Below are 101,301 nucleotides of genomic sequence, written 5' to 3'. Positions count from 1 at the left end.
GAAGGCGGGTGGCTTGTGCTTGCCGTGGCAACCTGGGGCGTGACCCCTTCGTCGTTTTCGGTGTGCAAAGGTCGGAAATACTTTTCCAATCTGCAAGCAAAATTTTCAATCTTTTTTTTCTCTTTTCCTTTGCCCTGCTGGCTCTGGAAGCGCTTTTGAAACCTTCGTTTCGGAGCGGGTTGCAAAGGTACACAACCTTTTTAAACTTGCAAACACCGGCAAAAACTTTTTTTCCTCTTTCCTCCAATCCCTGTGACCAGGTGTTTTTAGAATGGCTTCCGGCTGAAGAACAAGTTGCTTCCGGCTGAAGAACAAGATGCTTCCGGCTGAAGAACAAGATGCTTCCGGCTGAAGCGGGTGGCAAAGGTAAGCAGCTTTTTTTAATCCGCAAGGCCTTAGCCCAAGTTTTTTTCAGTAATTAATCCGGTGCTTTCCGTTTCACTTGCTGCACCCCCGGCCGCCCTGCCGGCTGCCGCTTTTCGCGCTTTCCCTGCTCCGTTTGACCGGGTTGGGAGTGCAAAGGTCTACAAATTTTCCCAACCTGCAAGCACCCTGTGTTAACTTTAGCCTCTGGTTCCAAACGGTTCCCCTTAACTATCTGTGTGACACCATCAAAATATTCAAAATAGTTTAAAAGTTTCTCTTTGATACCTCAGACACCTTTTATAGGATTGCTTTTCTTCATCTTAAGTTCTTCGATTAAGCTTTCTTATTAGCTCTTAAAGCTAAATAAAGTATAGCCTGTCAACCAGACTATACCTTATTTACTACTATACTATTATAGTGTAGCTCTATACCACTGCTGCCTCTGCATATTCCTGCAGGTACTTATACTTTCCGGTCAGCTCTCCTCCCCTGGCTATAGTTGCACGCTCCAGCATACCGCCTTCGTCGTTGTTAAAGAACTGCGGGAATACATAGTCTATAATGTTGCGGCCAAAGTCACGGGAGGCATTGCGGGGCAGTTCGCAGGGTAGGTTGTCTACGGCCATCACCGTAATGTTTTCCTTTCTACTATATGCAGGTTCGAGCTCGCCGGTGTCTGGATTATAGTCGTAGGCGGGCTCAGGTATAGTGGTGGCGTGTTTGGTAGTAGGTATAGAGCCATCTACATCGCAGGTGATATCAGCAATGGTGTCGATTTTGAAATCGGGTTGGCGCGTGTCTTCTTCAGAGAATAGCTTCGGTGCACGTGGGTCCCAGTAGGCACAGGCCAGCAGCAGGTCGGTTACTTTAGTGAATTTGCGGAAGGTGGACTGGTATAGTTCCGGGTGCGCATAGAAATCAGGTGAGTCCCATACCTCTACATCGGGGCGGTTGTTATAGTCCCCGGAGTGGAGTTGGGCGTAAACGGGTTCGTTGAACTGCTTGTACAGGTAGTCGAACACGCTCACTTTTCTTATCTCCATTTTGTCAAGCACCTCCATGGCGCCACCTGCTACGCGGCCACCACCGGTTATGGCAATCTTTACCGGCGGCAGTTTCACCTTAAAGTATTCTTCCTGCATGTCTTCCATCTCGTGGCACAGGTAGGCAGGCTTCAGGTCGAAGAGTTTCCATTTCTTACCATAGGTCAGGATGCCGTTATAAGCCCCCACTATACCTGCATACCTACCAAAGGCCACAACGCGCTGCCCGTGTGTATTAGTTAGAAGCTCGTAGTCTATTAAGGTGATGTTCTTGTCGAGCACGGCGCGCAGGAGTTTGGCGTTGTGCGGCTGCTTCTTTATAGTATGCGAGAAAAAAAAGTAAGTCTTGTTCGGGATCAGCTGGTCGATGGGCACTTCCTTTACCCCCATCAGTACATTGCAATCAGTCAGGTCCTGCTGCAAGGCTATACCTAGTTCGGCGTATTCTTCATCGGTAAAACAGCGCACGTCGCTGGGTTGTACCACTACCTCCGCTTCCGGAAATTCCTGAACGGCTTCCACGCACTTTTTGGGGGTGAGCGGTACGCGTTTATCTACTGGTATTTTGCCTTCTTTAATAATGCCGATCTTAACTTTATCCATAGGTGCGTGTTTGTGAATTGTTCTGCTTGAAGTTGTGTTTAAAAGTCTGAGGAAAGCGGCCTGCTATACCTTATATATAGGAGTGCCTTGTTTATAATGTAAAAGTGCACTTGCCACACCCCGAACTATTTAGCTTTCATGCTTCAATATAATAAACAATTACTATTACTTTTGTAGAAATTATTGAAAGAGAGCCTTTGGCTTGTCTTCCATTGGAAAGTAAAAACCCAAATTCCCAATCAATATTTCATCGTTATGATACTTAAAACAAAACCTGCTGACACTTTTAAGGAGCGCCACAACGGTCCTGATAAAGAGCAAATGCAGGACATGCTTAAAACCATCGGGGTAGACTCGCTGGATCAACTGATTGAGGAGACCGTACCGGCCGCCATTAGACTTAAAAAGCCGCTGAACCTGCCAAAGGCTCTTTCTGAGACTAATTTCCTGAAGCAATTCGGTGAGATTGCCAGAAAGAACAAGGTATATAAATCGTATATTGGCCTTGGCTATAACGACACCATTATGCCACCAGTGATTCTTCGCAACATTATGGAGAACCCGGGTTGGTATACTGCTTATACCCCTTACCAGGCTGAAATTGCACAGGGCCGCTTAGAGGCACTGATCAACTACCAGACGATGGTGATGGACCTGACCGGTATGGAGATTGCCAACGCATCGCTGCTCGACGAGAGTACTGCCGCTGCCGAGGCCATGGGTATGTTCTACGCCCAGCGCAAAGGTGCACGCAAGAACGCCACCCGCTTCTTCGTATCAAACCTGGTGCTGCCGCAGACGCTTGACGTACTGGTATCACGTGCTACGCCAATCGGCATTGAGCTGGTAATCGGCGATCACCGCGAAGTGGATTTTACTGACGAGACATTGTTTGGCGCCCTGGTGCAGTATCCTGCTGCTGACGGTGCCATTTTCGATTATACTGATTTCATCAGCAAAGCACACGCCCAAGAAATTCTTGTAGCTGTTTCTGCTGACATTCTTTCTCTGACGCTCCTGACGCCTCCGGGTGAGATGGGTGCAGACGCAGTAGTAGGTAGTACACAGCGTTTCGGCGTGCCGATGGGCTTTGGTGGTCCGCATGCGGGTTACTTTGCTACAAAAGATGCTTTCAAACGTGTGATTCCGGGCCGTATCATCGGTATTTCGGTAGACGCCGCCGGTGACAGAGCTTACCGTATGGCCCTGCAGACACGAGAGCAGCACATCCGTCGTGAAAAAGCGACTTCTAACATCTGTACTGCGCAGGTGCTACTGGCTGTTATCGCCGGTATGTATGCCGTATACCATGGCCCACGTCGCCTGAAGTACATTGGTCTGAACGCACACTCACTAGCACAGCAACTCGAAAAAGGCCTGAAAGCGCTTGGCTTCGAGCAGCTGAACGAAGCTTACTTCGATACGCTGAAAATTGCGGTGGAAAGTGCTGACATGAAAAACGCCATCCGCACGGAGGCAGAGGCGGCAGGTATAAACTTCCGTTATTTCGAAGAGAATTTCATTGGTATTTCCCTGCACCAGAACACAGAGCTGGAAGATGTGAAAGACATCCTGGCGGTGTTTGCGAAAGTGGCCGGCAAATCTGCTGACGTTTTAGATATAGACGAGCTGCCAGAGGAAACCGAAATCACCTGGTCTGAGAAACTCATCCGTACCAGCGAGTACCTCACGCACGAAGTGTTCAACAAGCACCACTCCGAGCACGAGATCCTGCGCTACATGAAGCACCTGGAGAACAAAGATATCTCTCTGGTTCACTCCATGATTTCTTTGGGCTCTTGCACCATGAAACTGAACGCCACTGCGGAGATGATTCCGGTGACCTGGCCAGAAATTGGTCAGTTGCACCCATTCGCTCCTGCCGACCAGACACAAGGGTATGCCGAGATTTTCAAAAACCTGGAAGCATGGTTGTGCGAGATCACCCGTTTCGATGCGATGTCGCTGCAGCCAAACTCTGGTGCGCAGGGCGAGTACGCCGGTCTGATGGTAATTCGTGCGTACCACGAATCTCGTGGTGACCAGCACCGCAACGTAGCCATTATCCCTTCTTCTGCACACGGTACCAACCCTGCTTCGGCGGTAATGGCCGGCATGAAAGTAGTGATCGTGAAGTGCGACGAGAAAGGCAACATCGACGTAGCCGACCTGCGTGCGAAAGCCGAACAATATAAGGATGAGCTGTCTTGCCTCATGGTAACGTACCCGTCTACACACGGTGTTTATGAGGAGTCTATCGTCGAGATCTGCCAGATAATTCATGACAACGGTGGCCGTGTATACATGGACGGTGCTAACATGAACGCTCAAGTGGGCCTTACGTCGCCGGCGCATATTGGCGCTGACGTGTGTCACCTGAACCTGCACAAGACTTTCTGCATCCCTCACGGTGGCGGTGGTCCTGGCATGGGCCCAATTGGTGTGGTAAAAGACCTGGCTCCGTTCCTGCCGGGTCACGCGGTGGTTGACTTAGGTCGTCCGCAAGCGATCCACGCTATTTCGGCTGCTCCATGGGGTTCTGCTTCGATTCTGCCAATCTCTTATGCTTACATCGCGATGATGGGTGGTGAGGGCTTGACAGAAGCTACGAAAATGGCGATCCTGAACGCAAACTACATCAAGGCGCGTCTGGAGAAGCACTATCCTGTGCTATATGTAGGCGCTAACGGCCGTTGTGCGCACGAAATGATCCTTGATTGCCGCGAGTTCAAGAAATTCGGCGTGGAGGTAGAGGATATTGCGAAGCGCCTGATGGACTACGGTTTCCATGCGCCGACTGTATCGTTCCCGGTAGCGGGTACTTTGATGGTGGAGCCAACCGAATCAGAAGCACAGGAAGAACTGGACAGATTCTGTGAGGTGATGATCTCGATCCGTGAGGAAATCCGTGAGGTTGAAGCAGGCAAAGCTGATCAGAAAAACAACGTGCTGAAAAACGCGCCGCATACCCTGAAAGTGGTGATGGTGGAGAACTGGGAGCGTCCTTACTCACGTGAGAAGGCAGTATTCCCGATGGCATACCTGCGCGACAACAAGGTATGGCCAACTGTAAGCCGCATCGATAGCGCTTACGGCGACCGCAACCTGGTGTGCTCTTGCGCTCCAATCGAAGCCTACAACGAGAATGGAAATGAGATGGTAGCCATCGGCTAATCCGTCTTCATCTTATACCTGAAAAGCCTGACCACAACGGTCAGGCTTTTTTGTTTTGGTGGCCTGGGATATAGCAGCTATACCTACTGATTGCCTTGCTCCGTATACCTGTTGTAGCAACGGCCTTATACCTAAACCAACAGTTCTATGCGAAACGCTATACCTAACCTGAAACTTTGGCTATACCTTATACCTGCTTTACTGATCGGTTTAAGCAGTTGTATACCTTCTATCACAGCTGACAGCACTTACGACCGCAGTGTGGATTTCCAGATATACCGCACTTTTGCTTTGCTGGAGCCAACAATGGCCAATACCTCTGCTGACCCAAACCTGTACGAGCCGCTTTTGGATAGGCGGGTGCGGGATGCCATTGCGGCCGAGCTGGTCAAAAAAGGCCTAACACTCGATGCAGAAAGCCCGGACTTGCTGGTTGGTTATGATGTGTCTGTCACGCAGGAGGCAGCGACTGCTTCGCCAGATTTCGGCTACGCCTATTGGTTTGGCTACCGCTTTAACTACAACACCGCCGATTTTCCCAATTACAGACCAGTAGCCCAATACACGCCCGGCACCATGCTCATCGATCTGGTATCGGCCAGCACCAACGAACTGGTATGGCGCGGCGTGGCAGAAGGCGATATTGTGGTAGCGCAGACCGACGAAGGCAAAATCAGAAGATCTATCATCAGTATCTTGTCCCTATACCCGCCAAACCAACCCGCCAGGAGGTAATTTACAAGCGATACGACAGGCTAATGCCGCCGTAATAATTTCGTGGCGAAGCCGGCTGAAAGTAGCGCCCGCCAAAAGCGTTCAGGTCATTGCCGAGGCTATACTTTTGGTCTGTCAGGTTTCCGGAACCGGCAAATACATCCAGTGAAAAATGACTGCCCAGCTCTCTTTTCAATCCAAGCCTTGCGCCTGCTACCAGATAAGCATCGGCATACACGGTATTTTCGTCTGTTAGCGGAATCTCATCCACGTAATTGGCGGTCAGGTTTAGGTACAGCCCGAAACGGGTAGCCAGGTCGAGGCCGGCAGTTAAGGTATGCGGGGCCACGCCGGTGAGCTGGTTGCCGCTCAAATCAGTATCGTCTTTCTGATAATCACGGAACCGGAAATAGCTGTAGGTATAGCTGCTCCATATCTTGAGCAGGCTAACAGGTTGTGTTACATCTTCGAGCAAGGTATAGCCCAAGGCTGCTTCAAGTCCACTCTGGGAAGTAGCCCCTACATTTCGGAACACAGCTATACTCGACAAATCCTGCCGGCTCGCAATCGTCTCGCGCAACCGGAAGTGAAAAGCCACCACATCAAAGCTCAGCCTTCTGCCCAAGGTATAGCCGCGTATACCTGCCTCGTAGTTAATGCCTTTCTCCGCTTCCAGTTCCTGGTTGAGGGCGCCGTCGGAGGTCAGCAGTTCTTCTTCGGAAGGTGGCGAAAAACCTGCACTCACACTGCCGTGCACCGATACCTGCTCCGTCAGACGCTTGAGTAATGCCACCCGTGGCGAAAGCACTGCACTAAAATCGCGGGTATACTGGTATGGACTTCCACCCGGGGCCTGGTGCAGACGGGTAATTTCATATTGAGTGTCGTTCAGACTGAGAGCGGCTGTCGCGATCCAATTGCCGGGCAACTCAAACTCGGCTTGCGTGAATAATAAGCCGGTTTTGGACAGCACTTCATCGTCGGTACGGAGCGAGTCAACACGTCCCCGGTTGTTGTCGTAGGTGCGGGCCGCCTCAAAGCCGCGCTGGTATTCACCACCAAAAGTTACCGTAGTTCCTACCTGGCCTAAGTTAGTATTATAGACAAAACGGCTTCGGCCACCATATTCTTGGTTGGTGTTGCGCTCATAGTCGGTGTTGAAAGGGTGATCTCTATACCTAAACAGGCCATACAGGGCAATCGTATTTTTCCAGCTGTCACTGAAACGGTACTCCTGAGACAGACCGATGTTTATACCTTGCTGATTCATGGAAGCATTTTGGGCCACACTCCCCAACATCCCACCACGCGACTGCCGCGGGTCCTGCTCATACTGTTCCTGCGTCAGTCCGCCGGGCAGCTGGTAAAACAGGTCGGAGTAAATCAGATTGGCTTGAATCGTGCTTTTGTCAGATGGATTGAAGGTGGAGGTGAGCAAGAGTGTCTCGCGGTCCATACCGGATTGCTCGCGGTAGCCATCGAGCTGCTGGCGGGTATATTGCAGGTATAGGCTCTGCTTCTCGCCGCCCACACTGGCGCTGGCAGTATAGCGTTGCAGGCCAAACGAGCCGATGGTAGTGCCAACCTGAAAAACCTTCTCCCCGGAAGCAGCGCTGCGTGGTTCGAGTAGTACCGTTCCGCCTGTACCTGCTCCGTAAATACTGCCTGCCGGACCTTTCAGAATTTCCATACTGCTGAAATTGGCCGCATCATACAGGTTCAGATTGGTGATGCCGTTTGATTCGGTAAGCGGGATCTCGCCCAAGTATAGCTTCACGTTGCGGATACCATAAGGTGATCGCAAACTACTGCCCCTGATGGAGAGGCGGTAGCTGGCCGTAGCCCTTTCTTCCATGCGCACCCCCGGCACCGTATTCACAGCCCGCACCAACGAACTTTCATCAAAACGTCGGATCATTTCCCGATCTATCATGCTCAGGGCACCCGCTGTTTCAAGCAAAGGCCGGTTGCTTTCATAACCCGTCACGACTACTTCTGAAAGGCTGGCTACCAATGGCTCCAGGTATACCTGAAGCGGCATACCTGACTGCATACCTTGCACCAAAACAGTGTCAGGCTTATACCCTATATGAGATATTACTACTTGCTGCGCTTGCCCTGCTACATCCAGACTGAAATGCCCCGTCACGGTAGAAAGGGTTTGTTGGCCTGTATTCGCGGTGACGGTTACACCTTCCAGCGGCTGCCGGTTTTTGGCGTGAAGCACCTGACCAGTTATTAGCTGCTGAGCATAACTGAGCTGTGGCAGAAGTATGAGGGCGATCAATAAAAAGAAACGGATTGGGTGTAACAGAGGATTCATGTATGCAAGTTAGCTGCTAACAAAACGGGTTATACCTGGCTAGGGTTAGATTTATGCAGAAATTGCTATGTTCTGCCCAATTGTAACCATCAGAGCTGCCATTCGGTTAAACCAAAATACAAATCATCTCTGAGAACTTAACCGTACCAAAACTATGAAGAAAATACTTACAATAGCTACCTCACTTGCTCTTGCGTTTTCACTGACAGGCGTCACGGCAAATGCCCAAGGAGGCGAGAAGCCCGTGAGCGCCTCCGTAGAGGGCCACATCTTTAAACCAGCCAGAGTTGACGCTACCGATGCCCGCGTAAAACAGCTCAAAGTTCCGACAGGCTTCCAGATCACGAAATTTGCCGAAAACCTGAACAAGCCCCGCATGATTGCGGTGAGCACTGAGGGGGTAGCTTACGTGACTGATCGCGACAAAGGCACCGTAACCATGCTTCGCGATAAAAATAAAGATGGCAAAGCCGATGAACTAAAAGTGGTTGCCACCAAAGAGCACATGCACGGCATCGCTATAAAAGATAATAAAATATGGCTCGCTACTATAAAGGAGCTTTATACTGCCAATATTAACAAAGACGGCTCACTATCCGAACTACAACTACTCATAGATGATCTGCCCGACGGCGGTCAGCACCCGAACCGCACGTTGCGTATAGGGCAGGACAACAAGCTGTACATTTCCATTGGGAGCACCTGCAATTCCTGCGACGAACCCAATAAGGAGCACGCCACTATTCTGCAGGCCGATCTTGACGGCAAAAATCGTAAGGTATACGCCAAAGGCCTCCGCAACACACTCGGCTTCGACTGGCACCCGCAGACCAAAGAGATGTTCGGCATGGACCACGGCATCGATTGGCTCGGCGATGATGAGCAACGCGAAGAACTCAACAAGATCGAAGAAGGAGCAGATTACGGCTGGCCTTTTATTTATGGAGAAGGCAAGGATAACCCCGGCGACCAACCCAAAGACATGAGCTACGAGGAGTATAAGAAGAAAACCAAGTACCCGCTGCTCACCTATACCGCCCATGCCTCGGGCCTCGATATGGTTTTCTACAACGGCAACCAGTTTCCGAAAGAGTATCAGGGTGATGCCTTCGTGGCTTTTCACGGATCCTGGAACCGATCCAAGCCTGCCGGATACAAAGTAGCTCGCATCCGTTTTGAAAATGGCAAGCCAACTAAGTTCGAGGATTTTGTTACCGGATTTTTGGTAGATGATAACAAATCGCAGTTTGGCCGTGTGGTAGGTATAGCCACACACAACGACGGCTCACTTCTGGTAACAGATGACGCTAATGGCGTGGTTTACCGTGTAGCTTATACCGCTGGCAAAAAATAAGCAGCTTCCATAAAATACCGATAAATAAAAAAAGGCTCCGTAGAATCTGCGGAGCCTTTCCAAACTATGAAAGCTAATGAAATTTTTAATTCCCGTTAAGAGAGTTCTTACCTGATCCGGAACTCAGTTCTTCTGTTTTGCTGGTGCATTTCCTCCGGACAAGATACGCCATCGGTACATTTGTTTACCAGCCTTGTCTTGCCATACCCTTTGGCAGTCAGTCTGTCTTTGGCTATACCTTTTGTAATCAGGTAATCAACGGCAGCCTGTGCTCTGCGTTCTGACAGCACTTGGTTATACTTCAGACTTTCACGGCTATCGGTATGTGAACTCAGCTCAATCTTAATCGTCGGGTTTGCCACCAGCACTTCGGCCAGCTTATCTAGTTCCTTGGCTGCATCCGAACGAATATCCCATTTGTCAAGGTCGTAGTAGATGTTTTCCAGTACAATGGCTACGTTCTTCTCATCTTTGTCGAACACCATGGCTACCTGCAAGGTATCCGGAGCGGTTTTGGGAACCACCACCAGCGCATGCTGATTCAGGTAGCCTTGCTTAGAGCCCTGCATCACGTAAGAGTTTCCTTTACGGCCATCCATAAAGTACTGTCCTTTTGTATTTGTCAGGACTGTACTGCTATCATTCTGGCTTTGTTGCGCGATCAGGAGTTGTACCTGTGGCAGTGGTAACTGCACATTTTTCTTTTGTTCGTTCTGCTTGCGCTCGAGCGTAGTTACAGCGATCACCACAGGCTTCTGCAGCACTTTAAAGCTATAGATATCATCGGTGCCGTTGCTGCTTTCGCGGTTAGACGACAACAGGCCGGTTTCTTCATCCTCGTTGAACATGATGCCGTAATCATTCTTCGATGAGTTGATCGGATGGCCCATGTTGTTCACAGCTGTCCAGGCAGCATGCTGGCCCTCGGCCGCGAAAACATCCAGTCCTCCCATACCTTGGTGCCCGTCAGAAGAGAAGTATAGCTTACCGTTCTGATCCACGTAAGGGAAGCTCTCACGGCCCGGCGTGTTGATCAGGATACCGGCATTCACAGGCTCTCCCCAATTACCATTAGCCTGACGCAAGGTATAGTAGATGTCTGTCTCGCCCACACCGCCTGGCATATCCGACACGAAGTACATGATCTTACCGTCAGGTGAAAGCGCCGGATGACCCACTGAGTATTCTGCTACATTGTTAAATGCAAAAGGCTTGATCTCTGTCCAGGTAGTGCCGCGTCTTTGAGATGAGTAGATCTCCAGGCGGTTGATGTATTCCTGCACCTGCGACTTGTCCACCCAGCTTGTCGGATCGGAATTGCCAGACTTCCGCTTCTGCACCAGTTGCGTGCGTGTGAAGTACAGTGTCTGCCCGTCTTCTGTAGCCGATGCCGTTGCGTTGTGATACTGGTCGTTGATCATTTCGTGCAGCGCAGTCGGTTTGCCCCAGTTGCCGTTGTCATCGCGGCTGGCCATAAAGAGCTGCAGGTAGGGGCGACCGGTCCAGCCATAAGTGCCGGCAGTCTTTCCGTCCTGTGTTACGCCGCGGTCTGATGTGAAAATGATCGCGTCTTTGCCATAGTTCATCGGGCTGAAGTCAGAGAAGCCCTGGGCATTCAGTCCGCTCAGACGTTGCACCTCGGCCAATGGCATCTTCTGGTTCATCCAGCTCATGGCCTTGTCGCAGGACGCCATCAGGTGCTGTGCACGTTCCTCCACATCTGGTACTTCCTCGGCCCATAGCATATACTGCTGCTTGGCTTCCTCATATTTGCCGTTACTGCGCAGCGCTTCGGCATAGTGGTAAATGTTCTGCGGATCGCGGCCCGGCAGGGCGACAACCTGTGCGTACCATCGCTCTGCTTCCACGGTCTGCCGCGTCAGGCGATAAGAGTCGGCAATGCGCTCGGCTGTTTTCACATCCGGCTTGCGCTTCTCTGATGCCTTTTTGTACTGCTCCAAAGCCAGCGCAAATTCAAACTTTTCGTAGTGCTTGTTTGCCTTGCGAAGCTCCTGCTGCGCTTCAGCTACAGGGGCTGCGCCCAGCATCAGGGCAGCGGTAAGGTATAAGGGTATATGTCTGAAATTCATATGCGGTAAGAGCTAATATTAAAAGTATTGTGGCGTCAGCATTTTCGTGTCCTGCTTCTTAAAGAAGTAGTAACCTACTGAGATCTCATGCGATTGAAAACCACTCAGGTCGTTGAGCATGCGGTCGTAAGAGTAACCCAGGCGCAAGGCGTTGGTCACCTGCAGTTCAGCAATCAGGGCCACGGCCGTGCGCTTCGTCACAGGGTCAGCTTCTACGTTCTTATTGAACAGGTTCATGCTCGTGCGGTAAGAACTACCCAGCCACAGACGATCGCCAAGCAGCACAAAACCATTCAGGTCCACGTTGGCAGGTGCGTGAAAATCTTCTTTCACCAAAATACTTGGCTTCAGCTTCACAAAGCTGCTTACGTCAAACACATAGCCTGTTGTGAAGTAGTAGTGACGAATCGGCTCAATCTGGAAAACATCTTTGTACTGGATCAGGTCGGAAGCTGATATACCTGCGTAGAAGCGCGGCGTATTAAAGTATACTCCGAGTTTCACATCCGGGCGGTAAAACACATCCTTCCCGGCAGGTATACTCGGGTCGTCCTGTATACCTAGCTCTGATCCGTCTATCACGCTCTGCACCACACCCGCTGCTATACCTAAGCTCAAGGTTCCGCGGGCGCTCACCGACACACGGGCCGCAGCATTGGCATAAGCCGAAGTAGTAGAGTAAGCACCGATCTTGTCGCGTGTGAAGTTCAGACCGAGGCCCAGGCGCTCGTGGCTGGTCAGCCCGTCCACGCTCAGTGCCTGTGTGGTAGGCGCTCCGTCTATACCTGTCCACTGTGCGCGGTGGAAGGCGTTGATGTTGAGTACACCTTTGGTGCCGGTATAAGCCGGGTTAATGGCCATACTGTTGAAGATGTACTGCGAGTACTGCGGGTTTTGCTGGGCGTTCGCGGCAAAGGTGAAGAGCAGCGCCAGCAGGATATAAAGTATTCTCATGGTAATAAAATTTTCAAATGAATGCACTCGCTTATCGGAAGATGGTCACGTAGCCGCTGTAGTCCTGGTACTTGCCATCGCATAGCTTCACCCTTACTTTGTAGAAGTAAGTACCTTGTTCCAGTCCTGTGGCGGCCCAGTCGTTTTTGTAATTCTTCTGCTTGAACACCTCAGATCCCCAGCGGTTGAAAATCACCATTTCGTTGTCCGGGAACTTGTCCAGGTTTTTCACCAGCCAGGTATCGTTCTTGCCATCCCCGTTCGGGCTAAAGGCTTTCGGGAAGTCCAGTTGTCCGTCCGCCAGCTTGGCGTCCATGTCGATGCTGTACTCTGCAGCGCCTGCGCAGCTGCCATTATAGGCAATCACACTTACACGGCCTGTTGCAGTCGGGCTGCTGGCCTTCACTTTAATAGTTGTAGTACCCTGACCAGACTCGATGGTAAAGCCTTCTGTCACCGTCCAGGTATAGGATGTCGCGCCTTCTACTGCATTGGCAGTATAGATCAGGCCTTCGCATACGCTGCTGTTGTCGGTGATGCGGGTAACAGGAGCAGGAGGCATGGTGATGTCGACGTTCAGGCTAGACCAGTCGCTGATGCCGCAACCGTTTATGGCTCTCACACGCACTGTACCGCCTGTTTCGGCTGCAGCTACTGTAATGCTCGTGCCGTTGCTGGCTCCTTCTATTGTCAGGCCACCATTCGCTTCCCACTCGTAGGTTGTCGCGCCAGGTACCGCCTCGATGCTGAAGGAGTTGCCTGAACTGTTAAGGCATACGTTCATGTTGCTGCTGATCGCTCCTGGAGTTACCGGCTTCAGCGTTGGTGAAACAGCCAACTTGGCCACAGCACCCGCACCGCAGTTCTTTACGGTGTTGGTAGCGTATACCTCAATGTCACCGCTCGTCTCGCCTACTGTTACCACGATGCTGGTACCAGTCAGTTTGTTGGCGCTCCAGCCTTGTGGCACTGACCAGGTATAGGCCATGCCTGCTTCCGGCGATGCGATGCTGAAGTTAAGTGTAGCTCCGATACAGGCTGTTGTAGCCGTGCTGGAGATTGATGGTGCCACTGGTATGTTAGTCACTTTCACCGTCAGGCTGAAGGCCGCGCTAACATTACAGTCATTACCAGCTTTCACAGTAACAGGACCTCCTGCTTTACCAACTTTCACTTTTACTACTCTGCCATTCTCCGTTTCACTCACAATCGTCCAGTCAGCTGCCGGGAAGGTCCAGGTATAACTGGTGGCATTCGCGATTGCTGGTGTGCTGAAAGTTGTTTCTTCTCCTTCGCATAGGTCCAGGTTGCCGGTAATGGCCTGCGGTATAGCCGGTGTTGGCGTGATGCTCAGCACTTTCTCGGTTGTAGTGCTAAAGCCGCAAGCGTTGGTTACGGTCAGGTATACCTTGCCACCTGTCAGGCTAAGGTTCTTAGGACGAACACGCACACTTGTGCCGGCAACGTTGGTGCCTTCTACAAATTCAAGGTTGCTACCCAGTGTCCACTTATAAGTAAGTCCTTCTACAGAAGCTGCACGCAGCGCTATACCTGTGTTGCTGTTGAAGCACATGGTAGCGTCTCCTGTTATAGTTAAGCCTTCTGGTTCGCCGATTACGTTGACAGTGGTTTCAGCAGTCTTGCTAACATCCTTGCACTGCGTTTTCACGGTTACTTTTATCGTCTGGGCGTTTAAGGTGGTGCCAGCAGTTACGGTGATGGTGCTGCCGTCTTCTGACTTGCTTACCGTTTTCCAGCCTTTTGGCAGTGTCCAGGTATAGGTGCCACCAATCACATCCGACGTTGCTTTGAAGGTAAGCTCACCTCCGCGGCATACCGAAGTCGGTGCTTCTATAAATGACAGCTCGATGTTCGGATTGCACTTCACGTCCGGAATCACCACATCGTCTTCGTCGTTGTCCGGGTCAGAGTCGTCATAGTCACCTGGATCACCCGGATTGTTCGGATCGCCCGGATTAGTTGGATCACCCGGATTAGTTGGATCACCCGGGTTATCTGGGTTGTCCGGGTTATCAGGATCATTCGGATCACCAGGATTATTCGGGTCAGTAGGGTTTGGAGTGTCTTTGCTAATGATGCGGGCAATGTTGCGCACACGGCCAGCTTTTACTAACTGCGCATTAATAACAAGTACTGCAGTTGCTTTAGCTTCCAGCGCAGGAATCTTGAAAGCTCCGGTCGCCGGATCATAAGAAGCTCCGTTGCTTACATTAAAGTCTACTAACCGAAGGCCTTCCGGCAACTTCTCGCCTACTACTATATTCTTCTCGGCTCCGGCGCCATGGTTGGTTACCACAATACGGTATTGCACCATTTCGCCCACCATGTATTCTGCCTTGGCATTTACCAGCTCTTTGGTCACACCCAGGTCTGGCAGCAAGATCACTACATCATCTTCGTCGTTATCAGGGTCCTTGTCATTGTCCGGGGTACGGTCAGTGATGGTAGCCACGTTACGGATCGCTCCTGTGCCAACAATCTTGGCATAGACAATCAATGTAGCTGAAGATTTTCCGGCCAGTGTCGGTATGTTCAGAATTCCTGTACCGGCGTCATAAGTAGCGCCATTCGTCACGGTATGCCTTACATATTCCAGTTCCTTCGGCAGCTGCTCACGCACATTGATGTTGGTCTGGGCTGCAGAGGCGTTGTTTGAAACCTTAATCTCAAAAGCCAGCACATCATTTACCTTATACTCCTGCTTCGGATCAACAATTTTCTTGGTCACGCCCAGGTCAGGCAGCACGATCTCCACCTCTTCCTCATTGTCGTCCGGGTCTTTGTCATCTTCGCGGTCGATGATAGTGGCTACGTTGCGGATGTTGCCCGTAGCGACAATCTCAGCATACACGATCAGTGTAGCTGTGGTATTGCCTGCCAGTGTTGGGATATTGTAAATGCCTGTTGCCGGGTTATAGGTTGTGCCCGGTGTCTCATTGTGACGCACATACTTAAGCCCGCTTGCCAGCTGCTCGCTTACGTTTATGTTCTTTTCCTCTTTAGAAGAAGTGTTTATAACTTTGATTTCGTAGGCGATCACATCACCCAGATTGTAGCTCGATTTAGGATCGACAATGCGTTTGGTCAGTTTTAGATTTGGCAGTACAATCTCTTCTTCGTCCTTGTCGTCATCCGGATTGGGATCAGGATCATCACCGATAATAATCACTTCGTTGGTAATGTTACCTGTCCCGATCACTTCAAATACCAGCCGGATATTTTGGGTTTCATATACGGCCATGTCGCCAATTATCCACTCGTTATTTTCGTGGCTGTAAGTCCCTTTTGTAGCCGGCATAACTTCTACCAATCTCAGTCCGGATGGGATGCGCTCCTTCACGACTACGTTGCGAGCAATACCCGGGCCATTGTTAATAGCAGTAATGGTATAAACCACACGCGAGCCCAGCGATACGTTTGTGTTGTCAACATCTTTCCTTACGGTCAGGTCGGCGTTGGTCACGTTCTGCAGCACCGTCGGGTTATTTTCGAAATAAATCGTACCTCCAAGCGAGATGGCACGACCATACAGCGATACACCTTTCCCGAATGTGATGTCGCCTGTAGCGATGATATTGCCATACAGGGAACTAGGCGCCAGTACTTCTACGTCGCCGTCCACTACCCAATAAATGTTTTTAGATTCTACCCCTACACCTGAAAGGCTAAGGGCACCCGGGTTCACCCGCAGATTTCCCGTGATTTTGAATACGAAGTAGGGAGAGCTTCCTTCCTGTGTCACTAAAAGTGAAATACCGCTGATAGTGGCATTGCCTGTGATGCTGTAAACACCAGGATAGATTTCGCGGCCATTTCCTAAGTTAGGGTTCAGGTTTTCTATCTCTTGAAGCGCAATCAGTTCCTGATACAGCCTGTTCGCATGAGCCATTGCTTCTGCTGCTATTTCAGTTCCCTTCTCTTTCTTGCCTGTTACGTCAAGAAATTCTTCACCGGTAATAACATTGCCAGGGCTGATGCCAATGTCACCGCGGATCCATGTTCTGTCAGGGCCTTTAACGATGATCTGTTCATTGGCTAAAGCAATGAATCTGTTAACGCGTCCTGGGTTTATTTCCGTCTGCCCGAAGCTAAGGGTGGTAGTGGCAGTCAGAAAAAGGGTTAGAAGCAGTAAAATTCTACTCATAGGGAATGTGTAAAAAAGCGTAATAAATCAGGCATAAATATAAATGTATTTCCATAAACTTTTACTATATCCTGATACTTATATATTATAGATAAGTTTAATACAATATAAAAAATACAATATATAGGTTGTCAGAAAATGTTATAACAGCAATTGTGTATTACTATTCTAACATGATTCAGTTAAAAATTTTTTTTAATTATTTAGGTTAACGGTGCAAGGATCTAATATGGGCATATAGCGTTGTAGGTGTACATGAATACTTGAATATACTAATTGAAGGGCCCTTGAGTTGCCAAAATGATCATTTTATACACCTTTTGTTATATGGGCGAGCAAAGGAACTGAAAAAAAATTAAATAAAACAGGGAAATTTAGGGAAGGAAATTAGTGCAATAAAAAAGTGCCCTATCAGCTTTATTAAACCAATAGGGCACCCCCAATATCAGATTAAAACTTTCTAAAAATTCTTTAAAAGTTTATACGGCACTCAGTGTTATACATTTACGTGGCGCTCAGCGTGATACGATGATCGTACCAACGGACCGGACTCTACATACTTTATTCCACGTTTCAGGCCTTCTTCTCTGTAATGCTCAAATAAATCAGGGTGAATAAACTCAGCCACCTCAATATGGAGCTTTGTTGGCTGCAGATACTGGCCCAGTGTCAGGATATCGCAACCGTTGGCGGCTAGGTCATCCATCGCCTGGTATACCTGTTCGCGCGTTTCACCCAAGCCCAGCATTATACCGGTTTTGGTGCGCTTGCCATATTCTTTTGTGCGGCGGATCTGCTCTATGCTTCGTTCATACTTGGCCTGCGGTCGAACACGGCGGTACAGTTCTTTAACAGTTTCCACGTTATGCGACACCACTTCCTGACCCGGCGATATCATGGTGATCAGCGCGTCCCAGCTGGCCTTCACGTCAGGTATAAGGGTTTCGATGGTAGTAGCAGGAGAAAGTTCTTTTACCATACGCACGGTTTCGTGCCAGATGGCGGCACCGCGGTCCTTGAGTTCGTCGCGGTTCACAGAAGTTATCACGGCGTGCTTCACACCCATTAACTGAATGGCTTCAGCTACGCGGCGTGGCTCGTCTTCGTCGTATTCGTTGGGGCGGCCCGTGGCCACGGCACAGAAAGAGCAGCTGCGCGTACACACATTGCCCAGAATCATGAAAGTAGCTGTGCCGGCTCCCCAGCACTCGCCCATGTTTGGGCAGTTACCGCTTTCACAGATGGTATGCAGCTTATACTCGTCTACGATGTTTCTTACCTTCGCATACTCTTTCCCTACCGGCAGCTTTACACGAAGCCAGTTTGGCTTGCGGGGCTGACCCAAAGCATTGAGCCCCTCGGGCTTAGCATTGGGTTGTATCACCGGAAGTGTCATCATTTCATCCATGCTGCAAAGATAGGTATAATGCGTTAAGACTTCAGCAAATGCATCAGGAAATTAAGGCAACACTGCCTATACCTGGGGCGCTCCTTTCTCAACAAACGATTGCGTGGAATTGTTCTTTGCGCCGCTTATTTGCGACGACCGTAGTAGATGTTGAGGTACACGGAGGTAAAGGTGCTGTAGTTTTCGGTTTGCGGAATCATGACCATATCCTTAAAGTACTTTTCCACCAGGAAACCCACCTCTATACCTGTGATGCTCTCGCGGTAACGGCCATACTCGAAACTCATACCTACCTTGGCATGTACCCCCAGGTTAATGTTGGTCTCACCTAGGCCGGTAAGCACATTGGCATTACCCAGGGTGTTCTCAAAACTCAGATGCTTGTCCGGATCATAGGCCTCGGTGCGAACGTCGTTGCCCAGGCCGCCGCCATAGTCATAGCGGATGTAGTAAGGTATAAGCAAACCCAGTGAAGGACCGGCCGCTCCCAGGGCATTCACCTGCACCCCGCTTTCGGTAGCTTTACGGAACAGCACATGCTCCAGGCCGTAGTGCGGGCGCACCGCGAAGAAGTGATTTTGCTTGCCTGCAATAAAATGGTCGCCCGAGCCCGGGTTGTATAGCCTGTTCTCTTTCGGATGTTTGACCTCTACAATCTCCAGCCCGCCAAAACGGTAGAGCCGCTCTTTCATGAACCAGGAACTGCGCACAAACGCTCCCCCCAGCAAACCGCCGTTCGAGTTCAGGTTGATGCCGTAGCTTAGCTCATTGCTAAAGTCATCGTCAGACTGAGCCCAAGCCGGCAATACCAGCAGCAGCGTCATAGCAATTGTGAGTACCAGGTTTCTAGTCACCTTTTTACAGTTTGGGTTAAGTATGTTCTATCAAAAAGCCAGATCCAAAAGCAGGCAGGTATCCGGCATTCGGAGCCATACAACCCGGCACATAACCCCAGGCAGGTAGGGCTGCTAAAAAGAAGTACTACAGATTATACCTGAGGCCTGTTTACGAAGTTGCGCTTCAAACCGCCAGGCTTTTTTTCATCGAATCAATGCTGATGCTCAAGTGTGAAGCATCATAGGTGCACATACCATCCTGAATCAGCAACAATTGGGGCGACTGGTGCTGTACCTGAAAAACCTCAGCTATTTCGTTTGAAACCGGCCGGTAGCGTAACAGGTCAAGGTAGTAGGGCTTAATATGGTCTACACTGGCGCCGTCCCACTGTCGCTCCAGCCTGCTTTTGGCAGTGGAGCTGATAGAACAAGCTGTACTGTGTTTAAATATCACCACCGGGGTGTGCTTCGACTCTTCAATAATGGTATCTAACTGCTCTGCGCTGGTTAGCGGATGCCAATTCATAGATATCTGATTAGGTTTACTTTTCCTTCTTCCGGAAAAGCCTGAATTTCATTTTCTCACGGTCAGCCGGGCCCTGCTCTATGGCATCGTTCCTGTTCTCGCGCTTAGACTTGAACATACCTAGCACCGGACGCTGCCGCACTTTGCCAGATTCACCTTTCTTCAAGGTATAGGATTCCATGTTCAAGTGGGTTTCCTTGTAGGTGGTCACCTCTACCTGGTTGGCTTCCCGCAGTGCTTTACGCATCAGGCGCCCGTGCTTGTCTGTCATGGTATAGTTGATCTGACTAAACGCAGGACTAACTGCCAGAAGCAGCATACCTGTCATTAGTACCAAACATTTCGTTTGTTTATCAAATCCCAGCTTCTTCATAACAGCTTTCCGTCTACAGTTGTTATACTGAATTCGGGAACAGGAGTTGCTCCTCTAAAAAATTCCCATTCGCTTCTTCTTCACACGTCCGTTTTTGTCCATGCTTACCTTCACCGATTGCAGCCCGGTAGCGTTTTTACCCGATACCTTGGCTGTTTTACCCGGCTTTGGACAAGGTATAATACCCTTGCGCTGACAGCCCGTACCAAAAAGCAGTGCCATGCATAGCAGGCCCAATATCCAATATCTACTTTTCTGCATCACACTGCAATATAAGTTTATCTAAGGTAATTTCCGCTAAAATGCCATGATGGCTTCCACCTTCTCACGCAGGCGCTGCTTTGGCAGGAACTCCTGCTCTAGCGGCGGCGCAAATGGCACGGCCGTGTCCAGACTGGCAACCCGTGTTACCGGACCATCGAGCAGCTCGAAGCAGTTTTCTCCGATCCAAGCCGCTATTTCGCCGCCTATACCGCCGGTCATGGTGTCTTCGTGCAGAATGATAACGCGGCCGGTGCGGGCTACGGTATCACGTACAGCTTCTTTATCCCAGGGCAGCAGCGAGCGCAGGTCGAGTATATCAAAGCTAATGTCTGTCATCTCCTGCTGCAGTTGCTTGGCCCAGTGCACGCCCATACCATAAGTAATAATGGAAATATCTGAGCCCTCGGCTACCTGTTTGGCTTTGCCGATCTCAATGGTATAGTAATCGTCCGGAATTTCCTGCGAAATGGAACGATAAAGCATCTTGTGCTCAAAATACATAACAGGATTTGGGTCTTCAATGGCCGCATTCAGCAAGCCTTTGGCATCGTGAGGCGATGACGGATATACGATCTTCAGGCCCGGGGTATGGAAGAACCAGGCCTCGTTGCTCTGTGAGTGAAAGGGTCCGGCTGCTGTACCGGCGCCTGTTGGCATACGCACCACCACATCGGCATTTTGGCCCCAGCGGTAGTGACTTTTGGCCAGGTTGTTTACGATCTGGTTAAAACCGCAGCTTACGAAGTCCGCGAACTGCATCTCGACCATACTCTTCTTGCCCTTCACAGACATGCCCAATCCTATACCTAGTATAGCCGATTCGCAAAGCGGGGTGTTGCGCACGCGGTCTTTGCCGAATTTATCAACAAAGCCTTCTGTAATTTTGAACACGCCGCCATAATCGGCAATGTCCTGCCCCATCAGTACCAGTTCCGGATAGCGCTCCATGCTCTGGCGCAAACCATCCGAAATGGCGTCTACATAGCGTCGCTCGGTTTTGGCATCTGACTCCGGCTTTATCACCTCTTGCTCGAAAGGACGGTACATATCTTCCAGTTCCTCTTCGCGGCTTGCCTCTGGCATTGGCGTGGCAAAGGCGGTCTGCAGCCCTTCTTCGATCTCGGCTTTTATTTCTTCGCGTATACCTTCTATGGCTTTTGGCGTCAGAATCACTTCATCCAAGAGGTACTTCTCAAAGTTCTCTACTGGATCTTTTTTCGACCACTTCTCAAACAGCTCCTGCGGCACATATTTGGTACCACTGGCCTCTTCGTGCCCGCGCATCCGGAAGGTGATCGCCTCGATCAGCATCGGACGCGGGTTCTTGCGCATACTGTAGGCAGCCTGTCGCACCGTGTCGTATACCTCTACAATATTGTTGCCGTCGATTTGCAGGGCATCTATACCATAAGCAGGACCTTTATCGATGAAGTGCTTGAACTTGAACTGTTCGTTACTTGGAGTGGATAGTCCGTAACCATTGTTCTCGATCATGAAAATCACCGGCAGATTCCAAACAGCTGCCACATTGAGTGCTTCATGGAAGTCACCTTCACTAGCTCCGCCGTCGCCGCTGAACACCAGCGCCACTTTCTCTTTGTTATCGAGCAGGTCAGCCAGGGCTATACCATCGGCCACCGCCAACTGTGGACCCAGGTGTGAGATCATACCTACAATGTGGTGCTCGTTGGAGCCAAAGTGGAAAGAGCGGTCGCGGCCCTTCGTGAAGCCCGTCTTTTTGCCCTGAAACTGTGCAAAGAGTCTATCCAGGGGCACATTGCGGCCCGTGAACACACCCAGATTGCGGTGCAGCGGCAAAATGTACTCATCTGACTCTAGCGCCATGGCCGAGCCTACTGAAATAGCCTCCTGGCCTATACCTGAAAACCACTTGCTCACCTTGCCCTGGCGCAGCAGCACGAGCATGCGCTCTTCGATCATGCGAGGTTTCAGGATACCTTTATATAAAGCGATCAGTTCGTCGTCAGAGTAATCTTTGCGATTATAGTTCATCTTTTAAAGAGAAAAATTCGTTGTGGTATGGCAGCATAACGCTTGCATTCGCTGCCGATTATGGTGCTAATTTATAAATTTGTTCGGTACTTCGTGCCTTAGCGGCACCGGCATTCGCAACAAGCGGCAACCGAAAGACCGTAAAGAGAGCAAAAGCTACAGAAAACCTGTCAGGCCTGCAAGTATTTGCCGGTTTTGCTTGAACAGGACACAAGGTATACCTGTTGAAAAAGAAATGACAGGAAAGAAATCAGGCTAAGGTAACGTCAGTTGCCATCCTTTAAAGAGAAGAAGATTATGATACATTTCGAGGAATTTACGCTGGATAACGGCCTCCGTGTGATCGTGCACGAAGACCATACCTCCCCCATGGCCGTGTTGAACGTGCTCTACGACGTGGGCTCCCGCGACGAGGTAGAGCAGCACACCGGCTTTGCGCACTTATTTGAGCACCTGATGTTCAGCGGATCCAAAAACATACCGGTATACGACGAACCCCTGCAGCGCGTGGGTGGCGAAAACAACGCCTTCACCAGTCCCGACATCACCAACTATTACCTTTCGCTGCCGGCCCAGAACATCGAAACCGGTTTTTGGCTGGAGTCGGACCGCATGCTGGACCTGGCTTTCAGCGAGCATGGATTGGAAGTACAGCGCAAGGTGGTGGTAGAGGAGTTCAAGCAAAATTACCTGAACCAACCTTACGGCGATGTTTGGCTGAAGCTGCGCCCGCTGGCCTACGAGCAGCACCCTTACAAGTGGGCCACCATCGGCAAAGAAATCGCTCATATTGAAGACGCGACCATGGACATCGTGAAAGCGTTCCACAGGAAACATTACTCCCCAAGCAACGCCATATTGGTGATAGCTGGCAACGTGACCTTTGACAAGGCGAAAGAATTATCTCAAAAATGGTTCGGCCCTATACCTGCCGGAGAAAAATATGAGCGTGCTATACCTCATGAGCCAAAGCAGCAGGCACCACGCGTGCTCGAAACCAGCGCCGACGTGCCGCTGAGCGCCATCTACAAGGCTTACCACATGCCGCACCGCACGCACGAAGACTACTATGCCGTCGACCTGATCAGCGACATTCTGGGCCGTGGCAAATCGTCGCGATTGTACGAGCAACTGGTGAAAGAGCAGAAACTATTTAACTCTATTTCCGCATCCGTGACGGGTTCCATTGAACCGGGCTTGCTGATCATCCAGGGCAAACTCAATGAAGGTATAGACCTGCAGGAAGCCAACGCCGCCATTGAGGCTATCAACAAAGAACTGATGGAGCAGCTGGTAGACGAGGAAGAGCTGAACAAAGTGAAAAACCAGGCCGAAACCTCGCTCGTGTTCTCCGAAATTGAGCTCCTGAACCGCGCCATGAACCTGGCTTATGGCAAACTCCTCGGTGATGCAAATTTCGTGAACACTGAAGGTGAGAAGATTCAGGCCATCATGCCGCAGGATATTTTGCGCTGCGCCAAAGAGGTGCTTGACCCGAACAATTGCTCCACGTTACTTTATAAAGCCGAGAAGAAAGAGCAAGCAGTGGAACAGGAAGTTTAGGCAAGGTATAGCAATTATTAAAAAAATTTAAAAAGCGGCTGCCAGGTAGATGGCAGCCGCTTTTTTGTTGCCCATGGTTTGCAAAAACTCTCTTCCTCCAGATTTCCTTCAAAATCGCATAGTAACTTGGTGTAAGTAATTATTTTAATCATAAAACTGAATACCATGAAATCAACCGCTTTAGCATTTCTATTATTGACTGGCACCCTAATGTCTTGTGATAACAACGATGATGATATAAAGATCGATGACGTGCCTGCAACTGTGCGTGAGGCGCTGTCAACCAGTTTCCCGAACGCAACAGACATAGATTGGGAGAAAAAGGGAGAAGACTTTGAAGCCGATTTTGATATAGACAGAGTGGATTACAGCGCCCTGTTCAATTCATCCGGCTCTATGATGAAGCATAAATATAACATAGCTGAAACTGAGCTCCCGGAGGCGATCCGAACCACTATCACCCAGAATTATGCGGATCGTAAAATAGATGACCCGGAAGTGCTGGTGCAGAACGGCGACACTTTGTATCAGGTAGAACTTGACCATACCACTAGCGCGGACGAAAAACTTGTCTTTTCCGCCGATGGTCAGCAAGTGCAGCAAGCTTACTGGGATTAATTACCCGCAGCCTGCATTTAAAAGGACCGGAGGCACAGTGCTCCGGTCCTTTTTTGTTTTTCAACAGCCGCTGAAAGCCTGTATACCTGCTCCCTCAAATAATAAACTGCTCTAAATAACCTGACTACAAATTGTCTTCAGATTTAATTTATAATCTTAGGCATTGATTACTTACTTGTAGTTTATAACCGACTTATGAAGCCGCAACTCATCGCCGTCCTTCTTTTAACAGCATGTATGACCTCCTGTGATGATGACGTAATGCCAGAGAAAGTGCCACTGGAAGTGCGTCAGAACTTACTAGAAGCGTTTCCGCACGCCTACCAAATTGAATGGGAAAAAAGTGGGAATGATTACGAAGCGGACTTCACGGTACATGCCGCCGAACACAGCGCACTTTTCCAGCAATCCGGTGAACTCGCGCAATACAAACGCGCTATACCTTCGTCAGAACTACCAGAAGCCGTTACCAGTTCTATTGGCAGACAATTTTCGGGCTATAAACTTGTGGAGGCAGATGCTTTTGTAAAAAATCTCATCACTTCTTACCAGGTAGTGCTCAAAAGCAAAACAGCAGAGGTTGAAGTTGTTTTTTCAGCAGACGGTCAGCAACTCCGGCAACCTTACTGGGACTAGTTCATACTAATCTTTCTACTCATAAGTCCGACAACCTGGCATTGCAACTTTTCAAGCATAACATTTGTATATACAAACAACGAGACTAACTTTGCACCTACATTCAGCCTATGCGGATAGAAGACGAATTACAGCAGAAAGACTTCAAGGACGATCACCGTCGGATGGTGGTTAATCTGTTATTCACAAACAATTGGCTGAATCAGCAGTTTATACCTTTCTTCAAGCAGTTTGGGCTCACGCTGCAGCAGCACAATGTGCTGAGCATTGTGCGTGGCCAGCACCCAGAGCCTGTTTGTTTTGGTGAAGTGCAGGAACGCATGGTGGACCGCAACTCCAATGTAACTCGCCTTGTGGATAAACTGATCGAAAAAGGCTACGTGACCCGCGACATCTGCCAGGCAAACCGCCGCATGATCGAGGTGAGGCTTACCCCGAAAGGTACGGACTTGTTAAATCAGATAGATGAGCAAATGCCCGGCTTCTTTCAGCGCTTCCATAACCTGACACAGAAAGAGGCTGTTTTAGTGAGCAAGTTGCTAGACAAACTCAGAGGCTGAGCTATTTTTTTATCTGAATATTTGTATGCACAAATAATGTACACACTGAAATTATATTTATGAAGAACATCACCATAAAAAGCACGACTATACCTGCTCTGGGGCTGGGCACTTTTCAGTTAGAGAACGAATTGGCCCGCGAGATAACGGCCGCCGCCATTTCAGCGGGTTACCGCCACATCGATACGGCGCAGGTATACCAGAACGAAGCGGGCGTAGGTTCGGCCATTAAAGATTCAGGTTTAGACCGCGACGAGATTTTCCTGACCACCAAGGTTTTCCGGGAGAGTCTGTCGGAAAAGGATTTTCTGCCGTCGGTAGAGGAAAGTCTGCGCAAGCTCAAGACCGATTATGTGGACCTTTTATTGATTCACTGGCCGAGCCGCAATGTGCCCGTGGCCGAGTATATGGATCAGCTGATGGAGGCACAGCGGAAAGGCTATACCAGGCACATCGGCGTGAGTAACCACCCTACTGCTCTCCTCGGCGAGGTATTGGCTACAGGCGCCGACATCATCACCAATCAGGTAGAATACCACCCCTTGATCAACCAGACGAAGCTCTATACCTATCTGCGCGAGCATGGTATTTCGCTGACGGCCTACAGCCCGATCGCGCAAGGCAAAGTGCTCGGCAACCCTGTCTTAAAAGAGATAGGCGAAAAGTACGGCAAAAACGAAGTGCAGGTATCGCTGCGTTGGCTGGTGCAACAGGACGGTGTAATGGCTATACCTAGGACTTCCAAAACAGAGCGTCTGAAGGATAACCTGAACATTTTCGACTTTGAACTGTCAACTGAAGACACCGCCCGGATCGACCAACTGAAAAAGGATAACCAGAGAGTCGTTAATCCGCCTTTTGCACCGGACTGGGACCAGGTAGTTTAGGAATTTAGAGTTTAAGAAGTTAGGAGTTTATAAACTTACTCAATATGCCCTCTCTTGCCTTTCTGCGCAAGGACATAAAAGAAGCAGTCAGAGTCAGCATGGTAACAAACACTCCCCAAAGGTGAGTGAGGGTATAGAACAGATTTTGTAGGGACAGGTTGCGACCGGTCCGAATCGTGCACGAAAAATCACTGATTACCATTAACAGAATCGTGCACTCAACTATTTAACAATCCAGTAATTTAACAATTCATAAAAATGTCACAACCACTTTTAAAACCGATAAAACTACACGATTTAGAACTGAAAAACCGCGTGATCATGGCACCCATGACGCGAAGCCGCGCCAACAATGAAGGCAACGTAGCCAACGACCTGATGGTGACCTACTATAGTCAACGTGCCAGCGCCGGTTTAATCATCTCCGAAGGGTCTCAAATCTCAGAGCAGGCCGTTGGGTATATCAACACGCCCGGTATTTACAGCCAAGAGCAGGTAGCGGGCTGGAAGAAAGTAACCAGCGCCGTGCATGCTGAAGGCGGAAAGATCTTCGCGCAGCTGTGGCACGTGGGCCGCATGTCGCACCCAGACTTCCATGGCGGAAAGCTGCCAGTTGCCCCATCGGCTATCAACCCTAATGACAAAGCCTTCACCCCGGAGGGTTTCAAAGATACCGTTACACCGCACGAGCTCACTATACCTGAAATCAAACAAATTGTGCAGGACTTTAAAACAGCTGCCCGTAACGCCATCGATGCTGGTTTTGACGGTGTGGAAGTGCATGCCTCCAACGGCTACCTGCTGCACCAGTTCTTTGTGAGCACGGCCAACGCGCGCACCGATGACTATGGTGGATCTGTAAAGAACCGCGCCCGTATTCTGTTCGAGGTACTGGATGCCATTAAGGAAGTGGTGCCGCAGCATCGTATCGGCGTCCGCCTGAACCCAAGTATGCACGGCGGTTTCGGCATTACCGTGAACGAGGATACCATCCCAACCTTCGACTACATTGTAGAGCAGCTGAACAAATGTAGCTTGGCATACCTGCACCTGACCGAAGCTTCGCCGGCCAATAAGAACGTACCGCATATTGAGCCGCAAGTGGCTAAGCGCTACCGTCCGAAGTATAACGGCAACCTGATCATCAACGGAGGTTTTAAGCAGGAGACAGGTAATCAGGTAATTGCCGATGGCGACGCTGACATGGTGGCCTTCGGGGTGCCGTTTATTGGCAACCCTGACCTAGTGGAGCGCTTTGCCGAGAATGCGGAACTGCAACAGGCAGACCCAGGCAAATTCTATGCGCCCGGCCCTGAAGGCTATGTGGATTACCCAACCCTGGCAGAAGTGGAAGCCTAAGCGCTTCCTAAATAGAATATAGACAAGAGCCAACTACCCTAACCGGTGGCTGGCTCTTGTTTTTTAAACCTTTCCGCCTGATTTAAGTCTATACCCTTGAAAAATGCGCCTGCCGATTAATGACTAAAGCGTAAAAGAAACTATATTTACTTTTTATACCTGCCTTATCAGGCATGCGCTATACCTTCAACACTTACTATGAAATTTAAAATAAGAACAGGCTTTGGCTACGACGTGCACCAACTGCAGGAAGGGCTGGATTTCTGGCTTGGCGGCATTAAGATTCCGCACACGCACGGCGCACTCGGCCATTCCGATGCCGATGTACTGACGCACGTTATATGCGATGCACTGCTGGGTGCTGCCAACCTACGCGACATCGGCTACCATTTCTCTGACAAAGACCCGCAGTACAAAGGCATCGACAGCAAAATCCTGCTCAAAGAAGTGGTGCACCTGCTCTCCCGCGAAGGATACGAGATTGGTAATATTGACACCACTATCTGCCTGCAGGAGCCTAAAGTAAATCCGCATATACCGTACATGAAGGCCTGTCTGGCTAACGTGATGGGTATACCGGAGCAGGATATTTCCATTAAGGCTACTACTACCGAGCACCTTGGCTTTGTGGGCAAAAAAGAAGGCGTGGCCGCTTTTGCAACTGTACTTATCTATAAGCAATAACAATCACTAACCCTTTTCTTCACCAACAACAAACATGAAGTATAACAAGTTTTATCTGTATGCGCTGGCCGCCTTCCTGACCACAGGTTGCGCTACCACGCCTACTACCACCACCAGCACCACTGCTGAAACCCCGGTTGCAGACGCTGACCGACTCCGCGAAGCTGCCCCTAAGTATGCAGCCACAATCACCGCCGCTGACTTGTCCAAGCACCTTCACATACTTGCTTCGGATGAGTATGAAGGCCGCGATACAGGTTCTAAAGGCCTGCAAATGGCTGCTGAGTACATCTCCCGCGAGTTTAAAGAAGATGGCCTGGCCGGACCTGTAAAGAACAACGCCAATCCGTATTACCAGCCGGTAGCTTTGGAGCGCAGCCAGTGGGGCGACGGTTACATCATGGTGGGCAACCAAAAGTTCATGATGGGCCAGGACTTCTTCGTGCTGGGCGCATCCCCCTACCAGACCGAACAGACCGCTGAAATAGTATTTGCCGGTTACGGCATCGATGCTGACAACTACTCTGACTACGCCAACCTCGACGTAACAGGTAAAATGGTGGTTGTACTGGGCGGTGAGCCAAAAAGTGCTGACGGCAAGTTCCTGGTAAGCGGTACTGAAAAGGCCTCTGACTGGGGCAACGACTTCCGTACCAAGCGCAATGCGGCTACCAAGCGTGGAGCCAAGAGCGTGCTGGTGGTAACAGGCAACAATGCTGATGAATTTAAGACCATGACGCAACGCTACCGCAACTTCCTGTCGCGTCCGTCAATCGGCCTGAAGGGCAATGGCGCTCAGGGTGGAGCTACTGCAGCCATGATGGTGTCGCCACAGGTAGGAGCTGCTTTGCTGGGCACTACCCCTGAGAAAATGCTGGCCTATGCCAACACTGTAGCCAAAGCAGGAAAACCAACTGCCGGCACTTTCACAACTGTAAAAGATGTGAAAGTGAAAACTGAGCGTAACAGCACAGCGCTTCCGTCTGAAAACGTACTGGGTTACATCGAGGGCACAGACAAGAAAGATGAAGTAATCATTGTAACCTCACACTACGACCACGTAGGTATAGAGGACGGCGAGATCTTTAACGGTGCGAATGACGACGGTTCAGGTACAGTAGCCGTAATCGAACTGGCAGAGGCTTTTGCACAAGCCAAGAAAGACGGCATGGGCCCACGTCGCAGCATCCTGTTCATGACCGTTACGGCTGAAGAAAAAGGCCTGTTAGGTTCTGAGTACTATGCCAACAACCCTGTATTCCCGCTGGAGAACACGGTAGCCAACATCAACATCGACATGATTGGCCGCATGGACTTCGACGCTGAGAAGACAAATGACCAGAACTACATCTATGTAATCGGTGCTGACAAACTTTCTTCTGAACTGCACAAGATCAACGAAGAGGTAAACCAGAAGCACGTAGGCCTGCGCCTTGACTATAAGTTCAACGACGAGAACGACCCGAACCGTTTCTACTACCGCTCTGACCACTACAACTTTGCCAAGCACGGTATTCCGATCGTGTTCTACTTCAATGGTGTACACGCCGATTACCACAAGTCAACCGACACAGTAGACAAGATCCTTTTCGAAAAAGCTGAGAAAGCCGCTCGTCTGGCGTTCCACGTGACCTGGGAGCTTGCCAACCGCGACAACCGCATTGTAGTAGACAGCAACAAAAAGTAACATACTAAACCCGCACCAGCGGCCGTTTATCATAAAAACAATCCGCTTTTATTAGCTTTGAGGAAAACACCCTAACTTTAAGGGTGTTTTCCTTTTTACAGCACTTCCTGAAAAAAAGCCATTTTCGGGAAAGACCATAGGGTTTAGCTTATGAGTAGACTAAAACAGTTTCTGCTGGATGCCGAAACGAAATCATTTGACTTGGGCCACCGCTCGACCATTAGGTTCAACATCGGCAAGTATAACGCCGCTGTGCAACGTGGCCTTACCCAATACAGCGATCACGAGCTCGCCCGCGAAAGGGCTTCTTTCATAAAAACCAACGCCATCAACAACCTGGACAAGTACCTGATGGAGTTCGAGTCGAACTTTACGGCCCGTGGCGGCAAGGTGATCTGGGCCCGCAACGCCGAAGAGGCACTCAAGGAGATCGGCCAGATCATGAAGCGCAAGCGTGCCCGCTCGGTGGTGAAGTCGAAGTCGATGACGACGGAGGAAATTCATTTAAATAACTTCCTGGAGAAGAACGGAATCGAGACGGTAGAGACGGACCTTGGCGAGTACATTGTGCAATTGGCTGAGCAAAGGCCTTATCATATTGTGACGCCCGCCATGCACATGTCTAAGAAGGATATTGCTGACCTCTTTGTAAAGAAACTCAAGATTGCCCCTACCGATAGTGCAGAAGAACTGGTAGCCACTGCCCGCCGCTTGCTGCGCGCCAAGTATACTGAGGCCGAAGTAGGTATAACCGGTGGCAATTTCCTGCTGGCCGATATCGGAGGTGTAGCGATTACCGAAAACGAAGGCAACGGCCGTTTGTCCACCGCCTTCCCGAAAACGCACATCGCCATTGTAGGTATAGAGAAGATGCTACCCTCGGTAATGGACCTGGACCTATTCTGGCCTTTGCTCAGCACGAGCGGAACCGGTCAGCAAGTCACCATTTACAACACCATCTTCACTGGTCCGCGCCAGCCAAATGAGAAGGACGGTCCGGAAGAAATGTATGTGGTGCTGCTCGATAATGGCCGTACCGAATTACTAGCCCTACCCGAGAAGCGCGAAGCGCTGAATTGCATCCGCTGCGGCGCCTGCCTGAACGTGTGCCCGGTATACAAAAACATTGGCGGCCATACCTACGAGAGTACCTACAGCGGTCCGATCGGTTCAGTGATCACGCCGCATTACAACGGCATGGCCGAAAATAAGCACCTGAGTTTTGCCAGTTCGCTTTGCGGCGCATGTACTTCGGTTTGCCCGGTGAAGATTAACATCCACAACCTGCTGCTGCTCAACCGCCGCCAGAGTGTAGAACAGGGTTTTACCGAAAAGAACGAACGCACCACCTTTAAGCTGTGGCTAAAAGCCATGAAGAGCCGAAAATTGCTGAACATGGCTCCGGCTGGCGTGAAAAATTTCGTGCTGAAGCAAGTACTGAAAGATACCTGGAGCAAGCGCCGCGAGCCGCTACAAGTAGCGCCGAAGTCGTTTAACCAGCTTTGGAAAGAGCGGGAGGGGAAGTAATCTGAATCAGGATTTTCAGGATTAGAGGATTCTCGTGCACGATAGCCTCCCTGCCCCTCTCTTTAAAGAGTGGAATTTTTGAAGCTGCCTCTCTGCAGGTATAAGCTTCGTTGCACCTTTAACAGATCACGGGCAGGTATAGCAAGACTTACTTGCACCTTCAGCAATGAAACGGATCACTTCAGCCAAGTGCACCCAAATGACTACCCACTGTTTGAGCGTTCAGCGAGTGGGGGTAGGGGCCCTCGATTTGGGGAGTCTTGATTTTTTTGCCTACTGGGGGTAGGGGCCCTCGATTTTTTTATCAAGAAAAAAAGGAGGTGCCCGCTGCACAGGCGAAGCTATAAAACAATACTGGTTGCTATACCTATAGCTGCCACTACGCCAGTCGCAAACTATACCTCATTAAACATAAAAGGCCTGCAAACTGAAGATTGCAGGCCTTTTATGTTCCATTATCCGCCTGGTCTCCCAGGCAATTATTATTACCGTCGTCCATACCTTATACCTTTAAAAAATAGCAGGAGTACATGGCTTACGGGAAAATACCGTTACTTCATTCACATCTTTCAGACGGCAGATAAAACGCGTCATACGTTCCACACCGAATCCGGCACCGGCAGTTTTAGGTAGCAAGCCCGCTCTGGCGATTTCCAGGTAATGCTTAAATGTTTCGGTATTGGTGCCGACTTCGGCCATGCGCTTCAAAATCTGCTTGTACTCATGCTCACGCTCGGCACCTGACAATCCTTCGCCAAATCCCTCCGGCCAGATAACGTCGTAGTTCAGATAGGTACCGCGGCGGCTAGGGTCTTCTTTGTCGTAGAACTCACGCTTGTGGTTGATCAGCCAGAATGGCTCAGTCGACTCCTCAGACTGAATCGCTTCATAATCCGGACCCAAGGCGGCTTCCAGCTTTTCGGTGCGGTATACCGGCCACTTCTCATACTGCGGCAGCAGCTCGCCACGCAGCTCCATCAGAAGTTCAGGAATATCTCTGTTCAGGCTGGCGAAGATGTAGTTGACCAGTTCTTCCATGAACTCCATCACAAAGAAGCGGTCTTTGCCACGGAATTCGAAATCTACTTGTGTGAACTCGAACAAATGGCGGCCTGTTTCGGCGCGATCCGAAAACTCAAGACGCACGTTGGGCGACACAATGTAGAGGCTTTCCAACTCAGGGTTTACCAATGCCAGCTGCTTGTGGAAAATCATCGATTTAGTGAGGCTCCAACGCTGGTCCGCATAACCGATACTAGCATCTACCACGCCGTGGTTGAGCGGATCGGTAATAGGCGAGAGCATGAGCGGCATCAGCTGCGTGAGCCCTTTTTTGAACATAAAGTCGTGCGTGGCACGGATAATTCCCTGCTGTACTTTGAGCACTTTGGGCAGGGACACACGGCTCAGGTGCTTCATGGTAGCTTCCAGTGCCGTAGGTTCTGTGAGTGTCTGCAATTCCATTCTATCTTATTTTTAATGAATTGATGTATTGCAAACTTAATTATCAGTGATATATATTGAAAATTATTTAACATTTAATTACTTTTGCTAAAATAATATCAAAATACGGAGCAAATAATTGATAATCCACTAAAACACAGGATATATATTGAGTATGGATTCACAAATTGATAAACTCGACCGTCAGATTCTACACCTGCTGATGCAGAATGTTAACCGTGCCTATACTGATATCGCCAAGGAGTTAGGTGTTTCGGGGGGCACGATTCATGTACGCCTCAAGAAAATGACGGAGATGGGCATTGTGCAGGGAGCACAACTCCTGATTAATCCGGCAGCGATAGGGTATGATGTATGTGCCTTTATCGGGGTGTTTTTAGAGAAGGGCTCTGCCTACAAAGAAGTGGTGGAGAAAATGCGCGTTATACCTGAGATTGTAGAGCTCCACTATACTACCGGTGCCTACAGTATGTTCGTCAAGATCATCTGCCGCGACACGAAACACCTGCGCGAAGTGCTCAACGAGAAAATGCAGGGTATAGCAGGCGTGCATCGCACCGAAACGTTCATTTCGCTGGAGGAGAGTATAACGAGGCAGATTTCGGTGGGGGTTGAGTAGGTATAGCAAAGCTGCTTCGGACTGGTCCGAAGCAGCTTTGCTATACCTGAGTTTATTAAAGTAATTCTGCTATACCTTATTTCAACTTCTGCAGCGCTTCTCTTAACCTGCCCAGCGAGTCTTTTATACTTTCCAGCGAAGCGCCGCCAACTGACAGTCGGAACCAGCCTAGCGCCGGATCAGAACCGAAAGCAGAGAACGGAACGACGGCCAGCTTGGCTTCCTGAAGTATGTAGAAACTGATGTCTTTGCTGGTTTGCAGCACCTGGCCAGATGGTGTGGTTTTGCCGGCCAGGTCGAGTTTGGCGGAAAGGTAAATGGCCCCCATCGGCTCGATGGCATCCACGTTATACCCTTCGTTTTTCAAGTCTTTGAAAACGTGATAAAGCATGTCCAGACTCGCGCGCACATCATGTTTGAACTCGTCCAGGAACACATCCACGGTGTCGGTTTGGTGCAGGAAGCGGGCGGTAGCCATTTGCTCGGCTTTCGGCGCCCAGGCACCCACGTGACCTAGAATCGCCTTCATCTTATCAATCACTCCAGTCGGGCCGAAAGCGTAACCAACGCGCACGCCAGTAGCCGCGAAGCATTTGGAAGTGCCGTCGATGTAAATGGTGTAGTCGCGCAGCTCAGGGCGCAGGTTAACAGGGTCGTAATGCTTGTGCTCGCCAAAAGTCAGCATCCAGTAGATCTGGTCATACAGGATGTAAAGTGGCTTTTCGCCTGCACTCCGGCTTTTGTTTTCGGCAATAACCAGGTCGCAAATATCCTCGAGGTCTTTTTTGGAGAACATGGTGCCCGTCGGGTTAAGCGGTGAGCACAGGGCCAGCATGGTTGCACCTTTCAATTGAGAAGCCACATCGGCAGCCGTTGGCATGAAATTGTTGTCCGGATTGGTCTCTACCATCACAGGTGTTGCGCTGGAAAGATGGCAATAGTGGTTGTTGTTCCACGATGGCGTCGGGAAAACCACTTTGTCACCCGGGTCTACAAGGGCCAGGTAGGTCGCGTAAATCAGCGGACGGGAGCCGCCAGCTACCAGAATGTCATTTTCGGAATACTCCAGACCCAATTGGTCGCGAGTGAAGTCGGCGACGGCTTTGCGCAGCACGGCTACCCCATTGGCAGGCGGGTAATTGGTATGTCCTTCGGCGTAGGCCTCGGCAATGCCAGCTCGCAGTTCGCCAGGTATAGGAAAGATCTTAGGATCGAAGTCGCCGATGGTAAGGTTGCAGATTTGCTCGCCTTTGGCAATCATTGCGTTGACTTCACCGGCGAGCTTGATAATCTCGGAACCGATGAGGTTTTGGGCCATTCTAGAAACGGTCATGCGCCTGTCAGTTAGTACGCTCCAAGATACTAACTTCTAGAAAAAGTATGGCCCAAACGCAGTACAAAAAGCTAATAATTAGGTCTGATTACTGGCTATCCGGTCTCAAGTATGCGGGAATGCGTAGCTCAATCTTATGCTGTATGCATACGTGACAAAAATGACCCTTGCAAGGTATAGCAAGACTAACTTGCACGGAAGCAATGAAAGAGAAGCCTGTGCCCGGTGCACTCTTGACGATTTTGTGTTTGAGCGGTCAGCGAGTTTAAAAGCGTCTTGATTTTTTTGCTTACTGGGGGTAGGAGCCCTCACTTTTTTCATCAAGGAAAAAAGTGAGCCCCCCCGGCCAGGGCAAGCTATAGAACAATTCAGTTTGCTATACCTGTGATTGCAGTTGCTAGAAAGCAAAGTAAGCTATACCTGAGCCAGAGGCCCCACCATAGTAGGCACGAGCCTGGACGCTCGCGCCATCGCCATCATTGCTATAAAGAAATACCTGAGACGGAAAGAAAAAAGCGGCTGCAAGATTTCTATAACTTACAGGCGCTTCTGATAACAGAAATTATGCGTTAGAACAAAGCAATAAAATTTAAAATTTACTTCGTCCGAATAAATTTACCATTTATAATAACTACTCTCCTCCCCGTCATTCAGAATATCGGCGGCGGTGTTGGGGCTGCGGCTGATATCGGCCAGTTTGCGCTCGCGCCACACGGCTGCTGACTCGCGGACTACATCGAGGTGGGCATCTGATTTCAGGCGCTCTTCTTCGCGCTTGGCCTCAATTTCAAACTCCTGACGGGCTGCAAATTTGGCCTCTGCCACAGCTTGGCGGGTATCGTACTGCTTCTGGCGCTCCTGCACCCGGTGCATTTCCTGCGTCGTACGCTCGTGCTCCAGGCCTTTCAGAATGTCGTCGTAAGGACCTTTGCTGGTAATCAGTTTCGTGAAGATCGGGGCCGTTTCGAGGCAGACAAACAGCAGCGTAATGAAGAACACGGGTAGCCACGGCAATTGGTTCAAGGCGTCGATTCTGGCCATCAGGCCATCGTAGTTCGAAAAGCTTTCCTGCCCCTCGGCCACGGTGCTGTCGTACTGCTTCATGAGGTCGGCAATGCGCTGCTCTTTTACCAAAATTCTGTCGGCAGCGCTAGCCTGCAACAACTTGAGTTCTTCATCTACCTTGTCGTACTGCTGCTTTTTCTCATCGTAGATGGGGCCTCGGCCTATTTTGCCGGTACCACCTGTACCGTCGGCTTCTGCGGCTACCTGTTCGTAAAGTTTGTTTCGCTCCTGTATTTTGGCTTCCACTTCGGCCCGTATACCTGCAATCTCAGACTTCACAGAATCTACCTCGGCAAACTGCTTGTTCACTAAGGATTTGTGTTGAATGGCAAGCTCTGCCTGCTTTTCTTTCAGAACGGCCTGTATCTCTTTGTCGAAAATCTTCAGCTCCAGCGGTTTGGAGATAACCACGGCCAGCACCAGCGCCAGCAAAATACGCGGCGTTACCATCAGCAGTTCTCTCCAGAATTTGCCTTCTTTGCGGATGGTGGAAACGATAAAGCGGTCGAGGTTGAAGATAACGGCGCCCCACAGCAAACCAAAGCCTACGGCCATCGGCACCGAATCGAACACCGTGTAGAGGGCATAACCGCCCGACAAGCTGGCCAGCACACCTGTGAATAGAACGGTCGCACCGACACCGGCATACTTAATATGCTCCGACTTAGAGCACTTCTCAAGAATAGTGTCGTCGGCACCGGCGCACCACCAAAAAAACTTCTTCATGTATAATCCTGTACAGGTTAAAACTGATGCAAAGGCAGCATGCAATAACAACGCCTAACTTACTGGCTTTAATACTTTTATCCTTTAAAATGTGACGAACCACCTCTAAAATGTGATGAACACCGGCGCTACTACCGCGACAGAAGCCTTACGTGCTTAAGCTCAACCGTTTTCTACTGTTCTATACGGCTGATGAAGAAGGTATAGCCAATTGCCTGAATCTTTACAAAAGGGCTCCTACCACCATGGGATAACAGAATTTCATAATTATCTGGATAAAGGTGACGGTACATCAGGTATAATCAGTACATCAAAAAAGGCAGCGACTTATCCAGCCGCTGCCTTTGTATTGAGTAAGATCTTTAAGTAATCCCTTTCTAACTCTTAAACACCTAAACTCCTTAACTGTTCTCGTCTTCGTCCGGAAGGATCTCCACATCCTGCACCAGCACGAATTTCTCTATCTCGCGGGCTCGGGGTGTGTTGGCCAGTCCGCCGAGGGCAGTTTCTTTGTACTTGCGCTCCATGCTCTCGCCCACCTCGCCGAGGGCCGCTACGCACTGGTCGACCGGAATGACGGCATTAACACCGGCAATGGCCAGCTGTGAGGAAGAATAAGCAATAGCGGCCGCACTGGCGTTGCGCACAATGCAGGGCACTTCTACCAGTCCCGCCACCGGATCGCATACCAGGCCCAGCATACATTGGATCGTTATGGCTACTGCCGTGAACACCTGCTCCACGTTGCCGCCGAGGCAATACACAATAGCGCCTGCTGCCATGGCAGCCGCACTACCCGTCTCAGCTTGGCAACCGCCCACGGCTCCGGCCAAAGAAGCATTCTGCTCGATGATCAGGGCTATACCTGCTGCCACGAGCAGGCCTTCATGAATTTTGCGATCATCAAGTCCGTGCAGTTCCTGCAGCGTAGTGAGTGTACCAGGCAGTATACCGGAGGCACCGGCTGTTGGAGCGGCCACTACGCGGCCCATGCAGGAGTTCACCTCCTTGGCTCCCAGCGCACGAGACACCAGCATTTGAAACTCCGGAGACAGCACCGTTACCGGCGATTTGGCCACTTTCTTGGCGCTGTTGTTCACCATACCTGAGCGGGAGGTCATGTCTTCGGTGAGGCCGGTATGCACCGCATCCTTCATCACCTCATAGGCCTTGGCGATATTCTCCCAGATAAACTCCTCGGTGCGGCCCTTCTGCTCTATTTCGTACTCCAGCACGGGCTGGTATAGTGGTTCGCCGGTTTCAGCGCAATGCTTTTCCCAGCTCTTAAAATCGTTGAATAGTAATGACATATCGTATGGGCTATACCTACCCCGCCACCTTAGCGCGAGGGCGTGTTAAAGATAATCTAAATTTCAGGAATCAGCTAGACTCCTGCTCCATTTGATAACACGGCTTCCGGGGCTAAACGTTCTGTTTTGGCCAGCGCTTCCTCGCACCTTAACCTATACCTGTCTTCTCCGTTTTTCTGAGGAAACGAGCTATACTTATACCTGATGGAAAACAAAGACAAAAAGCGTGTGGCCATGCGCATACACGGCCGGGTGCAAGGCGTATTTTTCAGAGCCAGCACCCAAGGAAAAGCACTTGAATTGGGCCTGTATGGTTTTGTACAAAATGAACCCGACGGCACCGTATACCTGGAAGCCGAAGGAAAACCCGAAGCACTGAAAGAACTGGAAAAATGGGCACACCAAGGCCCCGACCGCGCGCGGGTAGAGAAAGTAGAAGTGGAGGAAAAGGAGGGGTTGAAGGGGTTTGAAAGGTTTGAGCAGAGGAGGTAAAAGAATTGGATGATGTATAATTATACATTAACTTTATCCTATACATACCTAGCTTAATCCCTCGCTATGAGCACACGAATCCTCCATTGCTCGACATCTGTTGAAAACTACAATATCTGCATTCAGCAAAATGTTGCGGGTTTCTCACATAAAGGGCCACAGCAAAATGACTTGATATACCTGGCTGTTAAAGTAGGGAAGAAAACTTTATGTGGTGCACGCTTTAAGTTAGATCAGGTAACAAACCATAAGCCCTGGCCGGATAGTGAGCGATATGTACATACTTTAAGTGTTAAGGAAGTTGAGTTTTGCTATCCTTTCGACATAGGTATATTGTCAGAAGCGGGAGGGAAACATTGGAGCATCAAGTATGTGCAATCCTCTAAACCTATCACTGATCAGGCGGCACGTGATTTATTAGACCGGGAATTTCAGACGAATAAGACTGAACATTTTATACCTTTTGAGGTAACTCCAATAGAAGTTGCTCCACCTATACCTGTTAAAACTCTTGAGCCTGTACCTGCTCCAGCTTACCAAGTACTGGACGAAGCACCGCTTATGCGCGATTCCATCAGGATTCAAGCGATGCTGGCTGATATTGGCGACCGGATGGGGTATAGCATTTGGCTTCCAAGAAATGATAGAAGCAGAGTATTAGAGATATGGCAGACCAAGAAAAGTTCTGTCTTGAATGATTTGCCCCTCAATTATGATCTTGATACTATCCGCACAATCGAAAACATCGATGTACTTTGGATAAAAGGTCGCACCATTGTTCGTGCCTATGAAGTAGAGCATACTACTTCAATCTATTATGGAATACTCAGAATGGCTGATCTGATGGCATTGCAGCCGAACCTCAACATAAATGCGCACATTGTTGCTCCTGAAGAAAGAAGAGGAAAAGTGATGCAGGAATTGTCCAGACCTGTATTCCGGCTACTTTTAGCCCATTCTTGTTCTTTTATCTCTTACAATGCAGTGGAGGATCTGGCAAAAGAAAAGAGGTTAAAGTTTATGACTGATGCTGTGATCGAAGATATCTCTGAATCAGCCAAGGAGACCCTTGTTTTTTAACCTCCCCATGCTCCTCTCCCTCCTCAGCCAAATCCCTTACCTCACCCCCGACGATATAGCTGCTTTCCTGTCGCTGTGGAAGAAGAAGGTGCAGCTGAACAGGTATGATTTTCTGATACGGCAGGGGCAGGTGGAGCAGGGGCTATACCTTGTCACGAGTGGGGCGCTGCGCATATACTACCCGCTGCCTAGCGAGGAGATCTGTGTGGGTTTCGGCTACCCGCATACCTTGCTGGTGTCGTTTCCTTCCTTTGTGGATGGCAGGCCCTCCGACTACTACATACAAGCCTTGAAGAAAAGTGAACTGCTAGGTATAAGCAAAGCCGATCTGATGCAGTTGATAGAGCAGCGACCGAACATCAGGCGCTTCTGGTACGAGCAACTCGAGAAGGCGCTGGTGGGCAAGATAGAGCGGGAAGTAGACCTGCTGCTGCCCGAACCAGAGCAGCGACTGCAGCGCGTCATGCAGCGGAGTCCGCACCTGTTCCAGCACATCCCCAAAAAGTACATCGCCTCATACCTGCGCATGTCGCCCGAAACGCTGAGCCGGATAAAGTAAGCGCTTTGTAAATCTTGATGCCCGTCAAGGATTGGAGATAGGCCATGCTATACCTTTGGTGCGTACAATCTAAAACGATGAAGACTATGAATGCCTTAGAACAACTCTCCCGCACCGTCGAAAACCAGAAGCACACCGCTATAGCCGCTTTTGTGCCACTTGATCTTTCCCTCCTCAACTACAAACCTGCCCCCAATAGCTGGAGCATATTCGAGTGCCTCGAGCACCTGAACCGCTACAGTCGCTACTACAACCCGGTTTTGGCAAAGGCTATTGCAGCAAATTCGGGCGGAAATCCTGAGCAAACCATCAGCTATACCTGGCTTGGCAAAAAGTCGCTGGATATGGTGCGGCCGGAAAATGGCAAAAAGAGCAAAACCGTGAAGCACATGAACCCCAACAACAGCCAGCTGAGCCGCCAGACGCTGGAAGAGTTTCTGGACCATCAGACCGAGCTGCTGCAACTTCTCGACAAAGCCAAAGGCGCCAACCTGAATAAGAAAGCTATACCTGTCGAGTTCTTCAAACTGCTGAAATTGCGTATCGGGGAGGCGCTGGAGTTTGTGACACTGCACCAGGAGCGGCATCTGCAGCAGGCCCTGAAAGTAAAAAAGCAGCTACCCATTAACCAGGCAGCTGCTTAAAATATTGTCGACAAGCTTTGAGAGAGCCTACAGCGAGTTGTAGTAGGCCACCAGTTTAGCCATGTCGCTGTCGTCGCGCAGGTTCAGCGCATTCGACTTGATGTAGGTCTCGAGGTAGTCTTTTTTGTCCGGAATGGCAGCCAGCAGGGAGCTTTTCGATTTCTTCACTTTTACAGCCTTATCGCCCTTTGCGATGTAATAGTCTTCGTTTTCCTGCACCTCTCTTTCGATGGTGGCCGAGCTATACTGCTTGCGGTCAAATATCTTTTTGGAGGTACGTTTCAAAAGTGCCACCTGCCCGTCTGCCAGCACTTCCATAAAGACATTAGCCGTTACCCCGTCGCCGCTATACCCTGAGCGGAAGGTGCGCTCTACCTGCTGGCTATTTTCGATATACCCAATCTTGAATTCCTGCACCGGCTCCAGGAGCTCTCTCAACTCTCCGTTCTTTCCCTTAAAGATGATGGCATCTTTCACCTGGTCATACATCAGATCGATGCCCTGGTAAACGGTGCCGTTTTTGAGCGTCAGGGAGCCTTTCGCCCAGTCCTTGTACAGGTATGGCGAGCCTATCATTGTGATGGTATTATACTCGTGTACCGGACGTGCCTCCATGTTGTTGGTGTGCGTAAACTGCGCCTCTGCGTTTGCACTGAACAAGCAGATTGCCAGCATAGACAGACCGAAACGTATAACAGCTGTTTTCATATACCTTGAGGTTTTAAATAATGGATTCATTTTTCAAAGAGATAAACACATCAACAGCTTTATCATACCTGGCCCAGCCGATTGGCTTTAATGTACCGCCTCACCAATAAAATAAAGCTAAACAGTGGATGAATATAAGACTTTCTTGTGAATAATTGCAGTCGGGCCTCCGGAATAGTATGAAGTCCATTTTGACCTTTTCTTAATGCGGCCAAAATTAACTTTCTTGCGCCCGATTTTGTTCTTACTCAGTCCCTCAGTAAACCGGACTGCCTTATCATGCGCGAAAAAATAGTTAGTTATAGTTTCTTCTTTCTTGGATTACTTTTGTTCGGATTTGCCAACGCCATTGCCGTGAAGGTGAAATACCTAGGCCTGCACCCTTGGGAGGTGCTGAACGTGGCACTCTTTCAACGCCTGGGCTTTACAATTGGTACCTGGAGCGTGGTCGTGGGTTTGCTCTTTGTTGCCATTTCGTGGTTCGTAAACCGCAAGTACATCAATGTGGGCACTTTCCTCAACGCGCTGCTCATCGGCCCCTTCATGGATATGTTCCTCTGGCTCGACATGCTGCCGTCGGCTACCAACACCTCGCTCGACTACCTGAACCTGGCCGCTTCCGTTATTATTGGAGGTATAGCCGGTGGGCTGTATGTAGCAGGCGGTGTGGGTGCCGGTCCCCGAGACGGGTTCATGCTGGCTTTGTCGGAGCGGCTGAATGCATCTGTGAGCCGCACCCGGATTGTGGTGGAGTGCGCGATTTTAGGTATAGGCTATGTGCTGGGCGGCCCGATCTTCATCGCCACCTTCTTCTATACCTTCATCATGAGTCCGATTTTCCAGGTCACGCTCCGCTTCTTCCAGAGAATGCGCAACAACCTGATAGAGGCTGAAGTGACGGCGTAACTCCTCAACTCTTAAACTTCTCTACTTTCACTTCTTCTTTATTACCCGTGTTCAGGTCGATCTGGAAGAGCTGGTGGCTGTTGGTGCTAGTGACCCAGAGGCGGCCGTTCAGGTATAGCACGTCGTTGGGTTCGAGCAGACCTGCGGTGAGGGTGCGTACGCGCTGGCGCTCCATATCGAGCACTTTGATCTTGCCATTGTAGGTATCGGCAATATACACGTCGCTGTCGATCACCTCCAGCCCGACGCAGTGTTGCAGCAGAGCATCGTCTACGTGGCCGTCCACATCACCAAAGTCGAAGAGTCCGCGGCCGAGCGGTGTAAGCACCATACCTGTTTTAAGGTTGACGGTACGGATGGCACTGGCTTCGGCGTCGGCCACATACAGCACTTCGCCCCGGATGGAAAGTCCGCTGGGCTGGTTGAAGGCGGCTTCGTCCAGCAGGCCGTCGGTGAGGGCTTCGCGACCGCTACCTGCAAAGCGGTATACCTGCTCAGTCTCCAAATCCATGCGCAGGATCTGGTGATTGCCGGCGTTGGCTATAAACATGCTGCGCCCCTGTATGAGCAGGTCCCAGGGACTGTTGGGGTTCACGGGTTCGCTGCGCTTGTCGTCGTGGAAGTAGTATTCGAGTTCGCCAGTGCCGGCGGCAGTGCTCACCAGTTGATGCTGCAGGTCTACTTTGCGGATGGCATTGTTTTTGGCGTCGGCTACATAGAGTATAGTGCCATGCAAGGCCAGTCCGTGTGGTTCGTTGAAGGTTGCCTCAGCATAGCCGCCATTGTTGAAACCCCGCTCTCCACTACCGATCACCTCGAGCACCTGCCCCTGCTGGTTCAACTTCAGGATGCGGTTGTGCCCGCTGTCAGACAGGTATAGGTTGCCTTCTGGGTCGTTGATCAGTTTGGAGGGGAAGGACAGGACATCGGTCTTGGGCTTCTCCGGCCGCACAGGTATAGACGTCCGGTTGAGCGCGTCTTTAAACTCCTCTTTCATGCGCTGGATGTAGGGCCGCACCGTGTCGTACACATTCTCCCCGGCATGCTGCCCCACCACTTTTCCGTTCGGGTCGATGAGCACAGTCGTCGGCCACGCTCGAACGCCGTACTGGTTCCAGATGGCAAAGTCGGCATCGTTCACCACCGGGTGCTCTATCCCGAATTTCTGAATGGCCTGCCGGATGGTTTCGGTCTGCTTCTCAGCATCGAACTTGGCGGAGTGTATACCGAGTATCACCAGCACATCGGCAAACTCTTCCTCCAGTCGGTTCAGGTCCGGCACAATATGCTGGCAGTTGATGCAGCCCAGTGTCCAGAAGTCCAGCAGCACGATCTTGCCTCTGAAGTCTTTGATAGACCAGCTCCGGTCGGTGTTGAGCCAGCCGTGCGGGGTGTTAATCTCTGGTGCATTGACGCGTCCGGTGAGCATTTCCGATTCCGTTTAGTGTGGATTATCTCGTACAGGTATAGCCCGGGAAAGGTTGTTTGTATAACGCCGGCCGGGAGCTTTTGGGTATGTGCGCTGTAGCCGACTTGCTATACCTGTGCGTGGCCATTGCCTGCAGCCAAAAGAGCACTTATGCCAAGAAGTTATTTTATCGTAAATTTGTGTAAAACAGCTGTGGCGCTATGGAGGAAACCTACCTTTCAGACTTCGGAACCATCCTGCTCTTCCTGATCGGGGGAGCAATCTTCGTGGTGATAGGTCTGTTTACCGCACGACTTATCCGCCCCAGCCGACCTAACCCCGAGAAGCTGACCACTTATGAATCGGGCGAAGAGCCGATCGGCAACTCCTGGGTGCAGTTCAACCCGCGGTTTTACGTGGTGGCGCTTATCTTCATCATTTTTGATGTGGAGCTCGCCTTCCTGTTTCCGTGGGCCACGGTGTTCGGCCGCCGCGACCTGATTGAAGCGACTGACGGCGTATGGGGCTGGTTTGCCCTGATCGAGATGTTTATCTTCATCGGTGTGCTGGCGCTAGGCCTGGCTTACGCCTGGGTAAAAGGCCACCTCGACTGGATCAAACCCAAGCCTGTGGTGCCGCAGAGCCGTTCCCGTATACCTAATGAGGTATACCAGCGCGTGAATGAGCGGAAGTATGAGGTAAAGAAGTAGTTTTTCGGCAGAAGACCCTGATTAAGGACTTTGTGACAAAAGACTACCTGACAAAGGACAAAAGAATATAACGGAAGGTATAGCCAAAAGCTGGTTTTAAGCGCCTTCCTTTTCACAGCATTTAATTCATCATTTAGATTTGAACATTCCTCAGGACAAGACGGGAGAAGGCGGTGTGATCATCACCAAACTGGACGATCTGCTCAATTGGGCACGACTCACCTCGCTGTTCCCGATGGGTTTTGGTCTGGCCTGCTGCGCTATCGAGATGATGGGGGCTTACGCCTCCGGCTACGATCTCGACCGCTTCGGCATCATACCCCGTGCCTCCCCTCGTCAGTCGGATGTGATGATTGTGGCCGGCACCGTCACCTTTAAGATGGCGGATCGGGTGCGCAGGCTTTATGAGCAGATGCCGGAGCCGCGCTACGTAATCTCGATGGGAAGCTGCTCTAACTGTGGCGGCCCTTACTGGGAGCACGGCTACCATGTGGTAAAAGGCGTGGATCGTATTATACCTGTTGACGTGTACGTGCCTGGCTGCCCGCCAAGACCGGAGGCACTGATTGGAGGCTTCCTGCGCCTGCAGGAAATCATCCGCCAGGAAACCATCCGCGAGCCAAGAGCCGTGCAGCAGATCATGGCGAAAAGAATGCGTAATGACGAATTAACAATGAATAATGAGGAGGCAGAAAAGGCTAATGGGGCGGTGAAAACGAATAGTGCAGAATCAGGAATGAGTCATGATCCATCAAAGCCGGATGATCAGCAAAATCTGGACGCTTAAAACAATTGGTCATTAAAAATTCATTCGTCACTAATCATTATTAATCACTCATTCACTCAACAATATGACCTTCAGAGAGATAAAGGACTTTATAGCAGCGCAGTTTGGGGCGGAGGTAATCGTTTCGGAGAACACCGACAACCTGCAGCCTTACCTGGTGCTTCAGCCGGAGCGCCTGGCAGAGGTATGCTTCGAGCTGCACGACAACGAAGCAACTTATTTCGACTTCCTCTCCAGTGTGACAGGTATAGACAACGGCCCGGAAGCTGGTACGATGGAAGTGGTGTATAACCTCTACTCTATACCTTACGACCATCACCTGATGCTCAAAGTGATCGTGCCGCGCAATAGCACACCAGCAGAGCCTATACCTGTCGTGCCGACTGTGAGCTACATCTGGCGCACCGCAGACTGGCAAGAGCGCGAGATCTTCGACCTAGTGGGCATTCTCTTTAAAGACCACCCGGACATGCGCCGCATCCTCTGCGCTGCCGATTGGGAGGGCCATCCACTCCGCAGGGACTATCAGCTACAGGACTACTACCATGGCATCAAGGTACCCTACGACCAGCACAACGAAAACAGCGGCTTCCGGGGAGAGCCTGTTAAGTTGATCTCACATGAAGATCCCTTTACCGATAAGCGGGAGAAGCCAGAGGCGTAGCGCAAATAATTTAGTTTAGCATCTTCTCAAAGCACACACTATTCTCCACGCCGGCATACTGCCCATAGTTCGGAATTAGCTGATAGCCGTTCTTTTGGTAAAGCCCGATGGCTTCCGGCTGTTTCAGCCCAGTTTCTAGGATACACTTGTCGAAAGAGAGTTCACGGGCCCAATCCTCCAGTTCAGCCAGTAATTTAGTAGCTATACCTTTACCTCTCCCGTCTGGCAGCACGTACATGCGCTTCACCTCCATTGTGCCCGACTCAAATTCCTTTATCGCCCCACAGCCCAAAGGGGTATCGTCTTCGTAAGCCAGCACTACATGCTTTATCTTATCGATCTTGTTGTATTGCGCATAAAAGGTGTGCTCTTCTCCGTCCCGCAACGCCAGATCCGCATCGAGCAGTTTTACTAAGGCTACAAAGTCAGGATCATCCGAATCGGTTCTTTTCAGGTATAGCATGGGTGATGATGGCGATCAAATCTTAACGAGCTCTACCCTTCTGTTCTGCGCTTTGCCCTCTTCTGTGCTATTGTCGGCGATGGGGTTTTCCTGCCCGAATCCTTTTGATGTTAAGCGGTCTGGGGATATTCCGGCTCCTGATACTTCAGCTCTGACAGCTGAGGCTCTGCTTTCGGACAGGTTTTGGTTGTGCTCCTTGTTTCCTGAATTATCAGTATAACCGTTTATCGCAATTTTGAGCGCAGGGTCCTCTTTCAAAACCTTTACAATTTCGCTTACCACTTCCATTCCGTCAGGCTTTAGAGTGGCTTTGTCGGTGTCGAAGTTGATATGCAGAACAGTTTTGCCATTTTCCAAAAGGTCTTGCTTGATCTTTTCAGAAGTTATTTTGGTGATGGTCTGCTCAAATGGCTTTTCCTGCACAATCTGGATAGAGGTAGAGCTTGGCATTCCTTTACCCATTGCGATGTAAACATTGCCGTCGTTGCGTCTGATCACATAAGTGACAATCGGATTGTTCCAGATGTCTATACTGCCATTGTCTCCTGCATAAGTACATAGGTTTTTGTAAGTATCTTTTCGCTCTCCCTCCAGCTTTCCTTCAAACACCTTCACGCCGCCGGCTTTGATGATGGCATCTTCAAAACTCTTCTCCAGAAAACGTCCGCTCACTCTCGTCTCACTTTTACGGTCCGGATGTACGTGCGCTCTGAATGTTTTGCCCTCTACTTCATAGACGCTTTCCGGGGTGACAAATACGATAAAATCAAAACCGATTACTTTAGCATTGTTGATATACTTAGCACCTTCGGGAGCCGTGAAAAACGGAAAATCGCCGATATCTTCCGACGAAACAGGTATAGCGCTGACATCAAACACCGGACTTTCTATAGGCTGATTGGCTACAGCTGGGTTTTCTGCTGCAACGTTTTCTTCGGGAGCAAGCACGGTCTCTTGTTGCGAACTCTGGTTGGTTTCGCTCTTTTCATTGTTGCAGGCAAGCAACAATAGCATTGATAGTAGTGCGATAAATGTCTTTTTCATTTCTGTTTTATTTAGGGTGTACAATGTCGCGTTATACCTGTTAACTGTGTTTCTTTACGATCGCAGTCACAATATTTTGCTTAAAGTCTTTGCTCTCATTTGGTTTGCTCAGTAGCCCGCACAGTCTGACCATTAACAGCAATTATACCTTTGTAGTCAAAAACATCCAGGTCGTTATTGGCATATACCGGAAAAGCGCCTTTATACTATACCTTAAAAGCGGAAGGTAGCGCCACGGTATCGTTAGCTGCATTTGTAAAGGCATAAGCAATGGCCTCACCGTTAGTTTTGCCGCCAAAGTGCCCGGCATAGTCCATCAGTTTATCCTCATTGTCTTTAAAAGACTTCACATTCATGCCCTTGTTAAGCAAGATGCTATACTTCTCCAGCGCGGGAACATTAGTCAACGTAAAGCGGCAATTCATCAAACCTGTTTTCATCTCTAGTTCTACATGTCCTTTGAGATGAGGCTGTGCCAGCAGGGGAGCTATTAAAACGAACAGGAAAGCTGTCGTAAATACTATACTGCGGTAAAATTTCATAGTTAGTTTACTGGCTAAGTAAGTGGTTGTGATACTGTTCGCGAGAAAAACCATACTTCGGATTGATGATAATCCCAATGACGGGTTTAATGGTCCGTGGCTTGGCGAAGGGCGGGATTTTTAGCACAAATGTTTCTACGAAACACGTCAGCCCGCCTTTTGTCAGGCCGTTGTTACAGGCAGTGTTTTTTGTTCACTTATAATCAGGATAATTGCATAAAGCTTGCCCCGATAACTTTCAATGTGCCGCTAAAGCGTTTCCAAACTCTAAAATATCTAAATTTTCCTTCTAAAGGTGTTCCCATCATTTTTCCTTTCGCTGTCATTGTAACAATTGAAAGTGCAGTGTCGCCCGATATTTTAATGTCGTTAATTTCTGTTGAAGCATCTTCAATAATCATTGTCTTCGCTCTGTGCGAGTTCAAGTCCATTTCTTTAGTTACAATTTGTCCTGTCGGTGCAACTGCAACTAAATCATCGTGCAATAGTTGGTCAAGAATGTCTACATTGCTTGCAAGCTGAGCCGAGAAAAGTCTGCTTTCCGCTTCAACAACATTTTTTCTGGTAATTTCTGTTTTATCCATTTCATAATTTTAATACTGCGTAACGTGTTGGTATAGCAGATGCGCGGCTTCAGCCGAAGCATACCTGCTATACTTTGTGCTTGTTGCACAACCTATTGAAGATAGTCGTAAAAGCATATGATACCAAATCTTTAATGGGATGCAGGGCAGGAAAACTTTCGAAGACGAGCGGGAGCTGCGTTTCTCGCCCTCGGCGCACGTGCCGGCGCACAACTTCTACCGGCGGCTCAAGGACAGGCTCGACCTCTCGTTCCTCTACCAGCTGACTGGAATTGCAATGTTTTACTGGAGGCTTTTTCTCAGGCAGCGATTTTTTGTTGATATAATTCTTCCTCGACCTGGCAAGGGGGCAGGTAGCCCAGTGCCGAATGCCTTCTCTTCCGGTTATAGAAGCCTTCGATGTATTCAAATACAGCCAGCCGGGCCTGTTGCCTGGTGGTGAACTTGTGGTGGTAAACCATCTCGGTTTTCATCCTCTTAAAGAAGCTCTCGGCCAGGGCATTGTCCCAACAATTGCCTTTTCTGCTCATACTCTGCTGTACCGGCATCCCCTCCAGCTGCTCTCTAAAGGCACTGCAGGCATATTGCACGCCCCGGTCAGAGTGGAACAGCAGGTCTCCACTCAAGGGCCTGTTGCCCAGCGCCATCTGAAAGGCCGCCACCGTGGTTGCCTCTGCCTCCATGGTCTCACTCAGGGCCCAGCCCACCACTTTCCGGTCGGCCAGATCCAGTACTGCCGTCAGGTAGAGCCAGCCTTCTTCTGTGCGGATGTAGGTCAGATCTGACACCCACTTCTGGCCCGGTCTGGCTGCTGTAAAGTCCCGGTTCAAGTGGTTTTCTGCCACTCTAAAGCCATGGCTGGAGTCGGTGGTGTTGACCCGGTATTTTTTTCGTATAATGCTCTGAATCTGATGCTTCTGCATTAACCTGGCGATGCGGGGACGGGAGGCTTTGATGCCCTTCTCCTGCAGCTTAAAGCTGCTGCGGGGGCTGCTGTAGCGGCCCTTGCTTTGCTGGTGGACCTGCCTGATCTGCGCCACCAGCTGCTCTTCTTTGAGCGCCCGCTGGCTCTCTGGGTATTTCAGCCAGTAATAGAACCCGCTGGTGTTCACCTTCAGCACTTTACACATCTTCTCTACGGGATATTGGTGCCGGTGCTCTTTTATGAATCCGAATACCGCCCGTCTCCCTTGGAGAAGATGCTGATGGCCTTTTTTAGGATGTCTCGCTCCAGCTGCGCCTCCTTTAGCTCTTTTTGCAGTCGTTTGATCTCCTTTTGCTCCTCACTCATGCCTTCGGTAGTGCGCACCGGCACCCCTTCCTTCTGGCGCCATTTGCTCAGCCTGCCGGGGTCAATACCCAGTTCCAGCGCCACTTCTCTTACCGACCCCCTGGCATAGGACAGGTCAATGGCCATCCGCTTGAAGGAGGCCTCATACTCTCTTTTTTCCATAATCGTTAAATGTAACACTTTCTGTGAAGCTGCCCATCAAGAAGCCTCCAGTCAAAGGTAGCAAGTTCATACGCCCTGCTGGAGCGGGAGGGCATTAGGGCCTTCATCCCGCCCCACAGCACCTACAGGGACGGCCCCGCGGGATTCACCTACAACAGAGAAGACGACTACTGGCTTTGCCCCGAGGGCAGGAAGGCCACCTTCCGAAAGGAGCTCGTCAACGCCAAACGCAACAACGTCCGCTCCAGGCTCTTCCTGACCACAAGAAAAGACTGCAAGGGCAGCCCCCGCAAGGAGAGCTGCATCGGAGGGCAGCACGAGAAGAAAGTGAATATCACCTCCTTCCGCGACGAGTATGAGCGGGCCATCGCCCGGGTCCATAGCCGCTGGGGCCGGCGCATGAAACGGCTCCGGCAGGCCACTGTGGAGCCGGTGCTAGGCACACTGCTCGACTTCCTGGGCATGCGAAAAGTCAACACCGGGGCTGGAGCTGGCTCACAAGGGGATGCTGCTGGCGGCCGCGGCCTACAACCTGCAGAAACTACTGCGCTTTACACCAAAAAGAAGCCAAGTGGCCGTCATGGCCCTGCCCAAGCCGGAGCAGGTAGTATTTATCAAGATGGTTTTGGGGAGCAAAAAGAGAAGTGGAATCAGAAAAGCTATAGAGATCAGAAGTTGCTGAGGAGTTGTGCAACAGCTACCTGTGTTGTGGGATGGGCTATTTACTCAGCTGCTAAATCTTTCGCCTTTACGATTACCACTTCTCCATTTCTTGAGAATACAAGCTCTCCATCCTCCTTTTGTTTTCTGCGAATAAGCTTTTCAACTGCAAGGTCTAATCCCTTTAGTATCTTGTTGCGTAAATCAACTGTATCTATCTTGTTCTTATTCATGGCTCAACTCCTTTAGCTTTTCCCAAACTGATTGACTCTGTATTTTTAACTCCTGTTCTTGCTGTCCTTCTGCCACTATGTTATAGGGGGTTTGAGAATTATCAATGATAATCCAATAGTCACAAATAGGGATGAACAACTCAAAAAGGTTTTTAACTCCTTTTTTATATCTTCTACGGATTACATCTTCGGGAATATGGTGGCCACCTTCCGCTACTCGGTTTTTCACACGTTGTATAGCCAGCTCAGGAGACGCTAACCAGAAATAAATGAGGGTAACATTATACCCACTTTCCCTAGCTCTCTTGATTGTCTGCGCATAGCTTCTTGTAGCGAGTGTGGTCTCAATGGCAAAGTCTTCCTTCTTTCTTAGTAACTCGTCAATTCTTTGAAGCATGATTCTGCCTGCTTCTACGGCCACCTTCTCTGGTTGAAAAGGTGAGAGTCCGCGCGCAATCTCGTCTGCATTAACAAATTCACGACAGCCCAGCATTTCAGGAAGAACTGTAAATGAAGCTGTTGTTTTACCAGCACCGTTACAACCCGATATGATGTATAAATTTGGCATTCGTATTTCCTTTACCAAATATACATTACTTTGTCATATTTGTTAGCAATTCATCTTTTGCCTTACCCACAACCTTTAGATTAGCGCGATATTATTTTTCCAATACACCCAGCACCCTTTTACCAGGTATAGGAGTACAGCTTTTATACCTTCAGAGCAGCCAGTGCACTACCCGCTAACAAGGCGGGACTGGTCCTAATAACCGATTCAGACTGGCTGCTTTTTTATAAACCCGCAGGCGGGGGTCATATAGATTTTCGGGACACGAGGGCCCATTATAAAGGTTTCGATCCGCAGCTTGCATAACTAAAACAAAAGATATGGAAAAGCCTATCAATCTGCAAGCCCCGGCCTTCATACTGGGCATCGATGTGTCAAAGGACAGCCTGGACGTGTGCCTGATTAGAATCAGCGACCACCAGCAGCTCTGCCACAAGCTTAACAACAACCCCTCGGGCTTCCGGCGCATGAAGACCTGGCTCAAGCAGCACGGCTGCGAGGCGGGGCCTGAGACGCTCTGCCGCCTGGAGCACACGGGCCTCTACACCCGGCAGGTGGTGCATTATCTGATGGCCAGGGACGTGCAGGTGTGGATGGAGAGCGCTTTGCAGATCAAGCGCTCCATTGGCATGGTGCGTGGCAAGGACGACAAGGTGGACGCGCAACGGATCGCCCGCTACGCCCTTTTGCACCAGCGCGAGGCCAGGTGCATAAACCTGTCGGGCGTGACGCTGGAGCGGCTAAAAGACCTGCAGGCCAACCGAGGCAGGCTGCTCAAGGCACTACAGAGTATCAAAGTTACCATCAAGGAACTGCTGGCCGTAGATCCCGTGTCGGGCAAAACGCTCGAGCAGGTAAACAAAAAAGCCATCAGGGGACTGGAGAAGAGCATGGAGCAGGTGGAGGAGAAGATGCAGGAGTTCATCGCCAAAGACGATGAGCTAAAGAAAAAGTATGACCTGCTCACGGGCATCAAGGGCGTGGGCAAAGTGCTGGCCATCTCGCTGCTGGTCTACACGCAAGGGTTCACCAAGATGGACGACGCAAGGAAGCTGGCCTGTTACTGCGGGGTGGCCCCGTTTGAGTATCGCAGCGGCACGAGCGTGATGGGAAGGACGGGTGTCTCGAAATTTGCCAATAAAGAGCTCAAGCATATTCTCCACATGGCCGCCATCAACAGCGTCCGCTTCAACGAGGAATTCAAGCTCTACTTCGAGCGCAAGGTAGGGGAAGGCAAGAGCAAGATGAGCGTCATCAATGCCGTCAGAAACAAGCTCCTCCATCAGATTGTGGCCGTGGTGAAACGGGGGACGCCTTATGAACTGAAATTGAAGAATATTTAGAACAAACCCCTTGTTTTACCCATAGATTTCGGACTTAGCCATAAGGTGGCGTAGCTGGCTTATGGGTGTGGTTATGAAATGTTATTCTCTACTCGAGAAGATTTCACATTCAATCTTCAATTCTCCAATTGTAGCTGCCAAAGGTTCAAACCTAAAAAAGCATGTATCACTATACCAATCAAGTCTTTCAAAGTAAATATTGAAGTCTCCATTCACTGTGTCAGAACGATAATATGAAGAGTCACTCCATCCAAACTTCAGTATTCCTTGTCCATTTACAAAACCAGTCATTCTTAACTCCATTGAATTAGGATGAATTGCCTGTTTATCAATTACAATAAAAGTTTCTTTTGCTCGGTCATCTAACTTCATACTAATTGTTCTTGAAGTCACCCACAAACTATTATTAATTGATATTAAGATATATATGAAGCCTCCTATTATAATAGCTGCAATTATAGCACTCACTATTCCAGCAATTCTTAAAGGGGTTCTATTCATCTTTTATTTTTCATAACTAGTGTATAAACGGAATAAACATCCCGTTTTTTGTCGTTTTCAACAAATAACCGGAATCGGACTACCGAATATACTATATATCCCTTAAACTATACCTCAATATCCAATTTCCTTCGCTAAAACTACTCCCCATAATTCCCCCATTTTTCCGAACTTTGCTCAACTCGTATTAAACTCATAACTAAACCTCCCTTGTCTACCACGCACAAAGAATACCTGCTGCAGTCGGAGCCGAACAAGTTCAGCCTGGAACACCTGCAGGCGGGCGAGATGATCGTGAATATGGGGCCGCAACACCCGAGTACGCACGGTGTACTGCGCCTGGAGGTGGTCACAGACGGGGAGATCATAACTGAAGTGGCGCCCCACATCGGCTACTTGCACCGCTGTTTCGAGAAGCATGCCGAGAGCATGGCCTATAACCAGACCATCCCCTACGTGGACCGCATGGACTACCTGGCTGCCATGAACTCGGAGCATGTGTGGTGCATGGGCGTGGAAAAGCTGCTAGGTATAACCGATCAAATTCCGAAGCGGGTGGAGTATATCCGGGTCCTGGTGACGGAACTCAACCGCCTGGCTTCGCACTTCCTGGCTATTGGTACTTACGCCATTGACATCGGGGCTTTCACGCCTTTCCTGTGGCTGCTGCGCGACCGGGAGCACATCCAGCGTTTGCTCGAGTGGACGAGCGGCGCCCGTATGCTGTATAACTACATCTGGGTGGGAGGCTTGTACTACGACCTGCCTATCGGTTTCGAGGAGCGCTGCCGGGAGTTTATTCATTACCTTAAGCCCAAGCTCGATGAACTCGACACTATCCTGCTCACCAACAAGATCTTCATCGACCGCACGGCCAATGTGGGTATACTGCCGCTGGATGTGGCCATCAACTATGGCTGCTCCGGCCCGATGCTGCGTGGTTCCGGCCTGCGCCACGACCTGCGCCGGGTTGATGGGTATAGCGTTTATCCGGAGCTGGAATTTGATGTACCGATCGGCGAAGGTATGATGGGTAGCACCGGCGACTGTTGGGATCGCAACTATGTGCGGGCACTCGAATGCCGTGAGTCTGTTAAAATTATCAGCCAATGCCTTGATAAGTTGGTAGGTGAGCACAAGCGCACCCCCGACTTCGATCCGCAGGCCGCCTGCCCTAAAAAAATGCGCATGACCGGCACACAGGAACTCTACTTCCGGGGCGAAACACCACGCGGCGAGCTGGGTTACTTCTTCCGCACCACCGACCGCAGCGATGTGCCTTTCCGCTGCCATGGCCGCGCCCCAAGCTTCGTGAACCTCTCCGTACTGCCCGAAATCAGCCGCGGCTGCATGGTAGCCGACCTCATTGCCATCGTGGGCTCCGTTGATATCGTGCTGGGCGAAGTGGACCGGTAAACTCCTTGCCACTTCTGGCTGGCACTGTTAAGGACAATACATTATGGCTTCCTTTCAAAACTCATGGCAATAGTAGCCGTTAAAAATCACTGATGTGCTTTTTGTTGCACTCCGAGAATCACACGAATTTCCTGTAGCATGCATATGAGATTGAACCAGCTATTCACCATACATCTTCTTTGGCTTAGTATACTTTTTGTACCTGCCACAGCCATGGCACAGGTGCAGAAGCCTCCGCAGCAGAAGCCGAAAACAGATACGCTGAAGTCTGTAAGTGATGATTTCTTCACACTACCCGCCGACACCATACTTCCCGGTCAGAAACACCCTTTTACAGAGTCGCAGCGACGGGAGGGCGACAACAAACGCTACCTCAAGCGGGCCGTTATACCTGCCGCCGTGCTTATTGGTGCGGGTGTATATACCATGGGGGGACACGGTATCTTGAACAGTGATGATGTTTTTAACTACCGGCACAGGGTCTTCCCTAAGTTTGCAACCAATGCCGATGACTTCGCTATGCTGGCTCCGCTGGTTGGCTTGTATGGCTTCAACATCATATCGTCGCAGAACAGGCACGAACTCGGACGCCAGACTTTGCTGCTCGTTTCATCCGGAGCACTCGCATCGGCAATTGTCTGGCCTACCAAGAAACTGACAGACAGAGATCGTCCAAATGGCAAGCCTTATGCCTTCCCATCAGGTCACACGGCCTACGCGTTCACGATCGCTACCTTTATGGACAAAGAGTTCCGGCACAAGAGCCCCTGGGTAAGTGTGGTGAGTTATGGTATAGCCGGCGGTACCGGTGTGCTGCGTGTGCTGAACGATGCGCATTGGCTTTCTGATGTGCTGGCTGGCGCTGGCGTAGGTATACTGTCCGTGAACACTGTTTACTGGATACATGCCAAGCTCACACAGGGCGGCGGCTTGAACACGGCCATGTACCCGGTTGTATTACCTAACGGGCAGATGGGTATGGCCATGTCGTATACTTTTTAATTCCCAGTAATTTCAAACAAGGTATAGCCTGGCGCTTTTCGCTCTATAAGGAGGCGCCAATTCTTTTTATATCTTTACCACATGCCCATACGCCGTCTGCTTTTATGCTTATACCTATATCTGCAGGTGAGCCTTGCTACCGCACAGGTATACCAGGTGCAGGGCTCGGTGCGGGATGCCAACACTCGTGAAAAACTACCCTTCGTGAGCATCGTGGTAAACGGCGGCGAAACAGGCACTACCTCTAACCTGGAGGGGCAGTACCAGCTCCAACACAACCGCCCGATCACTAGCCTGCGCTTCAGTTACGTGGGTTATACCCCGCAAACGATCCCGGTTGATTCACTTTCCAGACTAGATATTGCCCTGCGCCCCTCGGCGGCCCAACTACGGGAAGTCGTGATTCGATCCGGCATCAATCCGGCGCACCGCATCATCCAGCTGGCTAACCAGAACCGTGACCGCCACCGCCTAGAAAGCATCCCGGCTTATACCTACCGCACTTACAACAAATTCATCCTGACTGCCAACGCCCCAGATGAACTCGATCTGAGTGATACCCTGCGTCTTTCTGAGGAAGACTCGTCCACTTTGCGCATGCATAACCTGCTGGCCAAACAGCACCTCTTCCTGATGGAGAGCATCACGGATTATGCGCAGCTGGGCAAAACTCTTTCAAAAGAAACGATCCTGGCAACCCGGGTATCGGGGCTGCAGCAACCCAGCTTTGGCGTGGTGGCCGCCGAGGCACGTGTGTTTTCAGTCTACGACGACATGCCGGTGTTCTTTGGCAAGCGCTACCTGAGCCCTCTGAGCAACGGCAGCATCAGGCGTTATGATTTTGTGCTTCAGGAAACCGCTGTGGTAGGGCCCGATTCGGTCTTCATCATCTCGTATGCGCCACAACCCGGCAAGAATTTCAATGGCCTGAAAGGCTTACTGTACATCAACAGCGACGGCTGGGCCGTGCAGAACGTAGTGGCCGAGTCGCATGCCGATGACAAGCGCGGCCTGAAGCTGCAGCAGCAGTTTGTAAAAGTCGATAACCGGCAGTGGTTTCCTTCGGAGCTGGATGTGGAGATAACCGTGCAACAGATCTACATGCGGGGCCACCAGCCTTACGCACACATCCGCACCTACATCACCAACGTTAACCTGAACCCACCGCTCCAGCGAAGCGATTTTGGAGTCATCGCGCTAGACCAGCGGCCGGATGCCTGGCGTCAGCCGGAACAACTCTGGCAACAGTACCGTCACGATTCGCTGTCACTGAAAGAGCAGACCACCTACCAGCGCCTCGACAGCGTGGGTCAGGCGCAAAAGCTCGACCGCACCATCCGCACCATGGAGTACCTCATGGCAAAGCAGCTCCCCATCGGCCCCATCAGTCTGGACTTGAACCGGTTAATTAAGGTGAGTCGCTTTGAGGGAATGCGTTTAGGTATAGGCGCCCATACCAACAACCTCCTTTCGGAGCGTTTTACGGTTGGCGGCTACTGGGGCTATGGCTTGCGTGATAAGGAGCACAAATACGGAGCTGATGCTGCTGTTAAACTGCACAAGCCATCTGAACTCACAATTTCGGCGGCTTATGCCGTAGACGTGGAAGAACCGGGTGGCCGGCGGTTGCCTTTCCGGGAGCGTAGTCTGCTCAGCGATCTGCGTCCTGCCCTCTTGCCTAACCTGGACTATACCACCCAACGAAGCGCCAGCCTGAGCGGGCGGATGCTGCGCTATGTGCAGTGGCAGGCAGGTATACGGCAGGAGCAGCGGCGGCCAACACTGCCGCTTTTCACGCCAGAGCCAGGTATAGGTATGCCAGAATTTAATTTGGCTGAAGTAACGGCAGGCCTACGCTTTGCCTATGGCGAGCAATACATGCAACTGTTCAACCGCATGCTGCCCATACCAGGCCGTTACCCTGTGCTCTGGCTCCAATACAGAAAGGGCATCGATGCTATGGAAAGCGACGGCTATACCTATAACAAGTTCGACTTGCGTGCGGAGGGTGCCTTCCGGCAGCGCAGCCTCGGCGAGACTCGCTTTGTGCTGGCAGGCGGCTGGGTGCAGGGCGATGCGCCTTTCGTGAGCCTGTACAATGGCTACGGCAGCTATAGCTCCAATTACAAGGTATATGCAGGTGAGGGTTTTGAAACGATGCGTTCCTACGAGTTCTTCTCTGATCGCTACGTAGCTTTGTTCCTCCGTCAAGATCTGGGCAAGCGCCTGCTCAACACCAAACTCTTTAAACCTGATCTGGTCCTCGTGCAGAACATGGGCATCGGCGACCTGCGCCAGCCTATACCTGATTTGCAGTCCCTGGAGTACGATAGCATGCGCAAAGGCTTTTTCGAGTCCGGACTGATGCTCAACAATGTTATCAGTTCTGCCTTTTCGGGTGTTGGGGTGGGTGCCTTTTACCGCTACGGTCCTTATGCCCTGCCACGAGCTAAGGATAACCTCAAAATCAAGCTGACGGCCACGCTGGCGTTTTAATTGTACGGGCTTTGCGAGAGCAAACTGTTCCCTTTTCTATACCTGTTACTGCTATACCTTGTAAAGGCGTTCCGCTAAGTGCAGGCCTGTAAAATGCGCACAACCATCTCCAGTCAAAGAAGTATAAAAATAACGTATGAAAATCCTATCCGCTCAACAAACCCGTGAAGCTGATGCACAGACCATCAGCGAGAAAGGCATTGCTTCAGAAGAATTGATGGAAAGGGCGGCACGGGCCTTTACAGGGTGGTTTGAAAACAAGTTCACGCCGGAGCAACCTGTCTGTATCTTCTGCGGTCCCGGCAACAATGGCGGCGATGGCCTGGTAGTAGCCCGCCTGCTACACCAGCGCCTCTACGATGTGCAGCTATACCTGGTTAACGACGGAGGCCAAACGTCCCCGGATTTTCAGATCAACCTGGAGCGATTGCCGCACGAGGTACCTCCCCACCACATCAAAAGTAAAGATGACCTGCCTGTTATACCTGACAATGCCTGCATAATTGATACCCTGTTCGGCACCGGCCTTTCCAGACCCGTCATAGGGCTCTATGCCGAGGTGATCAAGTGGCTAAATGAACAAAATAACTATATCGTCGCTATTGACATTCCTTCGGGTTTGTACACCGATAAGCAAACACCTGCCGAAGGAGCGATTATTCAGGCGGATCATACGGTAAGCTTCGAGCTTCCTAAACTTGCTTTTTTTCTGCCCCAGCATGAAGCTTACGTAGGAGAATGGCACAGTGTCTCTATCGGTCTGAGTCCCGCATACCTGACAGAGGCGGATTCGAACTTCCATTATGTGGTGCAGAAAGAGATGCAGCAACTGCTAAAGCCGCGCAGCAAATTCTCTCATAAGGGCACTTATGGGCACGCGCTGCTGCTTTGCGGAGGCTACGGCAAAATAGGAGCGGCAGTGCTTGCGGCCAAGGCTTGTCTGCGTAGTGGTGTAGGCCTGCTTACTGTACAGGCGCCTGCCATTGGCTATGATGTACTGCAAACGGCCGTGCCCGAAGCCATGCTTATACCTGATAGCAACCGCAAGCATTTGTCCAGGCTGCCAGAGTCCATGGAGAAGTTTAACGCCATCGGTATTGGACCGGGCATCGGTACAGAAAGAATGACCAAAACGCTTTTGGGTCAGCTACTGGCCACCACGGATCTGCCTCTCGTCATCGATGCCGACGCCATCAACCTGATCGCCAGCAGCAACAAACTCAAGGCACAGCTTCCTAAAGGAAAAGTTATCTTCACGCCACACCCCAAAGAGTTTGAACGACTGGTCTGCAAAAGCAATAACGAATACGAGCGGTTAGAGGAGCTTCGGGAGTTCTGCCGGGTATACCAATGCTACATGGTGCTCAAAGGAAGTCACTCAGCCATCGCCACACCCGAAGGAGACATCTACTTCAACACGACCGGTAATGCAGGTATGGCTACAGGTGGAACCGGCGATGTGCTGACTGGCATCCTAACTGCCCTGGTAGCGCAGGGCTATACCTTAAAAGAGGCCTGTCTGCTGGGCGTATACCTGCACGGACTGGCCGGAGATCTGGGCAAAGATACGGTAGGAGAAATTGCCCTGATCGCCTCGGATGTGATTCAGCATCTGCCACAGGCTTTTCAAAAGTTGAGTCACACTTAGCTAACAGCCAGGTATACGAAAGCAAAATGTACCAGCATGGCACCATCGGCCAGCAGCGCATAATAAATCCGAGGCTTCTCTTCTGAGGCATTCCACACGATCAGGCCAGCCACAAGGGCAGCGCTCATCAAACTTATGAGAATAGCTCCTTCTTCCGTCAGCAGCGCCAGCAACAGGTATAGCAGCAAAAGCCCAAGGGATAGTAACCGGGTATAGTTTTCTCCTAGCAGCCCGGGGAAGGTGAGGGTACGGGTACGGCGGTCGTAGGTATAGTCGCGGATGTCGAACAGCAGGGCCAGCGCCAGAATGAACAGGAATCGCCGCAGCCAGAGCAGCATTACCGGGCTGTCCAGCTGCACTGCTGCATCAATCAAGGGAAACAGCACCGTTACGGCAGACCAGACCAGCGCGATCAGAAAAACCTTCAGCAAAGGCACACTCCGGAAAGGTTTGAAACGCTTGCGCGCAAGCGGTACAGTATACCCTACTGAGATGAGCGCCAGCACCAACACAAACCACAAGTTAATCTGAAGCTTAAACAGAAAGAACAGGATAACAGCCCCCACCAGGCTTACCAAAGCCAGTACAGCCAGCTTCCGCTGATGGCGGATGTTCCACGGCTGTCCGGTCTCGCCGGCACGCCAGCCGCGCCACGTGCGCTGCAAACTGCTGGTGTTGTAGGTAAAGAGGGTCGCCAGAAACACAAAGCCCGCCATGGGCAGCGATACTCTGTTGCCTGTCAGTAAGTATGTTTCTACTGTTAGTCCGAAAGCGCAGAGTGAAATGAACACGCTGCTGTAGAGCAAGGATTCTATACCTGCTCTCAGCCAATTAGCCAGCGGTTGTTGGCGTTTTATGTCGCTGTGTTCTCTTTCTAACATCCTCCTCCGCAAGTTCGCAATTCAGGTACGGCTTTCAAACCCTGACCGACTCTAAATAAAAAAAGCCTGACACAGGTTTTACCCCATATCAGGCTTTACAGGAAAAGTAAAGTTTTAGATCGTGCTTTTCGACTCTGTCTCAATAAAGGTAGTGTCGTATAGTCTGATGCTCTCCTTGATGATCTCGTAAGCCTGCTCACGACCCAGGAACTGCTCTACGATTACTTCTTTGTGTTCCAGTTTCTTATAGTCTTCAAAGAAGCGACGCATCTCCAGCAAAGTATGCGGAGGCAATTCAGAGATATCGTTGATGTGACGTACCGACATATCGTTGTTCGCTACGGCTATAATTTTGTCGTCTTCTTCGTTGTTGTCGATCATGCGCATTACACCGATCACTTTCGCATCGATCAGGCACATAGGCACCACGTCCAGCGAACAGATTACCAGTATATCAAGCGGATCTTTATCGTCGCAGTAAGTTTTAGGTATAAAGCCATAATTGGCAGGGTAGTTCACCGAAGAGAAAAGTACACGGTCGAGTTTGAGCATACCGCTTTCTTTATCCAACTCGTACTTTGCTTTCGAACCTTTTGGAATTTCAATAATAGCAGTAACGACTGCCGGGGCCTCTTCACCGTAGCTCACGCTGTGCCACGGGTTATTCTTTTCTAAATTCTCCATCATATAATCTTTCTTAAAAGCTGCCGTTTATTTCGTCCCGACAGGTATTGTTACTTCATTAATTCTTGCAAGGGGCGTCCCACGCTGCCATTTGGCTCCTGTATATAAAGCCACGACGCAATGGTTGGGGCAATGTCGGCTACTGCGGTTTCAGCGGAGCTTTCGCCCGGCTTCACTTTCCAGCCATACCATACCAATGGCACGTGCGTGTCGTAGTTGCTGTACGAGCCGTGTGTCGTGCCTTTTTGCGGTCCGCTACCGTAGCCTTCAAACCAGCCGGGCTGCAGCACCACAATCACATCGCCGGAGCGCTGCGCATTGTAGCCACTCTCCACACGAGACATTAGGCCACCAGACCAGCCCACACGCTGTATTGCATCAGCTGATACGGCTCTTGCTACACCTTCAAAACGCATCACATAGTTAGCAGCTGCTTCCTGCACATCAATTTGCTTCAGCTTTTTGCCTTCAATCGTTTTGTGGTCCAGGTATACCTGTTGGTTTGTATAGCGCTCCACCCAGCGGCCTTTGCCAAACGTCTTGTTGAGGTGCTGCTCTAGTGAGTCGCGCATAATGCCAGAGGTAGCTATACCTGCCGGTATCTTAAGCGATTCCATATAAGTCGGTACGTGCGCCGCGCCATGGTCTGCTGTCAGGAAGATCAGGATGTTGTCTTTGCCAATTTCCTTCTCCAGCAAGTTAATCAGTTCTTCAATCTCACGGTCCAGGCGCAGGTAGATATCCTGCACTTCAATAGAGTTTGGTCCAAATGAGTGCCCGACATAGTCAGGTGTAGAGTAGCTCAGTGCCAGAAAATCAGTGTGACTGCCTTTGCCCAGATTCTCGCCGCGCAGGGCTGCTTTGGCAAACTCTGTGGTGAGTGTATTGCCGGCAGGTACAGAGCGGATCAATTCATAGTCTTTGCCACGGAGGGCAGGGATGTTGTGCGGGAATACCGGACTTTCTTCGCCTGGCAGAGCACGCTCCCACGGCATGTCGTCTGCTGTACTTTCGGTATACTGTTCTATTGGTAAAAGTGTGTTCCATACCTCACCCAGCATTTTATCCGGATGTTTTTGGTTGTTGAATTCCTGTACCCAACTCGGCAGTGCGTTCGCATAAAACGTGCTCGTAATCCAGTTTCCGGATGGGGAATCAAACCAATAGGCTCCGTTGGCAACATGGCCGGCTGGCAAAATCGCCCCTCTGTCTTTCAGCGCTATACCTACCACTTTGGACTGCATGTTGTTGGAAAGGCGCAGTTCGTCAGTGATCGTGGTTGTCAGCAGGTTTCGCGGCGACATCAAACCAGCGTCCGAAGTGCTGCCTACCGTTTTCACAGTCTTATCCTCCACACAGTACATGGATTTACCTGTGGCTCTTTCGTACCACGAGTTTCCGATGATACCATTCAGGGCAGGTACACTGCCTGTATAAACCGAAGCGTGGCCCGGACCTGTATAGGTCGGTACGTAACTGTATTGGTTATTTTTGAAGTTGAAGCCTTGTTTTACGAGTCGTTTAAATCCGCCTTCGCTATACTTATCCCAGTAGCGGTACAGAAAATCGTAACGCATCTGGTCTACCACGATGCCTACCACCAGCTTCGGCCGGCCTTCTACGCCTGTTACTGATTGGCTTGGCTGCTCTTTAGTTACTACGCTTGGGCTATTGGCTGTATTAGCTGTAGTACAAGCTTGCGCAGCAACCAGGAGCACTGCTACTATCAAAGTCTGAATACCGGATCTTAAACCGCTTAACTTCATGTGTTTGTTGTTGAGTTTCTCAAATATAAGGAACACTTACCAACTAATCGGCTGGCATGCATTCCTGTATTCGATGTTTTAACAAAAATATAACACACTGTATTATATCCCCAAAAAAAGAACGCCCACCTGGTGTGATGGGCGTTGCTTCTATATTTGGTAGTTACTTCTATTTTGCAGCAAGCGCCTCTGCACCACCCACGATCTCGAGAATCTCCTTCGTGATGGCCGCCTGACGCGTCCTGTTGTAAGTAAGCTTCAGCTCTTTCAGCAACTCGCCTGCGTTTTCTGTCGCTTTGTCCATGGCAGTCATTCGGGCACCGTGCTCTGAAGCGTTAGACTCCAGCACCGCTTTGTATACCTGAATCTTAAGTGACTTAGGTATAAGCTCCTCAATGATCTGCTCTTTTGATGGTTCAAAGGTATAGTCAGACACCATGCTGTTGGCAGTTTCCTCTACTGGCTTATCCTCAATTGGCAGAAACTGCTCGTTTCGCACGATCTGCGTTGCCACGTTTTTGAACTCGTTGTAGATGATATCCACCTGATCAAACTCACGGGCTACGAAACCATCCATGGCGCGCTCGGCTGCTGTGCGAACTGTGTCAAAAGAAAGGTTGGCGAAAGTGCCGGTATAGTCACCGATCACTTTATAACCACGCTTGCTCAAAGCTTCAGCACCTTTACGGCCAATTGTCAGGAAGGTAAGGTTACCGGCCTCTTGCTGGCTGCGGTATTTACCTTGCGCCAGTACATTGGCTGCTTTAATGATGTTTGAGTTAAAAGCACCTGCCAGACCACGGTCAGACGTTACCACGATCACAAGCACTCTGTTCGCTTCGCGCTTTTCAGAGTATTTGTTCGACACAGAACCTTCTGCCAGCTGAGACAGATTAGCCAGGATGCCACTCAGACGTTGCGCATATGGGCGCATACGCAGAATGTTGTCCTGGGCACGTCTCAACTTAGCAGCCGCCACCATTTTCATAGCTTTGGTAATCTGCTGCGTAGACGATACAGATGTAATGCGGCCTCTAACCTCTTTTAAACTTGCCATATTCTATATGTTATGAGCATAAAGTTAGAGACCGCCTTTATCAGCAGTCTCTAACTCATAACTAAATATTACTTTTTGTAACGGGCAGAAAGCTCTCTGGCTACCTGCTTGATAACACCTGTCGTCTCGTCGTCCAGCTTACCAGCCAACAGAGCGTTCAGGGTGTCCTGGTGCTGTGCACGCATGGTGCGCAGGAAGTCTTTCTCGAAAGTTCTAACTTCGCCAACAGGCACATTGTCCAACAGACCGTTTGTAGCGCAGTAGATAATAGCTACCTGCTCAGAAACCGATACCGGAGAGAATTGTGGCTGCTTCAGGATCTCGAGGTTACGACGACCACGCTCAATTGTCAGCTTAGTCGCAGCATCCAGGTCAGAACCGAATTTCGCAAACGCTTCCAGTTCACGGAACTGCGCCTGATCCAGCTTCAACGTGCCAGATACTTTCTTCATCGCCTTGATCTGAGCGTTACCACCCACACGCGATACAGAGATACCTACGTTGATCGCAGGACGGATACCTGAGTTGAAAAGGTTTGTCTCCAGGAAGATCTGACCGTCTGTAATCGATATTACGTTCGTTGGGATATAAGCAGAAACGTCACCAGCCTGCGTCTCGATGATTGGAAGGGCAGTCAAAGAACCGCCACCTTTCACGAGGTGCTTGATAGATTCTGGCAAGTCGTTCATGTTACGTGCGATCTCGTCAGAAGCGTTTACCTTAGCGGCACGCTCCAATAAGCGAGAGTGCAGGTAGAATACGTCACCAGGATAAGCTTCACGCCCTGGAGGACGACGCAGCAGCAGAGACACTTCACGATAGGCAACTGCCTGCTTGGAAAGGTCGTCATAAACAACCAGTGCAGGACGGCCGGTATCACGGAAGAACTCACCGATAGCAGCACCTGTAAATGGAGCAAAGAACTGCATTGGAGCCGGATCAGAAGCAGAAGCCGAAACTACTACTGTGTAATCCATCGCGCCACCTTCAGTCAGTGATTTCACAACCTGTGCTACTGTAGATGCTTTCTGACCTACGGCTACATATATACAGAACACTGGCTGTCCTTTTTCGAAGAACTCGCGCTGGTTCAGGATAGTGTCAATCGCAACGGCAGACTTACCTGTCTGACGGTCACCGATGATCAGCTCACGCTGGCCACGGCCGATCGGAATCATGGAGTCAATCGCCTTGATACCAGTCTGCATTGGTTCGTTCACCGGCTGACGGAATACCACACCTGGTGCTTTACGCTCCAATGGCATGTCATACAGTTCACCTGCAACAGGACCTCTACCGTCGATTGGCTGACCCAGTGTGTTTACCACACGGCCGATGATGCCATCACCTACTTTTACAGAGGCAATACGGTTCGTTCTTCTTACAGTGGCGCCTTCTTTGATTTCGCTGTAGTCGCCAAGCATTACGGCACCTACGTTGTCTTCTTCCAGGTTCAGAACAAGCGCCTGAAGTCCGTTCTCAAACTCTAATAGCTCACCAGACTGTGCTTTGGAAAGGCCATAGATACGAGCGACACCGTCACCCACTTGCAGCACTGTACCTACTTCTTCCAATTCTGCCTCAGAACGGAAGCCAGATAGCTGCTCTCTTAGTATGGCTGATACTTCGTCAGGTCTTACTTCTGCCATGATTATAATTTATTGATATAGGGGTTGTCTTTAAATTTATTTCTCAGCTTGTTCAGGTTATACTTCACAGAGCTGTCAATCTGCTGATCGCCCACACGGAGTACAAAGCCACCGATCAGGGTTGTATCAATCTTTTCTTCTAATTCTACGCGCTGACCAGTCTGGGCTACCAGACGCTGGCCAAGCTCGTTGCGAAGTTCTTCTGTAAGCGGCACTGCAGTGGTTACGCTGGCTGTTGTGATGCCTTTGTACACATTGTACTGCTTCGTAAACTCTGGAGCAATAAACACAAGCACCGACTCACGGCCTTTTTGGGCCACGATCTTAAAGAAAGCCAGGGTAAGGTCGTTTACTTTGCCTTTGAACACCGCATTGATTACGGCCAATTTCTTGTCTGACTTCACTACTGGATTACGCATCAGGAGCTTCAGTTCTCTGTTCTGGTCAAGCACTTTGGCGAACAAATCCATGTCCTCCTTCACTTGCTCCAGTACACCTCTTTCCTGCGCCAGTTCAATCAGCGACTTTGCGTATCTCGAAGCAATTCTAATTTCTGACATATTGCTTTATTATGGCCTCTTTGCTATTTGAGCAGCCTGGCTATGTTGATACGATTAGTTAAGCGTTACTTCGTTGATGTAATCCTTGGCTAGCTCTTGCTGTGCCTGTGGGTTACTCAGCTCTTTGCGCAGAATGCGCTCAGCAATGTCCACTGAAAGTACGGCAGCCATGTTTTTCACTTCCGTAATAGCAGCGCGCTTCTCATTTTCGATGGACTCACGCGCCTGAGCGATCATGCGGGCACCTTCTTCGTTTGCTTTCTGTCTTGCTGTCTCTACCAGGGCGTTACCTGCATCTGAAGCTTCTTTCAGGATTTTGTCACGCTCCATACGGGCTTCGGCCAGCAGTTTCTCGTTCTCAGCCTTCAGACCCTGCATCTCCAGCTTTGCTTTCTCAGCAGCGCTCAGTGCATTTTCAATAGAAGTCTCACGCTCGTTTAGCGCATTCATGATAGGCTTCCAGGCGAACTTGGAAAGCAGGAACAGCACGATGATGAAAGTCACCGTCTGCCAGAAAATTAAACCTATACCTGGGGTTACTAATTCCATTGTGTATGAATTTGAATAATTAGGTTTTAATCAGTTCACCGGCTATCAACCGGCATTGCTTTTAACTATTTAACTATTTTGACCTCTCCGTCCGGACCATACGTCCGGACGAGAGACCAAATACAAAGGATATTAGCCTTTGAAAGAGATTAGCAAGCAAACTACCACACCGAAAAGTGCAACACCTTCGATAAGGGCAGCCGCGATAATCATAGCAGTCTGGATTTTACCACCAGCTTCTGGCTGACGCGCGATAGACTCCATGGCAGAGCCACCGATTCTACCGATACCCAAACCAGCGCCAAGGGCAACCAGACCAGCACCGATACCGGCACCCATGATAGCCAAACCGAAGTCGGTTGTAGCTGCTACTGCTTGAAGCAAAATTGCTAACATAATTATAGTTATATATAGTTAAAAAAATAAAAAACAGATTAATGTGCGCCATCTCCGTGACCGTGATCACCTACATGATCGTGCTCTTCTACCGCTCCACCAAAATACATCGCCGAAAGCAACGTAAAGATATAGGCCTGCAGCAGTGCCACGAACAATTCTAAGAAGAACATGAAGATTGCGAAGGCCACACTTAGTGGTGCAACAAATATGCTCTCGAAGATAAAGATGAGGCTGAACAGCGACAAGATGATAATGTGACCTGCCGTGATGTTAGCAAAAAGACGAACCATCAACGAGAACGGCTTTGTCAGAATACCGATCAACTCCACCGGAATCATGATCGGAGCAAGCCAGGTAGGCACACCAGGTGTAGCAAATATGTGCGACCAGTAGCTCTTATTGCCACTGAACACCGTGATCAACAGGGTCATGGTAGCCAGCACCAGCGTTACCGCGATATTGCCTGTCAGGTTGGCGCCACCCGGCATCAGACCAAGCAGGTTGTTAAACCAGATAAAGAAGAAAATAGTCAGCAGGTATGGCATATAGCGCTCATACTTAGGACCAATGTTCGCCTTAGCTATTTCGTCACGAATAAAAATAATAATCGGCTCAAAGAAAGACTGTATACCTTTAGGAGCTCTGCCTTTACCCTTTGCGTAGCTACCGGCAATCGTAAAGAACACCACTAATAACAGAGCCACACTAATGAAAAGAGAGGCAACGTTCTTGGTGATAGAGAAGTCCAGAAGTGAAGACTGATCAGCAGCCTGCTGGCCACTGGCATCTGCACGGTAAATGTGACCGTGGCTCAGCATGTAGCCATCGTAAGGCACCACCGCGTGATTTTCGTCATAGAAGTTACTGGATGAAAACACCTTTGGAGTACCGTTATCGATCAGGATAACAGGAAGGTATAGCGTTACACCATCGGCAAAATGCCAGGTATAATCATCTGCGATGTGATGGGTGATCATATCGCCTGGCTTAAACTCGCCGCCTTCCGCTGCAGCCTCTACCTGGGCAGAGATCGTCAGGAAGGAAAACAGTAAAATAAATAACTTCTTCATTAAGAGAGATTTAAAAGCAAAGTTAAAATCCACAAAAGCTATTTCTAGCCTTGCTTTTTCAATTGCGGTGCGAAGTTAGTTATTAAGCTGTAGATTTCAAACCCGGTAAATAGAAAATATAACGCGAAGAAGTTGAAAACGAATTGTAATTCATTTTCGGCGTACATGAAAACGTAAATAAAAATAACGGCTATACTAAGGATCATCCTGAAGCCCATGGAGCCAAAGTAATACAACTGAAAGTTATCCGGGTCGTAGCCCACGCCCAGCCGCGACACATAAAAAGCCAGCGCCGTCACCACCACCATAAAACTTAAAATGTACCAGATAAGCGGGTGCAGCAGCGCAGTGCCTGTATAAAAGGAAAGCAAACCGATGCCGATGCTCACGACACCCGTGAAAATGAGGAGGTTTTTAAAGAATTTCAATGCGGTTACTTTTTATTTAATGATACTATTACCAACACCATAGAGGCCACCACGGCTACTACAAGCAATACAATTGTCATCCAGGGATTCTCGTTTCCCATGCGCTCGTCCAGCGCCGAGCCGGCCCAGGCAGCCAGCACCATCGCCCCGATCATCTGGAAAGCCAGCCCTGAGTACTTCAGGTAGCCTTTAAATGAGTCTTCCCTTTTTGGCTTTTGTTCATCTGGCTGTGACATGCGCTGGCTTGTTTTTCAAGGATTTACAAAATTACGCTTTTTTCACGGGCTTCTCTGCAAATAGGTTTTATTTCGATCGCTTTTTAAAGTGCTTCAAAAGCCTTCTGAGGCCTGAAACCATTTCTTATTTTCGATAGTTCAATAGCAAGCTTCAGGCTTTATCCACAGCCCCTTACATAATTGGCATATTATTGTATTTTTGTAGATGGCTTACAGCTTGCGCGCTGTCTCAGCCCGGGATACTTTCAGGTATAGCCGGGCCGTTATAGTGAAGTAGGCGCAGGATTACCCATTTATGTGCTGCACACTATTGATACATTGAGAAAAAACTCACCATACATTCTCTTCGTGCTGACCTGCCTCATGCTGGCGGGCTGTTCTGCTGAGCGCAATAATCCGCTCAGCAAAGCGTATCATAACACCACTGCCCGCTACAATGGCTACTTTTTAGCGAAAGAGAAGCTGGATGCCATCGAAAAGAGCATACAGGACCAGACCGTGTATGATTACAACCGGCCCCTGCCCATCTTTCTCCCCATCGACTCAGCTACTTATAAAGCACACACCGCCGATCTGGAGGATGTCATTAAAAAGGCCTCTTTCCCGATTCAGTACCACCCTAACAGTAAATGGATAGACGATAGCTACCTGGTTATCGGCAAGGTGCGCTTTTATGAACTCAATTTCCCAGAGGCTGCCCAGACGTTCCGCTATGTAAACTCCACAGGCAAAGACCGCCACGTGAAACACGAGGCGCTGGTGTGGCTGATGCGCTCTTTCCTGAAACTGGGGGAGACAGACAACGCTTGGCAGGTATCGGAGTTTTTGCGAAAAGAGCGTCTGAACCGCGACAATGCCCGCGAGCTATACCTGGCCCGAGCCGAATACCACCTCATGCAGGGCGATACGGCGGCTGTGATCGAAAACCTGGACCTCTCGCTGCCAAACTTTACGAAACGGGATAACCAGTCGCGCGTACGTTTCTCATTGGCCCGCCTCTACCAGGACCGCGGCCAGCGCAAAGAAGCCTACCAACAATACAGCCGCATCCTGCGCCGCAATCCGCCTTACGACCTGGGATTTTTCAGCCGGCTATACCTTGGCCAGGTATCGGAACTGGACGATGCGCAGGACCTGAACCGCATTGCGGGCTACTACCAGAAAATGCTGCGTGACGAGAAAAACGCCGAATACCGTGACAAGATCTATTATGAAATGGCCGTATTCGAGCGCCGCCAGCAACACTACGACAAAGCCTTGCAGGACATTGAAGCCTCGCTGAAAACGCCGGGGGCTATACCTAACCAGAAAGCCTATACCTATCTGTTGGCCGGTGAGATCTATTTCGAGAACCTGAATAAGTATGACCTGGCGCAGGCCTACTACGACAGCGCCGTGCAGGTATACCCGCAGCAGGCTCTGGAGTATGAGCAGGTGCTCGAACGTCGCAATGTTCTGGCTGATTTCACGAAGCAATACAACACGATTCAACTACAGGACAGTCTGCAACAGCTGGCTGCTATGAGCGAAGGTGAGCGCCTGGCCTTTGTGCAAAACATAGTGCAGCAGGAAGAGGAAGCACGCTTGCAGGAGCAGGCCAAACAACTGGAGCAGGAAAAGCAGCGCAAGGCCCGCCGTTCTCAGGAGCAACAGGCAGCCGTAACCGTTGGCGGTCGTAATAACCCGGATGCTGCTGCAGCAGGAGGCAACAATACAGGAGGCGTATTCTACTTTGATAACCCGGCGGCCATGGCAACAGCCCGCTCCGAATTCGTGAGGCGCTGGGGCGACCGTCCACTGCAGGACAACTGGCGACTCCTGAGCCGTGGCGAGACCGTGGGCAGTCAGGAGGAAGTGGTAGCGATGGAAGCTCCCACCGACACTACAGCAGCTGAAACCGAAGAAACCCGCTCTGCCCGATTACAGGCCCAGGTTGAAACATACCTGCAAAACATTCCGACTACGACACTCGCCTTGCAGCAGTCCGAGAAGTTGCTCGAGGATGCTATGTTCCGGTTGGGCAACATCTATGCGCAAAAACTCAACTCACCGGAAGATGCGACTGCTACTTACGAGAAGTTCCTGCAGCGATTCCCGCAGTCCGAACATGCCGCCGAGACACATTATAGTCTATACCTGATCTACAGCCGGGCAGGCAGCGAGCAGAAAGACACATATTACACCAGGATCAAACAGCAATTCCCGAATACGATCTATGCCAAGTTGGTAGACGACCCGAACTACATGAGTCAAAATGCACTTGACAATATTAAAGCGCACACACTCTATGACTCAGCTTTTGCACAATACGAACTGGGAGAATATCAGCAGGCGACCACTATCCTCACAGAACTGAGCCAGGTATACCCGCTCAACGATATACCTGATAAAGTGGCTTTCCTGCATGTGATGATCACTGCCCGTTCTGAAAGATCGGATTTGCTTCAGCAGCAACTACTGGCCTTTAAGCAGCAGCATCCTTCCAGTCCGCTTGCTCCTCGCGCCGACGAGTTGCTCAAGCGCTACCAGGACCTCGAGAGCAAACAACAGCTCCGTCAGGAAGCACCTGCGCCGCCCACGGCACAGAAACTGGACGAACGTACGCCGGAGCAACGGGTTAGCAACAACATTGCCCTGGCCTCTGCCCGAGCCCGAAATACAACCTTGCAACAGCCGCGCCCACTTAACCTGAATCCTATACCTGATTCGACCACTATACTTCAGGATACAACAAGCGCAGCCCAGATTGGCATAACTTTGGATACAACAGGTATAGCACAGGACACATCAAGCGCTCAGGTCACAGAGGTTCAGCCTCCTGCTACTGATACGCTGGCTTATACCAGTGCTCCTGATTCGGCTTACTATTTTGTGATGCTATACCCTACGGAACATGCTGCTTTCAAGGAAATTGGGGCAAAGTATGAGAAGTATAACAACACGTATTTCCGCAATCAAAAGCTCGCTGTAGAGCAGCAGTCATTTGATGGCAACAGAGGAATACTGCTGCTGCGAGCTTTTCCTAACATGAAAGAAGCTCAGGCTTATAACATAAAACAAAAAGCGCCGCAATCCCCGATTGGCAAAATTCGAGGCGTAGAATTCATTACCTTTGTAATATCATCCGACAACTGGCAGAAGTTGCTTCAGAAGAAGGATGTAGAAGAATATCTGAATTACTTCAGAACGAATAATTAACATGGCAACAACCACCCGCCCCAAACCAAAAACGGTATTCCCTAAGATCATTTCCACACTCTGGCTGCTCTTCCTGAGTGGTTTGGCTGTGTTCATACTTTACATTTATGCGGTCAGCGTCAATTTCCTGAACCTGTTCGGGGACCTGCCGAACATGCGTACGCTCGAGAACCCGAAAAGCGCCCTTTCTTCCGTGCTTTACTCAGCTGATAACAAGGAACTGGGGAAATATTTCCGCGAGAACCGTACCCCGATCGAGTTCAACGACCTGCCTGATAACTTTGTGCATGCCCTGATGGCAACAGAGGACATCCGTTTTGAAGAACACTCAGGTATAGACCCCGAGGCAATGGCGCGTGTGGCCGGCTCCCTGATGATCGGTAGCTCAAAAGGAGGTGGCAGTACCATTACCCAGCAGTTGGCCAAAAACCTGTTCCGTACCCGTGGCGAAGAACTCAACAACGGCTACCTCAACGATAAGCCGGGTTTCCGTACGCTGATTCACAAAACAAAAGAGTGGATTATGGCCGTGAAGCTGGAGCAATCTTATACCAAGCAGGAGATAATGACCATGTACCTGAACATCTTTGAGTTCGGTAGCAACGCCTTTGGTCTGCAATCCGCGTCGAAGACATTTTTTGGCAAGGATGTCCCCGACCTGGAAGTACAGGAATCGGCTGTGCTGGTAGGTTTGTTTAAGAACCCGAACTACTATAGCCCGAAATTCAAGCCCGAGAACTCAAAGCATCGCCGCAACGTGGTGCTCTCGCAGATGGTGAAGTACGGTTACATGTCGCAGGCTGAATACGAAAACTTGAAAGACACGGATATCGAATTAAAGTACCGCGTTGAGAATCAGAACATTGGCCTGGCTCCTTATTTCCGTACCGAAGCCAGTAAGTTTTTGCTGAAGTGGTGCCGCGAGAATGGCTATGACCTGTATGCTGACGGACTTAAAATCTATACCACCATCGACTCACGCATGCAGCGCTATGCCGAGCAGGCAGTAGAAGAGCACATGAAGGATCGTCAGAAAGAATTCTTCTCGCACTGGAAAGGCCGTAACCCCTGGATCGACCGCCAGGGCAAGGAAATCCCGAATTACCTGCAGACCGCTATTAAGCGTACCGATCGCTACCGCAACCTGAACAGACAATTTGACGGCAATCAGGACTCGATCAACTACTACCTGAACAAGAAAGTCCCGATGACGATCTTTACTTATGACGGAGAGAAGGAAGTAGAGATGAGCCCGCTTGACTCGCTCAAGCATTACAAGCACTACCTGCAAACTGGTTTTATGGCCATGGAGCCGCAAACGGGTCATATCAAAGCCTGGGTGGGAGGCATCAATTACAAACATTTCAAGTACGACCACGTGAAACAGGGCGCTCGCCAGCCAGGTTCTGTTTTCAAACCGTTCCTGTACACAGCAGCTATTGAAAATGGTTACTACCCATGCTACGAAACACTCGATACGCAGGTATGTATACCTTTAGGCGACGGGACCATGTGGTGCCCGAACAATGCTGATAATAAATTCTCCGGTGAAAAGTTCACGCTGCGCAATGCAATGGCAAAGTCTATTAACTCGATCTCTGCGTTTTTGGTGAACAAGCTTGGAGCTGAAACACTGGTTAAGACGGCCAAGCGCATGGGTATCACTACACCACTGGAAGCAAATCCATCCCTCGCACTGGGTGTAAACGACGTAACACTATTCGACATGGTAGGTGCTTATGGTACTTTCGTGAACAGTGGTACCTGGATAGAGCCGAACTTTATTACCCGTATTGAAGACAAACACGGCAACGTGCTGCACGAGTTTGTGCCAAAGACGGTAGATGCTCTGAGCGAAGAAACAGCCTATATGATGGTGCATATGCTCAAAGCCGCTGCTGAGCCAGGAGGAACCGCCTACTATGGCCTCCGCCACCGCAACGGACTCAAAAACGAGATCGGAGGTAAGACGGGTACCACTCAAAACTACTCAGATGCCTGGTTCATGGGTATAACTCCGGACCTGGTGGCAGGTGCCTGGGTTGGCGGCGACGACCGTTCCATTCACTTCCGTACCATTGCGCTCGGTCAAGGCAACAAACTGGCGATGCCTATTTATGGTAACTTCCTGCAGAAGGTATACGCTGACAAATCACTGGAAAGATCAAAAGATCCTTTCCCTAAACCTTCTACGCCTTTATCGGTAGAATTAGATTGTTCTAAGTATAACAACGGCATTCCGGTAGACTCTCTGCAACAGGATGAGTTTTACCAGGTTCCTGCCCCGATCGACTTAGATGCTTTCTAATGAAAATGACGCATGGCTGCAAACGAGAAGTTGCGGGAGAAAATATCCCATTTACCTCATAAACCGGGCATTTATAAGTTCTTTGATGATGAAGGTATTATTTATGTAGGCAAAGCGATCGATATCAGGAAACGTGTCAGTTCCTATTTCAATCGCTCTGCCCAGCATAATAAAAAGACCCTCAAGTTGATTTCTAAGATCAAGGATATCGAGTTCACCATTGTGGACACGGAAGCCGATGCTTTTCTGCTGGAAAATAACCTGATCAAGCAATACCAGCCCAAGTATAATATCCTGCTCAAAGACGGAAAGACGTATCCGTACATCTGTATTGTAAATGAGCGCTTCCCGAGGGTGATCAGCACGCGTAATAAGATTAATGATGGCTCCCGCTATTTTGGTCCGTACCCGAGTGGCACCACTATGCACATCGTATTGGATCTTATCCGGACCTTATACCCTTTGCGTACCTGCACTTATAACCTGTCCCCAGAGAACATTGCGGCTGGTAAGTTTAAGGTATGCCTGGAATATCATATCGGCAACTGCAAAGGCCCTTGTGAGGATCTGATTGACGAAACGACCTATAACCAGTACATCACTCAAATCAGGAGCATTCTTTCGGGGAACCTTTCAATTGCTAAGAATTACTTTAAAGAACGTATGGCCGAGGCGGCAGCTGATTACCAGTATGAGCAGGCACATCGTTACAAACAAAAACTCGACCTTTTAGAGGATTACCAGGCCAAGTCTACTGTCGTCAGCAATACCCTCTCTGATATTGATGTTTTCTCGATTACCTCGAATGAAAAGTGCGCCTTTGTGAACTACCTGAAAGTTATGAACGGCTCCATCATTCAGACACAATCTTTAGAGTTGCACAAAAAGCTGGATGAAAGCGACGAAGAGCTGCTCGCCACAGTAATTGTACAGTTGCGTCATGATTTTGAGAGTACTTCCCGTGAGATCATCACCAATATAGAGCTAACGCTTCCGCTCGACAACATTTCGATCATTCAGCCACAGATTGGTGATAAGCGCAAGCTCCTGAATCTTTCTTTAAAGAATGCCATGTACTTGCGTAAAGAGCGGGAAGGGCGACAGGAGCAGAACAAAGGTCTGAGCGAGCAACGCGAAGTACGGGTATTGGAAACGTTAAAAAAGGACCTTCGGCTGACAGAACTTCCCCGCCAGATCGAATGCTTCGACAACTCAAATTTCCAGGGAGACAATCCGGTTGCCTCGATGGTTTGTTTCAAAAACGGCAAGCCTAGCAAGAAAGACTATCGCCATTTTCACATTAAGTCTGTGGTTGGCCCAAATGATTTTGAGTCGATGTATGAAGTCGTGACGCGTCGTTATAAGAGACTAATAGAGGAGAACCAGCCCTTACCACAACTGATCATTATTGATGGTGGCAAAGGCCAGCTGAGTTTTGCCGTGCAGGCGCTGAAAGACCTTAATCTGTGGGGCAAAATTGCGATTGTAGGCATAGCCAAACGGCTGGAGGAGATTTTTTACCCGGGGGATAAGCTGCCACTTTACATTGATAAGAAATCGGAGTCTCTTAAATTGATACAGCGCTTGCGTAACGAAGCGCACCGTTTTGCCATCACCTTCCACCGTTCCCGCCGCGACGCGGGCACTTTGAAGACTGAGTTGACGGATGTGAAAGGTATAGGACCAACCACAGCCGATGCCCTGCTTCAGAAATTCCGGTCCGTGAAGAAGTTGAAAGAACTGACGCTATCTGAATTAACGATGGAAGTGGGTCAACGAAAGGCTCAAATTCTTTTTGATCATTTCCATGGGGACGTAGGAACTGCTTAATTCTCTTTATGTTCAAGTTACCACAGTTCTTCGCATACCTACTCTAACTTAGTTTGTAGCTGTCATTCAAAGAGCTACACCTGATCTGCCTCCTTAACTACCTGGATATAGCTCTAAATAAAAAAGGGGAGATCTTTTCAGATCTCCCCTTTTTATGATTGTCTTGCAATTAGTAGCTCCACAGGCTGTACTCGTACTCGATCAACGCTTCAAGCGCTTCCTGAGCGGCTAACAGGCCTTTTTTACCACCACCATAGATATCTCCCAGTGCTCTGTCGTTCGGGTTAGATATTTTGGTAATGTATGAGCTAAACAGCCACAGATCGAATGCATCAGCCAGGTTCTTGTGCTGGGCATCGTTCTGAGCGTTGTACCAGATAGCGGTTTCAGGGTTATTTCTGAAAACCTTCACCAAATCGCTCATCTTAAAGCTACCTACTGTCTGCTCAAAACCCAGTGGGTTAAGCGTTGCAGGAACTTTAATACTGATCGTCTGAATATCGTGGTACATGCGAGAACGCTTCTTATCGAATACTACGTTCTCCTTCAGCTCAAGCAGGTAAAGCTGCTTTGCGAAAAATTCATTGCTTACAGGAGCTGCATCTTGCGTAGCAGTTGTACCAAGGGCAGCACCCCAGGCATCCTCTTCTTCCTCTTCCTGACCAAAACCAGCTGCAATTTCCTCTTCTGTCAAACCACCACCCATATCTTTGCCGGTCATGTTTGCGAGGAATTCTTCTCTGGTCAACGGTACATTTACAGAGTCTGTCTTGTAGGCCACCAACTCGCCGCTTTTTACAGCATCGATCAATACTTTGGTGATCTCTCTGTTTTCAGAAAACAAGGGTCTGTTTTGTTTTTCGCGCAAGTCGATCTTACGCCAAACCGTTTTCTTAAACAATACATCAGACTCCGGAATAGGTCTTGCTGATGGATTACTGGACTGCGTGGTAGACACTTGCTGTGCTACTGCTCCGTAAGAGAGCATCATACCAGCTGCTACACCTATTACTTTGATAAGTTTCATACTCCTTGTAAGCTTCTAATCTTAATTAGTTAAGTGGGATAGTGAAGATACCGTCGCCTGTTGGTTTCGCATCTACTGGCGATCCCTGGTAGTTCAGACGCTTCACTTCCAGTACCTCGATGGTTACTCTGTCGCCTTTTCCAGCTTTTGCTGCAAAACGGGTTAAGTCACCAGTTGGGCTTGAAAATTCAGCCTGGTCTACCGGATTTGAACCTCTAACCAGGAATGCTCTCCACTTCGTTACTCTATAACGTGCTTCGTTAGGCAAAAATTGCTTGAATCCTTCGTCAGCGATCGCCTGTATCTCAACCGATCTGATGCCCTGAGCCGGTAAACCTCTTTTCTGATCTACTGGTCTGCCGTTCACTACAGTTTGTAGCGATGGTCTTGGCACCGGACGAACTTTGAAGGTCTCTGTACCAATTGCGTTACCACCGCTGCTTACGTTAAGCTTCACTTCAGTAGTAGTTGGGATAATCGTAACCTGACCTTTCTTAGCACCTTTGATGGCCGAACCACCTGCTGCTGAGAAGCTAGGATCATATACGGCACCCAGCGCAGGAACCTGTACGTTCAGTTCGTTCGCACAACCCAGGTATAGCGCCTGAACTGCTGCTGACTGAACTTGGATAACTGGCTTCGCTACGATGTACTCTTCTGTTACGTCTAGTACTTCCTGCTCACCGTTTTTGTCGATGATCACTTGCCCCTTCCAAGTCTGCTTTGAGTTACCGTCAGCATCATAGTTGTTGGCAGCAGCAGTAAATTCAATTATACCTTTACCATCTACAACATTGATCGGCTTACCCTGGAATGTCATTTTTGGGGTAATAGCATCAGAAGAAGCGGCGATAAACATATCAGCCTTATACTTGGTACCAGCAGCTACTGTCTTAGACTCAGCACGTGCCATCGCAAAGATCTTTTCGAACTTGATGATGTCTGCGCCTACTTTCTGAGCAAGGTTCTGCAGGGCATCTGCTTCATACTTCAGAATCTCTGCTTCTTTCTGAGAAAGCGTTGCAAGCGCTGCTACCAGTGGGGTAGCCTCGAAGTTCAACTGAGCAAAGTCTTTATTACGCTGGCTACGATCCTTGGAAGCCATTGGGTCAGTTTTACCATCACGAGCCAGGATGTCTGGCATGTTTGGGTTGAACTGCTTCATGAACTTTGCATAGTTGTTCAAACGCTGCTCCAAGTCATAAGCTGCACCATTTTTAGCGCTCGCAGGTCCGATCATAGTTATTGCAACCAGATCTTCAGCACTTGGGTTTGCATATCCGGTCTTCTCTTCGTTCTCACCACCTGTTTTTTCAATCAGTGTGTTACGAAGTCCACGGATATATTCTACCAGTTCTCCTGTCTCTTTTCTAACAGCATTGGCACTTTCCAAAACAGTTTTGTCTTTGTCTCGGTTACCGCCTTCGCTGACCTTGGATTTAATATTCGTTACAACTCCGCTGTTATCCTTTAAAGTTTTATCGTTGACGTCCCTGAGACTTTCATCAATAAACTGAAACTTTAACAGGATAGCAGAGTTCACTTGCAGGGCGAGAAGTGCGGTCAGTACTAGGTACATCATACCGATCATCTTCTGCCGTGGTGTCTCTTTTCCTCCAGCCATTTTCTACTTAGTTACTGTTGTTTTCTTGTTGATTTAGGAAATGATGCGCAATTAGCCTTTCATAGCTGTCAGCATGTTACCATACACTGTGTTCAGTGAGTGTAGGTTATGCGTCAGTTTAGAAACCTCTTGCTTGAACTGCTCCGTGTCTTTGCTGGCATCGGTCAGGTTTTCCATGGCCATGCTCAGGTTTCCGTAGAACTTGTTCATTGCTTTCAGGTGCGTATTAGCGTCCTGAAGCTCCATTTCATAAACAGCATTCAAAGCACCTAAGTTTCTTGTCATGCCCTGTACTTGTGTATGATACTCTTGTGCATCGCCTGTAGCAACTGCCATTTTCGACAGTGCGTCTGCTGTTGCGGAGTAAGCTTCTGTAATGCGGCCCAGCTCGTCACCGGCAGCTTTCACACGTACGCCATACTCATTAGTAGCAGCTGTTGCCTGGCTTAAATCTGCCATTTGTGCAGCTGTTTCGCTTAGTCTGTTCAGGCCAAGACCCAGTGTGTTGATTGTGGCTGGCGTAATGTCAGCGTCACGCATCATTTTGTCAAGCTCCTTAGTAACAGAAGTGTTGTTGTTTGAGGCTGTTGTTGGGATAAGTGCCTCACCTGAATAGTCATCGGCCAGTTGTGGGTATACTCTTGCCCAATCCGGATCATGTGGCTGTGGCTGGAAGGCACTCAGCGCGAAGATTACGGCCTCTGTACCAAGACCTACGATCAGCATGATGTCGGCACCTGCCCAGTGCTGAATTTTAAACAATGCTCCGATAATTACGACTGCGGCACCAAGACCATAGATTTTGGGCATCAACACGTCGTACAAGAAACTGCGACCTCTAGCTTTGCTCATTTTGTTTTCAAAAATTAAATGTGAACGATTGGGTATTAAATTGTTTAGTTTTTAACTGTTAGGATACTTCTGCTTATCTGAACTCTCTGCCCGAAGAACGTCCGAGGTAAATCATGGCGTTACGGAAGCCAACGTATGATCTGGCTGAGTCCTGATATTCGAAGTTACGGGTACCTGTTTCGAGGAAGTATGCAATATCTTTCCAAGAACCGCCTCTTACAACTTTGCGAGGCTCGTTATCATCATAGTAAACAGGGTTCAAGTCCCAGGTAATCGGAACAGTAGCATCAGCGTAGGCATCTTCTGTCCACTCAGCTACGTTACCGGCCATATCGTACAGGCCAAAGTCGTTCGGGAAGAACTGGGCTACCGGAGCCGTATAGGTAAAGCCATCGCTGTAGTAGTCACCACGGCCTGGCTTAAAGTTAGCCAGCAGACAGCCCTTTGCGTTGCGCAGGTATGGACCACCCCATGGGTAAGTCGCCATATCGCGGCCGCCCCTTGCTGCATATTCCCATTCAGCCTCAGATGGCAGACGGAATTTTGGCATTGGCGCCATGCCGTTATCAGCATTGGCCTGGTTCTTATGCTTCGTTCTCCAGTCAGAGAAATATTTAGCCGCAAACCAGTTCACACCCACCACCGGATATTCGTCAAATGCAGGGTGAGAGAAATAGTACTCCATCAAGGGATCGCCCATGTGGTAAGTGAAGTCACGCACCCAAACTGTTGTATCAGGATACAGGCTCGTCATCACAAAATCTTCACCCAGAATATCGATCGAGTCATTGACCATTACTTCAATAAACTGACGGTACTCGTTGTTGGTAATCTCGGTTTCGTCCATATAGAAGCCGCCTATTGTAACCTGCTTATTCAGGTTTGCCATAGTTGCCGCAATATCCTGATCTGCCTGGCCCATGTGGAAAGTTCCGCCCGGACAGGCAACCATGCCGTAAGGTACAGCCTGTGGATTGTAGTCTGGTCGATCCTCTGCGCCCACTAGGTCGCCTTGCGGTCCTCTTCTTAACCCACAACTCGCAAGCAGTACCACCGCCAAAGCGAAGGAAGACAGCTTTAATAGTTTGTTCATGATGACTTTGGAAAAAGTAAATTTTTTAGCAATGATTTATGCACACTATTTCTGGTGTAGCAAATATATTGAGAATTAGAAATAAAACAAAAACAATTAAAATTCTCACTTATTAATAATTTTCAAACGGTACAATATCAAGATTATTATACCATATACAAATTATTTTAACTGTATTTTTTCAAGAATACAGCTTTTCGGTGATAAATACAATATCACAGATATTTATTTAGTGAAATTATAGCGAGGGGTTCGCACTGGCGGCCTGAACCGAACAACTGGCTCAGGTAATCGATAGGAAACCATCACTTCATGTGATGTTGGGGCCTTGGCCTCTTTATTAAATGTTGTGAGATCTAATGCATATCCTACCCGCAGCGCGTTGTCCTGCAACATCGCTATACCCACAAGCGCACTAACAGCTTCTTGATGCCGAAAATTCAATCCGCCCCAATATTTTTCATCAAATGTTATACGGGCTCCTGCATCAAACGAAAATGTCTCTGTATCATGCTTTAAGAGGGCAGTTGGGGTAAGCACTAACTGGTTTGTCAGTGGCAGGTGGTAGCCCCCTGTCAGGTATAGGTGGTTCTCGCCTACTACACGGCCACTTCCTGTGTTATCTACGTTCATGAACTGGTAGCTCGAGCCCAGCAAATTGGTCACACCGGCACCTGCATAAAAAAGCTCTGACTCATACCAGAGGCCAGCTCCCATGTCGAATTTAGAGTCTGAACTGTTGAAAGGAATATTCGGGTCACCCTCGTCGATAAAGCGGTAGCTGCCCTTTCTTATATTATTTATATTGCCCTGCAAACCGATGCCCAGTTTGCCCTCGCCCACATTCAGGTGAAAAGAGTAGGAAATGGCTGCCTGCTGTATGCGGGTGTTGGCAATCTGATCCTGCATGAGCGTTATACCTAAACCGCCCTTTAAAATACGCACCGGGGCATGCGCTGTCAGGAGCAGCGTGCGCGGCGAACCGCCATCATCAAAAGAGGCATCGTAGTTCAGCCACTGGTAACGGTAGATAGATTGTATTTCCGGGCGGTTGGTTATACCTGCATAAGCCGGGCTGATATACATGCCGTTGAATCCGTAATGGGTAAATTGAGGCTGTTGCTGCGCCCAGGAGTCCAGGTGGCAGAAAAACAGCAGCAAAACGGCAGGTATAATCTTTTTCATAGAATGTTGCAGCTAAGCAAACGTTAACTGGATGTTTAAAAGCCAGCGTTGAACCAAATATATATATTAAACAGTAAAACGCAAAAGCAAGCAGATGGTTGATTCTACTTGCTTTTGCGTTTTACTGTTTTATCCGGCCTCGTTTACTTTTTCTGGTTCTGGATGTATACCTCAATGGCTCCCGTCATGGAAGGGGCATTTGGCATCGGCGCCTCTATATCAAGTTCCAGCCCGGCATCGCGCACTGCTTTGGCTGTGGTTGGGCCAAAAGCCGCTATGCGGGTGTTGTTCTGCTTAAAGTTAGGGAAGTTGATAAACAGCGAACTTATACCTGACGGGCTGAAGAAAGCGATGCAGTCGTAAGTTACATCATCCAGATCCGACAGGTCGGCTTCTACTGTTTTGTAAATGATAGCCTCCGTATGCTTGATCTTATTCGTTTTCAGGAAGCCCGGAATATCGTCTTTGCGGATGTTGGAGCAAGGGTACAGGAATGTTTCGTTCTTGTGCTTCTTGATCACCTCAAACAGATCCTTGGCTGTTTTCTCGCCTACAAATAACTTGCGCTTGCGCAGGGTGATGTATTTCTGGAGGTAGTAAGCCGTCTGGTCCGAAATACAGAAGTACTTCATATCCGCTGGCATCTCTATTTTACTTTCCTGGCAAATTCTGAAAAAATGGTCCACGGCATTGCGGCTTGTAAAGATCACAGCCGTATGCGACAGGATATCCACTTTGTCTTTGCGGAATTCTTTGTAGGAAACAGGCTCTACCTCGATAAACGCCCTGAAATCTACCTTAATCCCGTATTTGTCTGCAATAGAGAGATAAGGAGAGTTGTCGGTAGTAGGCTGTGGTTGCGTTACGAGAATACTCCTGATCGGAATACTGTGTCTTTCAGGATTTGCCCAAGCCTTTTCTTTACTGTCAGCCATAGAGTATGGAAGTCTGTTTTTATAATATTAGCTTCTGCCGAAACCGTTGATTTTGTGTTTTTAAAAGTTAAACACAATAAATTTCAACATGATGGTCAACGGTATCACTTCTGTGGCGCAAAGGTAAGAAAATAAATGCAAATTTATCACAGATGCCTGCTTATTTACTGTCACAAACACACGAATAATCGTGATTACCAGCAGCAATAGCACCGCCATGCTCGAAACCGTGAGCACCGTGTCTGGAGCCACGTGATTGAGCGAAAGGTATAGCAGCATAACCACCGGCAGGAAAAGGCCCAAAAACAACAGAGAACGCAGAAACTCACTGAATTGAACCTGCACAATCTGCTCCAATCCGAAGATATAACCCATCACTTTCAGGAAAAGGTACTTTAGCAGGATAACCGCAAAGATCACAAAGGTATAGAACAAGATCTTGGTCGTAATATCGGACTCTGACACCGGAAAAAGGCGGTTGAAGATGCGCACATGCTGCACATTGGTATGGATAGCCGCAATGAGCAGCGCCATGGACATAGAAAAGGCAACGATAAACAGCACACCTGACCAGGTGCTGAGTGGCTTGGTCAGGATGCCTTCATCCAGCGACCTGGTGCGCCAGAAGGACTGTGCCCCAAACACTGCCTGAAAATCAGAAGGAAAAGTGGTTTTAAGCCCCCCGTACAGCAGCCCAATCAGCAGCATGAAGATAATGAAAGCATTCTGGTTGACATATTCCCGCAGCCGCACTGAGAAACTCCCTTGCATCGTTTCGCTGTCGGCTCGTTCTGTCTGCACCCGGTTTCGGAAAGAACCAATGTTGGGGTGTTGCGACGGATGCCATACCGACAAGAGGTAGCGCCCATTCACCGGTTTCACCCGATTGTTCCACGTGGACAGGTCGAAGGTATAGGTAGAAGTAGAGTCTGCCGTGAAGATGAGCTGATTGTTCAGGAACAGACACAGGTCTTTCTGGGCCGTAAACTCAATCACAAAAGTTTTGGCAGGCGCCATAGTCACCCATTGATGCACCGCACTGTAGCCGCCGTGCAGGGTTATGGCATAGGGCACCAGGTCGCTGGAGCCGGCATCGTATACCTGCCAGTTGCCATTCAGGGTGTTCTTCTGCTCCAGCGGCAGCACCTGTGCCTGTAGCGGCCAGGTCAGCACCAAAAGCAATAGCATCAGCCCGAAGCTATACCTTATGCGGTTTGTGAAATTCACGGTCAGGGTGAAAAATTTGAGAAGCTATACCTTAAGAATGCAGCACACCCTGCATTTGCAGCATGCTGATGTCGATGAGGTGCTCATCGGTGATCGAGTCAGGCACGAAAACAAAGCGCTTGTCATAGATCTTGCCGTCGATGTAATAACTCACCCAGAACTCGTTGTTGAGCTTGAAAACCGACGGATCGATCACCTCTACCTGCACAAAGCTTTTGGCCTCCACACGCTCAAACATGTGTCGCAGCACGGAGGTTTTTACTTCTTCGTCTTCTATAGTGCCATAGCCCTTGGATGTGACAAACACATTTTCGAGGGTCTCACTATTGTTGTTGATCAGGTATACGTTCCAGATGCGCTCCTCCGGCGACTCGCCCGTGAAGGCAATGGCCACGGCCACACCCTGAACCGGGGTGAAATCAATGTCCTTCTTCATTTAATCTTTTGTAATGCTTGCCTCAAAAAGAGTTGCCAGGTGGCCCAGGAGTTTTTCCTCTACTTCTGCCATCGGCAATTCGCGGCCCAGCTCTTTTGCCAGCGATGTTACCTGCTTGTCGGTAATGCCGCAGGGTACGATGTTGTTAAAATAATCTAAGTCGGTGTTGATGTTGAAGGCAAAGCCGTGCATGGTCACCCAGCGGCTGCACTTCACGCCCATGGCGCAGATCTTGCGCGGACTCTTCTGCTCCACATGGTCCAGCCATACGCCGGTGAGGCCAGGTATACGGCCCGCTTCTATCCCGTAATCTTTCAAAGTCAGGATGATCGCCTCTTCCAGAAAACGCAGGTACTTGTGTATGTCGGTAAAGAAGTTGTCCAGGTCCAGAATCGGGTAACCTACAATTTGTCCCGGTCCGTGGTAGGTGATGTCGCCGCCACGATTGATCTTGTAGAAAGTAGCACCTTTAGCCTTGAGTCCCTCCTCATTAATAAGCAGGTTAGACTCGTGACCGCTTTTACCCAAAGTATAGACGTGCGGGTGCGAGCAGAAAAGCAGGTAGTTTGGCGTCACCTCCTGCGCTTCGGGAGCAGCATTCCGGTTGCGGGACTTCATATCCAGTATACCTGTAAAGAGTTTGTCCTGATAATCCCAAGCCTCTTTGTAGTCGATCAGCCCCAAATGCTCAAATTGTATGGTCTTGTTCTGTGACACGTCTTTTCTCCCTCCTTTCAAGGTATAGCTCAGGGCTAGCTATGATGCCTGCCGGTACTCTATACCTCTAGTTTTCAACAAAGATACGGCCGCTTGCGGGCATACGCAAACAACTACTCCGGCTGCCGTTATAAAACCAGCTGCCGCCCTTACAAGTTTAAAGCTCTTAGGATGACACCGCAAGCACCACACCTTTCTACCGGCGCCAACGGCGAAGACCTGGCCTGCGACCTGCTGCACCAAAAAGATTATCGCATTTTGCAACGCAACCTGCGCATGGGCAAAGCCGAGATCGACATTATTGCCCGCCAAAATGATGTGTTAGTGTTTGTAGAAGTGAAAACCCGAACCAACGACGAGTTTGGTTATCTGGAGGAGTTTGTGAACCGACGCAAGCAACGCATGATCCTCAACGCGGCGGATGCTTATATTGTAAAAACAGGTTGGCAGGAAGACATTCGCTTCGATATTATTGCCATTACGATGAGCAAACCGCCGGAACTGTTCCACATTGAGGACGCCTTTCATTGATACGACAACATTTCATCTAGCGCCCCTGCTGAAGTTTCACAGCGCAGATACTACGTACTTACGTCCAAGCTATACGCAGCCATATTTGCAACTCTTCTTACAGGGCCATCAGACAAAAACGGGTATTGTTTCTTTAATCTTTCTGTAGTTTGGTTATAAGTGTCATTAAGCTCTAGCGGCAGCCAAAACTCTGATTGGCTTGCAAAGTCGTAAATTGAGATTATTTGATTCAGTATATCAATGCCATATTGCACCTTAATCTCCTGCTTAGTCTCATCTGTCCACCATGTCTTCAGATGCTCACTGATAGCCTTATCAACTCTATTCTCGTCGAATATTGACATGAGGTAGCCGAGTAAATTAGTTAGATTGCTTTATAGTGGCAGTAGGCTATACCTATACCTTAACGGCTCGAAGCCCGCTTGTCCAGTTTGTCTTTCTCGAAAATGAGGGTACCGTGTCTGTCGTATTGCTTCACCAGGACTGGCTCTGCCTGCGGCTCATAAGGTGTTTTGGGGTATTGGTACTCGAACTGGCGGCGTGCCCTGAAGTCGAAGTGCTTTACCCAAAGGCCCACTTTACGGCCTTTCTGGTACTGTCCCATCCACTCGAGCTGTCCGTTTTCATAAAAGCGGTAATAAGTCCCCTGCACTTCGCCATAGGCATAGGGTATCACTTCTTTTATCTTTTTGGTGCCCTCATAATACTTCACCACGGCATCGCGCAGGTAGCCTTTCTCGAAATGCTCCTTTGCCAGCAGTATCCCATCGCGGTTGTAGCGTTCCCAGCGCAGGTGTTTGGTACCCACATAGAAATAGCCTTCTTCGACTACTTCACCACCCTGCTCTTTTTTGTAAGGGCCATGCAATACTTTGTGCTGCTCCGGATCCAGTTCGCCGCGGCTTTTGTAGAGTTTGCGACGCTTGGTATCGTAGTAGTATTTTTCAGGAGCATAAGGGTCTGGCTGCTGAAACTCGGCCAAGTAGCTGAAGGATTCGATTACTTCACGAGGGCCACGACCACCTGTCTTCACAAAGCCACGGGCCACTCTGTCACCCATAAAGTAACGCTTGTCGGCTTTCTTCTTGCGCTTTTTGGGTTGCTTATCCTCCACGTTTGCTAGGGAGTCACCTATTTGCACAGAAGGTTTGGCGGTATCGGCCAGAGCGATGGTTTCGGATTTGGCACTCTGCTTTTCGGCAGCCCGGCTCAGGTTGTAATCGCTGTTGTAAGCCGTGGGCTTGCAGGCCGCAACGCCCAGCACCACAGACAAAACAAACCCGACAAGATAGAGCGTGTGCCTCATATGTTTTCGTTCAGATAAATGCGCTTCTGTTGTTTCTAAAAAGCTATACCTTGTTTAAGGTAACGTAAATATGCAGATAAATCATATACCTGCCAACTACCGGTCTGCCAGGTATAGTCCCTATAACTTTAAGCCCGGCGCCTTAGTTCACCGAATGTCGTCCAAAACAAAAAGCGACACCCAGCCGGGTACCGCTTTTTACTGTTAGGTTCAATTATGGAAAGTACTGTTATTCTTTGTCGATCAGGTCCACGCTGCGCTTCACGAAGGCAGTGAGAGCCGAGCCGGAAAGCATGTTCTGCGACAACAGGGCTAGGTCAAAGGCCTGACGGGCAATGCGCTCCTTGTTGTCATCTTTCGCTTTCAGGATGCGCTGGTTGATGCTGTGGTTCGCGTTGATGGTCACGTTGTAGGTGTCCGGCATGTTGCCCATGAACATCATACCGCCACCGCCGCTCTTGCTCATATCCTTCATGCGGCGCATAAATTCCGGCAAGGTAATGATCACTGGCGCATCGTCCGGGGCCATTGGCGCTACTTCCACCTGCATGTTCTGGTTGTTGATTGCCGTTTCGTATATCTTCTTCAAGTCCTCCTTCTCGGTATCATTCAGCACACTCTCCTTGGTTTCATCTTTCTCGATCAGTTTGCCGATCGTTTCAGAGTCTACACGCTTCAGTGAGGTCTTCTCAAGTTTCTGCTCCAGCATGCCGATAAAGTGGCTGTCTATCACAGAGTCAAGCTTGAGCACGTCGTAAGCGCGGTTTTGCGCGGCTTCAACGAAGGCGTGTTGCTTATCGGCGTCGGTGGTATAGAGCATCACCAACTGATCATTCTTGTCGGTTTGATTGGCCTGCGTCAATGCCTTGTACTCCTCTAAGGTATAGTATTTGCCTTCGGTGTTCTGCAGCAGCACGAAGTCCTTGGCTTTTTCATAGAACTTGTCGTCACTCAGCATGCCGTACTTGATGAACACATTGATGTCTTCCCAGTTGGTCTCGAACGTGGCTCTGTCCTTCTTGAAGATATCGTTCAGCTTGTCGGCTACCTTTTTAGTGATGTAAGTGTTGATCTTTTTCACGTTGGAGTCGGCCTGCAGGAACGAGCGGCTCACGTTCAGCGGAATGTCCGGCGAGTCGATCACACCGTGCAGCAGCATCAGGAACTCCGGCACCACGTCCTTCACTTCGTCGGTGATGAACACCTGGCGCGAGTAGAGCTGGATCTTGTTGCGCTGTATCTCGAAGTCGTTTTTGAGCTTAGGGAAGTAGAGTATACCTGTCAGGTTGAACGGATAGTCCACATTCAGGTGAATCCAAAAAAGCGGAGCCTCTGAGAATGGGTATAGCTCTTTGTAGAAGTTCTTATAGTCCTCGTCTGTCAGTTCTGATGGCTGTTTCGTCCAGATCGGGTTCGGGTTATTGATGATCTCTCCTTCGAATTCCACCGGCACCGGCAGGAACTTGCAATATTTGTCAAGAATAGTACGAATGCGGGCCGTCTCCAAAAACTCCTCCGAATCAGAAGCTACGTTCAGTATCACGTTGGAACCTTGGTCTTCTTTGTGCGCTGGCGCTATGGCAAACTCGGTGCTCCCGTCGCAAGTCCAATGAGCCGCTTCCGTGCCTTCTCTGTACGATTTAGTAATGATCTCGACACGATCAGCTACCATAAAGGCAGAGTAGAAGCCCAGACCGAACTGACCGATGATCTGGTTCTGCTCACCGGCGTCTTTGTAGCGCTCCACAAACTCAGTGGCACCCGAAAAGGCGATTTGGTTGATGTACTTCTTGATCTCCTCAGCCGTCATACCGATACCGTTGTCCGAAATGGTGATGGTACGGGCATCTTTGTCCACTTTCACGACCACTTTCAGCTCGCCCAAATCGCCTTTGTACTCGCCAATGGAGGACAGGCGCTTCATTTTCTGGGTGGCGTCCACGGCATTACTCACGAGCTCACGCAGAAAAATCTCGTGGTCGGAGTAAAGGAACTTCTTAATGATCGGGAAAATGTTTTCGGTGTGAATCGAAATATTACCTCTTTCTTCCATGTGCTATACTTTTAAAATCTATCTTTTAATAAGTGATGTCTGTGAAACCGATGCCTGTGAAAAGGACAAGGGAATTCCTGCCCAAGCGCTTTCAAATCCTGTTCCACAGGTATAGAACCGGCCCGTTTGTGACAGGTTGTCAGAAAACATCCGCTATACCTTCTGCGTTAAGGAGCACACAGGTATAAAACTTGTTGTTTTGGCATGATTTCGCTGATCGATTTGCCAAGAGATTGGACCTGAGCAAGCGAAATGTTTAATTGTTGATACAACAATGGTGAAAAACGATTATCTTTGTTTTATAGCCTTACTTTAGGTGTACCGGTTCACGACATATATCGCCCTTTTTCTGCTGCTGCTGTTCACGCGCGCCATGGTGCCGGACCAGTTGCTGCTCAGCCTGCACAGCCATGCCCACACGGCGCATAGCCACCCAGGCGATCAGAAAAACGCGCATGTCGAGAAAAAGCACAACCACTGTCCGGTCGAGGATCTGTTTGGAGCGCCCTATCAAAGCGCCACCACAGTCTATACCTTCAGGGCGCCTGTTGCGCTGCCAGAGCATGCTGTACGGTATGTCCATTACGCAGCTTTTGATTCATTTGCCCGCCTCAAACTTCGCGGCCCGCCCGCACTCGGCTAAACCTTTCGCTTTTTTTCCGGTCTTACGCCGTGTCGCCTCTCCCGATACCTGTGTTTAGACTGGTTTATCAGTTTTGCATACCTGCTGCCCTGGTACGGTGATGAGTACTACCTGCTGGTATCCTGTTTATTTTCCTGGCAAAATAGCTATACCTATACCTGCGGTTTTTTTCAGCCGACGGGTTAGAGGGACGCTGTAGTCCATACCTTATACCTAAATTCTAAACATTCTGTGTTCAGATCTAAATTCATTTTCCTGCTGTTGTGGCAGCTACTCCTGATTGCTCCCCTGGCAGTGGCGCAGGAGCAGCTATACCTGGACGGCGACAATTCGGAACAAGACTGCGGCATGACCCTCTCGGGCAAGGTGCTGGACCACGACACCCGGGAGCCACTGATCGGTGCCACTATTTATATAGAGGAGCTGCAGCGGGGCACGTTGTCGGATGAATACGGCAACTACCATTTTCACCACCTGTGCCGCGGCAGCTATACCTTAAAGGTGACCTACATCGGCTATGTAACGGAACGGCCTTCGCTTCGGATGACGACCTCTACCGTGCGAAACCTGACCCTGCACATCGATGCGCAGCAGCTGGAAGCTGTAGAGATCACCGGAAGCCGCCTGCAGGAGCAGGCGCAGGCAACCGAAACGCTCCAGGGGCGCGAACTAGCGGAAACCCGCGGGCTTTCGCTGGGCGAGTCGCTGAAGAAGCTGACGGGAGTAAGCTCTGTACAAACAGGCCCTACCGTTTCCAAGCCTGTTATACATGGCCTTTTCGGTAACCGCGTGGTGATCATGAACAATGGTGTGCGGCACGAATCGCAGCAGTGGGGCAATGAACATGCACCGGAAATTGACCCGCTGAATGCCCAGCAGATGCGGGTGATCAAGGGTGCGGCAGGTGTACGCTACGGCTCCGATGCCATTGGTGGCATTGTGCTGGTAGAGCCTAGTCCGTTACCGGACTCTGCAGGTATAAGCGGTGAACTCGCCCTGATAGGCAGTACCAACAACCGCATGGGCACGGTGGCCGGCATGGCAGAGGGCAGGCCTCGGAAGTTGCCGCTGAGTTGGCGCCTTCATACCTCTGTTAAGAAAGCAGGCAGTGCGCAGGCTTCCAAGTATAATTTAGACAACACAGGCTTTGAAGAACAAAACCTGGCAGCTACACTGGGCTATAAGCGGCAGCGCTTAGGGGCAGAGCTGTACTACAGTTACTTCCACACCAAGCTGGGCTTTCTGTCGTCGGCGCATATCGGTAACCTGACGGATCTGGCAAACGCCATCGGGCGGGAGCGGCCGGAGGAGACGGGCAGCTTTACCTATACCATTGCCCGCCCTTACCAAGACGTGACACACCACCTGCTCAAGGCTAAGGCTTTTTACCAGACAGGTGAGGCCGGTGAGCTGCAGTTCACCTACGGGCTGCAGCAGAACGTGCGACAAGAGTATGACAGGCACCGCAACACCGGCGACCGTCCACAGCTGGACCTGGACCTGCAGACACATACTACCGAGCTGGTATGGGAGCACAAGCCGGTTGCAAATATCTCCGGGAGCATGGGAGTTTCTACTATCTGGCAGAATAATACCTATGCTGCCAATACCAGGCCCCTGTTGCCATACTTTATCAATACCACGATCGGTGCCTTTATCTCAGAGAAATGGCGAAAGGATAATCTGCAGCTGGAGGCTGGCATCCGCTACGACAATAAATCGCTCGACATTAAGCGGTGGAACCGTACAGAGGGTGTGCTGCGCCCGTCATACACGTTTCATAACTTTTCCGGAAGCTTCGGCGCACTGTACGACCTGGGCTACCACGTCACGCTGAGTGCCAACGTGGGCTACGCCTCCCGTGCACCGCATGCTTATGAGTTGTTTGCCAACGGGCTGCACAACAGCGCGGCTTCTTTTGAGCGCGGCAACCCAGAGCTGGTGTCGGAAGACGCCGTGAACACCATGGCCATCCTCAATTACCATTCTAACCCCCGGCTGAACGGGGAGCTTAGTCTCTATTACAACACCATTAACAATTATATTTACCTGCAGATAGCTCCAGATTATGCGCTGGGCATAGGCGGCGCCTACCTGCAGGCCGACTACCTGCAGGCCGATGCCCGGTTCTGGGGAGCAGACCTTAACTTCGACTACGCCCTGACCAACCGGCTGACGCTGAACAACAAAACGTCGCTGGTATATGCTAAGAACAGGGAAACAGACAGTTATCTGCCGTTTATTACGCCTGGCCGTACTGACAATACCCTCCGCTACAGCTTCGAGAACAGGAGTGCTTCCAAGCTCTCCGACAGCTACCTGGCGCTCGGAGGGTTGTATGTAGGTCGTCAGGACCGTTCTGATGCGCAGTCTGATCCTGTTTTAGCTGCACCTGATGCGTATTTCCTGTTGCACGCCGAGGCGGGCACGCAACTGCAGTTCGGGAAGCAACAGGTGGAGCTAGGTATAGTGGGCAGCAACCTGCTCAACACCAGTTACCGCGATTATCAGAACCGTCTCCGGTATTTTGCCGACGAGATGGGCCGCATGATCATGTTTCGCATCAAGCTTCCGCTGTAGTCACATCAATTAAAGAATTCAATTAATTAAACCTAAAACAGTTTATTATCATGAAGAAATCATTCAGACCATACCTCGCTTTTTTGCTAATGGGAAGCTTACTTACATTTTCGGCCTGTAAAGATGAAGAGGAACCTGAGCCGGACCACGAGCACGATGTAGTAACGACCGTGACCCTGACGCTTACGCCTTCCACTGGTGGTGAAGCAGTTACTGCCACCTGGGAAGATTTAGACGGACCAGGCGGAAACGCTCCTGAGATAGACGCACTGGTGCTCAGCGCCAACACTACGTATACCGGCTCCCTGACTTTTGCATCTGAAGAGGCACACGGCGATCACCACCATGCACACGACCTGACCTCCGAAATTCGTGAAGAGGGAATAGCCCATGAGATTTTCTATCTGGTGACACCGCAGGACCTGGTTGACATTTCTAAAACTGATAAGGATGCGAACGGCCTCCCGATCGGGCTGGAAACGACGGCGACAACTACTGCGGCCGGAACAGGCAAAATGCGCATTATACTTAAGCACCAGCCGGGCACCAAGAGCAGCACGAGCAACGAGAATACCGGCGAGTCTGACGTAGATATCACGTTTGACACCAAAGTTCAGTAATAAGCAGCTAGCTGTATAACATAAAAGGGGCGCCAGTCGGTGCCCCTTTTTCATTAACTCCCTATATACCGGTAAATGAGCTTCGAAAAACAGACTTTTTTGACGGCCATACCGTTAGTAACTACACGCTCGTGCCTGCCGTAAATCAGCCTGATCAGTAGCATTCAAATGCCGAAGCCCTTGCAGCGTGCCATCTTCTGAATAAAACGCTATATTTATACCTTGACCGACAGCCAGTATCATTATGAAACTATACCTGCATGAACAAACTACTTAGACCATACCTTGCTTTTCTGCTGATGGGCAGCCTGCTTGCCTTCACTTCCTGTAAAGACGATGAAGAGCCAGGTCCGGAGGATGAGCAGGAGGTAATTACAGCTGTGACGCTTTCGCTGACCCCAACCGGGAAAGGCCAGGACACAGAAGCTACCATCAGCACCTTAACCGGCTCGCCGGTACAGAATGCACCGCTCACATTGCGGCCAGGCACAGAGTACACGGCTGTAGTCACCATGACCGACGAAAGCAAGAACCCTGTTGCCGACATGACAGCAGAAATCCAAAACGAGCGTGACGAGCACCTGCTTGTGTATACCTTCACGCCGGAGGCAGGCAGCGATGCGACCGTGGTTGTCACCATTACCGACATGGACCAGAACAACCTTCCTGTCGGTCTGGAGTCAACTGTGACAACCGGAGCAGGTATAGGCAACGGCAAGCTGAGAGTTTTGCTCAAGCATCAGCCAGGCAATATCAAAACCGGCACGAACACCACAAATGGCGAAACCGACATCGACGTTAGTTTTAATGTGATCGTGGCGAATTAAGCACCTTCTTTAGAAATCATAAAAAAGACCGCAACAGGTATACCCTGCTGCGGTCTTTTGCTTTTGTATCTGCTATACCTGCTGGCTGCCCTGAATACAGAATCTGCCTCTTTTTGGTCAACCCGCCTATACCTGTATCAGCGGTCAAGCAACTGCTGGCCAAATAGCATTTCGATGGTTTTACCGATGCGGTTGGCACGGGTTTCAGGTCGTTTGGCTTCCTGTATGGCCAGCACGTGTTCTTTGCGGTGCGTAAAGGCCAGCTTCTCAAATGTCTCCAGCAAACCTGCCGATTCCAAAGCTTCGCGCAGATCCTGCGGTATTTCCACTGTTCTGTTCTTGCGGTCTATACCTGGTGCATCAACCCCAAACTTCGATGGCGCACTTCGTTCAGACTTATGCTTAAACCGCAGCGAAGACCAAGTATCGTCTATCGCCACCTGCCTGACCGCAGCGTAGCCTAAACCTGATACCGCTTCCCAACCGTTATCGCGGTTCAGATCCGATTTTATACCTGACGATTTTTTGGGATAGGCTACCCAAAGCAGCCCATTTCGTTTGAGCGAAGGCACAGCAAGCGGCACGTAGTAGTTGAGCTCGCGGCTATCGGTGGCAAACACCTGCACCGCATCATAGGCTATACCTACAGCAGGTGTACTGTGTACGTCTATACCTTGTGCCGTTAGGCCCTCTGCTATACCTGCCTGCGCATTGAGCACCAGCACCTGCCACCCTGACTTCAAATTTAACTTTTTGGCTATGTCCTGCATCATCGTATACCTGTTTGAGCACTAAGCTAAAAGAAAAATCGTAATTTTGAGTATGATTATATACAACGTAACCATCAACATCGACAACAGCGTGGCCGAAGAGTGGCTGGACTGGATGAAGAGCACGCATATACCGGAGGTGATGGCCACCGGCTTTTTCCTGAACAACCAGATTGCCCGCCTGCTGCACGAAGAAGATAATGGCGGTGCCACCTATGCCGTGCAGTATACCTGCCGCAACCTGGAGGACCTGGAAGAATACCAGCGCGATCATGCGCCCGCCTTGCAGGCCAAGGTACATGCGCGTTATCCGGAAAAGTTTGTTGCCTTCCGTTCTTTGCTGGAAATTGTTGGCAGAGATGTAGAAAAGGACCAGTAAGGATTATACCTTAACAGCAAACAAGCCCGTGCTAAGGTATAGCACGGGCTTGTTTGCGTATAGATGTTAAGCTAATGTATAGCTGAGACTCATACCCTAGTCGGCGCTGAATCCCTTGATTTGTTCTTCGTTGAAGTTGCAGTTGATCCATTCGCCATCCAGGTTGGCGCCTATCTTTTTATAGAACGCGATAGCCGGCTCGTTCCAGTCCAACACTTGCCATTTCATGCGTTTGGCACCAATTTCTTTGGCTTCGCGGGCGACGGCATTGAACAGCATTTTGCCGATACCGCTTCGACGCAGGGGCTCGGTCACCACCAGGTCCTCTAGAAAAAGCATTTTACCTTTCCACGTGGAATAGGCGATATAGTAAAGCGCTATACCTACTATACCCTGATTGGTCTCGGCCACAAAGAATTTAAAAATCGGATTTTCCCCAAACCCGTCCCGATGCATGTCCAGAACGGTGTTGGTCACTTCGTCCGGCGCTTTTTCGTACACGGCCAGCTCTTGTATCAGTGCGTGCACCTGCGGCAGGTCGTCTATGGTTCCTTTTCTGATGTTTAGCATATTGATGGTTTATTGCGGATTATTTGAAGGCTAAATAGGTAGCTGATTGATTTGTTTTCCGTGCACGATTTAGTCAGGTCGCGACCTGTCCCTACAGGTATACCTGCAGGCTTGCTACTTTCACAATTTTCTCAAACGCTTCAACTTCCAAACTTAGTTCTGGCTTGCACCAGTTCTTTGCCTGTTTCGGTGCTGGTGAGTTTGTGCAGGAAAATACCGGGTTCTTCAACTGGTCCGGCAGTAGCTGCAACGGTGTCGCCCAGAGTACTTTCGGCTTTAAAGATAATATCAATTTCGCTTAGCTGCAGCTTTTCGAGCATTTCTACCGGCAGCGTTTCAAGGACCCATTGGAGGTAGCGCGTGTTGGTAACGTGGCGGTTGAGGTCGATGTCGTGCCAGCGCACAGGCATTTGCTGCTCATACCTGACCTGCTCCAGTGGCGGTAACTTGCCCTTGGCAAAAGGCAGCGGCTCCTGACCCGGCACTACTTCTATGGCCGTGATAAAATCGGGCACCGATACAAGTTGGCGCTTCACCACATCCATTACCAGCCATACGCTGGTCACCTGCCCCAGCAGCTCGCGGGCGGGGCCGTATACCCTGAAATCGCGGTGCAGGAACACGCGCTCACGCCCCGAAGCCCAGGTTTCGACGGTAATCTTTTCGCGGTGCTTCGGGTAGCGGAACATTTCGACGCGCATGCGCTGCAATATCCAGGTGAGGCCGCGCTCCAGCAACTCATACATCGATATGCCCATGGTGGCGGTGTTGTCCCAGGCGGCTTCCTGCATGTAACCGACCAGCGCCGGTAAGGTCGCCTGACCGTTCATATCTGTTTCGGTGGAGCGTATGGTAAAGTTGCTTTGGCCTGTCACTGATTTCATAGCGTGTGGTTTGGTTCGTGTTACAAGGTACGCAGGAATCGGGCTTGGGCTTTCAGGTATAGGTATAAAAAAAGCACATCGGTTGCCCAATGTGCTATCATTCTCAGAACGTTTATAATCTAAAAGAAGGCACCCACAAAAGCACCGAATGGCATAAAAAGAAGCCCCAGCGCATAGATCACCAACATAATAATAGTCAGGATACCCATGAATTTGAAGAGCGACTTCAGGTTCCTAAAGGACTTCGAAATCATCTCCTTGTTATTTGTGCTAAGACCTGTCCGCATGTGGGAAGAAAACTTGTATAAGTATAGGATAGGAATGAAGTACAGCAATGCTCCCAGAAAATAGAAAAGTCCTACACCTATACCTGCTGTGGCACTGTTCAGGAAATTTCCACCAGAAACATTTCCTATACCTCCGAAAAAAATAGCAGACATGAATAATCCTGCCAATCCGACAAAGCCTAAAATGACGAAGCCGACAATAGACAAGAACCTGCCCCATTGGGCTGCTGCGCTCAAAAAATCTCTGGAGTCCGGGTTAAGTTGCATTCCCAAGGGTTGCTCGTTGTAAAGTTCTGCTTCCATATTGTTAAGGCTTCAAGTTGATTAAATAAATATAAAAAATACTAATATAAATCAAATAACACTAAAGCCTCAATCTAAAAAAAGGCCAGCACCGCATCGCTGCAGTACTGGCCTTTTTTACTTCAATTATCAGCTATACCTGTTAGGGCTGCTGCTTGGCATACGGGTTCACGCCCATGTTCTTGTAAAGGAACGCCCAGGTATCGGCCCACTCCTGAATAACCAGAGAAGTTGGCTTACCGGCACCGTGACCTGCACGCACATCAATGCGGATTAGGTATGGGTTGCCAGGAGCGCCTTTATCCTGCAGCTCGGAGATGAACTTGAACGAGTGCGCTGGCACTACTCGGTCGTCGTGGTCCGCAGTTTTCACCAGTGTGGCAGGGTATTTCACACCTTCCTTAATGTTATGCAGCGGCGAGAAGGTATACAGGTTTTTGAACTGTGCTTCGTCGTCAGCAGAACCGTACTCGGGTACCCACGCCCAACCGATGGTAAACTTGTGGAAGCGCAGCATGTCCATTACACCCACCGCAGGTACAGCTACTTTCGCCAGTTCCGGGCGCTGTGTCATAAAGGCACCTACCAGCAAGCCACCGTTTGAGCCACCGCCCACAGCCAGTTTTTCGCTGGAAGTATACTTGCTGTCGATCAGGTACTCGGCTGCAGCAATAAAGTCGTCGAACACATTTTGCTTGTTTGGCGTCATACCCGCTTTGTGCCAGTCTTCGCCGTACTCACCGCCACCGCGCAGGTTTGGCATCGCGTACACGCCACCATTCTCAAGCCACAGCATGTTGGCGATGCTAAAGCTTGGCGTAAGCGAAATGTTGAAACCACCGTAAGCGTACAGGTATGTCGGGTTGTTGCCGTTCAGCTCCAGGCCTTTTTTGTGCACAATGAACATCGGCACTTTAGTACCGTCTTTCGAGGTATAGAACACCTGCTTGGTTTCATAGGCTTCGGTGTCCACATCTACTTCCGTTTTGCGGAATAACGTTACCTTATTGTTTGGCACATCATAGTGGTAAATGGTTGGCGGGTAAGTGAAGGACGTAAACGTGAAGAATGTCTCTTTATCGTCTTTCTCGCCGCTAAAACCACCCACTGTACCAATAGCCGGCAGCTCTACTTTGTTCAGTTGCTTGCCGTTGGTGTCGAATACGACCACTTCGCTGGAAGCGTCTTTCATGTATGAGGCAATGATGCGGCCTCCTACCAGCGACACACCGGTCATCACGTTTTCGTTTTGCGGCACCACTATTTTCCAGTTCTGCTCCTGTGGCTTTTTCGGATCGATGAGCACTAAACAGTAGCGCGGGGCATTTTTGTTGGTGCGCACCAGCAGCTTGTCGCCTACGTTGTCCACCACACTGTACTCTGACTCAAAGCTGTCGATGATGGGCTTGATAGTAGATTTCGGATCCGTCAGATCGCGATAGTACAGGGCATTGGCGCCAGCGGCTCCTTCCGACGCGTTCAGGATCAGGAAGCGCTCGTCGTCTGTGGTCTGGCCGTAGTAGTTGCGGAGCGGCTTGGTTTTATCTTCGTATACCAGCTTGTCCTGGCTCTGCGGCGTGCCTATTTTGTGGTAATATACCTTGTGATACTCGTTCTTGTTGGCCAGCTTGTTGCCTTCGGTTGGGGCATCGTAGCGACTGTAAAAGAAGCCGTCTTGGTGCCAGCTCGGGCCGGAGAATTTCACCCACTCCACTTTGTCGTCGAGTTTCTTGCCGGTGGCCACTTCTATTATTTCGTACGTATTCCAGTCAGAGCCGCCGCTTGAGGTGCCGTAGGCTACATATTTGGCATCTTTGTCGAAAGCCAAGGCCGTGAGAGCTACCGTACCGTCGTTAGAGAATTTGTTTGGGTCGAGGAATACTTTCGCCTCGCTCTCCAGGGTGTTCTGCACGTAGAGCACGCTCTGGTTCTGCAGGCCGTCGTTTTTGTAGAAATAGTACTTACCGCCTTTTTTAAACGGGGCACCATACTTCGGATAATTCCAGATTTTGGTCAAACGCTCCTTGATCTGGTCACGGAACTCAATGCCGTCCAGGTAATCGAAGGTCACTTTGTTCTGTGCCTCTACCCACTGGTCTACTTCTTCGTTGTGAGTTTCGAGCCAGCGGTACGGGTCAGCCACTTTGGTGCCGAAGTAATCATCGGAGTGGTCTACTTTCTTGGTTTCAGGGTAAGTGAGTTGGGATTCGGCGGCAGCTACAGGCGCCGTTGTTGTAGTTTCAGAATTCATGCCAGTGGCGGTATTCTCGGTTTGGGATGATTTGCAGGCCGATACGGCAGTCAGACCGCCTGCCAGCAAAAGGACAGTTGTTTTTTTCATGTGGCTGTATGATCGTTTGGGACTATTCGTTTTAACAAGGATTAAAGATAAAAAATTCGCTGCAGAACTTACAGCTACGAGCTATTGCGCAAAATTGATTTCCGTGCTGTCGCCGATGTTGAGGCTGTGGCTAAGGCCCTTGAAGCTGGCATCGGATCCGATAATAGAATCGTGCATCACGGCGTTCTGCAGCTCGGAGTAGGCCCCTATAATTGAGTTGCTCAGCGAGGTACGTGAAATGGTAGCATGTTCGCCGATGGCCACATTAGGGCCGATGATGGAGTTTGTGATGTTGCAGTTGGCGCCAATGCTCACCGGCGGAATAATGATGTTGCCCGGATACTCTTTTGAGTAATCAATATCCCGAAAGCGGGGTCGGCTCAGAATTTTGGCATTGGCCTCAAGTAGGGTTTCTTTGCGACCGCAGTCAAACCAGTTGTCCACGTTCCAGGTCACCATTTTCTCGCCCTGCCGGATCATGTGCATGAGCGCATCGGTGAGGTGGTACTCGTTGTGGGTGTGTATACCTTCGGTGATGATATATTCGAGTGAACTAACCAGCTTTTCAGGATTCATGATCTTGTAGAGCCCCACCAGCGCAAAGTTCGATTTCGGAATCTTCGGCTTCTCCACCAGTTTCACTATGTATTCGTCGTTGCCGACTTCCGTTACGCCAAACAGCGAAGGCTTTGCCACTTTCTTCACACCCAACACCGATTTAGGAGAGGCGATGATGGCGGGCAAATCGGCTTCTACAATGTTGTCGCCGAGCATAATGAGCACACTCTCTTCGTGACGGTAGGTTTCGCGGGCAATCCAGAGGGCGTGCCCCAGACCTTCGCGGGGCTCCTGTACTATAAACTGTGCCCTGATCTCAGGGTATTTTTGCCGGACGTAGTTTTCCACCTTGTCGCCGAGGTAGCCAATGATAAACACATAGTCCTGTATACCTGCCTGTATGAGCCGCTCTACAATGTGGCCCAGTATCGTATTATCCGCCACCGGCACCAGCGATTTGGGCTGGGTATGTGTGTGCGGACGGAGTTTAGAACCAACACCAGCAACAGGAATAACGACTTTCATATACTACACATTTGCAGCAATATAGTAATTTTTCGTCAGGATTTAGTGGATAAAGAGGAGGAAATGTGGGGTAAATTTAGACGGAAATAGTTGTTGGAGCGGGTATAGGGCTGCTATTACAAGGAGTTACAGTACTAGTACACAGTCAATTTAGTCATTAGGTATCACTTTAGCATACTGAGAAGCCATCTTTTCCCTGGCCTCCTTGACTGTGAAGCTCCAGTGGATTTTTACTTGTTTCTCATTTCGTTCTTCTAT

The 101,301-nt window shown here is 49.8% G+C and carries 91 protein-coding genes and 1 pseudogene; 36 read left to right on the top strand and 56 right to left on the bottom strand.

The window, feature by feature from the left end; all coding sequences use genetic code 11:
• The coding region (locus K3G39_RS16995) for a hypothetical protein (protein WP_220627368.1) at positions 1–308 on the top strand (308 nt) is incomplete at its 5' end.
• A gap of 483 nt (positions 309–791) precedes the next feature.
• Here K3G39_RS16995 and K3G39_RS16990 read toward each other — a convergent pair.
• Positions 792–2,012: an NAD(P)-dependent oxidoreductase gene (locus K3G39_RS16990; RefSeq protein WP_220627367.1), complete on the bottom strand. Its 1,221-nt coding sequence runs from the start codon at positions 2,010–2,012 to the stop codon at positions 792–794.
• A 255-nt stretch (positions 2,013–2,267) separates the two neighbouring features.
• Here K3G39_RS16990 and gcvP point away from each other — a divergent pair, with 255 nt between their 5' ends.
• Together gcvP and K3G39_RS16980 are read left to right on the top strand one after the other, a co-directional pair.
• Positions 2,268–5,186: an aminomethyl-transferring glycine dehydrogenase gene (gene gcvP / locus K3G39_RS16985; RefSeq protein WP_220627366.1), complete on the top strand. Its 2,919-nt coding sequence runs from the start codon at positions 2,268–2,270 to the stop codon at positions 5,184–5,186.
• A gap of 147 nt (positions 5,187–5,333) precedes the next feature.
• Positions 5,334–5,921 carry a DUF4136 domain-containing protein gene (locus tag K3G39_RS16980; protein ID WP_220627365.1) on the top strand — a complete coding sequence of 196 codons (588 nt, stop codon included), beginning with the start codon at positions 5,334–5,336 and terminating at the stop codon, positions 5,919–5,921.
• A gap of 1 nt (position 5,922) precedes the next feature.
• Here the strand turns inward: K3G39_RS16980 and K3G39_RS16975 are convergent, their stop codons facing one another.
• Positions 5,923–8,223 carry a TonB-dependent receptor domain-containing protein gene (locus K3G39_RS16975; protein WP_220627364.1) on the bottom strand — a complete coding sequence of 767 codons (2,301 nt, stop codon included), beginning with the start codon at positions 8,221–8,223 and terminating at the stop codon, positions 5,923–5,925.
• Positions 8,224–8,377: 154 nt separating this feature from the next.
• Here K3G39_RS16975 and K3G39_RS16970 point away from each other — a divergent pair, with 154 nt between their 5' ends.
• Positions 8,378–9,577 carry a sorbosone dehydrogenase family protein gene (locus tag K3G39_RS16970; RefSeq protein ID WP_220627363.1) on the top strand — a complete coding sequence of 400 codons (1,200 nt, stop codon included), beginning with the start codon at positions 8,378–8,380 and terminating at the stop codon, positions 9,575–9,577.
• A gap of 107 nt (positions 9,578–9,684) precedes the next feature.
• Here K3G39_RS16970 and K3G39_RS21085 read toward each other — a convergent pair whose 3' ends face one another.
• From K3G39_RS21085 to K3G39_RS16925, 9 genes are all read right to left on the bottom strand, one after another.
• On the bottom strand, positions 9,685–11,667 hold the full coding sequence (locus tag K3G39_RS21085) for an OmpA family protein (protein ID WP_304610251.1): 1,983 nt from the start codon (positions 11,665–11,667) through the stop codon (positions 9,685–9,687).
• 18 nt (positions 11,668–11,685) lie between these two features.
• Positions 11,686–12,621, bottom strand: coding sequence for a type IX secretion system membrane protein PorP/SprF (locus K3G39_RS16960; protein ID WP_220627362.1), 936 nt, complete (start codon positions 12,619–12,621; stop codon positions 11,686–11,688).
• Positions 12,622–12,652: 31 nt separating this feature from the next.
• Positions 12,653–16,786: a gliding motility-associated C-terminal domain-containing protein gene (locus K3G39_RS16955; RefSeq protein ID WP_220627361.1), complete on the bottom strand. Its 4,134-nt coding sequence runs from the start codon at positions 16,784–16,786 to the stop codon at positions 12,653–12,655.
• 496 nt (positions 16,787–17,282) lie between these two features.
• A complete protein-coding gene (lipA, locus tag K3G39_RS16950; RefSeq protein WP_255594442.1) occupies positions 17,283–18,185 on the bottom strand; it encodes a lipoyl synthase in 903 nt (300 codons plus the stop codon).
• Positions 18,186–18,319: 134 nt separating this feature from the next.
• Entirely contained in the window at positions 18,320–19,048 is a 729-nt protein-coding gene (locus K3G39_RS16945; protein ID WP_370627274.1) for a hypothetical protein, read from the bottom strand.
• A 166-nt stretch (positions 19,049–19,214) separates the two neighbouring features.
• On the bottom strand, positions 19,215–19,556 hold the full coding sequence (gene ytxJ, locus K3G39_RS16940; protein ID WP_220627360.1) for a bacillithiol system redox-active protein YtxJ: 342 nt from the start codon (positions 19,554–19,556) through the stop codon (positions 19,215–19,217).
• Between the two features lie 16 nt (positions 19,557–19,572).
• A complete protein-coding gene (locus K3G39_RS16935; RefSeq protein ID WP_220627359.1) occupies positions 19,573–19,929 on the bottom strand; it encodes a hypothetical protein in 357 nt (118 codons plus the stop codon).
• Between the two features lie 54 nt (positions 19,930–19,983).
• Positions 19,984–20,151, bottom strand: coding sequence for a hypothetical protein (locus K3G39_RS16930; RefSeq protein WP_255594439.1), 168 nt, complete (start codon positions 20,149–20,151; stop codon positions 19,984–19,986).
• Between the two features lie 75 nt (positions 20,152–20,226).
• On the bottom strand, positions 20,227–22,206 hold the full coding sequence (locus K3G39_RS16925) for a thiamine pyrophosphate-dependent enzyme (protein WP_220627357.1): 1,980 nt from the start codon (positions 22,204–22,206) through the stop codon (positions 20,227–20,229).
• Between the two features lie 297 nt (positions 22,207–22,503).
• Between K3G39_RS16925 and K3G39_RS16920 the strand changes: the two genes are divergently transcribed.
• The 9 genes from K3G39_RS16920 (at position 22,504) to K3G39_RS16880 (ending at position 31,727) form a co-directional block, all read left to right on the top strand.
• Positions 22,504–23,769: a pitrilysin family protein gene (locus K3G39_RS16920; RefSeq protein WP_220627356.1), complete on the top strand. Its 1,266-nt coding sequence runs from the start codon at positions 22,504–22,506 to the stop codon at positions 23,767–23,769.
• A 165-nt stretch (positions 23,770–23,934) separates the two neighbouring features.
• Positions 23,935–24,387 (top strand): PepSY-like domain-containing protein, encoded by a 453-nt coding sequence (locus K3G39_RS16915; RefSeq protein ID WP_255594438.1) that lies wholly within the window; start codon positions 23,935–23,937, stop codon positions 24,385–24,387.
• Between the two features lie 195 nt (positions 24,388–24,582).
• On the top strand, positions 24,583–25,023 hold the full coding sequence (locus K3G39_RS16910) for a hypothetical protein (RefSeq protein WP_220627355.1): 441 nt from the start codon (positions 24,583–24,585) through the stop codon (positions 25,021–25,023).
• Positions 25,024–25,133: 110 nt separating this feature from the next.
• Positions 25,134–25,583: a MarR family winged helix-turn-helix transcriptional regulator gene (locus K3G39_RS16905; RefSeq protein ID WP_220627354.1), complete on the top strand. Its 450-nt coding sequence runs from the start codon at positions 25,134–25,136 to the stop codon at positions 25,581–25,583.
• Between the two features lie 59 nt (positions 25,584–25,642).
• The gene (locus K3G39_RS16900; protein ID WP_220627353.1) at positions 25,643–26,470 is read left to right on the top strand and encodes an aldo/keto reductase; all 828 of its coding nucleotides are present in this window, start codon (positions 25,643–25,645) and stop codon (positions 26,468–26,470) included.
• A 258-nt stretch (positions 26,471–26,728) separates the two neighbouring features.
• Positions 26,729–27,829 carry an alkene reductase gene (locus K3G39_RS16895; protein ID WP_220627352.1) on the top strand — a complete coding sequence of 367 codons (1,101 nt, stop codon included), beginning with the start codon at positions 26,729–26,731 and terminating at the stop codon, positions 27,827–27,829.
• Positions 27,830–28,027: 198 nt separating this feature from the next.
• Positions 28,028–28,513, top strand: coding sequence for a 2-C-methyl-D-erythritol 2,4-cyclodiphosphate synthase (gene ispF / locus K3G39_RS16890; protein ID WP_220627351.1), 486 nt, complete (start codon positions 28,028–28,030; stop codon positions 28,511–28,513).
• 34 nt (positions 28,514–28,547) lie between these two features.
• Entirely contained in the window at positions 28,548–30,200 is a 1,653-nt protein-coding gene (locus K3G39_RS16885; RefSeq protein WP_220627350.1) for a M28 family peptidase, read from the top strand.
• Between the two features lie 150 nt (positions 30,201–30,350).
• Positions 30,351–31,727, top strand: a complete 1,377-nt coding sequence (locus tag K3G39_RS16880) for a LutB/LldF family L-lactate oxidation iron-sulfur protein (protein ID WP_220627349.1) — start codon at positions 30,351–30,353, stop codon at positions 31,725–31,727.
• A 510-nt stretch (positions 31,728–32,237) separates the two neighbouring features.
• Here the strand turns inward: K3G39_RS16880 and K3G39_RS16875 are convergent.
• Positions 32,238–33,191, bottom strand: a complete 954-nt coding sequence (locus K3G39_RS16875; RefSeq protein ID WP_220627348.1) for an asparagine synthetase A — start codon at positions 33,189–33,191, stop codon at positions 32,238–32,240.
• A 154-nt stretch (positions 33,192–33,345) separates the two neighbouring features.
• Between K3G39_RS16875 and K3G39_RS16870 the strand changes: the two genes are divergently transcribed.
• Positions 33,346–33,810, top strand: coding sequence for an Lrp/AsnC ligand binding domain-containing protein (locus K3G39_RS16870; RefSeq protein ID WP_220627347.1), 465 nt, complete (start codon positions 33,346–33,348; stop codon positions 33,808–33,810).
• A gap of 76 nt (positions 33,811–33,886) precedes the next feature.
• Here the strand turns inward: K3G39_RS16870 and K3G39_RS16865 are convergent, their stop codons facing one another.
• From K3G39_RS16865 to sdaAA, 3 genes are all read right to left on the bottom strand, one after another.
• Positions 33,887–35,143 carry a pyridoxal phosphate-dependent aminotransferase gene (locus K3G39_RS16865; RefSeq protein WP_255594437.1) on the bottom strand — a complete coding sequence of 419 codons (1,257 nt, stop codon included), beginning with the start codon at positions 35,141–35,143 and terminating at the stop codon, positions 33,887–33,889.
• Between the two features lie 615 nt (positions 35,144–35,758).
• Entirely contained in the window at positions 35,759–36,934 is a 1,176-nt protein-coding gene (locus tag K3G39_RS16860; protein WP_220627346.1) for a DUF4407 domain-containing protein, read from the bottom strand.
• Positions 36,935–37,335: 401 nt separating this feature from the next.
• Complete coding sequence (gene sdaAA / locus K3G39_RS16855; RefSeq protein WP_220627345.1) at positions 37,336–38,244, bottom strand: L-serine ammonia-lyase, iron-sulfur-dependent, subunit alpha; 909 nt, start codon at positions 38,242–38,244, stop codon at positions 37,336–37,338.
• Positions 38,245–38,448: 204 nt separating this feature from the next.
• On the opposite strand from sdaAA, the gene K3G39_RS16850 reads away from it, so the two are divergent.
• From K3G39_RS16850 to K3G39_RS16835, 4 genes are all read left to right on the top strand, one after another.
• The gene (locus K3G39_RS16850) at positions 38,449–38,736 is read left to right on the top strand and encodes an acylphosphatase (protein WP_220627344.1); all 288 of its coding nucleotides are present in this window, start codon (positions 38,449–38,451) and stop codon (positions 38,734–38,736) included.
• 66 nt (positions 38,737–38,802) lie between these two features.
• Positions 38,803–39,816 carry a hypothetical protein gene (locus tag K3G39_RS16845; protein WP_220627343.1) on the top strand — a complete coding sequence of 338 codons (1,014 nt, stop codon included), beginning with the start codon at positions 38,803–38,805 and terminating at the stop codon, positions 39,814–39,816.
• Complete coding sequence (locus tag K3G39_RS16840; RefSeq protein ID WP_220627342.1) at positions 39,806–40,375, top strand: Crp/Fnr family transcriptional regulator; 570 nt, start codon at positions 39,806–39,808, stop codon at positions 40,373–40,375. Before K3G39_RS16845 ends, K3G39_RS16840 begins: the two co-directional genes overlap by 11 nt.
• Positions 40,376–40,461: 86 nt before the next feature.
• Entirely contained in the window at positions 40,462–41,019 is a 558-nt protein-coding gene (locus K3G39_RS16835; protein ID WP_255594436.1) for a DinB family protein, read from the top strand.
• A gap of 27 nt (positions 41,020–41,046) precedes the next feature.
• On the opposite strand, the gene K3G39_RS16830 is transcribed toward K3G39_RS16835, so the two are convergent.
• On the bottom strand, positions 41,047–41,727 hold the full coding sequence (locus K3G39_RS16830) for a hypothetical protein (protein WP_220627340.1): 681 nt from the start codon (positions 41,725–41,727) through the stop codon (positions 41,047–41,049).
• Between the two features lie 279 nt (positions 41,728–42,006).
• On the opposite strand from K3G39_RS16830, the gene K3G39_RS16825 reads away from it, so the two are divergent.
• Positions 42,007–42,633: a YitT family protein gene (locus K3G39_RS16825; RefSeq protein ID WP_220627339.1), complete on the top strand. Its 627-nt coding sequence runs from the start codon at positions 42,007–42,009 to the stop codon at positions 42,631–42,633.
• A gap of 4 nt (positions 42,634–42,637) precedes the next feature.
• On the opposite strand, the gene K3G39_RS16820 is transcribed toward K3G39_RS16825, so the two are convergent.
• Entirely contained in the window at positions 42,638–44,062 is a 1,425-nt protein-coding gene (locus K3G39_RS16820) for a thioredoxin-like domain-containing protein (protein WP_220627338.1), read from the bottom strand.
• A gap of 200 nt (positions 44,063–44,262) precedes the next feature.
• Between K3G39_RS16820 and K3G39_RS16815 the strand changes: the two genes are divergently transcribed.
• The 3 genes from K3G39_RS16815 (at position 44,263) to K3G39_RS16805 (ending at position 46,202) form a co-directional block, all read left to right on the top strand.
• Positions 44,263–44,751, top strand: coding sequence for an NADH-quinone oxidoreductase subunit A (locus K3G39_RS16815; RefSeq protein ID WP_220627337.1), 489 nt, complete (start codon positions 44,263–44,265; stop codon positions 44,749–44,751).
• A gap of 139 nt (positions 44,752–44,890) precedes the next feature.
• On the top strand, positions 44,891–45,538 hold the full coding sequence (gene nuoB / locus K3G39_RS16810) for an NADH-quinone oxidoreductase subunit NuoB (protein WP_255594435.1): 648 nt from the start codon (positions 44,891–44,893) through the stop codon (positions 45,536–45,538).
• A gap of 64 nt (positions 45,539–45,602) precedes the next feature.
• On the top strand, positions 45,603–46,202 hold the full coding sequence (locus K3G39_RS16805; protein WP_220627336.1) for an NADH-quinone oxidoreductase subunit C: 600 nt from the start codon (positions 45,603–45,605) through the stop codon (positions 46,200–46,202).
• A gap of 10 nt (positions 46,203–46,212) precedes the next feature.
• Here the strand turns inward: K3G39_RS16805 and K3G39_RS16800 are convergent, their stop codons facing one another.
• From K3G39_RS16800 to K3G39_RS16775, 6 genes are all read right to left on the bottom strand, one after another.
• Positions 46,213–46,665: a GNAT family N-acetyltransferase gene (locus K3G39_RS16800; protein ID WP_220627335.1), complete on the bottom strand. Its 453-nt coding sequence runs from the start codon at positions 46,663–46,665 to the stop codon at positions 46,213–46,215.
• Between the two features lie 15 nt (positions 46,666–46,680).
• Positions 46,681–47,709, bottom strand: a complete 1,029-nt coding sequence (locus K3G39_RS16795; RefSeq protein WP_220627334.1) for an OmpA family protein — start codon at positions 47,707–47,709, stop codon at positions 46,681–46,683.
• A 206-nt stretch (positions 47,710–47,915) separates the two neighbouring features.
• Complete coding sequence (locus tag K3G39_RS16790) at positions 47,916–48,251, bottom strand: hypothetical protein (RefSeq protein ID WP_220627333.1); 336 nt, start codon at positions 48,249–48,251, stop codon at positions 47,916–47,918.
• A 203-nt stretch (positions 48,252–48,454) separates the two neighbouring features.
• Positions 48,455–48,835, bottom strand: a complete 381-nt coding sequence (locus K3G39_RS16785) for a nuclear transport factor 2 family protein (protein ID WP_220627332.1) — start codon at positions 48,833–48,835, stop codon at positions 48,455–48,457.
• A 299-nt stretch (positions 48,836–49,134) separates the two neighbouring features.
• On the bottom strand, positions 49,135–50,001 hold the full coding sequence (locus K3G39_RS16780) for an IS3 family transposase (protein ID WP_370627275.1): 867 nt from the start codon (positions 49,999–50,001) through the stop codon (positions 49,135–49,137).
• Entirely contained in the window at positions 49,998–50,288 is a 291-nt protein-coding gene (locus K3G39_RS16775) for a transposase (protein ID WP_220627331.1), read from the bottom strand. The genes K3G39_RS16780 and K3G39_RS16775 overlap by 4 nt, the downstream gene beginning before the upstream one ends.
• A gap of 75 nt (positions 50,289–50,363) precedes the next feature.
• Here K3G39_RS16775 and K3G39_RS21210 point away from each other — a divergent pair.
• Positions 50,364–50,753 (top strand): annotated as a pseudogene (locus K3G39_RS21210) (transposase); the annotation flags it as partial.
• 257 nt (positions 50,754–51,010) lie between these two features.
• Here K3G39_RS21210 and K3G39_RS16765 read toward each other — a convergent pair.
• Together K3G39_RS16765 and K3G39_RS16760 are read right to left on the bottom strand one after the other, a co-directional pair.
• Positions 51,011–51,181 carry a hypothetical protein gene (locus K3G39_RS16765; protein WP_220627330.1) on the bottom strand — a complete coding sequence of 57 codons (171 nt, stop codon included), beginning with the start codon at positions 51,179–51,181 and terminating at the stop codon, positions 51,011–51,013.
• Entirely contained in the window at positions 51,174–51,749 is a 576-nt protein-coding gene (locus K3G39_RS16760; RefSeq protein ID WP_220627329.1) for a zeta toxin family protein, read from the bottom strand. The genes K3G39_RS16765 and K3G39_RS16760 overlap by 8 nt, the downstream gene beginning before the upstream one ends.
• 320 nt (positions 51,750–52,069) lie before the next feature.
• Here K3G39_RS16760 and K3G39_RS16755 point away from each other — a divergent pair, with 320 nt between their 5' ends.
• On the top strand, positions 52,070–53,092 hold the full coding sequence (locus K3G39_RS16755; RefSeq protein WP_220627328.1) for an IS110 family transposase: 1,023 nt from the start codon (positions 52,070–52,072) through the stop codon (positions 53,090–53,092).
• Positions 53,093–53,173: 81 nt separating this feature from the next.
• On the opposite strand, the gene K3G39_RS16750 is transcribed toward K3G39_RS16755, so the two are convergent.
• Entirely contained in the window at positions 53,174–53,593 is a 420-nt protein-coding gene (locus tag K3G39_RS16750; protein WP_220627327.1) for a hypothetical protein, read from the bottom strand.
• 210 nt (positions 53,594–53,803) lie between these two features.
• Here K3G39_RS16750 and K3G39_RS16745 point away from each other — a divergent pair, with 210 nt between their 5' ends.
• The 4 genes from K3G39_RS16745 to K3G39_RS16730 all read left to right on the top strand — a co-directional run bounded on the left by K3G39_RS16745 (position 53,804) and on the right by K3G39_RS16730 (position 60,155).
• Positions 53,804–55,009, top strand: a complete 1,206-nt coding sequence (locus tag K3G39_RS16745; RefSeq protein WP_220627326.1) for an NADH-quinone oxidoreductase subunit D — start codon at positions 53,804–53,806, stop codon at positions 55,007–55,009.
• Positions 55,010–55,153: 144 nt separating this feature from the next.
• Positions 55,154–56,011 (top strand): phosphatase PAP2 family protein, encoded by an 858-nt coding sequence (locus K3G39_RS16740; protein WP_220627325.1) that lies wholly within the window; start codon positions 55,154–55,156, stop codon positions 56,009–56,011.
• A gap of 126 nt (positions 56,012–56,137) precedes the next feature.
• Entirely contained in the window at positions 56,138–58,507 is a 2,370-nt protein-coding gene (locus K3G39_RS16735; protein WP_220627324.1) for a DUF5686 and carboxypeptidase-like regulatory domain-containing protein, read from the top strand.
• 136 nt (positions 58,508–58,643) lie between these two features.
• Positions 58,644–60,155, top strand: a complete 1,512-nt coding sequence (locus K3G39_RS16730; protein ID WP_220627323.1) for an NAD(P)H-hydrate dehydratase — start codon at positions 58,644–58,646, stop codon at positions 60,153–60,155.
• Here K3G39_RS16730 and K3G39_RS16725 read toward each other — a convergent pair.
• The 11 genes from K3G39_RS16725 to K3G39_RS16675 form a co-directional block, all read right to left on the bottom strand.
• Entirely contained in the window at positions 60,152–61,036 is an 885-nt protein-coding gene (locus K3G39_RS16725) for a UbiA family prenyltransferase (protein ID WP_220627322.1), read from the bottom strand. The two genes, K3G39_RS16730 and K3G39_RS16725, sit on opposite strands and share 4 nt — an antisense overlap.
• 114 nt (positions 61,037–61,150) lie before the next feature.
• The gene (locus tag K3G39_RS16720; RefSeq protein WP_220627321.1) at positions 61,151–61,723 is read right to left on the bottom strand and encodes an inorganic diphosphatase; all 573 of its coding nucleotides are present in this window, start codon (positions 61,721–61,723) and stop codon (positions 61,151–61,153) included.
• A 47-nt stretch (positions 61,724–61,770) separates the two neighbouring features.
• Positions 61,771–63,486, bottom strand: a complete 1,716-nt coding sequence (gene pafA, locus K3G39_RS16715) for an alkaline phosphatase PafA (protein WP_255594433.1) — start codon at positions 63,484–63,486, stop codon at positions 61,771–61,773.
• Between the two features lie 169 nt (positions 63,487–63,655).
• On the bottom strand, positions 63,656–64,543 hold the full coding sequence (gene atpG / locus K3G39_RS16710; RefSeq protein ID WP_220627320.1) for an ATP synthase F1 subunit gamma: 888 nt from the start codon (positions 64,541–64,543) through the stop codon (positions 63,656–63,658).
• A gap of 68 nt (positions 64,544–64,611) precedes the next feature.
• Positions 64,612–66,192, bottom strand: coding sequence for a F0F1 ATP synthase subunit alpha (gene atpA / locus K3G39_RS16705; RefSeq protein WP_220627319.1), 1,581 nt, complete (start codon positions 66,190–66,192; stop codon positions 64,612–64,614).
• A gap of 2 nt (positions 66,193–66,194) precedes the next feature.
• Positions 66,195–66,752, bottom strand: a complete 558-nt coding sequence (gene atpH, locus K3G39_RS16700) for an ATP synthase F1 subunit delta (protein ID WP_220627318.1) — start codon at positions 66,750–66,752, stop codon at positions 66,195–66,197.
• A 54-nt stretch (positions 66,753–66,806) separates the two neighbouring features.
• Positions 66,807–67,301: a F0F1 ATP synthase subunit B gene (locus K3G39_RS16695; RefSeq protein ID WP_220627317.1), complete on the bottom strand. Its 495-nt coding sequence runs from the start codon at positions 67,299–67,301 to the stop codon at positions 66,807–66,809.
• A 132-nt stretch (positions 67,302–67,433) separates the two neighbouring features.
• Complete coding sequence (atpE, locus tag K3G39_RS16690; RefSeq protein WP_007653345.1) at positions 67,434–67,697, bottom strand: ATP synthase F0 subunit C; 264 nt, start codon at positions 67,695–67,697, stop codon at positions 67,434–67,436.
• Positions 67,698–67,735: 38 nt separating this feature from the next.
• Entirely contained in the window at positions 67,736–68,770 is a 1,035-nt protein-coding gene (atpB, locus tag K3G39_RS16685; RefSeq protein WP_220627316.1) for a F0F1 ATP synthase subunit A, read from the bottom strand.
• 44 nt (positions 68,771–68,814) lie between these two features.
• A complete protein-coding gene (locus tag K3G39_RS16680; RefSeq protein WP_220627315.1) occupies positions 68,815–69,198 on the bottom strand; it encodes a hypothetical protein in 384 nt (127 codons plus the stop codon).
• A gap of 5 nt (positions 69,199–69,203) precedes the next feature.
• A complete protein-coding gene (locus K3G39_RS16675; RefSeq protein ID WP_220627314.1) occupies positions 69,204–69,434 on the bottom strand; it encodes an AtpZ/AtpI family protein in 231 nt (76 codons plus the stop codon).
• Positions 69,435–69,752: 318 nt separating this feature from the next.
• Here K3G39_RS16675 and K3G39_RS16670 point away from each other — a divergent pair, with 318 nt between their 5' ends.
• Genes K3G39_RS16670 through uvrC form a run of 3 tightly spaced genes read left to right on the top strand, consistent with a single transcriptional unit; the run spans position 69,753 to position 76,770 of the window.
• The gene (locus K3G39_RS16670; protein WP_255594432.1) at positions 69,753–72,632 is read left to right on the top strand and encodes a tetratricopeptide repeat protein; all 2,880 of its coding nucleotides are present in this window, start codon (positions 69,753–69,755) and stop codon (positions 72,630–72,632) included.
• Between the two features lies 1 nt (position 72,633).
• Positions 72,634–74,940, top strand: coding sequence for a penicillin-binding protein 1A (locus K3G39_RS16665; protein ID WP_220627312.1), 2,307 nt, complete (start codon positions 72,634–72,636; stop codon positions 74,938–74,940).
• A gap of 12 nt (positions 74,941–74,952) precedes the next feature.
• The gene (gene uvrC, locus K3G39_RS16660; RefSeq protein ID WP_220627311.1) at positions 74,953–76,770 is read left to right on the top strand and encodes an excinuclease ABC subunit UvrC; all 1,818 of its coding nucleotides are present in this window, start codon (positions 74,953–74,955) and stop codon (positions 76,768–76,770) included.
• Between the two features lie 169 nt (positions 76,771–76,939).
• On the opposite strand, the gene gldN is transcribed toward uvrC, so the two are convergent.
• The 9 genes from gldN to lipB all read right to left on the bottom strand — a co-directional run bounded on the left by gldN (position 76,940) and on the right by lipB (position 85,866).
• Positions 76,940–77,797 (bottom strand): gliding motility protein GldN, encoded by an 858-nt coding sequence (gldN, locus tag K3G39_RS16655; RefSeq protein WP_220627310.1) that lies wholly within the window; start codon positions 77,795–77,797, stop codon positions 76,940–76,942.
• Positions 77,798–77,822: 25 nt separating this feature from the next.
• Positions 77,823–79,421 carry a gliding motility protein GldM gene (gene gldM, locus K3G39_RS16650; protein WP_220627309.1) on the bottom strand — a complete coding sequence of 533 codons (1,599 nt, stop codon included), beginning with the start codon at positions 79,419–79,421 and terminating at the stop codon, positions 77,823–77,825.
• 51 nt (positions 79,422–79,472) lie between these two features.
• The gene (gene gldL / locus K3G39_RS16645; protein WP_220627308.1) at positions 79,473–80,273 is read right to left on the bottom strand and encodes a gliding motility protein GldL; all 801 of its coding nucleotides are present in this window, start codon (positions 80,271–80,273) and stop codon (positions 79,473–79,475) included.
• 73 nt (positions 80,274–80,346) lie between these two features.
• The gene (locus tag K3G39_RS16640) at positions 80,347–81,366 is read right to left on the bottom strand and encodes an SUMF1/EgtB/PvdO family nonheme iron enzyme (protein ID WP_220627307.1); all 1,020 of its coding nucleotides are present in this window, start codon (positions 81,364–81,366) and stop codon (positions 80,347–80,349) included.
• A 225-nt stretch (positions 81,367–81,591) separates the two neighbouring features.
• The gene (locus K3G39_RS16635; protein ID WP_220627306.1) at positions 81,592–82,551 is read right to left on the bottom strand and encodes a type IX secretion system membrane protein PorP/SprF; all 960 of its coding nucleotides are present in this window, start codon (positions 82,549–82,551) and stop codon (positions 81,592–81,594) included.
• A 143-nt stretch (positions 82,552–82,694) separates the two neighbouring features.
• Positions 82,695–83,486 carry a uroporphyrinogen-III synthase gene (locus K3G39_RS16630; protein WP_220627305.1) on the bottom strand — a complete coding sequence of 264 codons (792 nt, stop codon included), beginning with the start codon at positions 83,484–83,486 and terminating at the stop codon, positions 82,695–82,697.
• A 60-nt stretch (positions 83,487–83,546) separates the two neighbouring features.
• Positions 83,547–84,713 carry a DUF4271 domain-containing protein gene (locus tag K3G39_RS16625; protein WP_370627273.1) on the bottom strand — a complete coding sequence of 389 codons (1,167 nt, stop codon included), beginning with the start codon at positions 84,711–84,713 and terminating at the stop codon, positions 83,547–83,549.
• A gap of 31 nt (positions 84,714–84,744) precedes the next feature.
• Complete coding sequence (locus tag K3G39_RS16620) at positions 84,745–85,149, bottom strand: hypothetical protein (protein WP_220627304.1); 405 nt, start codon at positions 85,147–85,149, stop codon at positions 84,745–84,747.
• Complete coding sequence (gene lipB / locus K3G39_RS16615; RefSeq protein ID WP_220627303.1) at positions 85,150–85,866, bottom strand: lipoyl(octanoyl) transferase LipB; 717 nt, start codon at positions 85,864–85,866, stop codon at positions 85,150–85,152. It lies immediately after the preceding gene.
• Between the two features lie 171 nt (positions 85,867–86,037).
• On the opposite strand from lipB, the gene K3G39_RS16610 reads away from it, so the two are divergent.
• The gene (locus K3G39_RS16610) at positions 86,038–86,397 is read left to right on the top strand and encodes a YraN family protein (protein WP_220627302.1); all 360 of its coding nucleotides are present in this window, start codon (positions 86,038–86,040) and stop codon (positions 86,395–86,397) included.
• 50 nt (positions 86,398–86,447) lie between these two features.
• Here the strand turns inward: K3G39_RS16610 and K3G39_RS16605 are convergent, their stop codons facing one another.
• The 4 genes from K3G39_RS16605 to K3G39_RS16590 form a co-directional block, all read right to left on the bottom strand.
• Positions 86,448–86,741 (bottom strand): hypothetical protein, encoded by a 294-nt coding sequence (locus K3G39_RS16605; RefSeq protein WP_220627301.1) that lies wholly within the window; start codon positions 86,739–86,741, stop codon positions 86,448–86,450.
• A 59-nt stretch (positions 86,742–86,800) separates the two neighbouring features.
• The gene (locus K3G39_RS16600) at positions 86,801–87,703 is read right to left on the bottom strand and encodes a toxin-antitoxin system YwqK family antitoxin (protein WP_220627300.1); all 903 of its coding nucleotides are present in this window, start codon (positions 87,701–87,703) and stop codon (positions 86,801–86,803) included.
• A 229-nt stretch (positions 87,704–87,932) separates the two neighbouring features.
• Positions 87,933–89,756 carry a molecular chaperone HtpG gene (gene htpG / locus K3G39_RS16595; protein WP_220627299.1) on the bottom strand — a complete coding sequence of 608 codons (1,824 nt, stop codon included), beginning with the start codon at positions 89,754–89,756 and terminating at the stop codon, positions 87,933–87,935.
• A 307-nt stretch (positions 89,757–90,063) separates the two neighbouring features.
• On the bottom strand, positions 90,064–90,339 hold the full coding sequence (locus tag K3G39_RS16590; protein ID WP_220627298.1) for a hypothetical protein: 276 nt from the start codon (positions 90,337–90,339) through the stop codon (positions 90,064–90,066).
• Positions 90,340–90,630: 291 nt separating this feature from the next.
• Here K3G39_RS16590 and K3G39_RS16585 point away from each other — a divergent pair, with 291 nt between their 5' ends.
• From K3G39_RS16585 to K3G39_RS16575, 3 genes are all read left to right on the top strand, one after another.
• Positions 90,631–92,979: a TonB-dependent receptor gene (locus K3G39_RS16585; protein ID WP_220627297.1), complete on the top strand. Its 2,349-nt coding sequence runs from the start codon at positions 90,631–90,633 to the stop codon at positions 92,977–92,979.
• Positions 92,980–93,029: 50 nt separating this feature from the next.
• Entirely contained in the window at positions 93,030–93,599 is a 570-nt protein-coding gene (locus K3G39_RS16580) for a hypothetical protein (RefSeq protein WP_220627296.1), read from the top strand.
• Positions 93,600–93,859: 260 nt separating this feature from the next.
• On the top strand, positions 93,860–94,426 hold the full coding sequence (locus K3G39_RS16575; RefSeq protein WP_220627295.1) for a hypothetical protein: 567 nt from the start codon (positions 93,860–93,862) through the stop codon (positions 94,424–94,426).
• Between the two features lie 137 nt (positions 94,427–94,563).
• Here the strand turns inward: K3G39_RS16575 and K3G39_RS16570 are convergent, their stop codons facing one another.
• Positions 94,564–95,199 (bottom strand): YdeI/OmpD-associated family protein, encoded by a 636-nt coding sequence (locus tag K3G39_RS16570; protein ID WP_255594430.1) that lies wholly within the window; start codon positions 95,197–95,199, stop codon positions 94,564–94,566.
• A gap of 49 nt (positions 95,200–95,248) precedes the next feature.
• Between K3G39_RS16570 and K3G39_RS16565 the strand changes: the two genes are divergently transcribed.
• Positions 95,249–95,575 carry a DUF4286 family protein gene (locus K3G39_RS16565; RefSeq protein ID WP_220627294.1) on the top strand — a complete coding sequence of 109 codons (327 nt, stop codon included), beginning with the start codon at positions 95,249–95,251 and terminating at the stop codon, positions 95,573–95,575.
• Positions 95,576–95,671: 96 nt separating this feature from the next.
• On the opposite strand, the gene K3G39_RS16560 is transcribed toward K3G39_RS16565, so the two are convergent.
• The 5 genes from K3G39_RS16560 to K3G39_RS16540 form a co-directional block, all read right to left on the bottom strand.
• On the bottom strand, positions 95,672–96,145 hold the full coding sequence (locus tag K3G39_RS16560) for a GNAT family N-acetyltransferase (RefSeq protein ID WP_220627293.1): 474 nt from the start codon (positions 96,143–96,145) through the stop codon (positions 95,672–95,674).
• A 140-nt stretch (positions 96,146–96,285) separates the two neighbouring features.
• Positions 96,286–97,029: an acyl-[acyl-carrier-protein] thioesterase gene (locus K3G39_RS16555; protein ID WP_220627292.1), complete on the bottom strand. Its 744-nt coding sequence runs from the start codon at positions 97,027–97,029 to the stop codon at positions 96,286–96,288.
• A 119-nt stretch (positions 97,030–97,148) separates the two neighbouring features.
• Complete coding sequence (locus K3G39_RS16550; RefSeq protein ID WP_220627291.1) at positions 97,149–97,619, bottom strand: DUF5362 family protein; 471 nt, start codon at positions 97,617–97,619, stop codon at positions 97,149–97,151.
• A 142-nt stretch (positions 97,620–97,761) separates the two neighbouring features.
• Positions 97,762–99,960 (bottom strand): prolyl oligopeptidase family protein, encoded by a 2,199-nt coding sequence (locus K3G39_RS16545; protein WP_220627290.1) that lies wholly within the window; start codon positions 99,958–99,960, stop codon positions 97,762–97,764.
• A gap of 81 nt (positions 99,961–100,041) precedes the next feature.
• On the bottom strand, positions 100,042–101,043 hold the full coding sequence (locus K3G39_RS16540; RefSeq protein WP_220627289.1) for a sugar phosphate nucleotidyltransferase: 1,002 nt from the start codon (positions 101,041–101,043) through the stop codon (positions 100,042–100,044).
• Positions 101,044–101,301 lie beyond the last annotated feature (258 nt).

Source organism: Pontibacter sp. HSC-14F20 (assembly GCF_019599265.1).
Classification (GTDB): Bacteria; Bacteroidota; Bacteroidia; order Cytophagales; family Hymenobacteraceae; genus Pontibacter.
Note: the sequence above shows the minus strand (reverse complement) of the source record. Positions and strands in the feature narration are given on the sequence as shown.

Coding starts and splice junctions, on each gene's coding strand:
- K3G39_RS16990 (WP_220627367.1), bottom strand. CDS start 2,012: ATGGATAAAGTTAAGATCGGCATTATTAAAGAAGGCAAAATACCAGTA.
- gcvP (WP_220627366.1), top strand. CDS start 2,268: ATGATACTTAAAACAAAACCTGCTGACACTTTTAAGGAGCGCCACAAC.
- K3G39_RS16980 (WP_220627365.1), top strand. CDS start 5,334: ATGCGAAACGCTATACCTAACCTGAAACTTTGGCTATACCTTATACCT.
- K3G39_RS16975 (WP_220627364.1), bottom strand. CDS start 8,223: ATGAATCCTCTGTTACACCCAATCCGTTTCTTTTTATTGATCGCCCTC.
- K3G39_RS16970 (WP_220627363.1), top strand. CDS start 8,378: ATGAAGAAAATACTTACAATAGCTACCTCACTTGCTCTTGCGTTTTCA.
- K3G39_RS21085 (WP_304610251.1), bottom strand. CDS start 11,667: ATGAATTTCAGACATATACCCTTATACCTTACCGCTGCCCTGATGCTG.
- K3G39_RS16960 (WP_220627362.1), bottom strand. CDS start 12,621: ATGAGAATACTTTATATCCTGCTGGCGCTGCTCTTCACCTTTGCCGCG.
- K3G39_RS16955 (WP_220627361.1), bottom strand. CDS start 16,786: ATGAGTAGAATTTTACTGCTTCTAACCCTTTTTCTGACTGCCACTACC.
- lipA (WP_255594442.1), bottom strand. CDS start 18,185: ATGATGACACTTCCGGTGATACAACCCAATGCTAAGCCCGAGGGGCTC.
- ytxJ (WP_220627360.1), bottom strand. CDS start 19,556: ATGAATTGGCATCCGCTAACCAGCGCAGAGCAGTTAGATACCATTATT.
- K3G39_RS16935 (WP_220627359.1), bottom strand. CDS start 19,929: ATGAAGAAGCTGGGATTTGATAAACAAACGAAATGTTTGGTACTAATG.
- K3G39_RS16930 (WP_255594439.1), bottom strand. CDS start 20,151: ATGGCACTGCTTTTTGGTACGGGCTGTCAGCGCAAGGGTATTATACCT.
- K3G39_RS16925 (WP_220627357.1), bottom strand. CDS start 22,206: ATGAACTATAATCGCAAAGATTACTCTGACGACGAACTGATCGCTTTA.
- K3G39_RS16920 (WP_220627356.1), top strand. CDS start 22,504: ATGATACATTTCGAGGAATTTACGCTGGATAACGGCCTCCGTGTGATC.
- K3G39_RS16915 (WP_255594438.1), top strand. CDS start 23,935: ATGAAATCAACCGCTTTAGCATTTCTATTATTGACTGGCACCCTAATG.
- K3G39_RS16910 (WP_220627355.1), top strand. CDS start 24,583: ATGAAGCCGCAACTCATCGCCGTCCTTCTTTTAACAGCATGTATGACC.
- K3G39_RS16905 (WP_220627354.1), top strand. CDS start 25,134: ATGCGGATAGAAGACGAATTACAGCAGAAAGACTTCAAGGACGATCAC.
- K3G39_RS16900 (WP_220627353.1), top strand. CDS start 25,643: ATGAAGAACATCACCATAAAAAGCACGACTATACCTGCTCTGGGGCTG.
- K3G39_RS16895 (WP_220627352.1), top strand. CDS start 26,729: ATGTCACAACCACTTTTAAAACCGATAAAACTACACGATTTAGAACTG.
- ispF (WP_220627351.1), top strand. CDS start 28,028: ATGAAATTTAAAATAAGAACAGGCTTTGGCTACGACGTGCACCAACTG.
- K3G39_RS16885 (WP_220627350.1), top strand. CDS start 28,548: ATGAAGTATAACAAGTTTTATCTGTATGCGCTGGCCGCCTTCCTGACC.
- K3G39_RS16880 (WP_220627349.1), top strand. CDS start 30,351: ATGAGTAGACTAAAACAGTTTCTGCTGGATGCCGAAACGAAATCATTT.
- K3G39_RS16875 (WP_220627348.1), bottom strand. CDS start 33,191: ATGGAATTGCAGACACTCACAGAACCTACGGCACTGGAAGCTACCATG.
- K3G39_RS16870 (WP_220627347.1), top strand. CDS start 33,346: ATGGATTCACAAATTGATAAACTCGACCGTCAGATTCTACACCTGCTG.
- K3G39_RS16865 (WP_255594437.1), bottom strand. CDS start 35,143: ATGACCGTTTCTAGAATGGCCCAAAACCTCATCGGTTCCGAGATTATC.
- K3G39_RS16860 (WP_220627346.1), bottom strand. CDS start 36,934: ATGAAGAAGTTTTTTTGGTGGTGCGCCGGTGCCGACGACACTATTCTT.
- sdaAA (WP_220627345.1), bottom strand. CDS start 38,244: ATGTCATTACTATTCAACGATTTTAAGAGCTGGGAAAAGCATTGCGCT.
- K3G39_RS16850 (WP_220627344.1), top strand. CDS start 38,449: ATGGAAAACAAAGACAAAAAGCGTGTGGCCATGCGCATACACGGCCGG.
- K3G39_RS16845 (WP_220627343.1), top strand. CDS start 38,803: ATGAGCACACGAATCCTCCATTGCTCGACATCTGTTGAAAACTACAAT.
- K3G39_RS16835 (WP_255594436.1), top strand. CDS start 40,462: ATGAATGCCTTAGAACAACTCTCCCGCACCGTCGAAAACCAGAAGCAC.
- K3G39_RS16830 (WP_220627340.1), bottom strand. CDS start 41,727: ATGAAAACAGCTGTTATACGTTTCGGTCTGTCTATGCTGGCAATCTGC.
- K3G39_RS16825 (WP_220627339.1), top strand. CDS start 42,007: ATGCGCGAAAAAATAGTTAGTTATAGTTTCTTCTTTCTTGGATTACTT.
- K3G39_RS16820 (WP_220627338.1), bottom strand. CDS start 44,062: ATGCTCACCGGACGCGTCAATGCACCAGAGATTAACACCCCGCACGGC.
- K3G39_RS16815 (WP_220627337.1), top strand. CDS start 44,263: ATGGAGGAAACCTACCTTTCAGACTTCGGAACCATCCTGCTCTTCCTG.
- K3G39_RS16805 (WP_220627336.1), top strand. CDS start 45,603: ATGACCTTCAGAGAGATAAAGGACTTTATAGCAGCGCAGTTTGGGGCG.
- K3G39_RS16800 (WP_220627335.1), bottom strand. CDS start 46,665: ATGCTATACCTGAAAAGAACCGATTCGGATGATCCTGACTTTGTAGCC.
- K3G39_RS16795 (WP_220627334.1), bottom strand. CDS start 47,709: ATGAAAAAGACATTTATCGCACTACTATCAATGCTATTGTTGCTTGCC.
- K3G39_RS16790 (WP_220627333.1), bottom strand. CDS start 48,251: ATGAAATTTTACCGCAGTATAGTATTTACGACAGCTTTCCTGTTCGTT.
- K3G39_RS16785 (WP_220627332.1), bottom strand. CDS start 48,835: ATGGATAAAACAGAAATTACCAGAAAAAATGTTGTTGAAGCGGAAAGC.
- K3G39_RS16775 (WP_220627331.1), bottom strand. CDS start 50,288: ATGGAAAAAAGAGAGTATGAGGCCTCCTTCAAGCGGATGGCCATTGAC.
- K3G39_RS16765 (WP_220627330.1), bottom strand. CDS start 51,181: ATGAATAAGAACAAGATAGATACAGTTGATTTACGCAACAAGATACTA.
- K3G39_RS16760 (WP_220627329.1), bottom strand. CDS start 51,749: ATGCCAAATTTATACATCATATCGGGTTGTAACGGTGCTGGTAAAACA.
- K3G39_RS16755 (WP_220627328.1), top strand. CDS start 52,070: ATGGAAAAGCCTATCAATCTGCAAGCCCCGGCCTTCATACTGGGCATC.
- K3G39_RS16750 (WP_220627327.1), bottom strand. CDS start 53,593: ATGAATAGAACCCCTTTAAGAATTGCTGGAATAGTGAGTGCTATAATT.
- K3G39_RS16740 (WP_220627325.1), top strand. CDS start 55,154: ATGAGATTGAACCAGCTATTCACCATACATCTTCTTTGGCTTAGTATA.
- K3G39_RS16730 (WP_220627323.1), top strand. CDS start 58,644: ATGAAAATCCTATCCGCTCAACAAACCCGTGAAGCTGATGCACAGACC.
- K3G39_RS16725 (WP_220627322.1), bottom strand. CDS start 61,036: ATGTTAGAAAGAGAACACAGCGACATAAAACGCCAACAACCGCTGGCT.
- K3G39_RS16720 (WP_220627321.1), bottom strand. CDS start 61,723: ATGATGGAGAATTTAGAAAAGAATAACCCGTGGCACAGCGTGAGCTAC.
- pafA (WP_255594433.1), bottom strand. CDS start 63,486: ATGAAGTTAAGCGGTTTAAGATCCGGTATTCAGACTTTGATAGTAGCA.
- atpG (WP_220627320.1), bottom strand. CDS start 64,543: ATGGCAAGTTTAAAAGAGGTTAGAGGCCGCATTACATCTGTATCGTCT.
- atpA (WP_220627319.1), bottom strand. CDS start 66,192: ATGGCAGAAGTAAGACCTGACGAAGTATCAGCCATACTAAGAGAGCAG.
- atpH (WP_220627318.1), bottom strand. CDS start 66,752: ATGTCAGAAATTAGAATTGCTTCGAGATACGCAAAGTCGCTGATTGAA.
- K3G39_RS16695 (WP_220627317.1), bottom strand. CDS start 67,301: ATGGAATTAGTAACCCCAGGTATAGGTTTAATTTTCTGGCAGACGGTG.
- atpE (WP_007653345.1), bottom strand. CDS start 67,697: ATGTTAGCAATTTTGCTTCAAGCAGTAGCAGCTACAACCGACTTCGGT.
- atpB (WP_220627316.1), bottom strand. CDS start 68,770: ATGAAGAAGTTATTTATTTTACTGTTTTCCTTCCTGACGATCTCTGCC.
- K3G39_RS16675 (WP_220627314.1), bottom strand. CDS start 69,434: ATGTCACAGCCAGATGAACAAAAGCCAAAAAGGGAAGACTCATTTAAA.
- K3G39_RS16665 (WP_220627312.1), top strand. CDS start 72,634: ATGGCAACAACCACCCGCCCCAAACCAAAAACGGTATTCCCTAAGATC.
- uvrC (WP_220627311.1), top strand. CDS start 74,953: ATGGCTGCAAACGAGAAGTTGCGGGAGAAAATATCCCATTTACCTCAT.
- gldN (WP_220627310.1), bottom strand. CDS start 77,797: ATGAAACTTATCAAAGTAATAGGTGTAGCAGCTGGTATGATGCTCTCT.
- gldM (WP_220627309.1), bottom strand. CDS start 79,421: ATGGCTGGAGGAAAAGAGACACCACGGCAGAAGATGATCGGTATGATG.
- gldL (WP_220627308.1), bottom strand. CDS start 80,273: ATGAGCAAAGCTAGAGGTCGCAGTTTCTTGTACGACGTGTTGATGCCC.
- K3G39_RS16640 (WP_220627307.1), bottom strand. CDS start 81,366: ATGAACAAACTATTAAAGCTGTCTTCCTTCGCTTTGGCGGTGGTACTG.
- K3G39_RS16635 (WP_220627306.1), bottom strand. CDS start 82,551: ATGAAAAAGATTATACCTGCCGTTTTGCTGCTGTTTTTCTGCCACCTG.
- K3G39_RS16630 (WP_220627305.1), bottom strand. CDS start 83,486: ATGGCTGACAGTAAAGAAAAGGCTTGGGCAAATCCTGAAAGACACAGT.
- K3G39_RS16620 (WP_220627304.1), bottom strand. CDS start 85,149: ATGAAGAAGGACATTGATTTCACCCCGGTTCAGGGTGTGGCCGTGGCC.
- K3G39_RS16610 (WP_220627302.1), top strand. CDS start 86,038: ATGACACCGCAAGCACCACACCTTTCTACCGGCGCCAACGGCGAAGAC.
- K3G39_RS16605 (WP_220627301.1), bottom strand. CDS start 86,741: ATGTCAATATTCGACGAGAATAGAGTTGATAAGGCTATCAGTGAGCAT.
- K3G39_RS16600 (WP_220627300.1), bottom strand. CDS start 87,703: ATGAGGCACACGCTCTATCTTGTCGGGTTTGTTTTGTCTGTGGTGCTG.
- htpG (WP_220627299.1), bottom strand. CDS start 89,756: ATGGAAGAAAGAGGTAATATTTCGATTCACACCGAAAACATTTTCCCG.
- K3G39_RS16590 (WP_220627298.1), bottom strand. CDS start 90,339: ATGGACATACCGTACAGCATGCTCTGGCAGCGCAACAGGCGCCCTGAA.
- K3G39_RS16580 (WP_220627296.1), top strand. CDS start 93,030: ATGAAGAAATCATTCAGACCATACCTCGCTTTTTTGCTAATGGGAAGC.
- K3G39_RS16575 (WP_220627295.1), top strand. CDS start 93,860: ATGAACAAACTACTTAGACCATACCTTGCTTTTCTGCTGATGGGCAGC.
- K3G39_RS16570 (WP_255594430.1), bottom strand. CDS start 95,199: ATGATGCAGGACATAGCCAAAAAGTTAAATTTGAAGTCAGGGTGGCAG.
- K3G39_RS16565 (WP_220627294.1), top strand. CDS start 95,249: ATGATTATATACAACGTAACCATCAACATCGACAACAGCGTGGCCGAA.
- K3G39_RS16560 (WP_220627293.1), bottom strand. CDS start 96,145: ATGCTAAACATCAGAAAAGGAACCATAGACGACCTGCCGCAGGTGCAC.
- K3G39_RS16555 (WP_220627292.1), bottom strand. CDS start 97,029: ATGAAATCAGTGACAGGCCAAAGCAACTTTACCATACGCTCCACCGAA.
- K3G39_RS16550 (WP_220627291.1), bottom strand. CDS start 97,619: ATGGAAGCAGAACTTTACAACGAGCAACCCTTGGGAATGCAACTTAAC.
- K3G39_RS16545 (WP_220627290.1), bottom strand. CDS start 99,960: ATGAAAAAAACAACTGTCCTTTTGCTGGCAGGCGGTCTGACTGCCGTA.
- K3G39_RS16540 (WP_220627289.1), bottom strand. CDS start 101,043: ATGAAAGTCGTTATTCCTGTTGCTGGTGTTGGTTCTAAACTCCGTCCG.